This is a genomic window from Flavihumibacter solisilvae, assembly GCF_000814475.1.
In the GTDB taxonomy this organism is placed as follows: domain Bacteria; phylum Bacteroidota; class Bacteroidia; order Chitinophagales; family Chitinophagaceae; genus Flavihumibacter; species Flavihumibacter solisilvae.
In genome coordinates this window covers 57,672-173,014 of record NZ_JSVC01000006.1, presented here as the reverse complement: position 1 = coordinate 173,014, position 115,343 = coordinate 57,672, and the positions used below count along the sequence as shown (strand labels likewise).

General features: G+C 47.5%; 89 protein-coding genes (2 of these 89 cut by a window edge). 64 read left to right on the top strand and 25 right to left on the bottom strand.

Going from position 1 to position 115,343, the window contains the following annotated elements:
- Positions 1–2,085, bottom strand: the 5' portion of a protein-coding gene (locus tag OI18_RS06375; protein WP_039138133.1) for a ligand-binding sensor domain-containing protein. Its footprint begins 912 nt before the window's first position; the window shows 2,085 of its 2,997 coding nt (coding positions 1–2,085); the start codon lies at positions 2,083–2,085; its stop codon lies off the left edge, out of view.
- Positions 2,086–2,097: 12 nt separating this feature from the next.
- Between OI18_RS06375 and OI18_RS06370 the strand changes: the two genes are divergently transcribed.
- The gene (locus OI18_RS06370; protein ID WP_039138131.1) at positions 2,098–3,492 is read left to right on the top strand and encodes a clostripain-related cysteine peptidase; all 1,395 of its coding nucleotides are present in this window, start codon (positions 2,098–2,100) and stop codon (positions 3,490–3,492) included.
- Here OI18_RS06370 and OI18_RS06365 read toward each other — a convergent pair.
- The 4 genes from OI18_RS06365 to OI18_RS06355 all read right to left on the bottom strand — a co-directional run bounded on the left by OI18_RS06365 (position 3,464) and on the right by OI18_RS06355 (position 5,514).
- Complete coding sequence (locus OI18_RS06365) at positions 3,464–3,688, bottom strand: hypothetical protein (protein WP_039138129.1); 225 nt, start codon at positions 3,686–3,688, stop codon at positions 3,464–3,466. The two genes, OI18_RS06370 and OI18_RS06365, sit on opposite strands and share 29 nt — an antisense overlap.
- Positions 3,689–3,717: 29 nt before the next feature.
- On the bottom strand, positions 3,718–4,362 hold the full coding sequence (locus OI18_RS06360; protein WP_205409993.1) for a response regulator transcription factor: 645 nt from the start codon (positions 4,360–4,362) through the stop codon (positions 3,718–3,720).
- Between the two features lie 63 nt (positions 4,363–4,425).
- On the bottom strand, positions 4,426–4,860 hold the full coding sequence (locus tag OI18_RS24505; protein ID WP_152616751.1) for a hypothetical protein: 435 nt from the start codon (positions 4,858–4,860) through the stop codon (positions 4,426–4,428).
- Positions 4,861–5,145: 285 nt separating this feature from the next.
- Positions 5,146–5,514 carry a hypothetical protein gene (locus OI18_RS06355; RefSeq protein WP_039138127.1) on the bottom strand — a complete coding sequence of 123 codons (369 nt, stop codon included), beginning with the start codon at positions 5,512–5,514 and terminating at the stop codon, positions 5,146–5,148.
- A gap of 408 nt (positions 5,515–5,922) precedes the next feature.
- Here OI18_RS06355 and OI18_RS06350 point away from each other — a divergent pair, with 408 nt between their 5' ends.
- The 13 genes from OI18_RS06350 (at position 5,923) to OI18_RS06290 (ending at position 16,704) form a co-directional block, all read left to right on the top strand.
- The gene (locus tag OI18_RS06350) at positions 5,923–7,095 is read left to right on the top strand and encodes a hypothetical protein (protein ID WP_039138124.1); all 1,173 of its coding nucleotides are present in this window, start codon (positions 5,923–5,925) and stop codon (positions 7,093–7,095) included.
- 2 nt (positions 7,096–7,097) lie between these two features.
- Complete coding sequence (locus tag OI18_RS06345) at positions 7,098–7,910, top strand: peptidoglycan recognition protein family protein (RefSeq protein ID WP_039138122.1); 813 nt, start codon at positions 7,098–7,100, stop codon at positions 7,908–7,910.
- The gene (locus tag OI18_RS06340) at positions 7,900–8,808 is read left to right on the top strand and encodes a trypsin-like serine protease (protein WP_152616750.1); all 909 of its coding nucleotides are present in this window, start codon (positions 7,900–7,902) and stop codon (positions 8,806–8,808) included. The genes OI18_RS06345 and OI18_RS06340 overlap by 11 nt, the downstream gene beginning before the upstream one ends.
- Positions 8,809–8,818: 10 nt before the next feature.
- A complete protein-coding gene (locus OI18_RS06335; protein ID WP_039138118.1) occupies positions 8,819–10,561 on the top strand; it encodes a hypothetical protein in 1,743 nt (580 codons plus the stop codon).
- Between the two features lie 288 nt (positions 10,562–10,849).
- Positions 10,850–11,281, top strand: a complete 432-nt coding sequence (locus OI18_RS06330; RefSeq protein WP_039138116.1) for an RrF2 family transcriptional regulator — start codon at positions 10,850–10,852, stop codon at positions 11,279–11,281.
- 38 nt (positions 11,282–11,319) lie between these two features.
- On the top strand, positions 11,320–13,467 hold the full coding sequence (locus tag OI18_RS06325) for a cbb3-type cytochrome c oxidase subunit I (RefSeq protein ID WP_039138114.1): 2,148 nt from the start codon (positions 11,320–11,322) through the stop codon (positions 13,465–13,467).
- 18 nt (positions 13,468–13,485) lie between these two features.
- Complete coding sequence (locus OI18_RS25265; RefSeq protein WP_039138112.1) at positions 13,486–14,490, top strand: cytochrome c; 1,005 nt, start codon at positions 13,486–13,488, stop codon at positions 14,488–14,490.
- Positions 14,490–14,750 carry a hypothetical protein gene (locus OI18_RS06315; RefSeq protein ID WP_039138111.1) on the top strand — a complete coding sequence of 87 codons (261 nt, stop codon included), beginning with the start codon at positions 14,490–14,492 and terminating at the stop codon, positions 14,748–14,750. Before OI18_RS25265 ends, OI18_RS06315 begins: the two co-directional genes overlap by 1 nt.
- Positions 14,743–15,159, top strand: coding sequence for a cytochrome C (locus tag OI18_RS06310; protein ID WP_240312729.1), 417 nt, complete (start codon positions 14,743–14,745; stop codon positions 15,157–15,159). The genes OI18_RS06315 and OI18_RS06310 overlap by 8 nt, the downstream gene beginning before the upstream one ends.
- 7 nt (positions 15,160–15,166) lie before the next feature.
- A complete protein-coding gene (locus OI18_RS06305; RefSeq protein ID WP_039138110.1) occupies positions 15,167–15,562 on the top strand; it encodes a group III truncated hemoglobin in 396 nt (131 codons plus the stop codon).
- The gene (locus OI18_RS06300) at positions 15,559–15,897 is read left to right on the top strand and encodes a cupin domain-containing protein (RefSeq protein ID WP_039138108.1); all 339 of its coding nucleotides are present in this window, start codon (positions 15,559–15,561) and stop codon (positions 15,895–15,897) included. Before OI18_RS06305 ends, OI18_RS06300 begins: the two co-directional genes overlap by 4 nt.
- A gap of 10 nt (positions 15,898–15,907) precedes the next feature.
- A complete protein-coding gene (locus tag OI18_RS06295; protein ID WP_039138107.1) occupies positions 15,908–16,378 on the top strand; it encodes a hemerythrin domain-containing protein in 471 nt (156 codons plus the stop codon).
- On the top strand, positions 16,375–16,704 hold the full coding sequence (locus OI18_RS06290; protein ID WP_052272933.1) for a 2Fe-2S iron-sulfur cluster-binding family protein: 330 nt from the start codon (positions 16,375–16,377) through the stop codon (positions 16,702–16,704). The genes OI18_RS06295 and OI18_RS06290 overlap by 4 nt, the downstream gene beginning before the upstream one ends.
- Positions 16,705–16,708: 4 nt before the next feature.
- Here OI18_RS06290 and OI18_RS06285 read toward each other — a convergent pair whose 3' ends face one another.
- Positions 16,709–19,393: a hypothetical protein gene (locus OI18_RS06285; protein ID WP_039138106.1), complete on the bottom strand. Its 2,685-nt coding sequence runs from the start codon at positions 19,391–19,393 to the stop codon at positions 16,709–16,711.
- Positions 19,394–19,395: 2 nt separating this feature from the next.
- Positions 19,396–23,076 (bottom strand): hypothetical protein, encoded by a 3,681-nt coding sequence (locus OI18_RS06280; RefSeq protein WP_039138104.1) that lies wholly within the window; start codon positions 23,074–23,076, stop codon positions 19,396–19,398.
- 232 nt (positions 23,077–23,308) lie between these two features.
- Here OI18_RS06280 and OI18_RS06275 point away from each other — a divergent pair, with 232 nt between their 5' ends.
- Positions 23,309–23,917 carry a hypothetical protein gene (locus OI18_RS06275; RefSeq protein ID WP_039138101.1) on the top strand — a complete coding sequence of 203 codons (609 nt, stop codon included), beginning with the start codon at positions 23,309–23,311 and terminating at the stop codon, positions 23,915–23,917.
- Positions 23,918–23,923: 6 nt separating this feature from the next.
- On the opposite strand, the gene OI18_RS06270 is transcribed toward OI18_RS06275, so the two are convergent.
- From OI18_RS06270 to OI18_RS06260, 3 genes are all read right to left on the bottom strand, one after another.
- Positions 23,924–24,706 (bottom strand): Fic family protein, encoded by a 783-nt coding sequence (locus OI18_RS06270; protein ID WP_039138100.1) that lies wholly within the window; start codon positions 24,704–24,706, stop codon positions 23,924–23,926.
- Between the two features lie 114 nt (positions 24,707–24,820).
- Entirely contained in the window at positions 24,821–26,464 is a 1,644-nt protein-coding gene (locus OI18_RS06265; protein WP_039138098.1) for a serine hydrolase, read from the bottom strand.
- A 12-nt stretch (positions 26,465–26,476) separates the two neighbouring features.
- Positions 26,477–26,821, bottom strand: coding sequence for a DUF6249 domain-containing protein (locus OI18_RS06260; RefSeq protein ID WP_052272932.1), 345 nt, complete (start codon positions 26,819–26,821; stop codon positions 26,477–26,479).
- A 110-nt stretch (positions 26,822–26,931) separates the two neighbouring features.
- Between OI18_RS06260 and OI18_RS06255 the strand changes: the two genes are divergently transcribed.
- The 6 genes from OI18_RS06255 (at position 26,932) to OI18_RS06230 (ending at position 33,331) form a co-directional block, all read left to right on the top strand.
- Positions 26,932–27,519 (top strand): RNA polymerase sigma factor, encoded by a 588-nt coding sequence (locus OI18_RS06255; protein WP_039138096.1) that lies wholly within the window; start codon positions 26,932–26,934, stop codon positions 27,517–27,519.
- On the top strand, positions 27,516–27,854 hold the full coding sequence (locus OI18_RS06250; protein ID WP_039138093.1) for a hypothetical protein: 339 nt from the start codon (positions 27,516–27,518) through the stop codon (positions 27,852–27,854). Before OI18_RS06255 ends, OI18_RS06250 begins: the two co-directional genes overlap by 4 nt.
- A gap of 292 nt (positions 27,855–28,146) precedes the next feature.
- Positions 28,147–28,539, top strand: coding sequence for a GlcG/HbpS family heme-binding protein (locus tag OI18_RS06245; protein ID WP_039138185.1), 393 nt, complete (start codon positions 28,147–28,149; stop codon positions 28,537–28,539).
- A 34-nt stretch (positions 28,540–28,573) separates the two neighbouring features.
- Entirely contained in the window at positions 28,574–29,386 is an 813-nt protein-coding gene (locus OI18_RS06240; protein WP_039138091.1) for an SDR family oxidoreductase, read from the top strand.
- 71 nt (positions 29,387–29,457) lie between these two features.
- Complete coding sequence (locus OI18_RS06235; RefSeq protein WP_039138090.1) at positions 29,458–31,887, top strand: sensor histidine kinase; 2,430 nt, start codon at positions 29,458–29,460, stop codon at positions 31,885–31,887.
- 4 nt (positions 31,888–31,891) lie between these two features.
- Positions 31,892–33,331 carry a sigma-54-dependent transcriptional regulator gene (locus tag OI18_RS06230; RefSeq protein ID WP_039138089.1) on the top strand — a complete coding sequence of 480 codons (1,440 nt, stop codon included), beginning with the start codon at positions 31,892–31,894 and terminating at the stop codon, positions 33,329–33,331.
- On the opposite strand, the gene OI18_RS23680 is transcribed toward OI18_RS06230, so the two are convergent.
- Both OI18_RS23680 and pdxR read right to left on the bottom strand, forming a co-directional pair.
- Positions 33,316–34,167, bottom strand: coding sequence for an AraC family transcriptional regulator (locus OI18_RS23680; RefSeq protein WP_052272931.1), 852 nt, complete (start codon positions 34,165–34,167; stop codon positions 33,316–33,318). The two genes, OI18_RS06230 and OI18_RS23680, sit on opposite strands and share 16 nt — an antisense overlap.
- 127 nt (positions 34,168–34,294) lie before the next feature.
- A complete protein-coding gene (gene pdxR, locus OI18_RS06220; protein WP_052272930.1) occupies positions 34,295–35,833 on the bottom strand; it encodes a MocR-like pyridoxine biosynthesis transcription factor PdxR in 1,539 nt (512 codons plus the stop codon).
- A gap of 84 nt (positions 35,834–35,917) precedes the next feature.
- Here pdxR and OI18_RS06215 point away from each other — a divergent pair, with 84 nt between their 5' ends.
- Both OI18_RS06215 and OI18_RS06210 read left to right on the top strand, forming a co-directional pair.
- Complete coding sequence (locus OI18_RS06215) at positions 35,918–36,835, top strand: NADP-dependent oxidoreductase (RefSeq protein WP_039138085.1); 918 nt, start codon at positions 35,918–35,920, stop codon at positions 36,833–36,835.
- A 35-nt stretch (positions 36,836–36,870) separates the two neighbouring features.
- Entirely contained in the window at positions 36,871–37,311 is a 441-nt protein-coding gene (locus OI18_RS06210; RefSeq protein ID WP_152616749.1) for an OsmC family protein, read from the top strand.
- 43 nt (positions 37,312–37,354) lie between these two features.
- Here OI18_RS06210 and OI18_RS06205 read toward each other — a convergent pair whose 3' ends face one another.
- Together OI18_RS06205 and OI18_RS06200 are read right to left on the bottom strand one after the other, a co-directional pair.
- The gene (locus OI18_RS06205) at positions 37,355–37,705 is read right to left on the bottom strand and encodes a hypothetical protein (RefSeq protein WP_039138084.1); all 351 of its coding nucleotides are present in this window, start codon (positions 37,703–37,705) and stop codon (positions 37,355–37,357) included.
- 6 nt (positions 37,706–37,711) lie between these two features.
- Positions 37,712–38,461: a hypothetical protein gene (locus tag OI18_RS06200; RefSeq protein ID WP_039138082.1), complete on the bottom strand. Its 750-nt coding sequence runs from the start codon at positions 38,459–38,461 to the stop codon at positions 37,712–37,714.
- A 245-nt stretch (positions 38,462–38,706) separates the two neighbouring features.
- On the opposite strand from OI18_RS06200, the gene OI18_RS06195 reads away from it, so the two are divergent.
- From OI18_RS06195 to OI18_RS06180, 4 genes are all read left to right on the top strand, one after another.
- A complete protein-coding gene (locus tag OI18_RS06195) occupies positions 38,707–38,970 on the top strand; it encodes a type II toxin-antitoxin system HicA family toxin (protein WP_039138178.1) in 264 nt (87 codons plus the stop codon).
- Between the two features lies 1 nt (position 38,971).
- The gene (locus OI18_RS06190) at positions 38,972–39,349 is read left to right on the top strand and encodes a type II toxin-antitoxin system HicB family antitoxin (RefSeq protein WP_205409992.1); all 378 of its coding nucleotides are present in this window, start codon (positions 38,972–38,974) and stop codon (positions 39,347–39,349) included.
- 107 nt (positions 39,350–39,456) lie between these two features.
- A complete protein-coding gene (locus tag OI18_RS06185; RefSeq protein ID WP_240312728.1) occupies positions 39,457–41,847 on the top strand; it encodes a TonB-dependent receptor in 2,391 nt (796 codons plus the stop codon).
- 5 nt (positions 41,848–41,852) lie between these two features.
- On the top strand, positions 41,853–42,719 hold the full coding sequence (locus OI18_RS06180; RefSeq protein ID WP_039138078.1) for a DUF4249 domain-containing protein: 867 nt from the start codon (positions 41,853–41,855) through the stop codon (positions 42,717–42,719).
- 102 nt (positions 42,720–42,821) lie between these two features.
- On the opposite strand, the gene OI18_RS06175 is transcribed toward OI18_RS06180, so the two are convergent.
- From OI18_RS06175 to OI18_RS06165, 3 genes are all read right to left on the bottom strand, one after another.
- Positions 42,822–43,706 (bottom strand): SDR family oxidoreductase, encoded by an 885-nt coding sequence (locus OI18_RS06175; RefSeq protein WP_039138077.1) that lies wholly within the window; start codon positions 43,704–43,706, stop codon positions 42,822–42,824.
- A 49-nt stretch (positions 43,707–43,755) separates the two neighbouring features.
- Positions 43,756–44,799, bottom strand: a complete 1,044-nt coding sequence (locus OI18_RS06170) for an aldo/keto reductase (protein WP_039138075.1) — start codon at positions 44,797–44,799, stop codon at positions 43,756–43,758.
- An 89-nt stretch (positions 44,800–44,888) separates the two neighbouring features.
- Positions 44,889–45,467, bottom strand: a complete 579-nt coding sequence (locus OI18_RS06165; protein ID WP_039138073.1) for a TetR/AcrR family transcriptional regulator — start codon at positions 45,465–45,467, stop codon at positions 44,889–44,891.
- Positions 45,468–45,938: 471 nt separating this feature from the next.
- Here OI18_RS06165 and OI18_RS06160 point away from each other — a divergent pair, with 471 nt between their 5' ends.
- Positions 45,939–48,554 carry an RICIN domain-containing protein gene (locus OI18_RS06160; protein WP_039138072.1) on the top strand — a complete coding sequence of 872 codons (2,616 nt, stop codon included), beginning with the start codon at positions 45,939–45,941 and terminating at the stop codon, positions 48,552–48,554.
- On the opposite strand, the gene OI18_RS06155 is transcribed toward OI18_RS06160, so the two are convergent.
- Together OI18_RS06155 and OI18_RS06150 are read right to left on the bottom strand one after the other, a co-directional pair.
- The gene (locus tag OI18_RS06155) at positions 48,534–49,340 is read right to left on the bottom strand and encodes a hypothetical protein (protein ID WP_039138070.1); all 807 of its coding nucleotides are present in this window, start codon (positions 49,338–49,340) and stop codon (positions 48,534–48,536) included. The genes OI18_RS06160 and OI18_RS06155 overlap by 21 nt on opposite strands.
- A 19-nt stretch (positions 49,341–49,359) precedes the next feature.
- Complete coding sequence (locus OI18_RS06150) at positions 49,360–50,343, bottom strand: tellurite resistance TerB family protein (RefSeq protein ID WP_039138067.1); 984 nt, start codon at positions 50,341–50,343, stop codon at positions 49,360–49,362.
- A 491-nt stretch (positions 50,344–50,834) separates the two neighbouring features.
- Between OI18_RS06150 and OI18_RS06140 the strand changes: the two genes are divergently transcribed.
- From OI18_RS06140 to OI18_RS06095, 10 genes are all read left to right on the top strand, one after another.
- Positions 50,835–51,812: an alpha/beta hydrolase gene (locus OI18_RS06140; protein WP_052272927.1), complete on the top strand. Its 978-nt coding sequence runs from the start codon at positions 50,835–50,837 to the stop codon at positions 51,810–51,812.
- A 33-nt stretch (positions 51,813–51,845) separates the two neighbouring features.
- Entirely contained in the window at positions 51,846–53,021 is a 1,176-nt protein-coding gene (locus tag OI18_RS06135) for a lipoprotein N-acyltransferase Lnb domain-containing protein (RefSeq protein WP_039138064.1), read from the top strand.
- A gap of 75 nt (positions 53,022–53,096) precedes the next feature.
- The gene (locus tag OI18_RS06130) at positions 53,097–57,968 is read left to right on the top strand and encodes a hypothetical protein (RefSeq protein WP_039138062.1); all 4,872 of its coding nucleotides are present in this window, start codon (positions 53,097–53,099) and stop codon (positions 57,966–57,968) included.
- 16 nt (positions 57,969–57,984) lie between these two features.
- The gene (locus OI18_RS06125) at positions 57,985–61,488 is read left to right on the top strand and encodes a hypothetical protein (protein ID WP_039138060.1); all 3,504 of its coding nucleotides are present in this window, start codon (positions 57,985–57,987) and stop codon (positions 61,486–61,488) included.
- 136 nt (positions 61,489–61,624) lie between these two features.
- The gene (locus OI18_RS06120) at positions 61,625–64,072 is read left to right on the top strand and encodes an ABC transporter permease (RefSeq protein ID WP_039138059.1); all 2,448 of its coding nucleotides are present in this window, start codon (positions 61,625–61,627) and stop codon (positions 64,070–64,072) included.
- 117 nt (positions 64,073–64,189) lie between these two features.
- Positions 64,190–64,801 carry an RNA polymerase sigma factor gene (locus OI18_RS06115; protein WP_039138058.1) on the top strand — a complete coding sequence of 204 codons (612 nt, stop codon included), beginning with the start codon at positions 64,190–64,192 and terminating at the stop codon, positions 64,799–64,801.
- 108 nt (positions 64,802–64,909) lie between these two features.
- Positions 64,910–66,091: a FecR family protein gene (locus OI18_RS06110; protein WP_039138056.1), complete on the top strand. Its 1,182-nt coding sequence runs from the start codon at positions 64,910–64,912 to the stop codon at positions 66,089–66,091.
- 160 nt (positions 66,092–66,251) lie between these two features.
- Entirely contained in the window at positions 66,252–69,563 is a 3,312-nt protein-coding gene (locus OI18_RS06105) for a TonB-dependent receptor (protein WP_052272926.1), read from the top strand.
- A 29-nt stretch (positions 69,564–69,592) separates the two neighbouring features.
- Positions 69,593–71,218, top strand: coding sequence for a RagB/SusD family nutrient uptake outer membrane protein (locus OI18_RS06100; protein ID WP_039138055.1), 1,626 nt, complete (start codon positions 69,593–69,595; stop codon positions 71,216–71,218).
- Positions 71,209–72,657 carry an aryl-sulfate sulfotransferase gene (locus OI18_RS06095; RefSeq protein WP_052272925.1) on the top strand — a complete coding sequence of 483 codons (1,449 nt, stop codon included), beginning with the start codon at positions 71,209–71,211 and terminating at the stop codon, positions 72,655–72,657. The genes OI18_RS06100 and OI18_RS06095 overlap by 10 nt, the downstream gene beginning before the upstream one ends.
- 10 nt (positions 72,658–72,667) lie before the next feature.
- Here OI18_RS06095 and OI18_RS06090 read toward each other — a convergent pair whose 3' ends face one another.
- On the bottom strand, positions 72,668–73,480 hold the full coding sequence (locus OI18_RS06090; RefSeq protein WP_205409991.1) for a DJ-1/PfpI/YhbO family deglycase/protease: 813 nt from the start codon (positions 73,478–73,480) through the stop codon (positions 72,668–72,670).
- 27 nt (positions 73,481–73,507) lie between these two features.
- Complete coding sequence (locus OI18_RS06085) at positions 73,508–74,227, bottom strand: antibiotic biosynthesis monooxygenase (RefSeq protein ID WP_039138053.1); 720 nt, start codon at positions 74,225–74,227, stop codon at positions 73,508–73,510.
- Positions 74,228–74,423: 196 nt separating this feature from the next.
- Between OI18_RS06085 and OI18_RS23675 the strand changes: the two genes are divergently transcribed.
- The 7 genes from OI18_RS23675 (at position 74,424) to OI18_RS06050 (ending at position 82,667) form a co-directional block, all read left to right on the top strand.
- The gene (locus OI18_RS23675) at positions 74,424–76,850 is read left to right on the top strand and encodes a tetratricopeptide repeat-containing sensor histidine kinase (RefSeq protein WP_052272924.1); all 2,427 of its coding nucleotides are present in this window, start codon (positions 74,424–74,426) and stop codon (positions 76,848–76,850) included.
- Positions 76,847–78,727 (top strand): sigma 54-interacting transcriptional regulator, encoded by a 1,881-nt coding sequence (locus OI18_RS06075; protein WP_039138052.1) that lies wholly within the window; start codon positions 76,847–76,849, stop codon positions 78,725–78,727. The genes OI18_RS23675 and OI18_RS06075 overlap by 4 nt, the downstream gene beginning before the upstream one ends.
- Positions 78,728–78,953: 226 nt before the next feature.
- Positions 78,954–79,796, top strand: a complete 843-nt coding sequence (locus OI18_RS06070; protein WP_039138051.1) for an alpha/beta hydrolase — start codon at positions 78,954–78,956, stop codon at positions 79,794–79,796.
- 10 nt (positions 79,797–79,806) lie between these two features.
- Positions 79,807–80,511, top strand: a complete 705-nt coding sequence (locus tag OI18_RS06065) for a type 1 glutamine amidotransferase domain-containing protein (protein ID WP_039138050.1) — start codon at positions 79,807–79,809, stop codon at positions 80,509–80,511.
- 57 nt (positions 80,512–80,568) lie between these two features.
- Positions 80,569–80,874 (top strand): putative quinol monooxygenase, encoded by a 306-nt coding sequence (locus OI18_RS06060; RefSeq protein WP_039138049.1) that lies wholly within the window; start codon positions 80,569–80,571, stop codon positions 80,872–80,874.
- Positions 80,875–80,885: 11 nt separating this feature from the next.
- A complete protein-coding gene (locus OI18_RS06055; protein WP_039138048.1) occupies positions 80,886–81,905 on the top strand; it encodes a bestrophin family protein in 1,020 nt (339 codons plus the stop codon).
- A 111-nt stretch (positions 81,906–82,016) separates the two neighbouring features.
- Positions 82,017–82,667, top strand: coding sequence for a DUF2490 domain-containing protein (locus OI18_RS06050; protein WP_160290198.1), 651 nt, complete (start codon positions 82,017–82,019; stop codon positions 82,665–82,667).
- Here OI18_RS06050 and OI18_RS06045 read toward each other — a convergent pair whose 3' ends face one another.
- Together OI18_RS06045 and OI18_RS06040 are read right to left on the bottom strand one after the other, a co-directional pair.
- A complete protein-coding gene (locus OI18_RS06045; RefSeq protein ID WP_039138045.1) occupies positions 82,668–83,597 on the bottom strand; it encodes a polysaccharide deacetylase family protein in 930 nt (309 codons plus the stop codon). It lies immediately after the preceding gene.
- Positions 83,598–83,641: 44 nt separating this feature from the next.
- Entirely contained in the window at positions 83,642–84,301 is a 660-nt protein-coding gene (locus tag OI18_RS06040) for an RNA polymerase sigma factor (RefSeq protein WP_039138044.1), read from the bottom strand.
- 122 nt (positions 84,302–84,423) lie between these two features.
- Between OI18_RS06040 and OI18_RS06035 the strand changes: the two genes are divergently transcribed.
- The 11 genes from OI18_RS06035 (at position 84,424) to OI18_RS05985 (ending at position 100,929) form a co-directional block, all read left to right on the top strand.
- Positions 84,424–84,831 carry a hypothetical protein gene (locus tag OI18_RS06035; RefSeq protein WP_039138165.1) on the top strand — a complete coding sequence of 136 codons (408 nt, stop codon included), beginning with the start codon at positions 84,424–84,426 and terminating at the stop codon, positions 84,829–84,831.
- Positions 84,832–84,985: 154 nt separating this feature from the next.
- A complete protein-coding gene (locus tag OI18_RS06030) occupies positions 84,986–87,592 on the top strand; it encodes a hypothetical protein (protein WP_039138042.1) in 2,607 nt (868 codons plus the stop codon).
- Positions 87,593–87,944: 352 nt separating this feature from the next.
- On the top strand, positions 87,945–89,021 hold the full coding sequence (locus OI18_RS06025; RefSeq protein WP_039138041.1) for an AAA family ATPase: 1,077 nt from the start codon (positions 87,945–87,947) through the stop codon (positions 89,019–89,021).
- Positions 89,022–89,032: 11 nt separating this feature from the next.
- Positions 89,033–90,208, top strand: a complete 1,176-nt coding sequence (locus tag OI18_RS06020) for an RtcB family protein (RefSeq protein WP_052272922.1) — start codon at positions 89,033–89,035, stop codon at positions 90,206–90,208.
- A 264-nt stretch (positions 90,209–90,472) separates the two neighbouring features.
- Complete coding sequence (locus tag OI18_RS06015; RefSeq protein ID WP_039138039.1) at positions 90,473–91,051, top strand: helix-turn-helix domain-containing protein; 579 nt, start codon at positions 90,473–90,475, stop codon at positions 91,049–91,051.
- 188 nt (positions 91,052–91,239) lie between these two features.
- Positions 91,240–94,398, top strand: coding sequence for a SusC/RagA family TonB-linked outer membrane protein (locus OI18_RS06010; protein WP_052272921.1), 3,159 nt, complete (start codon positions 91,240–91,242; stop codon positions 94,396–94,398).
- An 18-nt stretch (positions 94,399–94,416) separates the two neighbouring features.
- A complete protein-coding gene (locus OI18_RS06005; RefSeq protein ID WP_082037868.1) occupies positions 94,417–95,925 on the top strand; it encodes a SusD/RagB family nutrient-binding outer membrane lipoprotein in 1,509 nt (502 codons plus the stop codon).
- A 23-nt stretch (positions 95,926–95,948) separates the two neighbouring features.
- Positions 95,949–97,196: a phosphonoacetate hydrolase gene (gene phnA, locus OI18_RS06000; protein ID WP_052272920.1), complete on the top strand. Its 1,248-nt coding sequence runs from the start codon at positions 95,949–95,951 to the stop codon at positions 97,194–97,196.
- 9 nt (positions 97,197–97,205) lie between these two features.
- Positions 97,206–98,657 (top strand): phosphonoacetaldehyde dehydrogenase, encoded by a 1,452-nt coding sequence (phnY, locus tag OI18_RS05995; RefSeq protein ID WP_039138036.1) that lies wholly within the window; start codon positions 97,206–97,208, stop codon positions 98,655–98,657.
- A gap of 29 nt (positions 98,658–98,686) precedes the next feature.
- The gene (locus OI18_RS05990; RefSeq protein ID WP_039138158.1) at positions 98,687–99,769 is read left to right on the top strand and encodes a sulfatase-like hydrolase/transferase; all 1,083 of its coding nucleotides are present in this window, start codon (positions 98,687–98,689) and stop codon (positions 99,767–99,769) included.
- Positions 99,769–100,929, top strand: coding sequence for a TIGR03364 family FAD-dependent oxidoreductase (locus OI18_RS05985; protein WP_039138035.1), 1,161 nt, complete (start codon positions 99,769–99,771; stop codon positions 100,927–100,929). The genes OI18_RS05990 and OI18_RS05985 overlap by 1 nt, the downstream gene beginning before the upstream one ends.
- A 3-nt stretch (positions 100,930–100,932) precedes the next feature.
- On the opposite strand, the gene OI18_RS05980 is transcribed toward OI18_RS05985, so the two are convergent.
- On the bottom strand, positions 100,933–102,051 hold the full coding sequence (locus OI18_RS05980; RefSeq protein ID WP_039138033.1) for a 2-aminoethylphosphonate--pyruvate transaminase: 1,119 nt from the start codon (positions 102,049–102,051) through the stop codon (positions 100,933–100,935).
- A gap of 10 nt (positions 102,052–102,061) precedes the next feature.
- Positions 102,062–103,363 (bottom strand): DUF5690 family protein, encoded by a 1,302-nt coding sequence (locus tag OI18_RS05975; RefSeq protein WP_039138032.1) that lies wholly within the window; start codon positions 103,361–103,363, stop codon positions 102,062–102,064.
- A 415-nt stretch (positions 103,364–103,778) separates the two neighbouring features.
- Here OI18_RS05975 and OI18_RS05970 point away from each other — a divergent pair, with 415 nt between their 5' ends.
- The 8 genes from OI18_RS05970 to OI18_RS05935 form a co-directional block, all read left to right on the top strand.
- Positions 103,779–106,868 (top strand): SusC/RagA family TonB-linked outer membrane protein, encoded by a 3,090-nt coding sequence (locus tag OI18_RS05970; protein WP_039138031.1) that lies wholly within the window; start codon positions 103,779–103,781, stop codon positions 106,866–106,868.
- 24 nt (positions 106,869–106,892) lie between these two features.
- Positions 106,893–108,491, top strand: coding sequence for a SusD/RagB family nutrient-binding outer membrane lipoprotein (locus OI18_RS05965; protein ID WP_152616746.1), 1,599 nt, complete (start codon positions 106,893–106,895; stop codon positions 108,489–108,491).
- A gap of 12 nt (positions 108,492–108,503) precedes the next feature.
- Positions 108,504–111,788, top strand: coding sequence for a VCBS repeat-containing protein (locus OI18_RS05960; RefSeq protein ID WP_082037867.1), 3,285 nt, complete (start codon positions 108,504–108,506; stop codon positions 111,786–111,788).
- A gap of 21 nt (positions 111,789–111,809) precedes the next feature.
- On the top strand, positions 111,810–113,135 hold the full coding sequence (locus OI18_RS05955) for a vanadium-dependent haloperoxidase (RefSeq protein WP_039138029.1): 1,326 nt from the start codon (positions 111,810–111,812) through the stop codon (positions 113,133–113,135).
- Positions 113,136–113,166: 31 nt separating this feature from the next.
- On the top strand, positions 113,167–113,556 hold the full coding sequence (locus OI18_RS05950; protein ID WP_039138028.1) for a DUF1398 domain-containing protein: 390 nt from the start codon (positions 113,167–113,169) through the stop codon (positions 113,554–113,556).
- Positions 113,556–113,996 (top strand): SRPBCC family protein, encoded by a 441-nt coding sequence (locus tag OI18_RS05945; RefSeq protein WP_039138027.1) that lies wholly within the window; start codon positions 113,556–113,558, stop codon positions 113,994–113,996. The genes OI18_RS05950 and OI18_RS05945 overlap by 1 nt, the downstream gene beginning before the upstream one ends.
- Before the next feature lie 69 nt (positions 113,997–114,065).
- Positions 114,066–115,190 carry a TlpA family protein disulfide reductase gene (locus tag OI18_RS05940; protein ID WP_082037866.1) on the top strand — a complete coding sequence of 375 codons (1,125 nt, stop codon included), beginning with the start codon at positions 114,066–114,068 and terminating at the stop codon, positions 115,188–115,190.
- Positions 115,191–115,199: 9 nt separating this feature from the next.
- Positions 115,200–115,343, top strand: the 5' portion of a protein-coding gene (locus OI18_RS05935; protein WP_205409989.1) for an LOG family protein. 132 nt of this gene lie beyond the right edge of the window; only the first 144 of its 276 coding nucleotides appear in the window; it begins with the start codon at positions 115,200–115,202; the stop codon falls past the right edge of the window.

Genomic DNA, 115,343 nt, shown 5'->3' with positions numbered 1-115,343 from the left:
CTGCAAGACGTCATTGGGAATCGATATGGTTTCCAGGCTAATGTTAGCTGTATCAAGTACGCCATTTTTACGTTTTGCTAAGATTTTATCTAGAAATAGGGGTGGGGCAATGGTATCTAGTTTTATCAACGCCGGGTTAATTATAGTTAGTCCCCCTGCTCCACCGGCAATTATCATATCCTTATAAAGGCAACCGCTATTTTCTTCAAAAGTATTTGAATGCAGGCCATCATTTCTGAAGATATTTAGAGTCTTGCCAGCCTTTGTCGCCGGAAGAATCGAAAGCCCATTGTTTGTTGTTACAAAAACGATGCTGTCCTTATATGGTAGTAATTTGTAAACTCCATTGTTACTCAGTCCTTCTTTGGTGGTTATTTCACGGACAAAATTCAGATTTGTGTCGAGTACAACTATGCCTGAACTATATGAAGCGATATAATATTGATCATTTACCTGGCAGGCATCAAAAAATATAGAATAGTAAGTTCGGTTTGCGGGGTTGTATGGTAAAACTTCGCGGCATTTCGATAGTTGAGGATTTAAAATTGATATTGAGTGGTCTCCCAATACCCAAATATCGTTTGACTTACTTTTATACAGGGCGTTAATACTTTTCTCATTTATATGTACTGGTGTTTCCGTATTAATCATCCTGGCTGTTTTTCTTTTATGGTTCCACACAAGAAGGCCATTGAAATTTTCAGTTCCAAAAAGTAAAAGCGAATCACCTACACTTACTCTGCTGTTTAGGATGAGCCGGGGAAGCGGTTTAAATTCAGGATATACATGTTCCCAGGGCATGATTTTGTTCTTTTCTATGACAAAAGTTCCGTTGCTATTAGAAGCGATGATACGGTTATTGTTTATGCTGAATGAGTAGTAGTAGGTAAGTCCATGTGAAATTGGGCTTACGTCTGCTGAGCCAGGATTATATCTGAATAAACCTTTTGGGGAACAAATAAGTAGGGAAGTGTCGTTGATTTGTTCTGTGTAATAGGCGTGTTCTATTTTGTTCAGCGAGGTTGACGATTTGGTAATTCTAAAGAAAGGGGAAGGCCTGTTTTCCGCATAAGCCAGGCCTTTTTGGCAACCTAACCAAAGGATGTCGTCATTGTCGGTGTAAAAAGAATATACCGCCGGTAACCACATGTTGTCGTCTGCACTTCCGTTTTCCCTTAGTATTTTATATGTTTTTGTGACTCCGTTTAGCCGCAAGACTGTTTGCGCATCGCTTATCCAGATGTCTCCGCTCTTGTCTTTCCAACATGCATATACTGGATTGTGGTTAGCCAATCCATAGTCAGACAGGTATGACTTGTAAATTGAAATTTCATTATCTGAGGTAATGTTGAGTTGCAGAAGGCCATCGTTAGAGGCGAAAAGTACCTGGTTTTCGGAAAGTAGAATGCAATCATAAGTCCTTAGCACTTTGGGTAGGGTAGAGTCTTTATATTCCTGCAATATTCTGGCTTGATGAATGTCAAGGAGTTGGATGCCTCGATTTTGAGTGAAAAGACACATTTTGCCGCCAGGAAGGTTTATTACGCGGTCAATGTTCGAGGTTGCATAGGTCTTGGTAGCCTCTATAAAAGGCTCCAGTTTTAATTTTGAATAATTTAGGATAAGAAGACCGGTACTACTGCCAATTAATAGCTGACCGTTAGAAAGCGCCATGGAATTGAGAAGGGTACTGGCCAGGGCTGTGTCTTGATGTTGGCTAATGGAAAGATGGACTGTTCCGGTTGTGTAGTCTATGCCATCCAACCCTCCATATGAAGTCAGTACCCAAAGGGTATTACGTGCTGTGTCAATTAATAGATCTCGTATATCCGATCCTGATAATTTGTGTTGGATTTTCTTATCTTTATTATAGACTACCGTCTTTTTCCCGTCAAACCTATTTAGACCATCTTGCGTACCGACCCATGTAAATCCAAAAGGGTCCTGTAAAATTCTACGTGCATAAGTGCTGCTTAATCCTTCGTTCTCTCCAATGTGAGTAAACTGATAGAAAAGTGGCTGTTGTGCTCCCACAGTCGTGGAAAGCAGGATGAAAAGAAGTGCCAGATGGAAGCTGCTTTTCAAAAATATTTTTTTATGAATGTAATAAACTTTGACTGGTTAATGGTATTCTTTGTCCATGAGATAACTATGTACAGAAAAATACTAAACAAGATATTAGATTCAATAGAAAGAGTGGGAAATGGCCAGCGCAATTGCATTCGGCTGGTATTTGATAAATTGGAGGAAAGTAATGGAAAGCAAAAGGCTAAGCGTGTTATTATTGTCTATGAACTCGAAAAGGGAAGTGATGATTTAAAGGAGTTCTATGAATTCAGGGAAATAAAAACATTCTCTGATTGGAGGACTGCAATCCTATATGTTTTTGATAATGTGGACGCTAAACGTAAGGCGTTTTTCACTTGGTCACATGGTGCTGCATTTGGTATAAATGTTTCGGATTTAGTTCAAAACAAGATAGAAGGATTTACACAGCAGGAATTTACTGAGGATCAAATAGTCGAAGTAAGAAATGATCAATGGTATCTGCCACAATCCAGATTGCCCGAAATAAGCGGCTTTTTGAAGCTGAGTGAGGATTTTAATCTTGGGCCTGATGAATATTTAGTGCTTCCAAGAGATAAAGAAATTAATTGTGAAAAACTTGTATTAATCTGGATGTCAGATTTGGCGGACGTGCTTTCGAAAGTTACAAAAAAGTGTGGCAAGATTGACTTGATGATCATGACGAATTGTAATATGATGTTGTTTGAGAATGGGTATATGTTACGTAACAATGTCGATATATTAATCGGTTCCGAGTCGAAGATGTGGGCTCTGGGTTATGACTATGAAAAGTTGATTATCGAATTAAATAAACCGTCACAGCCGGATAATGAAGTTTTAGCAAAAATGATCGTTAAGGATTATGTTGATAAGCATCGTCGTTTAGGACACAATAAATACCTGGCAAGGACAAGTATGTTTGCTTGCAGGCTTTCTGAAACAGAGAAGATCGCTGAAATTCTGGATAGCGTCACAAAGAGCCTATTAAGGCAGAATAGTCTGATGAAAGATATGGTGGAACTTGTTCGTAAAGTGTATTTGAACTCGGTTTCAGGAGTAGGAACTTATTTCCTGGTTGATTTAGGGCTTTGGATTGAGACAATTTTTGCCAATTTGAAAAGTATAGGACTTGATCAGAATGATTTAAAGCAATTTAGAGATATTTACGAAAAGATCCCATTAGAACAACACGTCGGCGCCGGATATTTTGCAGATGACCAGAATGGCCATAAAAAATATGGCCATTCTGGATTTTCACTGTTTCTGCCCACTGATGGATTGTTTATGGAAACAAGGAAGTATGCCTGGTGTGCCTATAGCGCCCAAGTTCAAACAGTTTTCAAGAATGAATTTATGTGGGATGAGTTCATTCTTAAATTAACAGCAAACGAAGGTTTTACGGATCAACTTCAGGTGGTATCTTAAAACCCCCAATGTTTATTTTGGTTGCCCCTCCTTTTTCCGGCGTTTTTGGTTCGATAACCGCGTAATGCACGTCATTGCCGTGTTGATCTCTTTCATATACAACTTTAAAATTGAAACGAGGATCGATGGATAATTCCGTGTCTACAATGAAAGACCTATGACGTTCGTCGTCTAGAATTACTTCATGTTCTGCCATAGTGATTGATTTTTAATTGTTACAAAATATTATACTATTATCAATTCTTTCTTGATTGCTTCGACGATCATTCCTACTCTGCTTTGCACCTTCAATTTTTCGAATAATGCCTCTCTGTAGCCATCAACTGTCCTTTCAGCAAGGTTCATCTTCACTGCGATTTGCCTGTATGTTAGGTCTGTGCTGGACAATTTCAGGAACTCCAGTTCACGTCCGGATAATTGTATTTCATTAAGGTTAGATAACTTGCTTAGCCGACGGTGATTCATATTGTATACGTCCCCATTGTAGATCCCGGTTTCATATACTTCTAATAGCGCTTTCTCTAAATCCTCCGGGTTAATATCTTTAATGAGGTATGCGCAACAACCAGCCCGGATCATTTTTATAATAGTTTGGTCGTCATCCTTCATCGACAATGCAATCGGCTTCACCAAAGGGTATTTATCCTGGATTTCCATTGTGGTTTCCGCGCCTCCTTTGATAGGCATGTTTACATCAATTAACAGGAGGTCGGGTGGGGTACTGATTAATCCGAGTTGACGGATTATTTCTTCGCCATTTAGTGCTTCCAACACTACTGAGAATGCATCGAAACTATTTATCAACAGGCTTAACGATCTTAGGAAGAGCTGCTGATCGTCTGCTATGCCAACCCGTATTTTCATGTTCATGGGTGCAATTGATTACATTTTAGAAAGAAAACTGGAAAAAAACAACGGGAAAAATCCCGGTATTCAATAAATCTTTTGATAATTACAGCGGTTTCCGATTACTGTTACTTCTCCACCAGGGATGTAACAGGCTGGGTTAGCGGCAGTTACAGTATAAGAATAGGTTCCGTCTTTTAAGTTGAAATAGCCTCCCCATTGGTTTACGCAGTTAGTTGGAGCCAAATAATAGTAGCCTACAATGTTGGATTGTTGTCCATTCTCCAATTTTACCGTCAAAGTTCCACACGAAGGGTTATCTGTCCAGAATAACAAGGAGCCTTTATATTCGCAACAATTTGAGCAACTCGCATTTGCTTGAGAGTTAAAGTTCTCCGCTGATCGATCCATGCATCCCTCAATTCTTGGAGGTTCGGCATCGTCCTTATCGCAATGACTAAAAGGGAAGATGAATAAAGCCAGTATTGTGGCAAGCCTGGCAAGTATGATATTCTGTCTCATTGTAAAAGATTTTTGGGTTAACTTTTTGAGAGCAGTATTAATACTTGTCGCAAATTATGTTTGCAAACGCGCCTTCAAAACGGGAAATTTCCCAGTATTTCTAATGCGATAAGACGATATATTCTTTTAGACTTGTTTCTTTCTTAATGGTTTATAGAAGCAGGTATGCTTCAGTCTGTTGGATTAGCTAATTGGAATCCCAACAAGCATTTTAAAGTCCGTCACAATTTTCTTATATTTGTCAGTTTGACAATTTCCCACGCAAGTAAAAAGGCTTTTCTGGCTTCATCTTGTGAAACAGTTACTCCTGAATGAATTACAGCATTTCGTTTCCATTCTTTTTTCAGTCGCATTGTCCATGACTTTATCGTCACTTGTTTTGAATTGAATGAAAAACTTCGCAAAACTGCCTTTGCCAATTGGCCAATTTCCTATGAGTCCCCAATTTACATCCGAGAATTCTTCGGTTGCTATTTTGGGTTTTAACAGATCCGTTGGACTGAACTCAACGGCTTCATGTTCGTCGGTAAACGGGGATACGGGTGTAGCAAGTACTGCTTCGCTTCCAAAAATATTTACGTTAAATTCTTTATCTAATAGTTCTCTTTCAAATGGAACTAGTTTTTCCGTAAAAATTACACCATGTAATTTCATATTTCCTTTTTAATGAATTGATGAATATACTCTTTGAATCGGATTTAATGATTTTGCGAAGTATTGTGCTGGTGTTTCGTGGCAATGAAGACCTGGATCAGTTGGGCAACTGTCGCCTTCCTTGTATATGGTCAGGTCTTCGGTCATGGTGTATGTCTATGTTACTTTAAGTTTCATTCTTTATCAAGGATATAATTCCCGCAAACGAAGGGGGTTTTTCCCGTTGTATTTTTCAGTTTTAGCTGTTAATATAGTAGTTGGATTTTAGTTCCTATCTGTAGTATTCTCTCTGCTCCCTTTGAATTTGTCTTCCCGGGACGTACTCTTCTTTCCCGTCATGTTACCTTCTGAAGATTTGCGATGAGCCCAATTCGCAAAACCCTCGTTATGATACTCTAAACCTGCTATATGTTCAATTCTGTAACATTGGAAGTGGCAATCGGTGTCGTTGCCGTTTTCATCCTCGTGAGTATTATTTGCGCTGCAGTTCGTGAAGGCATTGAGTCCTGGCTGAAGACCCGGGCGGCATACCTGGAACAAGGGATTCGGGAGATCCTGAATGATCGCGAAGGCATAGGGCTGGCAAAACATATCTATGAACACCCATTGATCTTTGGCCTGTTTCCCGGTGGATATGCGCCCGGCACAGATATAAAACGACCCAGCATATTTGCGAAAGGAAATGATTTACCGTCTTATATTCCTTCCCGGAATTTTGCTGTAGCCCTGATGGACATTGCCGCTCGCGGACCGGCAACTGATGCGGTCAGCAGCGACCCAAATTCGCCGGTTATTTCCCTGGAAACTTTGCGGTCGAACGTGATGAACCTGGATAATCAGTTTGTTCAAAGGGCACTGCTGTCCGCTATTGATTCAGCGCAGGGTAGCCTGGACCAGGCCCAGGCAAACATCGAGAAATGGTATGATAGTACAATGGACCGCGTTTCGGGCTGGTATAAACGATCCACTCAATACATTATATTTTTTATCGGACTTTTTGTGGCTGTTGTATTAAATGTAAACACTATAACCATAGCCGATTATTTATATCGAAATGATGCAGAAAGGGCTGCGCTGGCATCATGGGCAGAATCAAAAAGCAAACAGTCACCAGACGCTGTTTTAAGCGGTTATTCTGCGGCCAAAGATGATCTCCAGGCATTGAATTTACCGATAGGTTTGGAGCTCGTAAGTGTTAGGAACGACAAAGGTGAATATGATCCCTTCAAATTCGTTGCCCTGGCATTTGGTTGGTTGTTAACTGCATTTGCTGCTACCCTCGGAGCACCTTTCTGGTTCGATGTGCTTAATAAATTAATGGTTGTACGTTCTACTGTGAAGCCTCACGAAAAGAGCCCTGAAGAGGGATCAGAAGACAGGCAGCAAAAAAAGAATAATGGTGTACTGCAAGTGTTGCCAGGTGGCAGGCAGGAACAGCAACCACGGGCCCTGCATGTCCATAACGAACCAACCCCAATGAACATCCGGGATGCCGAAAGTGACGTTGATGGCTGTGACGTAGCCATTGTAGATATAACATCTGATGATCAATTACCACCCGCCGAAGGAGGCGTTGCTTAAATATGCCACATTCATTAATCTGGTTGCCGCGGGTACTGAAGAATGCGGGTCTGAAAATAGCTGTCGTTGAAGGCTGGGAAAGCCGGGGTCCAAGAGATATGGGAGAAATTCTAGGTGTTATGTGCCACCATACTGCCGGGCCTCGTAAAGGAAACATGCCAAGTCTCAATACTTTGATAAATGGGCGGACGAATTTATCTGGTCCCCTTTCGCAACTTGGTCTGGGCAGGGATGGAACCTATTACATTATCTCAGCTGGCAGATGCAATCATGCCGGCCCGGGAATTTGGAGAGGCCTCGTAAATGGCAATTCGAATTTCATTGGGATTGAGGCAGAAAATACTGGCAAACCAGATGATCTGCCCTGGCCGGAGATCCAGTTGGACGCCTATAGACGGGGAGTGGCTGCCATACTTAAACATGTTGGGCGGAGTGTAGAGTTTTGTGCGAGTCACAGGGAGTATGCGCGTCCACCAGGCCGTAAGTCAGATGTAAGCTTTGACATGAATGAATTTCGAAGTTCTGTTGCAGCTATTATGAATGGAACTGCTCCTGCACCAGTTTTAATTCCTGCAACTGAGCCTGTTGTTAATGGCGTTGATGGGCGCCCTACTCTCAGGAGAGGTGCAAATGGTGGTTTTGTAAGGGCGATCCAGCAGAAGTTTGGGATAGCTATTTCTGGTGTATTTAATGCTGAGACGGAGGCTCTTGTTCGGGAATTTCAACGGGCAAATAGGTTGGTGCCTGATGGAATTGTTGGCCCTAAAACCTGGAAGGTGCTTGATGCTAAATTCGGAAGAATCAATGAACAGTAAGACAAAACAGAAACTGGATGCGATTCAGCGTCACATTAACCGCGAGTTTAATCGATGGAATGAAAAATATCCAAACATAATTGGCGCATACCCCGGAAAAAAGATCAGGGAAGGTGCTTTCACCGGCAGGTATGCCATTGTATTCATGGTCTCTGACAAACAGTTGGATCCATCCGTAAAGATCCCAAGGCAAATCAAGGTCAGAATCCCGGGGGAGGGCAGTAAACTGATTCCCACTGATGTTGTAAAGAAGGATCGCTTTAAACTGCTGGGTGCAAATTTGTCTGACAATATTGAAAGAATAGGTTCTGACATTTCCGGAACTAACGGGGTGTTTTTGATAAAAGGTAGCAATGTGTTTGCATGCTCCAATGCCCATGTGCTTAATCCAAAGATGCTTCAAAACGGCCTTACCCATTTTGTCAGGCCGAAAGAGGAGCAATTACAGCCTGATGTAAGACTAAGTAATTCACGAGGCGAACGATTTAATGCCTTCCTGCAGGAAGCTTTTTTTGGCAAAATCGATATAGCGGTTGCACGGATGGATGAACCTGGTAATGTAGATAATAGAATCCCGGGGTTTGGAAAGCCGACTGGGATAAAAATTATTAGCCAGGCAAATCGCGGCCTTAAGGTGACTATGATCGGCGGTATATCCGGTAAGCAAAGTGGGATGATCCTGAATGTGGGCGTGAGCCAGCCTGTAGAGGATACCGGGTTTACATTACAGAACTTAATTGAAGCTGACTTTTTTTCTGATCATGGTGATTCCGGTTCACCGGTATTTGCGGATCCCCTGAAAATAATCGGAATAGTAGTAGGAGGGCGGAACGGATTGACCTATATCATTCCTATCGATAAAATACTTTCAGCATTCAAGTTGGATTTATTAAAATAAATTTTGAACCATGCTTAAACTCATTTTTACCCTGGTGTTGGTGGTGAATTATGGGATTTTGTCTGGGCAGGACATCGAATTTGAGATCAGTACCGCGAGCGATGGTGGCGGGATAAACTTCCATAAAAATCTATCTACCGAAACATTTAAATCCCCGGTTCCTTCATTGCATATTAAATGCAAAAGTGCTGGGTCCCAGAAGACATTTACACTGGTTGCTAATGGAAAATCTTGCAGTGATTTCAAGTGTGATAACGGAAAGGAATTAAAATGTTCGGATCTCAGTGATTTGCGTGACATTAAACTGGAGATTCGTGAATCCGGTCGTAAGCTGACCGAGTTCACTCTTTTAAGTTCAAGAGAGTTTGATGTTAAGGTTTCGGCCAGCACTCCTGTTGTTGAGTTTACGGACAATGTCTCGGTAAATGAATATGCAGTTGAAATCAATGATTTCATCATAAAAAAGAAGAGTCCGAAAAATACAGGCGAGTCATATTCCATCAACATTAACGGAAAGCCGACCGGCAAAAAATTTACTGATGATGGCACGGAATTTAAATACACGTCCACGGAAGATTTACGAGGCGCAAATATTGCTATCGTTGATTCGAAGACGGAGCATACCTACCTGGATTTCATGTTTAAGAAGAAAGAAGGAACAGGAGAGGAAGGCGGCGGTAATGGAGGTGATGGCGGTGATGGCGGCGCCGTTAGCGGGAAATTTCCTGCAACCAGTGCAATCCAGGAGATCCAGAAAGACTACCCTTCTTTGGTTGCAACCCAGTTTGGCTTGCAGGTTCCCAATGGCAACAGGAAAACATCCTACTCGGGGAGAAAATATGTACATATATTCCTGGATCAGTTTGGCAACAATATCTTCAGCACAATTCCCCAGGGAATTTCAAACAGGCAATATGTCGTGCACATTTATTATTTCCAGCCAAAGAATGACCCCAATACAATAAGTTATTCCCTGAATCAAACTGCAGGGGAGTTCCAGGATGCTTTAGTGTTTAACAATGCAGGACAGGCGGGTATGTCCTTATTTGCTAAGGAAGATATCCACTACGAATGGGCAACCAAGGAATTCCTTTTGCGGACATCGACAACAAATATCCAGTTTGATGTCATAAGGACATTCATTAAATCTCAGTCTGCGCAAAAATACGAGTATGAAACGCAGACATTGAAGAGTTATACAATTGCGATGTCGAAAGTATATCATGGTTCGTTTGATATCGGGTTGATCAATACAACTTTAAAGAATCCTACTTATGAGTTTGTGGCGTCTCCGACGAATTCTTCAGAAAAGGTTGTGAAGGAGGTTGAGGGAAGTAACCGGGGGGTAGTCACTGTAATGGCGACATTTTATACCTCACCGGTAGTATTGATTGAATCGTTGTTCAAAGGAAAGGAAATTCCCAATTACAAATTGACAGGGCGAAATTTCCTGGAAGACCATAAGATTTATGAAAGGATCTTTCCGGCAATCGGGGTTGGGTTCACAGATAAAACGCTGGAGAATTTGTTTTTTGGGTTCAATTGGGAGTTTGCAAGGGGCGGTGCAATTTTTGTAGGTGCACACTATGGAAAAGTTAATGTATTCAATGCTCCTGCTGGTTTTGAGTTTGAAAAGTCGCCAATAACCGAAGACCAGTTTAATCTATACAAGAACAATGAATGGAAAGTTGATTTTGCATTTGGTATAAATGTGGACATGCTTATCATCAGGAACCTGTTCAGGACACCTTAATCAAAAACGCACTGCGAAATAGCATAAATAGACCTATTCTATGACGTCATGAAAATCCTGTATGGGCAGTCCAATTTACTGGTCCTCATCCAGTAAATAAATACAACTATATCCCACCACTATTATTTCCTCTTCCGCCATCGAACTCCGGGTCACTCTGCGGTAAGGCTTGAGTATCAAGCAGTTTTCATTTCTAAACTCCATGACGTAAAATTGACAAATCTGATAGAAGATATAATTGTCTTTTATTCAATAGATTCCTACTTTTGCATCGTAAACATAAACCGAATGTTTTCGAAAACCTGTGAATATGCAATTCGTGCCATGATTTATATCGCACAAAAATCACGGGATGATAAAAAGGTTGGCATTAAGGAAATAGCAAAAGGAGTTGATTGTCCGGAACACTATATAGCTAAAATTTTACAGGATCTCACCAGGAAAGGCCTGTTGCAATCCTTAAAGGGTCCCACCGGGGGATTTTACCTGGACCAGGAATCACTTGACTGCTCACTGGCGCATATTGTAGAAGTGATCGATGGTGACAAGATCTTCAATGGTTGTGGCCTCGGTTTAAACCAATGCTCGGAAAAACGTCCATGCCCCATACACCATGAATTCAAAATAGTTAGGAAGGATATTAAGACCATGTTGGAGAACGCAAAAGTGGGCGAGTTTACGGAAGAACTGGAAAGGAAAATGACCTTCCTCAAGCGGTGATTGTTTGCCTGATTTGAACTTGTCTTAAAACGTAAATAATGAATCCAGGTAAGATCTTAAAACGGTTTGCCCTGCTTCTTTTATCTGTGTTGCCTGGCGCCTTGTCCGCCGTAGCACAACAGGGCACCCCTTCTGACTTTTCTTTTGATTCTCCCAGGGGAATGGCCTGGGGACTTTTCGTGATCCTGGTGATGCTGCTTGTTGCCGCACTGTTCCTGAAGCAGAAAGTAAATGATATCAGGTCGATCCGTAAAAGAAAATCGCTCAAAGAGGAAAACGAGATGCTGAATGCGCATACGCGCAAGCTTGACAGTCAGCAGGTCAGCAGGCTGATGAGCTTCAAAAGACGAAGTAACGGCGTCACCGTTTCACTTTTAATACTGGCAACAGTTTTCTCGCTGGCTCCCATAACATCATGGGCGCAGGATACTGGTAGTCCCTCTGCCGGTTCGCTCTTAGGTGAAAAAGGGATCATCATTACCATCATACTCTTACTGATCCCGATACTATTTGCGATCATCTTCCTGACGCTAAAAGTGATCAACCTCCGGAACCTTGCTAATAAGAAACAGAACCTCGAAGACGCCGACAAACTCGCAGCTTATTTGCGTTCATTACCGGAGGAAGAATTGATCAAATTAAGAGGACAAAGTGCAGCTTCGGAATACCGGCTCAGCCATCATGAACTTTCCGGCAACCTGCCTGCCGACGATGAAAAAGGCTTATTGCAGATCAATGAAAAGGCAGAGCTTCCCATTGTTGCTGCCAAGAAGAAAGCGCTCCCGCGTCCGTATATCGATGCTGATCTTTCCCGCCTCATCCTCTGGCACCTGGGCTGTGCTACCTTCTGGCTTTTGTTCGGTACCACCATCGGTGAATACCTGGGGATGAAATTTGTAGCGCCGGATGCAGATCATGTAAGCTGGCTGAGCTTTGGTCGTTTGCGCCCGGTGCACACCAATTCCGTATTCTGGGGATGGGCATCACTGGGCATGCTGGCATTAGGTTACTATGTAGTACCACGCGTCAGTAATACGAAGTTAGCCAACATGAAATACGGCTGGTACTCACTCTGGCTGATCAACGCGGCTATAATCCTGGGAACGATCTGCCTGATGGCAGGCATCAATAATGGCGGCGGCGAGTACCGTGAATATGTGTGGCCCGTGATGCTTTTATTCGCCATTGGTATAACTCTGCCACTGATCAATTTCCTGCAAACCATTGCACGCCGTACCACCAAGGAGATCTATATCTCTAACTGGTATATTGTCGCCTCCATCATCTTTGTCATCGTGATCACCATCGTGGCCTATGTGCCCTATTGGCAAAACGGGCTTGGTGAAACCATCATCCAGGGTTATTACATGCACCAGGGTGTGGGGATGTGGTTCATGCTCTTTACACTTGGAATTGTGTATTACTTCCTGCCCCAGCAACTTAACAAACCCATTTATTCCTATAGCCTTGGGATCCTGGCATTCTGGACACAGATCCTTTTCTATACTCTGATCGGCACGCACCATTTTGTGTTCAGTTCCATTCCCTGGTGGCTGCAAACATTGGCAATTGTTGGCAGCGCAGGCATGGCCATCCCCGTGCTTGCCGGTACCACCAATTTTATCATGACGTTCAGGGGTGCCTGGTATAAGGTCGGCGACAGTTACACCCTTCCATTTTTCCTGGTAGGGATCATCTTTTATTTCACAGGTTCTATGCAGGGCACTGCAGAAGCTTTCCGCAGCACCAACCTGATCTGGCATTTCACTGATTTTACGGTAGCGCATTCGCACCTGACCATGTATGGCATTATCTCTTTCTTCCTTTGGGCAGGCATCTATGCGGTAACTCCCCGCCTCACAGGTAAGGAAGCGCCCCAGATCACGATTGGTGCGCATTTCTGGTTGGCACTGATCGGGCTGATGTTTTATACCGTACCGCTCATGTACGGCAGCACCCTGAAAGGATTGGCATGGATGGAAGGAAAACCATTTATCGACAGCGTGGTATTGATGGCGCCTTATTGGTTGTGGCGCGCTATCGGTGGCACCCTGATGTGGCTGTCGCACCTGTTCTTCGCCTACAACGTTTACAGGATGATGGCAACCCGGCCCGTGGTGGATATCCGGGAAACTGCGATCCGGCAACTCGAAGGTGCAACCGCTTCTTCACAACCCATTGCGTAATTATAAAGCGTGAACAAAATGGAATTGTTTGATAATCATAAAAAACTGTTCGGCGCCGCGGCAGGGTTATTCGTGGGACTCACCATACTGGTGGCCATAATCCCCGCTATCCGAAACCAGGAGAAGAATAAGCCACTGCCGGCTGCTGAACCCCTGAGTCCTCAGGCTAAAAAGGGTAAAGCTATTTTCGTTGCCAATGGCTGTGTGGCCTGCCATACGCAGCAGGTAAGGAATGTGGATATGGATAAGATGTGGGGCTCACGTCCAAGCCTGGCGGCAGACTATGCAGCTGTAACCCGCACGGATCCCTGGCGCAATACTGCCACTTTGATGGGAACGGAACGTACAGGACCAGATCTTACGGACATCGGCAACCGGCAACCCAGCCGGGACTGGAACCTGGTGCACCTGTATAACCCGCGCATCGTGGTCAAGGAGTCTATTATGCCCGCTTATCCCTGGCTTTTCGATTTCAAAAAAGAGCCTTCGAAATCTGATATTGTCGTGAATGTACCGGCCACATATACGAAGGGAAAGGAGGGGAAGGTTGTGGCATCCGATGCTGCGCTTTACCTCGTCGCTTACCTGCAATCACTGAAACAGGTCAAACTACCGGGTGGTACAGAAACACCTGTTTTCCTCTATAAGAAAGAAGAGAAGAAAGCAACAACAGGAGCGGCTAGTGCCGAGCCCGACGGTAAGTCCTTATTCGCCAGCAGTTGCCAAAGCTGCCACCAGGCTAACGGGGAAGGCCTGCCCGGCGCATTCCCACCGTTAAAAGGCAGCTCTATTGTTACCGGCGACAACCTTGAGTTGTATGTAGATATCATCATGAATGGTTATGATGCCAGGCCGGAATATGCTGCAATGGCTGCGGTAGGTACTAATATGGAATGGACGGAACACGAGGTTGCAGCCATCATCAATTACGAGCGAACCAACTGGGGGAATAATGGTAAAAAAGTTACCCCCGAAGAAATTAAAAAGATCCTGGATTTCATAAAACTTAAAGCTGCCAAATAATGAGAAAGATCTTATTAAGCATCGCGTTACTGTTGGGCACGGCATCCATTTTTGCCTGCCCGGTCTGCGAGCGCAACCAGCGCGGGATCCTGAAAGGAATTACACATGGCGCAGGCCCGGAGAGTCAATGGGATTATGTGATCGTATGGGCAACGGTAGCCATCGTATTATGTTCGCTTTTTTTCTCCGTGAAATGGCTGATTCGCCCGGGAGAAAAATCCGGTAGTCATATTAAACGCTTCATCCTGAATAATGAATAAGATGACTGACAAAAGCACCATATTTATTTTCATCGACGATGAGATAAAACCCATCGCTGAAGTGCAGGCGCCGGTGAGCTTCGAGCTCGACACGCGCAAACTTACAGATGGGCCACATGTCCTGAAGATCGTCAGCAAAGACCCGGCTGGTAAGGAAGGAATCCGGAAAATTCCGTTCGAAGTACGCAACGGGCCTGCCATCGTCATTGAAGGAATGAAGGAGCATGCCGTCGTAGATGGCGTGTTACCCTTAATGATCAATGCCTATGGTAAAGGTGACCAGAAGTCCTTCCTGATCTCGGGCAGTGAAACACCGCAGAGCATTCCCTGGTGGGTATGGCTGATCATCATTGGATTTGCAGGGTGGGCACTTTATTATATGGTCCGGTATATTTCAATTGCACAATAGTATAGTTATGAATGACAGGAAAGACATTACAACTTTGGCGGATATCCAATTGCTGGTAAATACCTTTTATGGGAAGATCAGGGCAGACTCCTTACTGGGCGACATCTTCAACGGCATTATCAAAGATCGTTGGCCGGAGCACCTGGAACAAATGCACCGGTTCTGGCAGACCGTACTTCTGGAAGACTATACATATTATGGAAGTCCATTCCCGCCACACGCCCGGTTGCCATTGGAACAGGAACATTTTGATAAGTGGCTGAAGCTATGGCATGAGACGATAGATGAACATTTTATTGGCGAAAAGGCAGATGAAGCAAAGTGGCGCGCGAATAAAATGGCTGTCATGTTTCTTTCCAAGATCGACTACTATCGTAATAGTTCCGCAAAGCCTTTGGTATGAAGACAGCAAACATTTTACATGAGCTCAACTACCATGATGAAAAGCCACAGGTGACGCTGCTCATGGAAACAGCAAATACCAAGGAATTACGGATCGCGCTGCAGGAGGGGGTGGAAATGAAAAATCATAAGGCGCCTTTCCCAATAGTAGTGGAAGTATTCCAGGGCGAAGTGTTGTTTGGCGTCGGGGAGGAAGTATATCCCATGCAGTCCGGTATGATGGTCAGTCTCGAAGGGGGCGTGTACCATAACCTCAAAGCTATTAAAGACAGCATCGTGCGATTGAGCATTTCCAAATTCGACCAGGTGGAACGGGTAACAAAAGTGGCAGAATAAAATAATCGATATGAAACGGAATGAAAATATCGTCCCGCTCTCAAGGGATCACCACGACGGGCTATTGTTTTGCTGGAAAATAAGGCAGGGTATAAAGTATGGCGTTTCCATTGAACGGATCCAGGCTTATGTCAAATACTTTTGGGATAATCACCTGGAGCAACATTTTGAAGAAGAAGAAACGCTTTTGTTTGCGGGGCTGCAGGATAAGCTGGTCAACCAGGCCGTAGCAGAACACGGTAAACTCAAGCGATTAATAGACGTCGTTGTCTCACCTGCTGCCCATCCTGCACAACTCATTACCTTAGCCAACACGTTAGATGATCACATAAGATTTGAAGAACGCGTGTTATTCCCCCACCTGGAGAAGGTGTTAAGCGGCGACAGGCTTGCTGATCTGGGAAAGCAATTGCAGCAGATCCATCATACGAACGAAAAGGAAAACTATACAGATGAGTTTTGGGTGAAAGCGCAGCTATGAATAACAAAGAGCAGATCCTCCTCAGGATAATATCAGAATCAGGTGAACATTTAATCAGTACCTACAGGCATGAATACCGCTCCCTTATGGCGCTTATCCGGGATAAACTGTACCCGGAAAGTTTTGGCGAATGCGGCGGGCAGGGAAGATGTGCCACTTGCATCGTGAAATTGGACGCTACAAATGAGATCCCTGGCCGTGACAGGAATGAGCCTGCAACGCTGGCTAAAATAGGAGTTGTTGACCCTGCTATCCGCCTTAGTTGCCAGTTGCAGGTTGATAAAGCACTGAACAATTCTACTGTTTATTTAGTCTATGATTCCTGAATTTTTACAAGTCAAATATATCCACGAGTTCAGCACGATCCAGGTGTTCCTGCTCCAGTTTTCCAAATGCGACAAGGTGCTTAGCAGATTCTTCCGTAATGGGAAGGCCGTCAATCAATAGTACCCGGCGTACCCGCATATATGCCGGCGTTCCTTTCCCTTCAATTATGCTTTTAAGCATCTGGTTTTCCCAGGCTGTCATAATGATGATCTTTTCGGGGAGTTCCGATTTGTGACTGTCAACATGCCCCGCCTGTATAGCCTGCGGGTTTTCATGCCAGTAAAATTCGTCCATTCCTTTTTTGGTTGACGGGTGTAGTCGATTATTGGGTTTATCATATAATGCGATCAGCGGATGTTTGGGGTTCTTCTGGAAAAATTCAATGAGTTGTCGCCTGAAGCCACTCCTTGTAGTATTGATTAAAATGGGAAGTATGATTTTCTGTTCCGGCTGCGCAACTGGTTGTTCAACAGCGTTAGCTTTCTTCTTTTTCGAACCTCCTTTGCTTCCACCTTTGGCAGCATTCCCGCTTTCCCTGCGACTTACGGTGGTCCTGTCATCCGGTCCTTCTTCCCCGCTTTTCCCGTGCTTGTTCTTTTTCTTTGGAGGAAGTGCACGTTCGGCCTGGTTCGGCTTTGGCGAAATGCCTTTGTCGTTTTTGCCACTCTCAATGTCAAATTCAATTTTTGTCTTCAGGTCTGAATGCCCGGTTGCAGTTGCTGTATCTTCTATTAGCGTTGCGGCCGCTTCATGTGGTTCCGATGACAGCTTGTTATCTATACCGGGTTCAGCTACCCGCTTAGGTTGCGCAAGAAGGGAGGCATCATTTGTCTTGATACGGATTTCTAATGCTGGTCTTGATCTTTCTATGGCTTTTCCCGCAGCAGTATCATGTGCAATCCCTGAGACCATGTTCTTTAGCAAATTCTCAACAAAATCATCAAGTGAGGCCGATTTCCCGGCAAGGTGAATGAGCTCTTCCTGGAATGCAGCCACAAAATTGTTTAACACGGTATCATAAACCAGCTTATTGAACCTGTTGATCTCCACTTTGAACACTTCCTTGAACTTGTGTGTAACGGTGTTTGCTACCCGCTGGCTGATCATACCCATCCCGAATTCTTTCAGCATTTCCATGCCGCCCATTCTTTTGTCCTGCACCCCGGAAAGGATGTGGATTTCCTGTTGGATGAGGGGTAACATTGCTTTAATGACATAGTTTGCGCGTGGCAGGAACTTGCCAATAGCTCCCGTAACATAGGAGATAAGTACATCAAGGGCCAGTGTCAGCAGGAATAGTATTCGTCCGCCCCATTTTAATTTATCCCGCTCATAGGCTGAAATGCGGCTTCTTACCTGGTTTAGTTTCTCAAGCACTTCCTTATTGGCTGCCACCGCCAGTTCCAGTTTATCTTCCCTTATGTATTGAAGGATCCTGAAATAGGTATCATCCATCTGGAGAAAAAACTGCTTATCCGCTTTGGGGAATTCATTGTCGAGCAAGGCTGCTTCAAATGCCCTGAATACAAGGGAATCCCGCTTTTTACCGAGGTCCTGGAATTCGTCTCCAAGGTAGCTTACCATCAGGTACCTGGATGTGGCTACACACCTGATCACTTCCGCAAGGTCTTTCCTTGAATTCGTTTCGAAAAATATTTTCAGGCTGTTGTCTATTTTATGTAAGTGATACAGCCCATTCATTTCCCTCCTTAGTTTGCCACTGATGACTTTAAAGAAATCCTCACCGAAGTCGATATGAAATTCGAAGTAGAGGTTAATGGCAGAGTAATTACTGAATACGAATTCGATCGGCATCTCGACCTTGAGATCAGTAACAGCGTTCACCGTTTTTCTTATTTCCGCGTAATTGCGGCGAAGCAGATCTTTTTTCCATGAGTTCTGCGGTAAGTCAACATACTTATTGAGATATTCACTGGCAATCTGGCGGGCTTCATTCATGTTCAGTTTATGCCGGGAAAGTTCCCGGATCGCCAGTGCCAGGTCTTCAAGTCGTAATACCGGGTCAGGCTGGTTTTGACGAACAATCTCCTTCAGGTTTTCGGTGATGCCGTATTTTACCATTATAACCTGTTCCTCATAAGTCTCACCCTCCGCAACGATATCCTTTATTGCCGGCAGGCCAGGGTGAGGAACGTCTTTTGCGGCAACGGGAATTTTCTGCGGAACAAATTGTCCGGGCGACGCTGGCTGGAACTTCCGGCTATAATCAAAACATTGTTTGATATTGTCTTCCTTAAAAACATCGAATTCCTTCACCGATTTTTGCCGGGCGGGAGTCCATGGCTGGTCAACCAGTTTGGTAGTATAGGATCCCGGCTTTGAAGGATCAGTTTCCCATTTTTCATAGGCAAAAAGCAATGCGCCATCTTTGTCCCGCCTGGCCTTTTTCTCCTGGTCCAGCAGGAAACTGTAGATCTTCAGGAATGCCTCCGCATACCTGGATTTCGAAAGGGGTTGGTTAAGGTTAGTGTTTTTAAAGTTTTTAAATACTTCTTCAGCTTTGCCTATCAACCCGCTGATAGAACTTTTACTTTTATTGAACAAATGGGCAATGTCACGGTATACAGCTTCTATGAGCGTGGCGTTAAGCTGATCCTTTCCCGGGTCATTGGGTGGCTGTATATTCAGTCCCCGGTTGGTTCCGCGCTCGTTGGTTGTGAATTCCATGATCAGTTTTCGTTTATCCCAATCTGCGGATTGTCTTTTCCATCGATCGAAATGTATTTTTCAATTTCTGGATCCGTGCGTTCATTGTGGATGAGCCTTGAGGCATAACGGAGATTTTCAAGTCCCAGTTTCCTGACTTCCTCCTGCACTTTGTAAACATCGAGTTCGCGATGGCGCAGTTTGAAATCTTCCAGCAGGGGATGAGTGGCGGGCAGGGCTTCGATGTACAGTGAACCCGATGGTATGATCACTTCGTCGCCATTGCGTAAAGGGTCTGCCAGCAGCTGGCCTAGCATGTCGTGCAAAGCTGGTTTCCACTTTTCAAATTTTTCCGGGTCCGTATCGTGGAGGTTCTTAATGTACTTCGAAAAATCGTCCAGGTTGATATTTGTCCATTGGTCCGGATCCATGGCACCAAAGGCAGCATCGATGAAAGGAGCGGCCATGAAGTCGGTAAGGGCATTGTGCTGCTTCATCGGGAAGATGATGTAGTTGCCCTTGAAACCGAGTGGCTGATCGATCTCCGCAACTTCCACCAGCGACTTATAGGTGAATGGTTTCTTCAGCTTGCCCGATACAGTAGCTTTATGTTTGGTGGTGCCGTCGGGTCTGAACATGGCGAATACATCCATCGAATTGGCCACTTCTACTTTGTAGGTTTTTTCTCCGTCCAGCACAAGGTCGGGAACCTGCACTTTCTGTAGCCGCAGGAAGCGTTGGTCGGGTGGCTCCAGGCTCCAGATCGCCTGCATATAATAGAGGATGTTATTGCGGAAGTGGACAAGCAACCTTGAAACACGGGTCTCATTGTCGAGGTGATCCTTCAGCGCTTTATTGTACTCAGCAGTGAGTGTATGCAGGTTGGTGATCTCCTGTTTTAATGATACGGATATTTTCTCCGCTTTTTCCACGGCATAACGGTGTTCGTCATTCGCTGCCAGTTCGCGGGCACGGGCAGTTTCCGGGTCAGCATCATTATAGCCGAAAGAGGCAACCACATTGGTAAAGAAGCCTTCGCCGTTCGCATCGGATGATGCATCCAGCCGCGCACTGATCTTGTTGAGGAGCGCACGGTATTTATTGTCTGCTTCGCTGCTCGCTGCGGCAAATTCTGATTTGAGGGATTGTACAAGATTTCTTTGCTCACGAAGGTTGCGCCTGAGTTCACGCAGGGCAAAGTCATCACCCACACTTTTATTGGCTAGGTAAATGAGGGTGGCGCGGAAACTGTCATCGAGCAGGAAGCGGTTCAGGATCCAGTCGTTGGCAATTACCCAGGCTTCTGTTATTTCATGAGGTTGGGGGACAGGTTGGGCAACCAGCACAACCGGCATTACGCGGTACAGTTGCTCTGAAATCCGGTATCGCCGCTGCAGTTCGTAAAAGAGATAGGTAACAGCCATGGAATCATTCGGGTTGAAGATCTTGCCGGATTCGGTTGATTCGATGTCTGTGGATGCGTCGGTAGTGATTTCTATGGTGCGTTCATCCTTGTATTCCTGGGTTGATTTCAGGATAGATTCGCGGAAGTCTTTCCGGGTTTGTGCTGACTCTTCCTGCGCATCTATGCCAAAGGAAGTTTTCGCATCCATTTTGGCTATGCCGATATTGTAGGTGCCATCGCCGGAATGATTGAAGCTGGTTTTGTTTTGCGCCTTCGCAACTATATCCGCTTCTACCCGGTACAGGGATGTTTGTTCACCTGTCATGGTACTGTTGTTCTTTCTTGCTTCTTTATCGCTGCGTTTGGAATGGCGCTTGATCTTTAGATGGTATTCGCTCTCTTCCTTGGGGGCAAGGGGCTTGGTGCTGCAGAGTTTTCCCACCTGGTAGTTTAATGGAAGCCACTGTTGGCGATAAGTATTGAGTACTCCGAAGTTGACGCTGTAGTCGTTATTATCTGATGCAAATACCGTGTACTCATAGGCTGAGTTCAGGCGCTGGTGAAGATCCCGCAGTGTTTTGTGCATGGAATAATAGTTGTCGTGCCTGACAGAGTCAATGATGCGCTCGCCCTGTTCAACGAGTTTCTCAAAATACTTTGCTTTCGTAAAAGCATCATAGGTAACATGGAAGCCCTGTCCCTGGGGATCCAAATTGGGGATCAGGCTATCGTCAAGGCTTTTTGCAATCTGCATCAGTTTGTCCTGGGATGATTTTTCCAGGTCATTCCATTCTTCACGGGTGATATCGAAATGGGCGGTTACATTGGCGGGCACTTGTGTAAGGAAAGTTGTAAATGATGCTGTAAGGATCGCATTGAAATTCGCCACAGCGAATTTATCACCGGCATTGGGATTGACCCCTGTCTGCTGCTGGATTTTTTGGTTTACATAGTAACTGCTGTTGATCAGTTCTTCATCAAACAGTTGTTGCCATACATGATCGAATGCAATTTGCAGGGAGTTGAAATCATAATAAGCCGCAACATCGGCCGGGCCTTTTTTCAGGCTGAAGTTCTCGAGGCTGGATGCGATGGTTTCAATCGAAGGGCGCGATGGGATCTTGCCGGGCTGTTGTACGTTGTCGGGTGATGGCATGTCGGTAAGCAACTTAGCGAGCTGGATCTTCAGGTCGAGATCAGAGAAGGGGGCGAGGAGAGAAACTTCAGGCCCGTTGGAACCGTTAGGGATCGTTGAATTGTTGGGACCAGTTGTTCCGTTGTTCGGATTTGGAGGCGGAGGAGGAGACTTTAAAATTTTCAATGCATCCTGCTCTTCGGTTGTGGTTTCCCGGTTGAATTTTTCGATGGGATTCTGGGCAAGTAAAGTGCCGATATTTTCCGAGTTGGATGCCCGGTAGAGGATGGGACGGATCAGTGATTCGGGGATCGTGGCAAAGCCATTGCTTGCACTTGCAAAATAGGATTGCAGTTGTTCCATGTCTTCCTCGCCCAGGTAAAGGTTGACAGGTACTCCCCTGGTCGATGATTGCAGTTGGGTGTTTACTGTATCGATTCCCCGGGTAAAAATGTCAGTTACTTTATCCTTAACCAGTTCGCCTGGTTGTAAGAAAGTGCCTTTCAGGTGGTCGCGTTGAATAGAGGTGTCCGTAGCAAGAGATTTCCTGACCCGTTCCGCGAAAAGTTTTTTATCAGCAGCTGCCTGTTCCACTTTGGTCTTATGATAACCGGCAATCCCATTTTCGTATTCCTGTTCTGCGTCTTTCTTTTCTGTGTAGCGGTCCACTTTGCTTTTTGAGACTTCGAGTCCTGACTGGGAAGGGTAGATGCCGGCATCGTTCAAGGTCTTCTTTGGGATCCTGATAAAATAGGATTCAATTCTGCCGGAATTTTGCCTGAGGGCTTTGCTTACAAACAGCATACTGGGCTCCTGCAGACTGTCGGCATCTTCGGGTGCCTGTACCATTAAGAGCAGGTCAGGTCGTTGTTCATCGGGTGATTGCCTCCTGAATTCAGGTTCAGAATAATTGAGTACGAATGATCCGTCATTTGAGGTGAGAACAGAGCCGAGCCTGTCGCCCAGGTTGGGCCTGTTGGCGTTTACAGGTGGTGCAAGGGTGGCGCCCGGTTGATGGGCGCCGGGTATTTCTTCTTCCGGTCTTCCACCAGGATCGAAATCATAGATGACTACCACTACGTTTGCTATGCCGGTGCTGGTTTCTTTTTCTACTACTTTACCGGTAATTGTATTGGTGGGTACGTATGGACTTGATGCGGCCATATTATTCAGATTTTAGTTGTTATGGATGATGATTACGGCAGGCAGCCGGTGCAGACGATCATGAATGTATAACCGAAGAAAGTGATGGGGAAGGGTGATTTCCCCGGTAGGCTCAGTGATTTTCCCGGGGAGAATCCCCGCGTAGGTATAAAACTTCGGGTAGTGTTGCACCCTTCAGCATAATTAGCTTTCTTTAGAATTAATTGAATATTCTTCCTAAGTACCTGTTTTCATGAGAACCCTGAATTTGTTAATCATAATGGTTGTTGCACTGGGATGTGACAAGCCACCCCTCGCTTGTCCAGTTGATAAGGGATTTATTAGCGATGTAGCAAAAGAACAAGACGGGCGCCAGACTCATTTGAATAAGGTAATTCCGCAGTGGATTAACAGATTCCATTTTGATGATCTGTCTAACGGTGTCCCCGGATTCCAGGTTAGGATTTGGGTGGGAGAGCCAGTTACGACCTGCGGCCGTAAAGTGTATTCAATTAAATACGATGGCAAAGATCTGTATGGGAATGTTCACGAATTTTCGGATTTGGAATCCTGTGAGGATGGTATGGGTCTCAAAAAAAGGAAGTTAAGCGGCTCATTGAATAAGCTTTTATTAAAGTTTGTGGAACATGACATTATCGGGATGCCGGATATGAGAAAGGTAAATGGTTACGACATATATTCTACCCATGGTGGCTTTGCGGTAGTGGAGGTTTCAACCTGCGGTCTTTATCGCTATTATGAGTATGCTGATTTATTTGAAAACGTAAAAAATGGCATCGTGGAAGCGCAGAAAATGCAATTCATATTAGACGAGTTAAAGGTTCATGAGGCCCGGTATTGACCCTTCTCATTTTTCAAAAGTTAATGCTTGTGGAAGCATAAGCAGGAAGGGTATAGCCTTATCGTAATCCAATTTTTCATAGTACAGACCTAGCCTGGCCAGGTTTTTATAATAATCCGTTACGTTTTTGTAGTAGTACTTTTCTGATTGTATATACCATGCTTTTTCGCCCAGTTTCTCGGCGAGGAACCATTTTTCCAATAAACGGGCAATCCGCCCATTACCATCACTGAATGGATGGATATTCACAAAAGCCAGGTGAACAAACGAAGCAAAATAAAATACTTCTTCAATTGTAAGGTTTTGCTTTAAAAGTGCATCTATTTCATTCCACAATAAAGTATAATATTCGGTTACTATGTTCAATGGTGCAGCCTCGTATTGAATCCTGCCTGTTTTATGCTCCATGACCAGCATTTCCGTTTTTCTGACGGTCCCTCTCTGGTTTTCGGGTAACAAGTGTGCAGTGATCAGGGTATGTGCCTTCGTAAAACTATTCTGATTTAGCCTGTTCACTTTGGCAAACAGGTAAGCATTGTAAAGGTCATTTGGTTTTTCGGTAAGTTCCGGGAGATACTCGATATTAAGTAGTTTATGCTGCACGTAACTGTCGAGTTCCATTTGCTCACCTTCAATTTTTGACGATGACATAACGGAAACAGACGTATAAAAAGTAAAGCTGTGTGACTCCAGTGCCTTTTGTTCGATAGCCGAAAATTCTTTCCGGATATCGATGTCGGACATGGATTTCCAGGTTTGGAAATATTCAGGCTTGATTAATCTTTCCATTCCTTAAAACTAAGGTAGAAACTGGTTTCAATTGTGCTTATCCAATTATAATATTCCTGATACGATCATTACCCCTGTCAGCCACATACACATTGCGTTCGTTATCTGCGGCAACTAGTCTATTCTTTTCGCAACCATTTCGCCGCCCTGGATCTTCGTCAGGCTTACGACATTGCCGTTCTTGTCTAAATTGAAGATGATCATTGCATCGATCTCCCTGGCGAAGAATTTGTTGCGGTCGTATGGCAGGATCTCTTTTTTATCCTGTCCCACCTGGCCGTATAATTTGCCACCTTCTTTAACTATTGAGAAAAGAGGCCCGGGCGAAAACTGGTAATTGCCAACGTATTTGCTGAGTGTTTTGTCATCAACATTTACGACCGCCAGGCGTTTGATTTCTTCCTTTGTTCGGGTGAGGGTAACAGGTAGTCCTAAGCTGCTTACATGAGTCGAAACGATCTGGCCATTTGCATGTCTTGCAAACTCTAAAGTGGTAAGCGTGTTCTCGAGGAAGAATTTGTCCTTGCCAATAGGGATAAGCTCAGACTTTGTTCCTCCCCTGTTGCAATAAAGCAACCGTCCATCTTCAAGCGATACTTTTTTCTCTTCATTACCCGACTTGTAGATTCCCTGGTAGCCCTCCAGTTCTTTAGGTGTAACGTCAACCCGCGTGTATTGATAAGGTTTATCCATTGCAATAGCGGCCATTTTTGATGCAGGGATCTCAAGGTTGTCTGTGCAATCGCAATTGGAAAAAATCGCTACAAAGATTTTCTCGACAGGCAGGTAGACCGCATATGTCACGAACCCATTGATCCTGCCAGCATGTTTGATCGCCGGGCTGCCTTGTACATTCCCCGTTTCCCAGCCAAAACCATAACCTGTTTGCCTGCCATCGCCCAGCTGATGCGAAGTTTGCGCCTTCTGCAAACTCGCCTCGCTCAACAGCTTCCGGCTCGCAAGCGCTTCATACCATACCAACAGGTCGTCAACATTTGTCAGTAATGAGCCCGCAGCGTAGGGGATCGTCATACTCAGGTAACCCGTGTTGCTGAACACAGCATTTCGTTTGCTGTACCCCGAAACCCGGCCGGAAATTATAGTTGACGAGTTATCAATTGACGAGTTCTTCATGTTCAGCGGCTGCAGGAAATTTTCGCTGATATAGTCTGCATATTTTTTCCCGGAAACTTTTTCGATGATCAATCCCAGCAGGATATAACCCGAATTGGAATACCTAAAATTGGTGCCAGGCGGAAAGTCAAGTGGTTCATTCTTAAAGAGATTAACCAGTTCCGCAGGACTATGATCTGTGCGTTGTGCCTGTGCAGTGAAACTGCCGAGCCCGGTGAGGTTCTTTATTCCCGAAGTGTGTGTCAGCAGGTGTTCAATGGTGATCGCAAATCCCTGCATGGGAAAGTCCGGGATAAATTGCGTTACTGTATCCGCGAGTGACAGTTTCCCTTGCTCGGCAAGCTTCAAGATGGCGAGGGCGGTGAATTGTTTGGTTATCGACCCAACGCGGAAAACATAACCGGGATCCATGTCTGCGTTCACCTCAAGGTTTGCTTTGCCGAAGGCTTTCCGGTAGATGATCTTTCCGTCTTTTGCGACGATAGCCGTGCCACCAGGACTTTCAACAGAAAGCTGCTTACGCAGTAAAGAATCAAACTGCGGGTTATTTTGGCAAAGACCATGTGTTGCTATCAACATGGTCAGCAGGATGCAGGGCAGTAGCCGCTTTGTTACATACGTCATATAAATTGTTTATTAACCCTTTTTATCCCGGATCGATTTTAGCACGAAGTAGGACGCTACCAGGCTGAGGCCCATGAACAGGAAAACAGAAATCGGCAGGATGAGTTTCTCGTAAGCGCTTACCCGAAGTGAGATCAGCCACAGTGCCACCACAATGCCCAGCGCGATCCCGATACAGACAATACCCAGGGTAAGAATGAGGGGCAGGTAATGGCCGGAGCCCTTGAAATAATCCGGGGGAAGACCTTTTTCGATGATAGCCATGCGTTCCCGGTTTCTGGTGGTGAGATAATAATAGGCGATCCCGAATACCACGAGGGAGATGGCGATGAGAAATGCTGCGGAGGTGACTAGCATGGTCCTGTTGTTTAAATTTCTTCGTTCTTTTGATACCTAAGACTGCAAACCGGCTGCACTGGTCACATTTTGTGACCACTTTTCCCAAATGCCAGTCTAAGGTTCGAATCATGCCGTTAGAACGAGATAATAGCGAAGTAGACAGGTACCTGGACCGCGCCATAAAAGGCGACCATACCGGGCTGGAATACCTGGTGAATACTTACCGTGATCTCGCTTATACCATCGCCATACGGATCGTTCTGAATAGGGAAGATGCGGAAGAAGTGGTGCAGGACACATTCCTGAAAGCATTTGCCTCGCTGCATAATTTCAGGAAAGCTGCCAGGTTTTCGACATGGCTCTATCGCATCGTGTACAACACTGCCCTTACGAAGCGTTCCGGTAAGCCAATGGCAACCGTTGACCTGCCCGAACAATGGGATTCTGAGCGGCACGCAGGCATTGATGGCAGCCAATGGGATGAACTCCGGCACACAGAGCGCAGGAAATATCTTGACCTGGCACTATCGCGTTTATCGCAACAGGATCGACTCGTCATGACGATGCACTACATAGGTGAATTAAGTATCGCTGAGATCTGTGAGATCATGGATATGAAAAAGTCTGCCATTAAGATGCGCTTATTGCGCGGCCGTCAACAACTCGCAATCGAACTGGAATCATTATTAAAAAACGAAGTACTCAACTTGTTATGAATAAACGAAACTTCGACGAGAAAGAGCTCATCGACCTGCTGAAGGAGACTGGCCTCGATACACCCGACCCCGGGTTTTCGCAACGCCTGTCGCAGATGGTTGTTCATTCATGCCGGCGCAATACCGTAGTGGAAACGCGGACAGAGAAATGGCTGGGAAAGATAATTCTTGGCGTGCTGGTCATCTTTAACCTGGCGTTTTTCTATTACCTGAGTCCCTTCTCAGTTGATGCCGTACTTTTTACTGCCACTGCGGCATTTGTTGCAGGCTTGTGGATCCTGATTGTGCTGGTAAAAAAGCTACTGGCAGGATCAGGCAGCAAGTTTGAACCATAAGATCTTTAGCCTGGTACCTTCCCGACGTCTCATAAAAACATTCTCCATCACTCCGGTTTACCGCACAGATCGGTATTGCTACACCACAACCTGCTCATGCAGTTTGGCTGCAATCCTACATCAGGGCAGGAAAATATTTATCATGGGTGTGATCCAGCTGAAGCGCAAAGGAATTGAATGAATCAGGCAAATGATTTGGCGTTGGCAGGAAAAGGCACGGCGCACAAATTCAGGAAATTTACATCAGCAGGTTTCACACTATTCTATTATTCCACTCTTCAAATTAAAACATATGGACATCTCGTATCAATTGGCGCAACTGGCCGTTCAGCAGGCAACCCAAAAGGCCGAAGAAATGAAAGTGCCGGTCAATATAGTCGTGCTCGATACTTCCGGTTATATGAAGTTGTTTGTCCGCATGGACGAGGCCTTCCTCGGTTCCATCGACATCGCCATCCAGAAGGCAAAAACAGCGATGCTCTTCAGGATGAACTCCGAAGCGGTCGGTGAATTCCTGAGACCTGATGCGGCAGCATATGGCCTGGAAAACACCAACGGTGGACTCGTTGGTTTCCCCGGCGGAAAGCCAATCCTGTACAATGAGGCGATTGTCGGCTATATCGGCGTGTCGGGAGGTGCGGTGCCGCAGGATGCGTTGATCGCAGCGGCTGGCAGCCATGTCTGAATACATCCATTCTCTACAATTAAAATAAACCAACATGGAAAACAAGAAAAGAATCCTCATCACCGGGGCAGGATCAGGCCTCGGTGAAGGAGCAGCTATTGGCCTGGCTAAACTGGGACATTATGTAATTGCAGGCGTGCAGATCTCACCGCAGGTGACTGCCTTGCGAAACAAAGTGGCTGAGCTTGGACTCGAGAAAAATCTCCGCGTGGAAAAGCTGGATATTCTCGATCCGTACGATGTGAAGTACGCGCTCACCTGGGACTTCGATATCCTGTTCAGCAATGCAGGCATCGGTGAGGCTGGTCCGACATTTGAAATTCCTGTCGACCTCGTACGGCGCAACTTTGAAACAAATGTATTTGCACCACTTAATCTCGCCCAACAGTTTGTTGCCAGGCTGATCAGGGAAAAACGGAAGGGGAAGGTGGTCTTTACTTCATCCATGGGTGGCCTGTTTACTCCTGATGGATACGGCATTTACGTTTCCACCAAACATGCGCTCGAAGCCATTGCCGAGGCGCTTGCTTCAGAACTGAAGAAATATAATATCCAGGTGCAGACCATTAACCCGGGTGCATACCTGACCGGGTATAACGAAACCATGGCGGACAACCCGTTCCGCTGGCTGGATGACAGCAAGAATTTCACAAAGCGGGCTGATATGCGGGCAACTTTCGATTCCTTGCTGGGAACCCCGCAGGGCAGACTGGATCCGCAGGAGATGATCGATGCCATGATCCGGATCGTACCGGCCGATAACGGGAAGTTCAGGAATGTGGTACCGCAATTTGTGGAAGATATGCTGAAGGATCACCAGCAGCAGGCCTGGTCTGTGGCAATCTGACAGCGCAAAAAACCTGGTTGTGTTTTGTGGCATTTCGTGTAAATTAGAACGAATGCAGCAACGCTCTGTTTATGGTCAGAACCAGGATTACCATATGCTTATTTTTTATCTTCCTGTTTCCGCATGCACGAGCCCAGACAAAATTATCGGCTACTCTCCAACAGTATAATGAATCCCAAAAGCGCCTGCTGGTAAAAAATATCAGCAGGTTCCTTTTTGTCGTGAGCCAGGGTCAATGGGACCTGGACAGTACCGTGCTTTTCGTTTGCAAAAATTATGGCATTGATCAGCAGTTGCCCTACGATGAAACGATCAATTCCGGACGAGGTAGTATGGAGATCAAATTACTTGCGGGCAACCAGGTAAGTGAAACAATCCAGTATGCCGGCAAAGTGAAAGGAGAAGAGCAATTGCGTGTGCTGCTTGAGCTGGCAGTCTATTACCTGCACAGGCCAGGAAACAAACCGGAACACCTCGACAGCGCAGCAAGGTTTATAGATGCGGCAAAAAAAATAGCTGTGAACGCGAATCCCGCTAAGTGGATTCCTGAATGCGACGCGCTGTTGGTGGAGTATTATCAGCAAACAGGAGAACCACAGAAAGGACAGGAATATATGGACCGGGTACTGAGGGCGGTAAAAGCTGATCCGGCGCGACTTGCCATTGCATATCACCAGCAGGCACTGCGGCTTCCTTTCAATGATACCAGCCGGCTGGTATGGCTGAACAAAGCTTATGCGAATTTCCAGCAGCTGGGTTTGAATGAACATGCCATTGAAGTGTTGTCGGATGTGGTCACCACTTATTTCACCTTCGATTGGAAAACGGCCGAGCAAAAATTAAACGAAGTGCTGCAGCTCGAAAAAGAGTCCGGGTACAGGCACTATATGGATACCTATTTTGTTATCTCATATCTCAGGAGTAATTCGGCGGATTATTTTGGTTCCCTTGCGTACGCTGACAGTAGTTTGAATGAGATCAAGGCAACCGGCGATTCCACGATTTACAGCCTCGTGTGTATGCGGATGGGTGCCATGTATGACGGCCTCGGCGAATGGGAACAGGCACTAACCTGGTTGGGGAAGGGCATGGAAAGGCGAAAACGGGAACCCCGGTTATTCTGGAAAGACAACCTGGAATACATGTTTTTCCCCATGCTTAAATTGAACAGGACGGCAGAATACCGGGATAGCCTGGAATCTATTTATAAGGAATTTCCCCCTGCTACAAAGATCGATAGTATTTATTACCTGCTTTACCAGGGCAGGGTCCTGGAAGAGTTGGGTGATGTTGACGAAGCGGGAAAAAGATTTAACAGGGTTGAGCACCTGGTTGCTGAAGTGCCTGCATTATATCGTTATGGCAACCTGGTTACAGGTTTAGAGGCAGTTGCCTGGTACCATTACAATAAAAAGAATTTCAAACACGCCAGGGAGTTATTGAAAAAGGGAATTGATTTATTCGGTGACCGAAAAGTCATTTCCGAATTGGCTGGCCAATATGAGCTCATGTATAAGCTTGATTCCGTTGAAGGTAACTACCAGAAGGCATTTCAGAATCACCTCAGGTATGTGTATTTCAGGGATACCATAATGAATATTTCGCAACGGTTCAGGAGCCATGAATTGAATGTGAGATATGCTTCGGAAAAGAAAGACCAGGATATCAGGATCCTAACGCAACAAGGTGTTATCGACCAGTCATCGCTAAGGCAGGCAAGGCAGACCCGGAACCTGATACTGGGTGGGTCAGTCCTGCTGCTGGTCATTATCGGTCTCCTGTATAACCAGTACAGGACAAAACAGAAAAACGCAGATCTTATCGCGCAAAAGAATGCCACGCTGGTCCAACTGCTCGATGAAAAAGAATGGCTGCTGCGTGAAGTGCACCATCGGGTAAAGAACAACCTGCAGACGATCGTGAGCCTTCTGGAATTGCAGGCTGAATACCTCGACAAGGATGCGCTGGAAGCTGTGCAGGCCAGCCAGAACCGGATCTATGCCACTTCACTGCTTCACCAGAAACTCTACCAGTTTGATAAGGTATCATCTGTAAATATGCGTTCCTACCTGCCCGAACTTACACAGCATCTGCAGGAAGCTTTCGCCATCAAAGACAGGATCAGGTTTGTGCTGGACATCGCCCCCATAGAGCTGGATGTTTCACAGGCAGTACCGGTCGGCCTGATAGTGAACGAGACCGTTACGAATTCCATCAGGTACGCCTTCAATGGGATGGCTGACAATGCAACGATCAGCATCCAATTTACCAAAGGCACTGACGGCATGTTGCAGTTGACGATTGCCGACAACGGAAGAGGACTTCCGCACGGATCAGAAATGAAAGTGTCCGGGCTGGGATTGAAACTGGTAAAGGGACTTGCGGAGGACATCGATGGCCATGCGCAGATTGAATCCATTGAAGGAACGCGGATCATTATCCGCTTCAAGCCCAGGGATCCGCTGACATTGACTATGGACGAAGCCCGGCTACAAAAATAATTGCATGAAGAAAGTACTGATAGTAGAAGACGAATTCATTGAAGCCAAGAACCTGGAACGGATGCTCCTGAAGGCAGGCTACGATGTGAGTGGCATTGCCCGTTCAGTAGGTTCTGCCGAGGACCTCATCGCACAGCAGCTGCCGGAATTCGTGCTGATCGACATTTTCCTGAAAGGGGATCGGACAGGAATAGACCTTGCACGCATCCTGCAGAGAAAAGGAATTCCCTTCCTGTTCTTATCAGCGAATTCAAATAAGTCAACACTGGATGCTGCCAAATCCACCAGGCCAAGTGGCTTCCTGGTAAAGCCTTTTAAGGAAAGGGATGTGCTGGCAATGCTGGAGATAGCGATTTACCAGAATGAAAATGGGATGGACTCATTGTTGCAGGGCGCAGGACAGGTTTCGCTTCCCAAACAAGGCAATACCGCGACCAGGCATGTGCTGGATGAGATCATCGGGAAGAGTGAAGAACTGGCGCTAACGCTCCGGCACCTGCGGATAGTAGCTCCATCCGAAACTTCCGTATTGGTACTTGGTGAAAGTGGAACCGGGAAAGAAATGATCGCGCAGGCGGTACATGAATTGTCGCCGCGAAAAGGCCGGCCATTCATAAAGGTGAATTGCGCAACACTGCCCGCAACCCTGATCGAATCCATTTTGTTCGGGCATGAAAAAGGATCATTCACCGGTGCACAGAACCGGAATATCGGAAAGTTTGAACAGGCTGATAACGGTACGCTGTTCCTTGATGAGATTGGGGAATTACCCACAGATGTTCAGGCGAAATTGCTGCGGGCATTGCAGGAAAAGGAAATCGAACGGCTCGGTGGGAAAGCACCGGTTAAAGTGAATGTCCGCATAATTGCAGCAACCAACCGCAACCTCGAAAGGGAGCTTGCAGAAGGGCGGTTCCGGATGGATCTCTACTACAGGCTCAATGTATTTCCTATTCACCTGTCTCCGTTGCGACAAAGAAGATCAGATATCCTGCTGCTGGCAGAACATTTCATTGCAAAGTTTTGTGATGCGGAAAAGAAGGCAAGGTTTGAGATCCCGCCACAGGTTGTGGAGAGGATGTTGTCATATAACTGGCCCGGCAATATCCGCGAACTGGAAAATATGATGAAGCGGCTGGTGCTGTTGTACCCACACCAGCAGGAGGATCTTGTGAATGCACTTTTCCAGGCACAGCCTTACGGCGAGGGTTACACGCCGGGCAGTCATGGCATTGCGATTCCGTCCGCCGGCATCGATGCGGAAGAAGGCATCAGGACATGGCAGGAATATGAACGGCACTATATCCTGTATGTCCTGAAAAGGTGTGGTGGCAGGATCAGTGGGGATAACGGCGCAGCGAAATTCCTTGACCTGCCGGCCACGACGCTGGAATCCAGGATGAAGCGGCTGGGGATCAGGAAGGAAGACTATGCTACCAGCTGAGTTGCCCGCATGTCAGTTGGACTGATCCCGAACTGCGATTTGAAGCAACGTGAAAAGTGGGCGATGCTTTCAAAGCCAAGGGTGTAGCAGATGTCGGTGATGGACAGGGTTGTCTGCTTAACCAGTTCCTGTGCTTTCTCCAAACGTTTTATGCGGATCCACCTTGAAGGTGTCATATTGTAAATGGTAATAAAGTCCCTCCGGAAACTGGACAGGCTTCGCCCCGCCATCCTGGCCAGTTGTCGCATCGAAAGATTGCTGGTAATATTCTCTTCAACAACCTGGGTAATATCAGGACAGAAACGATCCCGCACATCCATCAGCAGGCGCAATAATGTTTCATCGCTTCCTGAAAGACAAAACAGCAGTTCGAGGATCTTGATGTTTGCGAGTCCTTCATCAAGTTGACTTTCATGCCGGAGGTATGCCTGCAACGATTCGAAATAATTCAGTAGCCTGGGACCAGGCTCTTTCACCATAATGTGTTCGCGCGGTCCTTCCTTCGGAGCTGTGTGATGAGCCAGTTTTGAATAGGAAATAATGCTGTCTTTGGTAACCTGTACAGCTACGCAGGCTGCGGGTTGCTGGTGCGACTGGTATTCCAGCAGCTGGTTTTTCCTGAAGTAGGCAACCTGTTTTTCCTGCAGGGTATAAATGCTGTTACCGTGCCGGAAGCGGCAGCTGCCTTCAGTTTGGAACATCAGCAGGTCCGCTTCCACATAGAAGCTTCCGGTACAGCCTTCATTACGTTTGAAGTAATGAAATGCGGCAGTCTTGCTTTGCTGCCAGGTATTGGCAAATGCCAATTGGATGTCGCAGTTTGTTTGTGCTTTCATGTCAAATGAAAACCAAAGCATATGCCGGAATAGAGCTGGTTGATTTTCAGCGCAGATGGGAAACTGCGGTTAGCGGATTCCCGATATGTCAGGAAGGGCAGGAGAGTTGATTCCTGTTATTTCGGGATCATCCCGGGTTATTCGCCTTCGTTCCTGATGACGTAAGCGCCTGTTTCCAGATCTCAATGGCGCTGGCCATTTCTCTCTCATCTAACGAACAGTAACCTAACCTTATGAAGTCATTTGGTAAAGAAATGCCTGGTTGAAAAAAATAATTACTGCCATCACTGAGCTTTAGTCCCAGCTTTTCCGCATTCAGCGCAACTGCCCTGGCACTAATTTTCTTTTTGTAGCTTGCCCAGATGGCCAATCCGCCGTTCGGCTTGTCAAACGTTAAATAATCTCCCAGCTGCCCGCGAAGCAATCGACAGGTATTGTCCAGCCGCTCCTGGTAAATCTTGTGCGACTTTTTGAGGTGCCGGGAAATTTCACCAGTGTGTAACAATTCGGCGGTCGCTTCTTCCAGCAACTGTTCACCTTGCCGGTCTATTAACCTTCGAACGGCAGCGGCTTCGTTTATTACTGATTCAGGCGCTACCATAAACCCGATCCGGATGCCAGGTGCGATGCTTTTGCAAAAGGAACCCACGTAAATTATATGTCCACCGGTATCCAGGCTTGCCAGGGGCAAAAGGGGATCGCTTGTAAAATGGTAATCAAAATCATAATCATCTTCAAGCAATGCAAATCCGTATTTGCGGGCCAGGTTCATCAATCTCATGCGCCGTTCTGCACTCAGGGTAACAGTGGTAGGCCGGTGGTGATGCGGGATAATATAGACCATCTTTGGAGGCTTTCTTTTACACAACTGCTCAATCCTGTCTACATCCATACCCTCATTATCTACCGGGATAAATACCAGTTTAGCTCCAGCCAGCTTAAAGGTATTATTCGCATCCAGGTAGCCAGGTTCCGGTACAAACACAGTGTCGCCGGGACGGATGACCAGCTGCGCAGTTAAGTAGATGGCCATCTGCGTACCCTTTGTCACCAATATTTCATTTTCAGTGACCTGCATCCCTCTTGTCCGGTTTAAGAAGTTAGCGAGCTCCACCCTCAGGCGATAAGAACCCTGCTCCGGACCATACATGAGTAACCGGTTGGTTAATCGGCTTTTCGCAAACCTCCTGTATTCCCGCACCAGTTGTTCCATAGGTGCAATCCTGGGATCAGGAAAACCGTCATCGATTTTTAGGGGCACTGGTGTTCCCGGCACATAGATATCGATATTTGGATTTACCCTGCTTGCTCCATTGGGAGGTCGTTTTATCAGCAATGGATATGCGGCTTTCTGGCTTCGTATCGATTTTTTGCCGTTTTGGTTAATGGTGAGGGCCGAAGTATCGGGGAGATTGCTGGAAACATACACGCCACTTCTTTCCCTTTTCTCCACCCAGCCCTGCGCATCCAATTCCTCGTAGGTCGCCACCACAGTTTTACGATTGAGGCGAAGGCTTTGTGCCAGTTCACGTGAAGAGGGAAGTGCCTCCCCTGGCTTCAGGATACCACGACAAATCAACTGGATAATTTCCGATTCCAATTGCATGTATAAAGGACTATGATCGCCGTCTTTTTTAAATGAAATCTCAAGAAAATGCTGAATCATCTGGACCCCTGTATATTTTGAAATTGGACCACTAAGGTAACCAAACTAAAAACTAGTTTTATCCGAAACAAATGGAGGTGTGATATGAAAGCGATTGTAGTAAAAGACCAGGCTGCAGGAACAGCCGGGATGAAACTGGCAGACCGGCCAGAACCAGTGGCCGGAATTAACGACGTTATAGTTCAGATCCATGCATCGGGATTTGTTCCAACAGAACTGGCATGGCCCTCAACCTGGACAGATCGTCTCGATCGTGACCGGACACCATCGATCCCTGGCCATGAGTTGGCCGGGGTGGTAACATCGCTCGGCTATGGCACAACTGGGCTCGCTATTGGACAGCGGGTGTTTGGCCTTGCGGACTGGTATCGTGATGGCACCCTGGCAGAATATGTGGCGATCGAAGCACGCAACCTCGCACCGCTACCGGGCGACGTGGACTTCACAGTAGGCGCGAGCCTGCCCATCTCGGGCCTCACCGCATGGCAGGGACTGTTCCTGCACGGCCGTCTAAAGGCAGGGCAGACTGTACTCGCGCACGGTGCAGCAGGCGCGGTCGGATCCATGGTGACGCAACTCGCACGCGAAGCGGGTGCATATGTCATAGGTACGGGCCGTGCGGCAGATCATCAGAAGGCGCTCGACTTCGGCGCAAATGAATTCTTCGACCTGGATAACGACAATTTGGAAGACGTCGGTGGTGTTGACCTGGTGTTCGATGTCATCGGCGGTGACATCGGGAAGAAGTCCTCGCGCCTGCTTCGGGCCGGCGGAACAATTGTGTCCATCGTCGGGCCTGTTGAGTCGTTGCCCGTCAATGGCCTTGCGATCGACTTCGTTGTTGATGCCGATCGTGCCCAACTGATTGAGATCGTCCAGCGGATTCGGGACGGACGGTTGAGGACGAATATCGGCAAGGTCTCGACCCTAGATGAAGCAATCGCAGTCTTCAACTCTACTGAGCGTCGCACCGGCAAAACGGTTATTCGTGTCCGTGAGTGAGGGCTCCCGGCGCTGAATGCATAAATCAAAATATCATGATTAGAAAAAAGCAAACCATACGTCTCTTCGCAAAAGATATTACCGGCGACCTGGTAAGAGACAGGCAAGAGGTTACGATAAACTGGAGGGCCGGCCAGCTGGTGCTGGACGAGCCCTCATTCAACGGGGGGAAAGATCTCGGCCCGGATCCGTTTACAGCTGTACTGTCGGGACTGGTTGGGTGTACCCTGACCACCTTACGTATGTATATCAATAGAAAGGGCTGGGACATTACGGACCTACATTGTTCGGTAAACATGTTGCAGGAGACGGAACCATTCAGGACCTCGATCTTCAGAACAGTTTCGTTTAGTCAGCCGGTAACGGATGAACAAAAAGAAAGGCTGCTATGGGTAGCAAAAAATTGCCCGGTTGCCAAGTTGCTGGAAGGGGAGATCGTGATTGATACGCAGCTATCCGACAACTCACCCAAATAGGGTCAGTAAAGTTTTTGTCATTTAACCTTGGATGTTTAGCTTCTCACGGGGCTTTCCCGATGTCAAACCCGGCAATCCTGTCACCTCTCATTCGAAAATAATGATAAACAATCTCATCTGACAACAAGGTTTCGTTGAGGTCGTGAACCACCTGGTGGACTTTTATTTTCACGAGATCTTTTTCCTGTTCGATTTCCAGGGGTGTAACATTTGAACGTATCATAGTGAATTGCCTGGTCCAATATTCCTTCACTCCTTTGTGTCGAAACACATAACCGCCTTCCATTCCATTCGCCCATTTTACATCATCGGTCATCCTGGCGATAACCAGGTCAATTTTCCGCGTGTTGAAATTGTAGTACAGTTCCTGGAAAAAGGTTTTTAGATTTTCCATATGAATTTATTTTGGCAGGCTGTAGGTAACCTTTCCCTGCTCGTCAAGGAAATTCAGTTTTGCCGTACCATTGGAATCGACAAGCATCTGGAGGCGCGGTTTTCCCATGCGGTCTGAAAGCGTTACCATGGCGGTTTTACTATCGTCTTTACCTACGAAAACACGTTGGGCTACTGCTTTGACGCCGGCCTTGGGTTCCATCAGGTTCTTCAGCAATGCTTCTTTTTCTGCGCCGTCAGGGAGTTTCTGCGTCTTTTTGTACTCAGCACGCCAATCCCAAAAAGCTGGCGAGGTTTGCCAGTCATCAACATGCAGGCCAGTATATTGATCACCGTTTTCATCCGAATAAGTAAGATATAGAACCTGGTTTTGATTGTACTGGTCGAAAGAAAGATGACCTGTTGCCGTGTATTTCCCGCTGCTGTCTTTTCCACCCATGAATACCAGTCCACCATTTTCCGTGCCTTCATCATTGAAAAAGATCAGCCCGGGCCTGTTACCACCTGGAATCGGCGGTGTCAAAGGTTTTCCATATGCCATCACTTCAGGAGATCGTTCTTTGTTAGAGATTGCCATCCGCAGTTGCCCGTTTTTTTCGATGATGTTGATTCGTTCTGCAGAAATTTCTTTAAACTGGCTTGCATTTCCGTTCGAAAATGCAAGGAACGCCACTACCGCGAAAAGTAAAGTCAGGGTGCCTGCATACCATTTCAGTCGTACCAGGTCTTTCTGCATTTTCAATAACTGCTGCTCCATTGGGAATTAGATTGGTTTTGGAGCACAAGATAAAGTGCTTTAGAGAAGATACCGTGAAAACACGGTTGCAAACACGCTGAACCCGGATATATCTTGAAAGTAAAGCAATAGGGGGCGTAAATCTGAGTAACTAATATGTAGTTGCTGATTTGGGGATTGTATTATATTTGTCACTGAAGTTTAGTTGCAAAATTATTGAAGCCCACGAGTATGCTTGTGCTACAAAGAAAACCAAAGCAAGTACTATGGGCAGGAAGGAAAAGCTGGTAGAAAGGTTTTTAGATATTCCCACTGATTTTACCTGGGACGAACTGGTTAAAATTTTGAATTATTTCGGGTATTTCGAATTGAAAAAGGGCAAGACTGGTGGTTCGAGGCGAAAATTTTGCAATGCAAACCTGCATATAATCAGCCTGCATAAACCACACCCTTCAAATATTGTAAAAGAATATGCTTTACGACAGGTGAAAGATCACCTGCAAGCAAAAGGAGAAATTAAAAATGAATGACATGCTGCAATACAAGGGATATTACGCGTCCATTCACTTTAGTGGAAATGACAAAGTCTTTTACGGGAAGATAATTGGAATCAATGACCTGGTTGGCTTTGAAGGTTCCTCAGTTCGGGAATTGGAAAGGGCGTTTAAAGAAGCTGTTAATGATTACCTCGAAACCTGTAAACAGGCAGGACGGGATCCTGATAAGACATATAAGGGCAGCTTTAATGTAAGGGTGCCGTCCTCACTTCATAAAGAAGCTGCACTACTCGCCGCAGTGTATAACATTACCCTGAATGACCTGGTGAAGAAAGCTCTGATCCTTGCAATTAAGTACAAGGATGAAGTTAGCCGAATGCAGGATGATACAGCTGAACTGGAACTAACTTAATGCCCTCTCGGTCAAAGCAATCCCCTGTTAAGTATTTGTGAAATAGGAGAATCGGATAGGGGTTGAACAGAATGAAGTTGTCTATTCGCAAACCTTTATTCTGTTTTATGAGCCTTATTCACTGTCGCCTTCGATTAATGATGGGTCTGCTACTGTTCAGTTTCCTGGCTGCCATCGCCAGCACTGCCAGCGCGCAAACCACAAATTCGGTTACACTCAGCGGTTATATCCGCGACAAAGCCAATGGTGAAGCATTGATCAATGCCACCCTCCGCCTGAATCCCGGATCCTTTACCGTTCAGACAAACGCCTATGGTTTCTACTCGGTTACCCTGCCGCAGGGGAACTACACACTACAGGTTACCTATACGGGCTACGACGAATATTCCCGGGAGCTAGTCATTAACCAGTCAACCAGTCTTGATATTCCCCTCCAGGTGGCACCAGCGGCCATGGAGGAAGTGATCGTGCAGGGCGAGAAAAAACTCAAACGTACCAATACGGTCGCCCTGGGCATCCAGCAGCTCACCATGAACCAGGTGAGGAAGATCCCGGCATTCATGGGTGAACCCGACCTGGTGAAAGCATTGCTGACGCTGCCTGGAATTACCACGGTGGGCGAGGGCGCCTCCGGCTTCAATGTGCGCGGGGGAAATGTGGATGAGAACCTCATCATCATGGACGAAGCCCCGGTTTTCAATGCTTCCCACATGCTTGGCTTTTTCTCTGTCTTCAACCCCGATGCAGTGAAAAATGTTACCCTGTACAAAGGGGCTTTCCCGTCTGAATACGGTGGACGGGCATCTTCGGTACTGGACATCCGCATGAAGGATGGCAACAACCAGCACCTGGCAGTTAATGGTGGTATCGGCAATATCTTCAGCCGGCTTTCCGTCGAAGGTCCGCTGCAAAAGGATAAGTCTTCCTTTATCGTCGCCGCCCGTCGCTCCTACATCGACGTTCTGGCGAAGCCCTTCCTGAAGGCGGAAGACCGCGACAATACCCTCTATTTTTATGACCTCACGGCAAAGGCCAACTATACCATCAACGAAAACAATACCCTCTTCCTGAGCGGGTATTTTGGCCGCGATGTGTTTGGCGTGGGTGACGAGGCCCGATTCAAATGGGGCAATGCGACCGGTACACTGCGCTGGAATCACCTCTTCTCGCCTAAACTTTTCCTCAACACCAGCGTCTACTATTCGAAATACGATTACAGCCTGGCCTTTAAGTCAGACGATGCAAACGCAGGCGAAAGCTACGACTGGACTTCAAACATCCAAACCCTGGGCGTGAAGCCTACCCTCACCTGGTATGTGAATAACAAACACCAGCTGAAAGGCGGGGTGAACTACCTGCACTACAATTTTTTTCCCGGCCAGGGCATAGCGGAAAGCGATGGCGTGAAGAATGATATTACCCTTTCCCGCCGCTATGGCTCCGAGGCTGCCGTGTTTATTGAAGATAACTGGAAGATCAACCCGAAATGGAACCTGCAGGCCGGCCTGCGGCTTAACCGTTATGCCTACCTGGGAAACACCACTGTGTATTATTACCGCGATACCACGGCCAATGTTCGCAAGCCACTTGACCACACGGAAGAAGTTGAAAGCGGCAAGGCTGTGAGCACCTGGAGTTTCCTGGAGCCGCGGCTTTCTGTGCGCTATGAATTGAAAAAGAACACCTACCTGAAAGCAGGGGTAAGCCGCAGTACGCAATACCTGCACTTACTGAGCAATACGGCATCGCCCACTCCGGTGGATCTTTATTTCCCCAGCACCAACAATATCAATCCTTCTATAACCGACCAGGTTTCAGCAGGAATTGTAACGGTTCCGCAATCCATTCCGCTGGAATTCTCCGCCGAAGTTTTTTATAAGAAGATGGACGATGTGCTCGATTATATTGATAATGCCAGTCTTGACCTGAACCCGCTGGTAGAAGGGGACCTGATGATGGGGAAGGGGAAATCGTATGGCCTGGAACTGGAAGTAAAAAAAGAATCCGGTCGACTGACGGGCTGGGTGAACTATACCCTGTCGAGGTCATTGCGGAAAACGGAGGGCATCAGTAAGAACGACTGGTACCTCAGCCGTTTCGATCGCACCCACGTGGTAAATGTGAGCACCAGCTATACGCTTAACAAGCGGTGGGACCTTGCAGCCAGTTTCAATTTCGGCTCTGGTGTTCCCACGACTTATCCCGACCAGCGCTTCGATTTCCAGGATTTGCCGGTGCCTTATAACGGAACAGGCAAACGGAATGAATATCGCCTGCCGGCCTATCATCGTCTCGATGTATCCGCAACCCTGAAGGGTAAGAACACTAAGAAACTGAAATCGGAATGGGTATTCGGGATATACAACTTGTATGGGCGCCAGAACGCCTATACGATCTATTTCCGCGCCAACGAGGACAATCCGCAACAGAAAGAAGCGGTGCGCCTTTCCATCCTGGGTTCAATCATTCCCTCCATTACCTGGAACTTTAAATTTTGACCGACATGAAGAATTCATTCATCGCAATAGTGTCTTTGTTTTTTCTTGTTGCCCTCAGCTCCTGTGAGAAGGTGGTTGATCTCGACGCGCCGAAAGGAGAACCACTGCCCTACGTGGATGCCTGGATCAATGATCGTCCGGGTACGCAAACCATCCGCCTGTTGAAGTCCGTCCCTTACCTCGACAACCAGGCGCCAACGCCTGTGCCCGATGCACAGGTAAGTGTAACCGATCTCAACACCGGGCAGACCTTCGATTTTAATTATTCCAACGGGTCGTATATACATCAGCCTTCGGATGACCAGCCGGTCGGCACGGTTGGACATAGTTATCGTCTCCGGATCGAGTGGCAGGGCGATGTATTTGAAGCCACCGATCACCTGAACCGGGTTACTACTGTCGACTCCATTGCCATGGAATTCCGCGAAAAAGATGGCGAGGAAAAAGAAGGCTATTATGCCGAGCTGTTTGCCCGTGACATTGTCGGCGCAACCGATTACAGCTGGATCCGCACCTACCGCAATGGTGTCATCAATACCCATGTGTCGGAGATGCTGGCCATCGACGGCTCATTCGAGGAGGACATTGCAGATGGCTTCCTGTTTATTCCACCGCTTCGTGAAGGGATCACTTCTTCAGAGAAGCCCTACCAGCAGGGTGATGAAGTGAAAGTGCTGATCCGTTCACTCAGCAAGGAAACCCATGGCTTCATGGAGCTCGCTCTGGAACAGATCAACATTGGTGGGTTATTCGCCAAGGTGCTTGTAAATGTGCCGGGTAACCTGCAGAACCAAAATGCATCTTCCGCCAAAAAGATCTATGGTTGGTTTGCAACTGTAGCTGAGGCGGAGATGAGCAGGAAGGTGGAGTAGTCGGCCAGTGATGATTTGCAGGCATTTTATATAGCGGATGAGTTGCTATGATAAAATTCAAGGGGGGAAATACCCCCTTGAATGTATTTTTAGTGACGAGGTTTATGTAGTGTGGAACGTGGAATAAAACAGGCCTGGCAAAAACTCCTCTAATCCTGTCGGCTTCCTACCCAGCAATTGTTCCAGCATATTATCAGTTTCTGCAAATTCTCCTTCCTGTGCAGCAATGCCCCAGTTAGCCAGGAATTCCGCTACGAAAGGGGGAAGATTATGTTTCGAAACCTGGTGGTTTATGTATTCTTCCTTGCTGATATTCCTATAGGAAATGGACCTTCCTGAGATATTAGAGATGATTGCACTGATGTCTGTGAATGACCAGGATTCGCTGTTGGACAATGTATACTTTTTATTTTCATGCCCGTCCTGTAATAGTAAAGTAGCAATGCCTTCTCCCAGGTCGCTTCGCGTTACGAAGGCGAACCTTCCATTTCCGGCGGTGAAAATAATGTTGTTGTCTTCAAATGTTTCACCGGTAAAAAGGGGAATCGAGTCTGCGTAAATGCTATTTTCTACAATTGTGTAGTTCATCCCGGATTCAATGAGTAATTTCTCTACCTCGTCACTGACGTCAGTAATAAATGGTATAATGTACTTACGGTCTTTCCGATTCTGGATGCCGGTAAAAATAATATGCTTTACTCCTGCCTCCTTTGCGGCAAGGATTGCATTACTTTCCCTCTTTAACCTGAGATCTGATAATGCCGGTGCTGAAACAAGTACAAGTTTTTCGATGCCCTTAAAGGCCGCTACCAGGCTGTCAAAATCGTCATAGTCCCCGGTGCGTACATCTATTCCTTTTTCAATCAACTCTGCCGCCTTTGACCGGTCCCTTACTAAACCCGCAATTTGGAGTGATGACGATTTTTTAATTAATGCATTAATGGTTGCAGCTCCCAGCCCACCATTGGCTCCTGTAACTAAGATCATGAGATTACAATTTGTGTGGTGATAAATTAATTTCTGTTTGAAACGCGTTTCATAGTGCAGGAAAGAGGGAGGACCCGGCTCCGAAAATAGCTTCCCGGTTTTCAGCAATTATTTCATGTGGTGATCCCAAAGTTATTGCACTGACTTCGTTGAGGCGTTGCATCTGGTCCACGCTTAGTTTAACATCCAGGGATTTGAGGTTATCCGCTAACTGTAATTCGGTACGGGGGCCAAGTATGGTTACCGTGGACAGCCCGGACTGATCATGTTTCTGTCGCACCCATGCAAGTGCGATCTCCAATACCTTTACTCCCTGCTCTTTGGCAATTGCTTCCAACGTGTCCACAATGTTGGTTTCCCGCAAGCTGCTTTCTGCTTTCACAAGGGTGCCGCCCCAGGCTTGTTGCCTGGAAATATTTTCCTGTGCAGCGGCACGGTATTTACCTGTGAGTGTTCCGCCGGCCAACGGTGACCAAAAGGCAACCCCCAATCCAAATCCTTCCGCCATCGGCAGCAACTCCCTGTCTGCGGACCGGTCAATCAGGTTATATTCGATCTGGATACCAATTAAAGGCGACCATCCTTTAAGATCCGACATCGTTGCAGCACTGGCGATCTGCCAGGCAGGGAAATTGGAAAATCCCGAATAAAGGATCTTGCCTTCCCTTGTCAGATCTTCCAATGTTTTCATTACCTCTTCAATTGGCGTCTGTCCGTCAGAGATATGTGCCCAGTAAATGTCGAGGTAGTCTGTGTTCAGGCGTTTCAGGCTGCCTTCGATTGAATTCCTGATATTTTTCCTGCTGTTTCCTGTGGTCAATGGCGTACTTCCCCCGGTTGTAAATTTCGACGACAATACAAGCTCCTGCCTTTTTCCTTTTATAAACTTTCCAATCAGTTCCTCTGATTCGCCTTTCTGGTATCCATCCGCTGTATCTATGAAATTTCCGCCGGCTTCAATATAGCCGTTGAATATTTTCAGTGCAGTGGACTCATCGGCACCATGGCCCCACCGGGTCCCAAAATTCCCCGTGCCCAACGCCAGTTCAGAAACCCTTAATCCCGATCTGGTCCCAAAAATTTTGTAGTTCATAATGCTAGGTTTATTTATTAGTTGTTGTTAAGCGTTCTTTGATACCCATCTGCTATATTGTACTGTTTAGTACAAAAATGTTTAAAAAATTATCCCAGTACCTGCAGGTTAATTTTCAGTATTTCACGGAGTTCTTTTCTTGAATACATTCGTCTCGACAGGCTCAATCCATTCCATAGGTTCAGGAGATGCCTGCTGATTAGGGCAGCATCAATATTTTTAACCGTGCCGAGTGCCTGGGCACGTTTGATTCCCACACTAAAGGCATCCTGAAGATCATGTAGTAATTTTGAAGTAAGCTCCATCGTAGCCTCATCCCTGCCTGCCATTTCTGCCAGGCTGTTTGCGATAAAACAACCTTTGAGCTTTTCATCATCATCTGCGTCAGCGAGGTCAAAAAAGAATTTTTTCAGGTCTGCAATAGGGTCATTGCTTTGGGAAAGATTTTTCTTTAATCCTGAAACTAAATTCGATGCATGTTTAATCAGAGCCTTTTCAAATAGTTCTTTTTTCCCGCCTTTAAAAGACAAATAGAAACTGCCTTTGCCGATTCCCATTGCCTGGAGAAGATCCTCTGTTGATGCGGCTTCATAGCCCAATCGCCAGAACACTTCGCCTGCTTTGGCAATGATCTCATTTTCATCAAATATTTTCGGTCTGCCAGGCATTTCAAATGAATTACAACACAAAGATAGGAGTATTGTACCAAATAGTACAAAATAGGATACGGCTTTTGCCTAATATTAACATCTTCCGGGTGTGTTCGGATCAGCAGCTCTGGTGGGCATAGAAGTCACCGAAAAATGAAAGAACTTGAAGCAGGAGCAACGGTTCAATCCGGAATTTGTTCTTGGCAGCTAAAAATGACGGACTAATAAATAGCAACAGGAGGAGCTGTGTGCAACGGGATAGCTTAAATAGATATAGTTAGGGATAAAAATACTAAAGCTACCCAAATATTGACAACAGGGTTTTTGTGAGGTCACAGAAATGAGTAGCCTCTTCAACCGATTCAACCGTCCATACAAATTAATTTCGCAAGGAGCAAAGTCCCCACGGGAAAAACACCCCCAATTCCTGTGAATTACACCCTTGCATAGCCGCATTTCGTAGGATAGTTTGGGCAAAACTTCCTGGCCATGCAAAAATCACTGCTGCTCCTGCTTTCGGTTTCTCTTTTCCACCTGGCAATTGCCCAGCCTGGAAACACTGGTAGTAACACACTCGATGCGAACCCGTCCGGCGAACGCAGCATTTCTCTTGAGCCGGTGCTGAAACTATTTCCCGACCATGTGAAAGGCGATCGCGATTTCAAGGGCAATGGTCCTAACGTAACTGCTACCGTGCGCATCCGAATCAGCAATGACCAGAAACATATTCTCGGTGAATTCAATTGCAGTTTTGCGGAAACCGTAGGCGACTGGACAACAGCTGTGGGCAACTGGACCTTCTCCCTCTACGAAGCGCCTCCCGGGAAGAAGATCATGAAGATCAACTCGGCTACTTTTTCACAGGCTGCGTATGTGGACAATGACCATTCCATCGATAATATAGGCGTGTCAGGCGGCGACCTTGTTCGCAGCTTCGAAATGAATGGCGATACCGGTGGCGACGACGTGGGCAACAATACCGACGACGACACGTACATGAGCGTTCATTTTAATCCCGTCAAATTTGTGTTGACAGATATGCCCGTAGTTCCGGCAGAATTTCCCCATCACGGCTACCAGGTGGGAAATAAGCAATCAGGAATGGTGCTCGATGTGCAGGGTAGCATTGCCACGGAAAAGAATCCCGTCTGGCAGTACCAGTCCAACCTGTCTGCTGCACAACGATTCACACTTGAACCCGCTCAGGGTGGCTACCTGCTCCGGTCAAACATTTCTGACCTGTACTTTACCGTGAGAAAACCGGAGCCCGGCGTTTCCTTAAGCGCCAATGCCGGAGCTGGCCAGCCATATATTTTCTTCCAGGATAAACGTTACCGGGCGCCCCGGCCCATAGACGGCACTACCGCAATAACGGTATCACTCAGGAACCAGGTGTGGAAGCTGCTTCCTGCCGGTGAAGATGCCACCTGGTTCCTCGAACCTGTGGCCTTTCCCGGTTGGGTGCTGACCTCACCTGGTTCAACATCCGGCCCACTAACGCTTACCAGCAAGGGAAACCTGGATGTACAGAAATGGGTGATCAGGCGACCAAAGATCAGTTCTGAAGAAGCAGGATATGGACTTGCCCCGCTGTGGATTGATGCACCGGGCGTTAGTTCTTCCTTTGCGGTTTTCCTGGCGGGCAAGTTGAAAGGCGGCGATATTTCGGGTGCGAGGGTCAGTGGCGATAATCTCGATGTGAATATCCTTGCCCCTGCCCATCGTTCCGTGGGCGAAATGATAGCCTATGATAAACCGATCCGGTCATACGAGATCCTGGAAGGGATAGTGGGAGAGGATGAATGCCAGGTGGCCGTTGTTGATTTTCCTACCTGTCATTATACACATGATATGACGTTCAGGGTGAAGCCGAATAAACGGTATGAATCACTGCTGGCTACATCGGCTGCCAAACCCGACCACCAGAAGAATATTGAAGTGGAATGGGAAACGGGGCTGGGACAGGAAGAATATGAATACAATCCCGCGAAGCCATTCAATACAAAGGGTAACAGCTTCGGGTTCTTCTCCGAAGGTCATACCCGCAAGGACATTATCTGGAACTGGCCCTCACCCGGTGACAGTGTATTTATTGAAGGCATGTGGATCTGGGAGCGGGGTCACGGTGATCCGCACACGGAGATCCACCCGCCGCATTTCGTCGCAACCAAGCGACACCTGCCTGTATCCTTTAGTTTTTATGGAAATGAGATCAAGGTGAATAATAAGCCATTGGACCAGTTCTATGGACAAAGGGTTGACGTTTTTGCCTCGGCTGACGGCAGCACCCAATGGAATACAAAAGGCCTTATGCCATTCGCGCAGGTGGTGGAGATGGACCGGAAAGATTATGTATTCCATGTGAGCGCCATGTTTGCCAAACCTCATGCCAACGCGGCATTGAAATGGCGGATCATCAGGCAGCCGGGCAATTCCTATTCGCGCGATCCGCAGATCGAATTGCTTCCTGATGGTAAAACTGCGAGGGTGACCTATCCCTGGAAATCTATCGGCTTGCCCAATACGGAGAAGATTGCACAGTCGATTATTTTCTACTGGGACCATGCTGAAACAAAAGGGATTGTTGCCGCACAGAAGCCACTGCATTTTGAAGTGCGCCTGAACAGCATTGAGATCATCGACAATGAAGATGTGGGCTCAAGCGGCGACTGTGTCTTTTATGCCAACATCGGCAACAACTGGGTCATGCTGAATGAATTCACTACTGACAACGCCAATGTGCTGAACTATGGACTTGGGGATGCAGAGGACAATACGAACATCACCAGCAGTCTGCCAGCAATGGGCGTATATGTGATGAAGGGAGATCATTTCCGCATCCATGCCCGTGGCTGGGAGAATGATCACATGAATACGCAAATGGGCAGGATCCTGAACGAGTACAGCCGATCGGCCCGGGAAATCAAGAACTTCCTCGAGGAGATCTTTAGTACCGGTGGAATTACCCGGGGCCTCATCGAAGATGAAGACATGTCCGAAGCAAAAGTCATCGTTGATCAGAACAGCACCTATAAATTCAAAGCACCCCTGGTTTCAAAAGACGGCGAATACAAGTTGTATTATTCACTTAGCAAAACAAATTAGGATAGCGATGATCACTATAAGTAGCACTACCTGAGAAAGACATCCTCCAGTGCTGACGTTAGTTTTACGTTTTGCTCCGTAGGATTTCGCCTGGCTGGGTTTTGAGGGGTTTTTTTGAGGCCGCTTGAGATTGAATTTGTCATTCAAAAACCTCTTCATCGTTTCAAACGCATGTGCCCTGCTGTCAAAAAACTGTTGTTGGAAAGTGCTATTGAATAAAACCCTGAATCGGTCATCGTCAGAATAGGATATTGCCTTTTTAAATGATGCTATAAACTTTAAATCAATACTTACCTCTTTTGAAAAAGTTTCAAACAATTTATAGTCCTGAAAGTTTTCAGGCGATACGATGGTTATTTCCTTTAGTGAACAATACAGGCTATATAGGAAGAATGCTATTATTTCTTCAGCCGGCGTACAATCTACAATCGTGGTAGCCAGGTGTTTTTCACTTATATATTCTGAACATTCTATTTCGAGACTTTCTGCATACCTGATAAGTGAGATATCAGCTCCCCTGTCTTTTTCAACGGCGCGGGTAATCATGTCAGACAATGCCGCCCTTGGTATATCAGGGGGGAAATTGATGCCTAAGTCTGTGGCATAATCAATTTGCCTTTCTGACGGAAGATCGTGGCTTGACTCCAAAATTTCTATGGGATCGACGAGACCTACCTCGAAGGCGCTGTCCCTGGCGTCTTCATCTGTAAATGCACGGATAGTTTTTTTGTTGGAGTTACCTGTCGCAGGGTTAGTACCGCGGATAACGTAATTCTTTAAAATCATTGCCTGGCGTATACTTCGGTTATGCTACTTTCCTGATTTCGTACTCGACCTGGAAGATCTTTTTAATGGTATGCAGGCCTGCGAGTTCTATGGCATCTGCTCTCCTGTCAGCCAGGATGATCTCATTTATGCAGGCCAGGAAACGCTTTTTCTGATCCTCACTTCTCTGCTCATGGATCAGGTGAATATTATTTTTGAACTCCTGCGCATGGCAGCTTAATTTTTTGAGATCTGTTATCAATTGTTTTTTATCGAACTTTTTGATCGTTAACTCCGATAAATAGTCCGCCAACACTTCCAGTTCCTCCTTTTTTAAATCACCGTCAGACTTCGCTATATAAATAGCTGCAAGAATTTCGCTCTTGTGGGTGCCAAGTAGTTCCTGCAAGGGACTGTAATGTTTTTTATGGTAGCGGTCCCGGAAATAACCTGCTTTATCTGCGAGTATTTCACCCGTTTCCAGCTCTACAACTTCCTGGATCCTGGAAAGAAGGAAAGTGCGTGTGTCCCGCCGCTCATAACAGTAGCTCTCCAGGTAGAAATCGCCATAGCCGGCTGGTTTTATATCACAAACATTAATCCGGCGCCGGCTTACATTAAAAGACGCATCCAGGTAGGTAATAAAAAAGCAGTTGTATAATGGCAGTCCATCTAGCGACGGAAGTTTCTCTTCCACCGGGGCATCCTCATTAGGAACTGATACAGTATTGCCGGCAGGTACTGATGGACTTGAGTCATTAAAATACTTGCGTAGCTCCGCAAACTTTTCTTTGTGATTCTTTTTTGGCGGAAATAATGTCTTAATAAAATTGCCTGCAGCTTCGCTCTTTAATAGAAAATAGCCTAAGGTTGCTGGTATTATCGATAATATTATTACCATCATTGCAAATTCTGAAAACGAAATAGAGTTGTCGTCGGCGTATATGGAAATAAAGGCGAGGAAAGCAACGACTCCCCATAAACATAACGCTAAACCAATAGCGATTGCAAGGAATTTTTTCATTAGGGTTAGGGCTATTTAAAGCGGGAAGATAAATGACTGGAGTTTACGGAACAAATTGAATCAACAACACCCTCACTTTTTTCAAAATATCTTGATATAGCAGCATTTTATTTATCCTGCAAAAATTAAAGTGTTGCAAATTAATCAGCTGGGAACCCGGCATGACCTTGGTTTTAACGATAACATCACCAAAAACCAAATCAAAATGACTTACTCATCAATTGCGATTCACGGGGATCTGCCTCGCAGGAACCCAGGCCCGGCGGATCTTAGCTGGCTGGGTCTTATCTACGAGATATTCCCCGGCATTGTTGACAGATCAGCAGGAAGTAAATGGCTTTGCCTACGGCAATTCTGGCAGCTGGTATCACTTTTAAAGCTGGACATACCCGGTCTATGCACAGGCATTGATCAGTACGTTAACGCGTTTTCTCCTAATAGTTCCCCGATTATGCTGATTCTGGTTTAGTGCTTACTCAGAACTTTATCAAATGAGACGTATTCTCAAATATTCCGTTATTGGTTTCCTCGTGTTGCTGCTGGTATTGTTGGTAGTCATTGGAACCTCGCTGTTTCGAACCAAAGCCCCGGTCACTGTGGGAACAATTGAATACGGCATCCGGTACAAAAACAACCTGGAGCTGGACCTGTATTTTCCAACGAGAAAAGTGTTTGAAGCTTCTCCTGTGCTTTTTTATATCCATGGCGGGGCATGGGTCGGAGGCACTAAAGCGGCTATCAACTTTAACCGGATCCATGGTGCGATAAATACATTGCGGGAAAGAGGGTATACCATCATTGCGCCCAATTATTCTGTCGCAGGGAATAATAAAACGGTATTCCCGGAGTGTATCCTGGATGTGTATGAAGCAATTGAATGGACAAAGAAAAATGCAGCTGTACGTGGACTGGACACCACTAATCTCGGGCTGTTGGGTGAGTCTGCCGGCGCGCATATTGCCATGATGATCGCATTCCCGGATACGATCCTGCAACCTGCGAAATACCGGAAGACGGAATTCAATTACGTTATTGATGTGTATGGTCCGAATGACCTGACAGATCTCTATCATGGACGCGCTGCAGAAAGAATAGACGCGTCAATTGGAAAGGTTTTGGGAATTATAGGTAGTGATTTCAGTATTAAGAAATATGTGATTGGGTTTGATCCGCTGAAAGACAGCGTAAGGGTAGGTGAATTGCTGAGCAGGTTCTCGCCAATTAATTTCGTGGGACAAAAGAAAATTCCTGTCCTGATCCTGCATGGCAACAAGGACCAGATTGTGCCGGTGCAACAATCAGTGATCCTCAAACGAAAATTGGATGCACTGGCTATTTCCAATGAAATGCACCTGCTGGATAATGTAGACCATAACTTTAAAAATGCGAGCCGCCTGCAACAGGACTCCATCCAGTTGTGGATTTCAGAATTTGTATTGAGACGTTACCGGAAAAAGCTGCTGGTGTGAATTTAATCCTTTGAAATTGCCTATTTTACCGCCATGGCGGGAATATTCAGGATAGCGCTGTTTCTGGTTTTGGGATTTTGTTCAGCAGCTGCATTCGGTAGAACGGGCGGGCAATACAGGATCAGCATTTTAACCTGTGGCGTTGGTGATGATCTTTACGCTGTGTTCGGGCACACCGCAATCAGGGTTACTGACAGCGTAAATAAGAAGGATGTCGTCTATAATTTCGGCACCTTCGATTTTGAGTCGCGGAATTTTGTGACTGAATTTCTATCTGGCAAGCTATTGTATTTTCTCTCCCTTGAAGATTTCAACAGTTTTATTGCTACTTATCAGGAAGAAAACCGGGATGTCATTGAACAGGAACTGATGTTGACTCCCGAGGAGGAAGATGTAATTGTCCGGAAACTTGAGTTAGCGAATACCGACAGGAGCAGGTATTACAGGTACGAGTTTTTCAAAAACAACTGTACAACTAAAGTACTGGATTTGATCTGGGACTATCTTGGAAGTTCCGGTAAGCAGGATTCGCTTTCCAATGAACTTACCACCAGGAAACTATTACACGCACATTTGATCTCAAACGATAGAAAGTGGCTGGACCTCGGCATCAATCTCATCCTTGGGAGTGAAATTGATAAACCGCTCTCCCGCAGAAGCTCGCTGTTTTTGCCAGCACTACTACAGTCAGAACTGGGAAAACAATCTTCAGTAGTGAAAGAGACTGTTTTATTTAAACGGGATGCACAATCAACATTTCCATTAACCCCGGGATCATTATTTTCAGGGTTGCTTTTTGTTTCATTGGTATTGACTTTCATTCCCTTTGAAAAGTGGCAGAAAGTGCAAAGAGTGATTTCTGTTTCCCTGATGCTTACGGCTGGAATTATTGGTGTAGTGATAGTTTGGTTTTGGTTAGGTATCGGCAGGGATATTTACAAATGGAACTATAACCTGGTATGGGCTTTCCCTTCTAATTTTTTGTTAGCGTACGCAGTCCTGAGAAACAGGGGAGAATTCAAATGGTTATTTAAAGCGCACTTAGTAGCCGGATTGCTGTTCCTGATTGCAACACCATGGTTGCCCCAGGCCATAAGCTTGCCAGTTATACTCTTAATGATCCTGCTTTTAGTAACTTATTATCAAGCCCATGGCAAAGCGATTCCATCCAGGCCTGGCACTCCCCCGCATCTCGATTCTTTTTCTTAAATTCAGTATAATCCTTCGCTACCCTCTCTTTAAGGTTCTACAGGTTTATTTATCGCATTTCTAAATCGTTGCACTATGGACAAACGCAAACTTGTCAACAGTCTTGCATCGTTAACGGCAAACCTGTCGCCATACGATCACCGCGATACAAATGCACTTAAGACACTCCGCTCCGCTCTCGCTTCCTGGCTGGTTAAAGAGGATCCCGACACCACATTTACTGAACAGGCCGAAGTGCAAAGCGTAGTCGAACCAACGGTTCCGGCAGCACTGGAAAAAGAACTTGCAGGACTCATAGATTCAAACCTGCTGGCGGAACATGCCCCGGGAACGGGTACACGCGTCGTCCGACGCAGCCTGCTTTCCGCACAGGTACTGGGCGACAACCACAAACCGGAATGGTTGCAGGGTCGCGCACCGGCCTATACCCTGGGACCCTTTATCGATGACACGGGAATGCCCAGTTGGTTCGATTTCTTCGCACCAAAACTGCTGCAGTTCGCTGCATTCAAAAGCGATGTGCTGCCTTTCCTGAAATTCGAGTATACCGACTTCCTTCCAGCCGGCGCCATCCATAATATTAACCTGGGACCTGGCTCTGTTTGGATCAGGGCTTCCTATCTTACGAGCCTGGCACCGGCCAACGCTTACGTAGGACTGAAAATATCTTCGGGCCAGTTTTCATTCGACAGTAACATAACCATCACGGATAATAATCTCGTGCTGGAGGATACTGCCAGCTGCGAATTGAGCCTTGAACTCGCCCCGGCCGCACCAATTGCCAACGCGCCTATAGAAGCGGGTAAGGACGCCGCAGCGGCAAAAGCAAACCTGCCGGCAAGCCTGGTCATCCGCTTTTCTTTCAACAACGGCTCCTTTACACAGGTGGGCAATTCAAGTCTTGATCTTTATGATAACAATTACCAGTTTACCTGGCTGCCGGTAGCACCGCTTTACCTCATCAAATTGCAACGCATTGCTTTTCCCTTACAAAGTGCATCGACACAATTGAATATTAACCAGGTCAGGTCAACGCTTTTCCGCACGAAGGGCAGGGCGGCAGTTGACCTGTCGGCCTGGTCGCTGCCGCTAACTTTTGAAGACCACAACAAACTTGGTGAAGCAGCAGGCAACGGCGCTTTCCTGCTGCATGCAGCCGGTGACCTCGCAGCTGATTTCATGAAGCCCGGGGGCGACAGCATCCAGCTCGGCGAAACCTTCTGGATCGCTGAGCCCGCGAAAATTGCTTTGTACGCTTTCGAAGCAAAAGCAGCCAATGTCTTCCAGCGTTACAACCTCTGGTGGGAAGATGGTGCCCCCAAACGTTCGGGGGTGGTGGTGCAGTTGCAAAAGTCTGCCAGCCTCATATATACCTGTTCGGCATTGGATGAAACGGAATCAATCCTTACAACGGTGAACCTTGCGGGAAGTTTTGACAAGCCTGTCACATCCGACGGCAAACGACTGAAAGCGAATTATACCGATGCGCGCTATTACCTGCTCCAGTACAAACAGGATACTTACATTGCCTGTTATGCGAACCAGCAGCTGAAGAAACTGCTGCAGCAACAGCTGTTCGATGAACTGGCCCCGCTTTCTTTTGCGCTCTCCAATGCATTTGCGAAGGTTACGCCCTGTGATGCTTTTACGCTGACCGGCCATGTTACCGATGGCGATTCGGTTGACAAAGGAGCATGTCGTTTCCAGTCCGGCCTGTATAGCCTGCTTCCTATTTTCCCGGATCCATACGTGTCAAACCTTGAGATCATTCCCGGCCGGCAGGAACATTTATACGCCCATGATTACTTGCAGACAAGCCTGCTGGCTTCGGTCAACTGGACCGACATCGCTGACCCGCAATTGCAGTTCCAGCTGCTGCCACAGGGAAATAAATTATTCAACAAAACAGACTCCAACCGGCAGGGGATCTATGAACGGCTAAAAAACAAGAGTTCTCAACACAGCATCTCCTACGTGATGCAGGTGCCGGATGAAAATGGCAAGGTGACGGAACAGGAGATCAGTGCGGGCAAACTTATTGATGAAGACGCGAGTCGGGAAGAGTGGATGAAAAGGACATTTTCCCATTCATCTGGTGGGGCTCAGTTCCCTTCTTTTTTCCTGCTGGATGTATCAGGGAATATTGATCAGTTCGGGGTTGGTGTAGGACCCGAAAGTAAACTGGAATTTGAAGGCATTGAACTTGTCGCGGGCGCCAACAACCTGCATGTCTTCACCCTGCCGCCGGTGCAATGGGAAGCAATATCGACTGTCCAGAACCCTGATGTTCTACCCAGTCCATTCCCCTCCCCAGCCTCTTCGCTCGATACCGGTGACCCTGCCCTGTTGTCGCAGGTGCCCTCATTCAAACTGTTGCCCGTGACCGCGCAGGCAGCCATCGCGAACATCCTTGCTGATTTCAACGACGTGAATGCTGCGAATGTGCCTGCCATGGCCGCGTGGGTGAACCTTCCCTTTGGAATGAAATCAGTGCTTCAGCTGCAGCAGCACAAAGCTGCGATCCATAATAACCAGCCGCATTTCAAACAGCCTGCATTGGCTGGTGCCACACAAGTGAGCCTGGTGGCACTGACCACGGCAGCGGCGAATAACGAATCTCTTGGGTTCGATGGCGTGACCATCCAGACGAGGAACCTTGTGGACGAAAGCAGGAATGCACTTGGACTGAGTGTATTGGGCTTCGTGGTCGATACCGTATTCAATAACGAATTTGGTCCATCGAGCCCCGATAAGCGCGTACCGCTTTGCAGGATCGACATCTCCGGTTATGGTGCATCCGCTTTCAGCAACTGGCTGAACTCCGATGCGCAGATCGCTGCGACCAGCCAGGCAAGGTTTGACGTAATGATTGGTCGCACAGCCCATGAAGTGGTGCAGATCAAAAGCATCCTCTATTGCTGTGGCGCCAGCGTGGTAAGGACCATCACTATCCAGCGGAAAGCAAACAGCACAGTCACCCGTCACGACAGCGGCTGGGTGGCGGAAGGACCCGGATTATTTGATTTCTCCTATAAGCTTAAGGGCGTTGCAGTAGCGAATCCATATCTTTTCCATCTTGGGCCTGTTAAAGCTTTCTACCAGATCACGAATATCAGGGACACGTTGCGGGTGGTGCAGGTGCCTCCACTTGAAGCAGGCGACGAAACTGCAAGCCTGCAGGAAGTGATCTTCGATGCCAACATCCAGGTTGAAAATGTTGCCCGCGGCAAAGTGAATGGTTATGTACCCAGCAAAGGACAAAAAGGATTTGTGCAGCTTGCGCCAAGGGGAAAGCCATTATCAGCAAGCCAGCTGTCGTACCTGCTCACGAAGGAGGGTTCCATTGGCGGGCCAGTCGATTGTGTGATCAATATCGCAGGCTCACAACAAGAGCTGCGGGTGACAAGGGTTGACACGAATAAGATGTATGGATCAACCGTATTTGCGAATGCGGCCCGCGGTACGTTTGTGTTGCCGAACGATGGGGCCTGGACAACCGTAGCGCAAAAAGACAACCAGATTTCCGGCCTTGGCAGCAACAGTGGCGTGCCGCTGATGAGCATGAATGCTTCCAATATTTACGAATTGCGGGAACCATCAGACGATCCGAAAAATTCGATCGGGCTGGTACATGGCAGCAGTTCGCACCGTACACTTTTCCTGCGGCCGGTGATCCAGGTGGGAACGGATTTTATTTCCACGCAACAGCCATTGTTTGCAGACTTCTATGCATTGGCGGGCACACAGAATATTTTTCCCGACCTCAATAAAACCTTTCCCGTCGGGGCAGGAAACGGCAGCCTGAAAATTCACGGTCCAGGTCAGCTGCAGTTGACTTCTCCCGGCGAAGTGAATGTGAGTACCACGCCGCGTATGCTGCGCACTGATGCCAACCTGACCAGTTATGTGGAGTATTTCGATAAAGGCAAAACTTCGGAGATCAGCATTGTTATCGATCCCAATAGTGCAAAGAAATGGGAGACGGGAATGAAAGCCTACAAGCTCGTGTATGATGTGCAGGGGCAGAAGCGCGTAAAGTTGTTTCACATGAACTTCTATGCTTCCGGTACCGATGCCCCAAAGATCGACAAAACGGTATCTGAGTATGGTGGATTCTTAGGCTCCATCCAGGACATGCTCCAGTTCTTTGGCAAAACGGACCTGGGTGAAGCGGAGACTGAATTTTCCAACTACAACTTCCTCAATAGTGCTGAACGGAAATGGAAGACAGGACTTAGTGTGTCCATTACTTTCTATACCTATAAGATGTTCCCCTTCCATTACGGCAAAGTGCAGGTAGGCCCGATGAAAGGAGTGGAGTTTCCGAAGAAGTGGGATGAATTCCAGAAAAGTGATGGCAGTAAACTACCGGCCTGGGAAGAGCTGGCAGGTGGACCGCTTCCTGAACTGGCATGGTTCAAAGGGAAGATAGGCTTCATGATCTTTGAAAAAACGGAACACGGGGCAAGTAAGGGCGGCTTCAATCTCAAGATCGCAGCAGATATGGGCGTAATGGCCACCTCATTCCTCGAAGTTGCTGCATGTTATGCGATCGGTGTGGTGGAATGCAGTATCGACTTCGTTGATGACAAAGCGAAAGCCATTTCCTTTAAGGTAGCCATGGGCTTCCAGGGAAAGATCAAGATCTCCGAACTGGTTGAAGCAGAAGGGTCACGCACCATCGGCACGGAATACGATTCGGATAAGAAGGTCTTCTACGCCGTCATCTCGCAGGAGTTGCGTTTTACCGTGGCAACCCTCGGTGGCGCCGCAACAGTGGAAGGAAAAGCACCGCTGCGGATCGCCGACATGCTCGATGACCCATTGAAAACGACCAAGGAAACCCTGGCCCAGTTCGACCTTACCGTTACAGTAGAACTAACGGCCGCGTATGTACTCAATTTTGAACAATCCTACACCTGGCAGGAACTGATCAGGATTATGTAAACTTAAAAATCTGGTTATGCTTTCAGGCACCAAGGCAAGTATCCTTTGCTTCCCACAGAAGTTCACCGGGAATTCTATTTCCCTTCATATACTCTTCGTTCCAAGGGAGGATCCGCTGATTCCCTTTACCACTGAGTTGATCCCCGGAACGCCGGTTGCGGCTTTTGCAAAGGCCAAACTGAAATTCGCGGCAAAGCTGATCCCTTCACTCGAACTGTTGCCTTCACCATCGACGGTTGTGGATTCGGTTGACCTGCTGACTGATTTTCCCGATGACCCCGAGCCGGTTTTCCAGGCACTGAAGGACAATTTCAATATCACCATCGCCGCCAATGAGCTGAAGCCCTTACCGAAGAACAGCACGTTTATCAGGAAGTACCTGCCTAAGAGTTATCGCAACGCATTTGATTTTACGCATCCGCGTTCACCACGGTTCGGGGTGGTTGATGATGAATACCTCTGTGCCATGAAGAAGGAGAGTCCCCCCGGCACGAAGGATTTCAATAACGATGACCTCAGCTGGGGGAAAGTGTATGCCATGCTGCTGCGGCAACCGGAATTGTGCAAGCGCCTCGGCATGCTGTACAAAACCACGGTTCCCCTGCCGCAGGCAGACTATTTTAAAAACGGTGGTTGGATCTATCTCGATCTCGCTACCGGCAGCGATTATTTTGGGAACGCCGCTGCTGATAAAGTGCTGATCAAAAAGTATGCGGCGCGACTGCCAAAACTTTCGGTGGAGCGCACCCTGTTTGCACCAATCCAGTTTTTTGTGACTGATGATGTGCAGGCAGGAAATTTTGATGTGCTGTTTAAGGAGGCTGCGGATTTCGATGACGGGTTCACCAACATTGTGCATTGCATGCAGCCGCAGAAGTCGAACCCCGTACTGGAGGCAGACCAGGACGGCTTGCCGCCCGTATCAGATTTCGGCATCAGGATCGGTTGGGAAGACGAGCAGCTGCTCGAATGGCTTAACCGCTTACTGCGAAGGCCCGATCATTCCGGTGCTTCTGCTGAACCGATCGTTGATGCGCCGGTCGGCGTGCTGAATTACCGTATTGATGTGAAGGATGCGGATGATCCCGCTGCCAAATGGCATTCATTGAACAAAGTGGCAGGTGAATTGAGCATTGCTGGTGTGGACCTCGGCCAGTTCAGTGGCGAATTCGGAGTGGAGGTTGCACCCACGCAACTGGATGGATACAAGGAAGGGATTTTCTGGTTGCCCGCCTATTTTTCGCAGTGGGACGGCACTTCTGTTGTTTTGAAAGAAGATCGGGCAATGAAGTTATACGGCATGGGCTCGGCAACACCACGCCCCGTGAATCCTGTTGGGCTCGACCAGGTGGAATTACTTTACGGAAAGACCTACAGGTTTCGGGTGAGGATGGCTGATATGACCGGTGGCGGCCCGACAGAAAAAGACAACCCGCTGCATTCGATCCCATCGCAGCATGCTGCATGCAGGTTCAGGCGATACCTTCCACCAGCTGGGGTGAAAGTGCACCCGTTACAGAATACTTACAAGATCTACCGGCCGCTGCTGGGTTATCCTGCTTTGCTGTTTACCGGGTTGGATAATGCGCTTGACCTGCTTGAAGCGGATCTTCCGGTCGCGAAGAAGGACAAACGCGAGCCCGGGTATCCGGATCCTGATGTGGTGACATTGCGGATCGAAGTTGCGGTGAAAGGGTTGGGCGCACAGACCTTCTACCCGCTTTATACGACGACGCGGGATTTTCCTTCAGTGCTCACGGAGCCAATCAACCTCGGGCTTTCATTTGTAGATGCGCGGGTGATCAAGTTTAATGATCCGGCCACCTTGGGTGATCTGCCTGCTACCCCGGCGACCGGTAACCTCATTCTGCCGACAGCCCGTGATATCCGGATAACGGTGACGCCTGTGTGCAAGGAAGATCCGCTTGCGGAATATTTCGGCAGCGAGGAAGCGCGGTATGGAAGACCAACTGAACTCTTTACACGTGCCGATAGCAATGACGAGTCGGGTCTCTTTACAATGGATGCGGGCAACCCCGGAAAGCATTTGAAGGGTATTATGCTGCAACCGGATGAAAAAATGATGTCGAGGCTTGCAGCTGCGATTGACCTCGAAACAAATGGATTAACCTTGTTTGGAAAACCCGGGCAGCGGGTAGTGTTTGGTTGTTGCAGGGAAGTGAATCACCTGTTATCGCCCGAAAACGGCAGTATCAGTTTCTCATCGCAGGCAGACCTGGTCAAACAATGGATCGTTGTCGTGAGCCTGGAACTGAATCGCGACTGGTCGTGGAATGCCCTTCACGACAAAAGCTTCACAATAAAGCGGAATGGTGTGGAGACCGGCACTATCGATTTGTTGAGAACAGCCAGCAGTGTTGCCTTACAGGAAGCTGATAGGGGTAAGACTACATTGGTCTTCATAGATGCGGTAGACCCCAAACCGAAGAATGATGATTTCCCAAGGCCGCTGAGGCTGAAGTATGAGATAGAACCAAACCTGCTGCATAACCCGGTAATTGCACCGCCAGAAAAGCCCGAACTGGAGATCCATTTGCCTGTTGCAGTAATACCGGCACAGTTGCCTAAGGTACTGTCTGCAGGTATTGCCTTATCCCATTATACGCGTGACCATGACGGTTACGCCTGGAGCCGGACAAGACAGAAAATGCTCTGGCTTGAATTCGAGGAACCGGTGCGCGACCCGGTTGACAATTACTTTGTGTATGTAAAAGCTTATGCGCCCGATCCCCTGCTGGTGAATTCGGGTGTGGATGTGGGTGAGATAGGGGAGACGAGCGCCTATATAGACCCCGAGTTGATCAGGGTGATCACTCCCGGTCATTCCGATGATCGCGCGGGACTGAATGCCATGCAGCAGATGATCCCCTGTGCGCACCCCGACAGGGAGAATCCAAGGCATTTCCTGTTACCACTACCGACGGGCATGACAGGAGACGCGCCCGAGTTATTTGGGTTCTTCACTTATGAAATTTGCGTGGGACATAAAGACACCTGGTCAACTGCACAGGGGAGGTTCGGCAGGACAATAAGATTAAGTGGTGTGCAGCATCCTGCCCCTTCGCTTGTTTGTTCCGTGTCGCGGAATGACCAGGGTGTTTCAGTAACCGCCCCGTATGCGCGGGCTGTGCTGGAAGGAAAAGAACTGACCACAGGATTTGCGACCGAAGCCTGGGCATTACTGTACGCGCAGGTGAAAACAGTAGATAATAAGGATCATCGCAATATTTTATTAAGTCGGAAGCGGATGGGAATCGGTCACAATGACTTCATGTACCTGCAGCATGTGGGTATTGCGGACTGGATCAATAATGAGATCATTGATAGTCTCGGTCAATACGGGATCGATAAGAACGCCCCGCTCAGTTGTATGGTGATCGAACTGCTGCCCAATACGGAACCTGACTCCGATCCACTCGGTGGTGATCTCGGATATACGCGGATCTACCGCACCTCGCAGTTGGAGCCGGTGCCGGAAGTGTGTTGTGTCAACTGTTGACACACTGTAGCGGATTGAGTCACCCTGTTGTAACAAAAGCGGACAGTTTAGGCCGGTTTGCCCATATAATGAGTTGAAAATCAGTAATCTAATAAGTGGCATGTTTTTGCATGCTGAGTAGGCAAGAGACTCTCCTATGTTTATTAATTACTTCAAAACTGCTGTCCGTAACTTATGGAAGCATAAGACTTTTTCCTTCATCAATATAATCGGTTTAACCATCGGCCTAACCAGCTTCCTGCTGATTGCATTGTTCGTTTTTGATGAGCATACATTTGACCGGTTCCATAAGAATAGTGATAGCATATACCGCGTAGTAGAAAGCAAAACATCTGCGGAGGGAAAAACTACAAAGCGGTCCGGCACCGGCTTCCAGGTTTCCGCAAGGGCAACGGCCGATATGCCAGAAATAAAGGATGTTGCACGGATCTCTGTTTACGGACGTACCAATGTGGCATCGGCTGAGAATAAGGAGAATGTTTTCTATGAAGATTTTACAGCAGGCAGTAACGGTTTTATGAGTGTCTTTAGTTTCCCTTTGTTATACGGCGACAGGAACAAAGCCTTAACCGAACCCAATTCGGTGATCATTACCGAGGAATCAGCGAAAAAGTATTTTGGCACTTCAAACGCAGTGGGAAAGGTCCTGTTGTTCTGGGATAATGTTCCCTATAAGGTAACGGCAGTATTAAAAGACTTTCCTCCAAACTCAAGCATTTCCATTAATGTGCTCGTGTCAGAAGCTTCCCTGCAGACAAATGATGAAGCGAGGAAGTTTCTTGAGACTGACTGGTCATCCGGTGCTTTTGCTACCTTCTTCCAGTTGAAGGATAAAACTGATATCACGGCATTAAATAACAAGCTGGATAACCTTATTACTGCAAATCATAAAGCTGATGCAGGTACTAAAAGCCACGTTGAATTGCAGGCATTGAAAGACATCCATTTTTATTCTGGTGATATTGAAGGTGATTCCGGCAAAAAGGGGAATCTCTCTTATATCTATGTGTTTCTTGTGGTAGCCTGTTTTATCATTTTTATTGCCTGCATCAACTACATGAACCTTTCAACGGCGAGGTTTACGAACAGGGGAAAGGAAATCGCCATCCGCAAAGTTTCAGGTGCATCAAGGGTAGAGCTTTTAAAACATTTTCTTGCAGAGGCATTGCTGGTAACCATTCTTTCCGTTGTTCTTTCGCTTGTGCTGGTAAATGCTTTATTGCCGGCCTTTAATTCATTTACGGAAAAGGAACTCAGCATTAGCGCAAATACCGATTACCGGATCTGGACGGGGATTTTCCTGGTCACAGCGATTGTTACATTCCTGGCGGGACTTTATCCTGCTTTATTCCAGTCGGGACTTAATCCCTTGTCGTTGTTAAAAGGAAAGATCCAGGTGGGACGGGGGAATATTTCATTGCGCCGGTCGCTGGTTGTATTCCAGTTTATGATTTCCATTGTTTTGATTGCCGCGACAATTATTATTTACGAGCAGATGCGGTATGTAAATAATAAGGACATGGGTTTTGATAAAGATAAACTGGTGGTCATCGATATCAATAGTGGCGATGTACGGCTGGGTGCTGAAACAATAAAGAATGAATTTGCAAAACTTGCACAGGTAAGGTCTGTTGCTGTGACATCGCGGGTGCCAGGCGAATGGAAGACTATTCCTTCTGTAAAGGTTAATAATAACAACAGTAATCCAAATGAGGGGAAGGATATGTATTTCTTTGGCGTGGATGAGCAGTTTCTTTCAACCTATAATATCAGGTTATTGAATGGCAGGAACTTTCACGCATCGGGCAATGCAGATTCAGCTGCCGTATTAATTAATGAAAGTGCTGCAAGGGAACTTGGTATAACCGAAGCCCTGGGGCAGGCGATAACAATCCCATCCGTCAGGTTTGGCGGTGACAATCGTTCCATGCTGGATAAGCCATTCACTGCAACTGTTGCAGGCATAGTGAAAGATTTTAATTTCCAGTCACTGCATGAGCCGCTTGCGCCGATGGTGCTGGGCTTCCGGAAAAATCCTGTTCACGTGATCGACTATTTCACCGTGAAGCTTGCGGGCGGCGATATTGAAGCCACGATCAAAAAAATGGATGAGATCCTGCACAGTGTAGACCAGCGTCACCTTTTCGAATATCATTTCCTCGATAAGCAGTGGGACCTGCTGTACCGTGAAGATAAAATCAGGCAGATCATATTTCTTGTGGTGGCACTCCTCGCCATTTTCATTGCGGCATTAGGATTATTGGGACTGACCATTTATGCTGCGGAGCAACGGGTAAAAGAGATCGGCGTCCGCAAAGTATTGGGCGCAAGTGTTACCGGCATCGTGGTTATGCTTTCGAAAGATTTTTTAAAGCTGGTACTTGTCGCAGCCGTTATAGCGATTCCACTTGCCTGGTTCTTCATGCATAAATGGCTCGAAGATTTTGCTTACCGGGTAGACATTAAATGGTGGGTTTTTGTTTTGTCTGCGCTGGCGGCAGTTTTCATTGCCATGTCAACAATCTGTTTGCAGGTAGTAAAAGCGGCCATCGCCAACCCGGTGAAAAGCCTGAGGACAGAATGACAGCTTCAGCAGGGTAATATCAACGCAATCGATTGTGTACCGCCTTTTTTTTTGGCCTTGAAGAGTTTACTTTAGTTGGACGGATTGATAGCCATCTAAAGAAACGATAAGGAACCAATGAGGAATGCTGCTGCTTGTGAAAAAGAACTGCTCAGGCAGGTTGCTTCAGGTGATGAAGCGGCCTTCAGCGACCTTTTTTATTTGTGGAAGGATAAACTCTATTTCTTTATCCTGCGGATAACCAGTTCGCCGGAATCCGCGCAGGACGTAACACAGGAAGTCTTTCTTAAATTATGGACACACCGGGAAAAGCTGAACGATGTTGAAAATTTCGGCGCATACCTTTACTCCATGACACGCAACTATGCCATCAGCGGACTGCGGCGTATGGCCATGGAAGCGACAATTTTATCAGAGTTGGGCAGGAGTGCAATTGATTCGGGCAAGCAGGCGGATGAGGTACTGCTGCAAAAGCAGGTGCTCGAAAAAGTAAAGGCGGTAGTGGACCAATTGCCCAGGCAGCAAAGACTGGTGTATACCCTTAGCCGTGAGCAGGGCTTGCGGCAGGAAGAAATAGCCCGGCAGCTTAATATTACAGTTTCCACAGTACAGAATCACATGACACTTGCGCTGAAGAGCATCCGCAAGCAGCTTTCCCATCATGCTCCCGGCGCGCTTTACCTGGCCATCCTGGCGAATGCAGCCGTTGCGGCTGAATGTTTTTTTTAAAAAATACGGGTTTTGACTGGGGGGTGCTTCCTTCCCGTTCGTCTATTGATTGGCGTTTGCCCAAAACATGGCACTGGTAGCGCTAATTATCCTATTAATTAATACGGAATGCCTGAACAAAATATACAGGAACTGTTGAACCGCTTTTTCCAGGGAACGATTACTCCTGCAGAAAAGGACGAACTGATGCATTGGATAGAGCAGTCCAAAGATGAGCGGGAATTCGCCGGGCTGGTTGAAGAATCCTGGCAGCAATTTGAACCCGGACAAACTTTGCCGGCCGATAAAGCAGGGCTGATGCTCCAGGCAATTTTACATGCGAAAGACTCGCAACCTGCAAAGCTCGTGACCCTGCCTGGCCGGAAATGGTGGCGCATTGCCGCAGCTGCCGTGATCCTGGTGATTGCAGGATCAACCACCTGGCTATTGCTGTCTCCTTCCCCGAAAGAACTGGCCAGCACCCCAACTATCGGGCCGGTGAAACAGGATGTTTCAGCCCCTGGGTCAGTCAATGCCGTGCTTACACTTGCCAATGGGCAGCAGGTCATTCTCGATAGCATGGCAATTGGCCAACTTGCTTCGCAGGGCAATGCCCAGGTGGTGAAGATGGCTGATGACCAGCTTGCTTATAATAATGTTGCCGGCATGGGGACTGTGCAATACAATACACTCACGGTGCCAAGGGGAAGTAAGATCGTCAACCTCCGGCTGGCAGATGGCACTGCAGTCGTAATGAATGCAGGATCCTCCATTACATTTCCCACAGCATTTGTAAGTAAGGAAAGAAAAGTGGAGATCACCGGGGAAGCATATTTCGAAGTGGCGAAGGATGTGGCTAAAAAGTTTATAGTAACCACTAATGGGGTAACCACCGAAGTATTGGGAACCCACTTCAATATAAACGCTTATAGTGACCAGGGAACAATAGATGTAACACTGTTGGAAGGCAAAGTGAAAGTGGCCGGTGGTGCAGCATCAGCAATGCTTTCTCCCGGGCAGCAGGCGCAGTTGAATAAGGAAGGGAAGATCGGGATAAATGAGAATCCGGATACGGATGAAATAATGGCCTGGAAGAATGGGCTCTTCAATTTCAATAGCCTTTCCATTCAAAGCATTATGCTGCAGATCTCGAGATGGTATGATGTTGAAGTTACCTATGAAGGAAAGATAAGTGAGGAACATTTTTCGGGTATTGTAAGCCGTAATGACAATGTATCGGAAGTGTTGAAGCTAATTGAGCTGGCCGGTGTAAAATTCAGGATTGAAGGAAAAAAAATCATCGTTATGTAATAAAGGAAAACCAAAGGAAAATTCAGGTGGCCTGAACAGAAAGCCGCCCTGTGTGCGAGACAGGACGGCAAGAAGTTTGGGTTATCCCTCCCGATCATAATCGGGATAAAAACAAATCTGTAAGGACTGCTTATTGTTTAACCCAAATCAAACCAAAATTATGAATTTAAATGTTCTGCCCACCAGGCAGGCGCTGCTGATTATGAAACTGACTGCCATATTCTTACTCGCCTTCTGCCTGCAGGTGAGCGCCGATGGCTTTGGCCAGCTGGTGACCCTTTCTGAAAAGGACGCGTCACTTAAAAAGATCTTCAAAGAGATCCACAGGCAAACCGGGTATAAGTTCTTTTATAAGGACGCCATGTTAAAACAGGCGGGCAAAATCGATATCAAGGTCAGCAACCTCCCTGTTGAAGATGTATTAAAGATCTGCTTTAAAAACCTGCCAGTCGGGTTTACCGTATCAAAAAACACGATTGTCGTAACCCCGGCGGATGTCAAAAAAGAGGAGCGGCCCGGGTTGGAAACACCGCCACCCATAGCCGTAAAAGGCACTTTAACGGATGAATCGGGCAAGCCCCTGGAAGGAGCTTCCGTAAGGCTGAAGGGATCCGACGTGGGCACCAGTACGGATGCCAGCGGGAATTTTTCGCTTGAATTGCCGGAAACAGGCGGTACGCTCATTATTTCCTATATCGGTTACGAAACAACAGAAGTAAAGGTTTCAAAATCCGGTGCACTGAAACTGAGTTTAAAATTGGCTGAGTCAGTCGAAAAGGAAGTGGTGGCCATTGGATACGGATCGCAAAAGAGAAAAGAAGTTTCAGGCGCTGTGGCTTCTGTAAAAGTAAAAGAGTTGAGTGCCGACGTTTCCAACAATCTCAGTTCCGCCCTGCAAGGTCGTGTAGCGGGTGTATCGGTGGAATCCAACGGAGGAGCTCCCGGCTCAGGGTTGTCAGTAACGATCAGGGGATCCAGTACACTTGGCAACAACAACCCGCTGGTTGTTATTGACGGGATTCCTTTTGGTAGCCTGGATGGATTGAATCCTTCCGATATCCAGAGTATCGACATCCTGAAAGACGCGTCCGCTGCGAATATTTACGGTTCAAGAGCTGCGGGTGGGGTAATTATGGTTACCACGAAAATGGGCCGGAGAAATACGACTCCAAGGATCCGGTTTAACGCGGTGTATGGAAACAACAGTATCCCTAAGAGAATGTCGGTGCTGAGCGGGGAACAGCTCACAAAAATGTTTAATGATAACGGGGGCGCCATGCCGGCTTACAACGGCGTAAATACCAACTGGCAGGATGAGATCTACCAGAACGCACCCAGTTACAAAGCCAATTTTGAATTGACAGGCGGCTCTGAAACATTTTTGTACAGTCTTTCCGGCAGTTATTTAAAGCAGGAGGGCGCCGTTATCCATTCCGACAATACAACTGCCAACTTCAGGATAAAGTCTGTATATGAGAAGGGACGGGTAAGGATCGGGGAAACCTTTATTTACAATAGAACAGGCGGCAGGATGTATTATGGCGCAAGTGCCGACCAGACGCACAGCACCATCATCACGTCTTTGGTTGCTTCGCCTACTGTTCCGGTGTATGACCCTTCCAATCCCAAAGGCGGTTACGGCATGCGTCCACCCGAATTGAAGAACCTCTCAAACATTGTAGCCGTACTGGATGCCACAAGGAATTATAACAATAATGCCGGCATTATTGTGGATGCATTTGCCGAGATAAGACTGATAGACCAGTTGAAATATAAACTCAATGTCGGTTACTCGAATGATCGCGGTTATGGAAATAATTACCTCGCACCATATGCCGACGGGAGCACGACCATTAACAACCCTATTGGAAATGTATCTTCTTCCATTTACAGCCAGTGGCTGGTGGAAAACATCCTGGCTTACGAGAAGACGATCAAAAAGCACCAGTTCTCTGCGATGATAGGATATTCTGCGCAGCGCGACACTTCGAATTCAGTTGGCGCCACTGGGTATTATCCTGCACTGGGTTTATACGGCCTCTCCGCTGCCACATCCTGGGACAAGCCTTCTGGTTATACACAATCAAGTACCAGGACTTCCCAGTTCGGAAGAATTACCTATGCGTTTGACGATCGCTATTCTATCTATGGGTCATTGCGCCAGGACGCATCTTCCATCTTCGATCCTGCTCACAATAAAGGATTGTTTTATGGATTGTCTGCGGCCTGGAACCTGAGCAACGAAGCGTTCTTCACGAATTCGTCGCTGTCAGGGGTAATTGACTTCCTTAAGATCCGCGGCGGCGTCGGTTCGCTTGGAAATGACCGTATCGCTTTATATGCAACGCAGGCTTTGATGGCAACGAACTATAACTTCCTGACAGCGGCAGGACAGATCATAGGCAGTATTCCCAGCGGCGCACAATCGCCGAAAGACCTCAGCTGGGAAAAATCGAATACAACCAACATTGGTTTTGATGCAAACCTCTTCAATAATAAACTGAACATCGTATTCGACTGGTTTACTAAAAAATCAAACGGCGTACTGCTGAACGTGCCCATCCCATTAAGTACCGGGATCAATGCAGCGCCAGCTGTAAATGCCGGTGATATTGAAAACAAGGGGATCGAGCTGAGCATCAGCTATGGCAACAAGACGAAGGACTGGACCTACAACATCGGGTGGAATATGACAGCCATTAAAAACAACATGGTTGCGGTAACCATCGGAAGCGGTAAACAACAGTTCGGGGACTTGCAGAGAGGGATAGTCGGTTCTCCGCTGGGAAGTTTCTTCCTGATCAAAACTGCAGGAACTTTTAAATCAGCAGACGAAGTGGATGCATACGTTGGGCCAAATGGCCAGAAGATCCAGCCAAATGCAGCTCCCGGTGACCTGAAGTTTATTGATTTTAATAAAGACGGAATGATCGATAACAACGACCAGCAATACGTGGGTTCTCCCATTCCGACTTTCGAAACAGGATTAAGTGGCAATGCATCCTGGAAGAATTTTGATATAAACATTTTATTCCAGGGTGTCTTTGGAAATAAGATCTACAACGAACCACGCCGATGGATGGAAAAGATGAACGAGTACACCAACTTTTCATCAGCGACCCTCAATGCCTGGTCATCCGGGAAAAGCAATTCCAACTTTCCAAGGTTCATTTTGTCGGATCCAAACCTGAATGCAAGGAGTAACAGTGACAGGTGGCTGGAAAGCGGATCATACTATCGCTTGAAACGCCTGGAGCTTGGCTACCAGTTGCCTGCTGCATTTGTTAAGGACAAATTGGGGATGGATCGGATCCGGGTTTATGTTTCCGGCGAGAATTTATTTACGGTTACAGATTACAGTGGTTATAATCCTGATATGGGTAATGGCGGCAACCCGCTTAACAGGGGATTTGACTATGGCGCGTTCCCGATCCAAAGATCAATTTTAGCAGGATTAACTGTTTCCTTTTAACCATCTGGCAAAACATTCAATCTCAACTCATGAACAAGATTTTAAAAATATGGCTTATTGCCTTTGCAGTGCTTGCTGCAATAGTTGCAGGGTGTAAAAAGAGTTTTTTGGAAACCACTAACCCCAATCAGCTGACCGAAGAAAAATTCTGGAAAACGGAAGATGATGTGAAGTCCGCAATCGCCTCGGTGTACAGTCCGCTCCGCGTACCCTTAAGCGGTTACTGGGGCGCGTTCCGCGGTTACCAGGATATCAATGCACTTGGTGATGACGTACTGACTATACCCGGAGGTGAACCCGCCACCTGGCAGGTTGCGTCTTTCATCAATGATGAAAAGAACGGGGATATCCAGAATGTATTCCAGAGCCTGTACCGCTGTATTTACCGGGCAAACCTGGTGATTGAAAATGCCGCAAAAGCAAACCTGGATCTTACCTTAACCAAAGGATATATAGCGGAAGCGAAATTTCTGCGTGGACTGTGTTTTTTTATGCTGGCATCCAACTTCGGGGATGTTCCGCTCAAAATAACGGTAGCACAAACTTCGGAGGATGCCTTTGTTGCCAGTTCACCTGTGGGGGAAGTATACCAGCAGGCAATCAGGGATTTCACAGAGTCTGCAATTGATCTACCGGTTACGCGTACGGGAGATGACCGGGGCCGCGTGACCAAAGGTGCTGCCCTTGCGTTCCTCGGTAAAGCTTACCTGTATATAAGAGACTACAGCACTGCAGAAGCTACGTTGGCGCAGCTCCTCACGGCACCTTACAGTTATGATCTGGTAAGTAATTTCGAAGATAATTTTACCGATAAGAATGAGTTCAACACGGAGTCTGTTTTGGAATGGGTATATGGACCATATGGCAGTCAGTACAATCCCTGGGGAGAAGAAGGTGGCGGTGCAGGGATGTACAACTATCGTCCGCAGCTGACTGGCAGTCCGGCCAGTGGCGGGTGGTTCAAGTATATACCTTCCGATTTCCTGTTAAAAGAGTTCAAGAAAGAACTGCGTCCCGCCGGTTCAGATACAAAGTTTGATAAGCGAATGTATGCTACCCTGATGTGGAAGTACTCAGATTTTGGCGAAACCAATGTTACCTGGTACGACAATAAATCATTTGATGATTTATGGAACGCTGCCGCAACCAGTATTGACAGGTTTGAAAGCGCCTACAAAAATTTCCCCGAAGGCAAATTCTTAAATAAAAAGTTTACGAGTGCATGGCGGAATGCAGGCGGAGCGGACAATTACTGGGCTGCTACGCCATCTGAGGCTAACGTGGAGGTGATGCGGTTTGCGGAAGTATTGTTGCTGCATGCAGAAGCAGCTGCTCAGAACAATCATTTAAATGAGGCGCTTGCAAGTGTTAACAGGATAAGGGCCAGGGCAGGTTTATCATTAAAAACACAGGGTGATTTACCTGATATAATGAATGAGATCAGGCACCAGAAATTGCTTGAATTTTATTTTGAGCAAAACAGGTGGAATGACCTGAAGCGATGGTATCCGTCCGCCGGCGAATTGAAAACGTATATGTTGTCGGTCATAAAACAGGGAGCTGCCAACATTGAGGAAAAGCATTTCGTGTTTCCGATCCCTGCAGCTGAATTGCAGACAAACAATAAGATGACGCAACATCCATTATGGAAATAATAAAGTTTTTTCTTTCCCAGGTACTGCAGGCCCGGCTTGCAGTACCTGTTTTATTCATGGGCCTTTTCCTTTCGGGCTGCACTTCAGGTTGCATAAACCAGGTGATTTCTATTAGCGAGGTTGGACCTGCCGGGAATATCCTGGTGCGGAAATTGAAGATTGTTACCCGTGACAGCGTGGACCTCTTTGTGCGCTATTGGGAAAAGCAAAACAAAGACAGGGTCCTTACGACACAAGTTTCAAAGAACAGTAGACAGCATGTACAAACGATGCTTTACCTGAAACCCGGCACTGCATATGAATACCAGGTCGTGGTGGAGAAGCGCGGTTGTCAAAGCATGGGCCAGGTGGAAAGTTTTATCAACCAGGAATTGCCTGCCGGTTTATCAGAAATATTGATGCCTGCGGAGCGGAAGCAATCATTGCCTGTAAAATACCAGCAAGGGTTTACGCTGGTTGCCCGCCGTGAGCTGCCTGGGCAAATGTATATTGCTGATGTAAAAGGAAATATTATCTGGTACCATACAGTAAGAGATGCCGGGTTTAAAGTAGCGCATTTCACCGCGAGGTCCACGCTTTTGTCGATCCTGGCCCCTTTGTCTTACCCTACGAGTTATGGTGATGAGATACTGGAAGTTTCGCTGGCAGGGGATACACTATTTCATTTGAAAAAAGGCGACAAGGGATTGGATAAAACCATTCATCATGAAATCTTCTACAACGCCGCCAACCAGCTGGTCACACTGACACTGGAAAAAAAAGTTGTTGACCTCAGCAGCGTGGGCGGGTCAAAAGCGGATACGGTAACGGGTGACGGGATCCTTGTGTTAGACCGGCACGGCAACAAGGTCTGGAGCTGGTCGGTATTTGATGTAATAGATCCAAAGAGCGATCCCCGCATTTTAAAGGACAAGTCCGACTGGCTGCATGCCAATAGTTTAAGCATTGACCGCGATGGAAATTATTTGATGTCTTTTTACCTGTCGGGCCAGGTATGGAAGATCAATGCCAGTAACGGTGAGCTCATCTGGAAACTGGGTCGCGGCGGCGATTTCAGTTTTTCAAAGCATGGGGAGTTTTCCGGGCCGGGTTCTGCGACTTTTTCTGAGTCCCATGCCGTGCACCGGTCCGCGGATAACAAGCTGCTGCTATTTGAGAACGGGACCAATAAAAAACGCTCGCGGGTACTGGCATATTCTCTTGATGAAGATCGCCACGAAGCCAGCCTGGCAGAAAACATTGAACTGCCATTGCATCTATATAGTGAAAGAATGGGCAGCGCTTATTGGGTGGACAGTTCGAGCCTCCTGGTTTGCAGCTCGCAGGCAAACTCCGTGGCACTGACAGACAGGTCTGGGGAAATCCTGTGGCGTATAAGGACTGGGTTTGTTCCTTACCGGGCGGAATTTATTGACAGCCTGCCTATGTTCCGCAATTAACCGGCCGAACTCACTTAGCCTTGACCAGCCAGCTTTCTACGGCTCTCGAGAAATCTGCTACATCAATGGGGTGCCTGCTGGTTATGAGGTTGCCATCTACAACCACGGGTTCGTCGGTTACTTTTCCGCCGGCATTTTTAAGGTCGACCTGGATATTCCAGAACCCGGTCAGGTTCCTTCCTTTGAGGATATCGGCAGATGCCAGTACAACCGGCGCATGACAGATGGCAGCTATCAGTTTACCTGATTTGTTGAATTCCTGGATGAATTTGATCACGTCTTTGTCGTGGCGAAGGTTATCCGGGTTCCAGGCGCCACCGGGAATAAAGACCGCGTCATAGTCGCTCACTTTTACCTGGTCGGCAGTGCGATCGAATTTTAGCCATCCTACAGGTTGCAGGTACTGTATAGCCATGATATGGGTTTTTGACATCTCGGGATAGCTCAGTCCATATCGCGCCGGGGCAGGATTGAACTTAGGCGCAACGACTTCGACCTGGGCGCCCAGTTGCCTGAAATACCAGACCGGCCCGGTCAGTTCAATTTCTTCAAAACCATCTGCTGCTATTACCGCGATCTTTTTTCCCTGCAATGTTTTTTCCTTGACAGGTGTAAAGAAAAATGCCTTGAGCGCCTCGTTGCCGGGGGCATTCAGCAGTTGCGATACGGGCATATTGACAACAGCTGTAGAAGTAGTCAACTGGTTCACTATTTCCAGTTCATATGATTTTGCCGGTTCATATGCCGCTTTTGTTTGCGCAGATGCATCCATTGTTGCGGGGGTGGCCAGCAGGGTCAGCACGATGCAATAAGTCGGTTTCATTTTTTTAGTTTTTGATATTGATAATTATTACTGGATGGAAAGTGGAGCAAATTCGATCAGCCTGTGAAGGTTTGCCTGGAATGGCTGCTTTTTGATGCTGGTATTCAGGTAATCGATCACAGGCTGGATCGGTTGGAAATTGAGGTGATATTGAAATGCGGCCTCATCCCGGAATTTTTCATACGTAACGAATTGCGTGCTGTCGTCCAGCAGTTGCGAGAGCTGGTAATTGATGACGCCTGGTTCGCTGCGAAACTGCGGCATGGCTGTGTGGTAAACTGTTTTGAAAGTATTCTCCGTGCCGGCCTTCGCATCCACAAACAACATAATGGTCAGCGGTCGGTCTTCCTTTTTCGGTGCAGTTCGCCATTGCTGCCTGGTAAGTGGTTCCAGGTCTTTTATATAGATCGTTTTAGCCTGTTGTTTCAGCGATTGGCGCGACAGGGATTCGATGGCTTTGAATCCCGGGCTTTTACCGGCTTTGATCATTTCTTCCCTGTTGCTCCACCTTTCTATGAGCCATAACACGGTACTGTCTTCCTGCTCATAATATGCTTCCGACAATACGTTCGCTTCCGACTGCAGGGAATGAATGACATAGTTCCTTACTGCGGTGCGGAATGCAGCCAGGGATGCCGGTTGTACGTCATAACGGATCAACCGGGCCGCGAACTGGCCTGGTTCCGAAGTGCTATCCTGGAGTACATTCAGACTGGTAAACGCAAAAAATATGATTGACAGTTTCATACATCCGATGTACCTATTAGCATGCCATTCGTGCAGCGAAAGACAACAGGGCCAGGTAGTATTCTGACAATCAGATAGTTTGCGTTATGAAGACCCGGATGGCGATAAAAATCAGCGAGGACATAGCCTCCGAAAAATTCGGATTATAACTTAATTTCGGCTGCACTTAAAAAGTTCTCTCACCTAAAGTAACGCAATGGCCAGGTTTGTTCTGGGGATGCTTTTGGCATTTGTTGCACCTGTTTTTGGGTACACGCAACCCGCCACACCCGGGGCTGTGCCGGTTTATTCTTACAATCACCCGGCAAAGGACAAGGAGTCATGGCAAAGGCTCAATTTATTGTTGAGTTCTACTTTCCTTAATGTGTCAAATGATGTCCAGGCCGACATTGACAGTTGCCTGTATGTCGCGAGCCGCTCACTTGGATTGAGCAGGATTTCCATACTTGGCGAAGGCCTGGATAAAAAGGAATTACCGGAGCAAACGCGATGGATAGACCAGGAGGATCCGGCAAAGGGAATTCAACAGCTTTCCACGGCAACTGGCAGGAAACGCCTGCAACTGTTGATCCTGCTGGGATCGTATTATGCATTCCAGCCACACAGTTACTACCTGTACCGCGACAGTGCAGAATATTTTCTGACGAAAGCGATAACGGAAAGTAAATCATTGAAGCAGGAAAGGCTTGGCAGGATAGCACTTTGCCTGTTGGGAAAGATCTATATCCAGGTGAATGAAAAAAGGGGTGATTCCCTTTATGAGCAGTTGCTTGTCCAGTGCCGGATGGCACGCGACAAGGGAATGGAAGCAAGGGCATTGGCTTACCGGGGCATATATACGCAGCCGATGCCGGCAACCCTGGAAAGAAAGCTCACTGACATGCAACAGGCGGCCAGCCTGTTTAACAGCATCGGTGAAATAGAAGGCGAGATCAATATCCTGACTGATCTAGCCTATGTCCAGCTTGTAACCGGTCAGCTGCCAGCCGCATATCAATCCATTTTAAAAGCACTCGCGCAGGCTGAAGATATCCGGTACCCTTATACCCACTATGTTACTATTGCACTTGCCGCCATTACTACTTTCCAGGGCAAATTCGGCGAACCATTACGTTACACCCTGCAAGCGATCAAAGTGTCAGAAAACACCCGCGACAGCCTGGCGTGGGGATATTTTTATAGCACTCTGGCAGGCCTGCAGAATGCCGAGGGGAGGAAAGAGGAAAGTCTTGAAACTGCACAGAAATCAGTCAGGAGATTCGTGATTGACCGTAGTCCTGCAGTGTATAATATGCTCCTGGACCTTGTCAACCAGATGGTCCGGCAGGGCAGAGCAGCAGAAGCGCTTGATTTCACGCTCGATGTTTCGAAAAAGGTAATGCCGCCAACAACATTTACAGACCAGTTCTTCTACCATCTTGTGCTTTCAAACTGCTACCTGGGTCTTGACAAGCTTGAACTGGCCGAAATGCATATCCGGAGAATGGATTCCCTGGAAACTTTGGCTGAAACCGTACGGGGGCCATTCAGGAGATCAGCGGTCAACATACAGTATGCAGAACTATTTATTAAACAGGGTCAATATCAAAAAGCAAGGGAGAACCTGGAGAGTCATTTCATTAACCCTTCAATCGGGATGCGCACACTTTGGATCGACCTGGAAGTTTACAAGTCATTGCTTACAATCGATTCCCTGCTGGGTGATAATGAGTCAGGATTGGCCCATTACAAAAAGTACATGTTGCTGCTCGATTCAAGTTTTGAAGTCACGAAACTGAGACAGGCGGATGAGTTGCAGGTGGTCTATGAAACCCACGAAAAAGAAGGCCAGATCGCTGCTTTGAGTAAGCAGGCCAGGCAGCAAAGGCTCGTAAAGAATTTAACCTTTGCCGGAATCGCCGCAGTATTGGTCATTGCAGGCTTGTTGTACCGCCAAAACCGGTTGAAACAAAGGAGTAATAAGATCATTACCAGCAAGAACAAACAACTGCAGGGCCTGCTGGCCGATAAGGAATGGTTATTGAAAGAAGTTCACCATCGTGTTAAGAACAACCTGCAGATCGTAATGAGCCTGTTGAATTCGCAATCGGCATACATCGAAAATGATGCTGCGCTTACTGCTATCCGCGACAGCCAGCGCCGCATGCATGCCATGGCACTGATACACCAGAAACTCTACCAGTCTGATAATATTTCCACAATCGTAATGCCCGGCTATGTGAATGAACTGGTGGATTATGTGCGTGACAGCTTTGATACCGGCAACAGGATAATTTTTGAACAGGAAATTGAAATGCTGGAACTTGATGTATCGCAGGCAATTCCTTTAGGGCTGATCATTAACGAGAGTATTGTGAACACGATCAAGTATGCGTTTCCCGGCGGCAGGCGGGGAAGGGTGCGGATCAGCCTGGGCTATGACGGGGCAGGCTTCCTTCTGCTGAAAATTTCGGATGACGGGGTTGGGCTGCCGGAAGGAACAGATGTGGTGGGACGGAATTCGCTGGGGGTCGACCTGATGCGCGGACTCGCAAAACAACTGGATGGAACCCTGACTATCGAAAGCAATGAAGGCCTGCACATAATCGTCAGGTTTACTTCATTACAAAACCAGCTAGTATGAATAAGAGCGTGCTGATTGTTGAGGATGAGTTTATCGTAGCCAATGATTTAAGACTGGTATTGGAAAAGGCTGGCTACAAGGTAACGGGGATCGCTGCCTCTGTTGAAGAAGCAGAAGCGGAACTGCGGGCAAATAAACCTGGAATTGTGCTGATCGATATCCGGCTGAAGGGAAAAGCTACCGGCATTGACCTGGCAAAAAAGCTTAAATCAGGTGATATTCCATTCGTTTATTTATCTGCCAATTCAAATCAAAAGATCCTCGAAGAGGCAAAGGTGACAGAGCCATATGGGTTTCTTGTGAAGCCGTTCAGGGAAAAGGATTTGTTGCTTACCCTTGATATTGCCCGTTACCGTCACCAGCACAGCCTTGAATCAAAGTTGCGGCAGGAAGAATCCCTCCGCCGGGTGTTGGCTGAAACAGCCATTGAAAGCATTTCCGGTGAACAGAAGTTACTGAAATTAGCCAGGGCGATCCAGGCGAATCTCCCGTTTGACCTGCTGACATTCGGGCTCAGGCCGCTAAGCAATACTTCATTCAATGATATAGGGTATTTGCGTATCGGGTTCGATGAATACCAGTTTATCGGGAAAAAAGAATTGATGACCATTACCGGGATAAAAGAGGCTGCTTTTGCTTCGATGACTGATGAGGGTTTAAGGTCCGTGCTGTTTGATTCTTTCAACCTGCAATCATACCTGGTAGTGCCTGTTACCCTGGACAACGGGCAATCGGTTCATTATGCATTTTATAGTCGCCAGCGCGACATGTACCAGAACGACCAGATAGACCTGCTGGGCCGGTTGAAAAATGGGTTGACGGACCTGGCCGGAAGCATGACAGGCCGCCAGTCATTGTCAGCCGGGCAGGCGAGGGAACATCACCACGCAGCCGCTCACCCGGACTTCAAGGGCATTATCGGTAATCATCATCTCCTGTTGTCTTCCCTTGATCTTGCCGCTCAGGTAGCGCCATTTAATACTTCAGTTTTAATCCTGGGCGAAAGTGGCACGGGGAAAGAGAAAGTCGCCCAGGCTATTCACAGCTTGTCGCCCAGGAAAAATGCTGCATTCGTAAAGCTGAACTGTGCGGCTATTCCCGCCACGCTTGTGGAATCTGAATTATTCGGTCATGAGAAGGGGGCATTCACAGGAGCTACTGAAAAAAGGAAAGGGAAGTTTGAACAGGCGAACGGCGGAACAATTTTCCTCGATGAAATTGGCGAGTTGCCTTTGGACATGCAGGTGAAGTTATTACGGGTACTGCAGGAAAAAGAGATTGAGCCTGTGGGTGGCAGCTCACCCGTTAAGGTGGATGTCCGTATCGTGGCAGCAACAAACCGCAACCTAGAGAAGGAAGTTGGCGAGGGAAGATTCCGGCTTGACCTGTATTACCGGCTCAATGTATTTCCCATCACGCTTCCGGCTTTACGGGAACGGAGAACCGATATCCAGGCGCTGGCAACTTATTTCGCAGAAAAGTATGCTAACCAGTTCAACAAGCCAGTTGCTGCCATAGGTTCATCCATGATGGAAGAACTGGTGTCATATGACTGGCCGGGAAATATCCGGGAACTCGAGAACATCATGGAGCAGGCCGTGGTACTGAACAATGGGAAATCTGACCTGGTTCTCCGCCAAAGGTTCGCTGCGAGGGCGGGCGAACCCACGCCCAAAGTCACTGTCAATACCATGGCAGATGTAAAACAGGTACAGCGGGAAACAGAGCGGGAATATATCATCTCAATTCTCCGGAAAACAAAGGGCCGGATCCGCGGGGTGGATGGTGCTGCGGAATTACTGAACATGAAACCCACGACACTCGAGTCCAAAATGGCGAAGCTCGATATCAGGAGGCAGGACTTTACTAATTCATAGGGGACTGGTTTTAGGCTCCATAGTTTTCGTAGTTGATCATTCTTAACTCCAATAATTTCGGAGTGGCTTTGCCGCTTCTTCTTCTTTACATTCCTTAAATCTAAAGTCCAGCGAATTCACTTACAGGTCATTGTGGAACTGCAGATTCACAGTGATCATTTATTTTGATCAATGGCATGTTATTCGGTTCCAGGGTTTATTACCTGTTCCTTAAATCCAGTTTACCATGTCAGTAAGTGAAATCCATTCCGGTTCAACGTTCCAGGATAATAAAGGTCAGTATATTTTTTACCGTAGCTGGAAGGTGAATCAATCCAGGGGGATAGTGCTGGTGGTACATGGACTGAATTCCCACAGCGGCTATTATCACCGCTTTGCAGGGCAACTCAATGGAAACGGTTTTGACGTGTATGCGATGGACCTCTGCGGCCGCGGCCAATCGGAGGGTGAACGGTTCTATGTCCGCGATTACCGTGATCTCATTTCGGATATCGACAAGTTATTGAACATTGCGCGGTCTGCCTACCCGGCATTGCCTGTTTTCCTGCTGGGACATAGTGCGGGCGGGGTGTTTGCTGCAGTATATGCCGTGCATCACCAGGAGAAGCTGAAGGGACTCATCCTGGAAAGTATTGCCTTACAGGTACCAGTACCCGCTTTTGCGCTGGCCACAATGAAAGTCCTTGCACATTTCATTCCCCATAGCCGGCTGGTAAAACTGGATAATGAATCTTTTTCTCGGGATCCATCCATTGTGGCCATGATGAATGCCGACCCGTTACTGGCGGGTGAGAAACAACCCGTAAAGACAATGCAGCAGTTATTGCTGGCGGTAGAATACCTGGAAAGCGAAATGCCCGGGATCACCCTTCCGCTGCTGGTAATGCATGGTACCGCAGACAAGGTTACCCGTTTGTCGGGAAGCAAATACCTGGTGGAACATGTGTCATCCGTTGACCGTCAACTGAAAACCTATGAGGGTCATTATCACGATTTACTGAATGACAAATGCAATGGGATAGTAACAGGGGATATTGTAAACTGGTTAAACACGCACTCCATCACTTAAAATAGAAATCATGAAAAAGAAGATCCTGATTATCGCTTCAAATGCCAATACCATTGGACCCCACAACAGGAGAACAGGAACATTCCTGTCGGAAGTGGCGCATCCTTATGCCGAATTCGACAGGGCTGGCTACCAGGTCGATTTTGCTACCTTATCAGGTGATACGCCTTACCTGGATGCATTGAACCTCGCGGATGATCCTGATAATCTCAAATTCCTGACAGGTAATGGTTGGGCTGCCATGCAGAAAGCAGTTAAGCTCTCCGACGTTGATGTGAGTAAATACGATGCGGTGTTTGTGCCTGGCGGACTGGCGCCGATGGTAGATATGCCCGAAGCGCCATTGCTGAAAAAAGTGATTAAGGAAACCTGGGAACGCGGCGCGGTTGTCAGTGCCGTTTGTCATGGACCTGTTTCCCTGCTGAATGTAAAGTTGAGCGATGGTTCTTACCTGGTGAACGGGAAAAACATTACTTCCTTCAGTACAGCGGAGGAGGATAATTATGCAAGGAAGGATGTGCCATTTGACCTGCAGACTGCGCTTACTGGCCAGGGGGCCATTTACCATGTAGCAGCACCTTGGTCAGCCAACAGTATTGCGGACGGGCGCCTGGTAACCGGTCAGAACCCGGCATCGGCTAAAGGGGTAGCTGAAAAAGTAATTGCCATCCTGGAACCAGCTAAAGCGAAAGCAGAAGCTGCTGCGGCAAACTGATCCTTCCTGCGATTATGGCCACTTCATTAAGTGGTCATAATCCTTAAAATAATCTTTATGACTACAATACCTGTTTATGTATTCGCAAAATGGCAGGTGAAGCAGGGTAGCCTGGAAAAAGTGTTGTCACTGCTTGAAGAAGCTGCCCGCCGCAGCCGGGAAGAAAAAGGAAACCTGGTTTACAAACTTCACCAAAGTAACAGTGATCCTAATACGATCCTGTTATACGAAGGATATGCAGACGAAGCCGCGGCCAGGGAACACCGGGACTCGGATTATTTCCAGGAGATCGTTATAAGCTCAATAGTACCTTTGCTGGAAACGCGCGAAGTGTTCGTTGCGACATCCATCCTGGACCAGTAAGTCAAGATCTTATGATCGTTAGGAAATATCTTTCTCTTAAAGGAATTTTCGAGTTCACCGGGCATCACCTGTACTGGCTTATTGCCTGGATGTCATTAGTGACCGGAGTCTATTATGTTACGAGCTGGCAGTTTATCATAATCCCATGGATGCCGCTCACGGTGATTGGTACCGCCGTCGCGTTTTATGCTGGCTTCAAAAATAACCAGTCATACGACAGGCTTTGGGAGGCGAGAAAGATCTGGGGAGCCATGGTGAATGACAGCAGGAAGTTTGCCAGCATGGTGAAGAATTTCCGGTCAGATGAACCCGGGGCCGAAGCACTTGACGATCTCAGGAAACAGGTCATCTACCGTAATATCGCCTGGCTATACCAGGTCCGTGAGCAATTGATGGAACCGACACCGTGGGAGCATGTCGGTCTCGGTGGCCCGATTGGGCATTTCAACCGGAAAAGGCGGGAAAGGAATATGGGCTATTTCCGGCCTGAGCTGAATGAACTTAAGGAGCGGAAATATCTTTCAGTATCAGAAGAACGCAAGTTGCAGCATGTCAACAATAAAGCGACGCAGCTTTTAGACATGCAGACAAGAGATGTGCAACAGCTTTGCCAGGTCAACGCGATAAACAGCTTTCATCAGATAGCTTTACAGGAAATCATCAATAGCTTTCATGACGGGCAGGGCAGGGCAGACCGGATTAAGCGGTTTCCTTTCCCCAGGAAATACGCAAGTTTCGGTTTTGCTTTTGTATGCATTTTTATTTTTCTGCTGCCATTCGGGTTAGTAGGTGTTTTCAGGGATCTGAAAGATGGATTTATCTGGCTTGCCATACCGGTGGGTGTGATCGTCGGCTGGATCTATGTGGCGATGGAAATAGTCGGCGACTATTCAGAAAACCCGTTTGAAGGCCTCCATAATGATGTTCCCATGTTATCGCTGATCAGGAATAGCGAAATTGATATACTCCAGATGATCGGTGAAAAAGACCTGCCGCAGCCTATTAAACCGAGGGAGGGGATTTTGTTGTAGTCGGACCCTCGCGCTACACAAGAAGGCCTTCACTGTCGCGTCAGGCAAAAAGTTTGAACCCTTAGGTCAAACCGCCAGTCAGCTTATAATGCACATTTGTCAATGGATATGATGAAACACATCATCATACTGGCTGTTATTTGCCCCGCGCTGATAACAATTGGATTCGCCCAGCGCGAATCAAGACCCACTTTTGCGTGGTACCTTCCCGGTGTCTCCTACAAACATTCTCCATCACTCCGGTTTACGGCCCAGGTCGGTGTTGCCACACCACAAACCACGAATGCAATTTGGCTTCAATCGTACATCAGGGCGGGAAAATATATTACACTGAACCCGGCTTACCTTTATTTGCGCAGTGCTCCTTCCAACGGTACAAGGTTGCATGAGCATACACTGATGAATTCAGTGATCATCAATGTGCCGTTGAAGAATTTCCTGATCGATGACCGGAATATGGTTTGGAATCGTTTCCGCCAACACACGGATAATATTCATTTTTATCGGAACAGGCTGCGTGTTGGATACTCCTTCGCCAAATTGCCTCAGCATCCCAGGCTATACGTGTATGATGAGGTGTTCTATTTGTTCAATACGGGTTCATGGGTAAGGAACCGCGTTGCAGCAGGGTTTGCGTGTGACCTTTTTCAGCGGTTCAATATTGATATTTCTTATGTGCGCCAGGCGGAAAAAGGAACGAGGGGGATGGATATTTTCTTTATCATGGGTTTCTTCCAGCTGAAACGCAAAGGTGTTGAGTGATTATTTCCTGCTAAGTTTATCCCGGATCTCGCGCCAGGTAACGAGCTGGATTTTTTGTTGCTGGAGAATGCTTTTGCAGCGGTCGCTCGTAAAGAAATTATAATCGGCCTGGCGCCATGTAGCGCCCCAGTCCGGGTGATCAACCGTTATTGCCTGCATTTCTTCGTCGTCATAGGCAGTGTGGATGAGCAGTACCGTTAGTCCGGGTTTTAGCCCATTCAATACGCTGCTGTAATATTCAGCCATCCCTTTCCTGAAATTGTCGGGGTTTGCAGTTACCACGGTATCGGCGACAATGTCATTGCTGGCCAGGAATGATTCCAGTTTGTGGAAGGACACGGAGCCGGGGCCATTTTTGAACAGCATCACCGGCACTTTGAGTTCACGGCCGAGGGTGATCATTAATTTGAGATAGTCGGGCCTGCCGAATAAAGTGCCCATATGCGAATCGAGGTGTGTGATGTCGATACCGGCATTTTGCGCCTTGCTGATCTGTCCACGGAGTTCAGTCTCCACTTCGGCCAGGCTTGCCGACATATATACGGAATCGACGCTTTCGAACATGTAGCCCTGTGCGTTCTGCAATCCTTTCTGGCGGCCGCTAACCGGTCCCCATTTGTAATATTTCCACTCGCTGGTGAGGGTAAGATGCAGTCCTAGGTCAGCATTTGGATTTGCGCGCGCATAGCTGGCAATTTCGGCGAACCATGGTGTGGGTACCATGATGCTGGCAGAATTGACCATTCCCCTGTCGAAAGCAGCCGTACTTGCTTTATTCTCGGAATGGGCCACACCAAGGTCATCAGCATGAACGATAAGTAGTTTGGTGCCCTTCGGGTAACCGAGTCTTTCGGGAAGGGAAGCGGGTTGACTAAAAGCGCTGCAGGCAGCGGTCATGGCGAGAACGAAAAGAGCAGATGGCAATCTCATAGCGTTAATATAACGCTTTTTCAGATTGCGTATAACATGGATGCCTATCCTATCTGGCGCATAACAGCCTGGACCATCCTGTCGCAACGGGAAAGATGGAAATGCAGGATCTCTTCTTTCTGGTAATAGCCGGCAAGGGAATCCCTAAGCATGGCTTTGGCGCGGTTCAGGCGCACTTTCACATTCGCTTCGGTGATTTCAAGGCATTCCTGGGTTTCTGCCACATTCATGTCTTCGATTTCCCGCATGACGAATACAGTCCTGTAGATTTCGGGGAGCCTGCTGATGGCGTCTTCCAATATGGCTTTCAGTTCAGACTGGAGAACCCTGGTAACGGGCGTATGTGTATCGCCTGCGTGCCAGTGTTGCAGTTCATATTCCATATTGTCGTCGTTCATCATAATGGTCTTTCCTTTCTTTTTTAGGCGTAGCAGGCATTCATTGATGAGGATCCTGGTGATCCAGGTCGAAAAACCCGACCTGAATGCGAATTTCTCAAGGTTTTCATACGCACGGATATATGCCACCTGCATTGAATCTTCCACTTCTGCGTCGTCATTAAGTATCGACATGCCTACCCGGTACAGCCGCTGGTTATAACGGCGTACGATTACTGCATAGAGATTTTTCTCCCCATGTAAAATCCTGGTGATCACTTCAGTATCTGAAATGTGCGTGGCGCCGGTTGTTTCGCTTTGATTCATTATTAAATGGCTGCTAATCAATTAGAGTATCGATGACCGTTAAGGTTACAAAAAATGTCCAAAAAATTATTTTGTAACCTTTTGTAGCTGGCTTTACTCCAATGTTTAGTAAAACAAACGCTATGAAAAATTTAGTTCAAAGTAGTCACCAGGTTCAGCAGGTTTTAAAATATACGTATGGAATTGTTCCCATTGTGGCAGGCCTGGACAAATTCACCAACCTGCTTACTGACTGGAAAGAATATCTCGGTGGTCCGGTAGCTAACCTGTTGCCGTTCAATGCAGCCTCTTTTATGTCAATAGTAGGTATCATTGAAATTGTCGCAGGCCTGCTGGTACTGGCGCGGCCGAAGATCGGCGCCTGGGTCGTAATGGTATGGCTGATCCTTATTGCTCTCACGCTGCTGCTGAGTGGTCGCAATTTTGATGTGGCAGTCAGGGACCTGGTAATGGCGATCGGTGCATTTGCGCTTGCAAAACTTTCGGTTGTATTTGCGGATGAAAAAGCTCCTGCACATGCCGTAGCATGAAAACTGATTTTGTGCCGTAGTACAAACGTCCCGATACCCCGCGGGGCGTTTGTGTTTTTGTAGTTTTCTTTCCCGTCATAACGTTCAACAATCGTTTGCGTGTTCGGTCCTGTTTCAGATCGAATAAATTGTCCGTTAAAATTATACGACAGGAATGAAAAATTTGTTTCTGGTTCTTATCATGCAGGTTATGGTCCTGGTTGCCTTTGCCCAAAAGAACGGGAATGGCTGGAAACCATTGGGGCCATTCAGTATCCACCGGCAAACGGGGGAAGTTTCGGCTCCGGGACTTGGCGTGTTCCGTACGATTGATGTAGCTCCCAATAGTGATAGCCGCCTCCTGATGGGAGGTATGAGCAGCGGAATCTGGTTATCAAAGGACAAGGGAAAAACATGGATCAACAGCAGCGCTTCGCTTCCTGTAGAGAACGTCAAGAAGCTGCAGTTTTCAACCGCTGATCCGAAAATCGCCTATGCTGCCACTACTACCGGGATAATCCGATCTTCCGATGGCGGGGAACACTGGTCATTCACTTCTCTAAATATTTTATCGAAATTACCTTGTGCTGACCGTCAGAAACTGGACGATGACCGCACCCTGTTATCACTTTCCCCTGCCGAATCCAATACGCTGATTTCCTCAGTCGGCGATACACTTTTCCGTACCGGCGACGGGGGCAAAACCTGGTCGGCTGTACAGCCGGATTTCATGACCCAGTTCATTGAATGGCATCCCGTAAATAAGCGGATCGTATATGCGGGAGGTGCATATAAAAAATCGCCCAATTCATTTGTTATCCTGCGTTCTGACGATGGCGGATTACATTTCGCAAAGGTTACTGCCGGATTACCGGATCCTTCGAAGCTGGTCAGGCTCAGTGATATCACCGCTACGGTTTCCCCGGCTGATCCTGATAAGTTATATGTGCTGATTTTTGGTGACGCCAAATTTGTTCCACAGGGCAGGTTAAATGAGAAACGCCAGATGGTTGGTGCATTCCTTGTCAGCAGCGATGCGGGAAAATCCTTCAGTTCCGTTACCCAGCACAATAATTATCGTTATATCGACGAACACTTTTCCGTCTTTCATATGTACAGCGATGACGCTGACAAGGAGAAATACGACTTCGATTATGCCGATAAATCCTTCTGGCAGGCATCCTTTCAACAGGTTGGATGGGCTACGGCACTTGCTGCCTCAGACCGCGATCCCAATCTTCTTGCGATGGCAGCCTCCGGAGCGGTGTTCAGTAAGGACAAAGGTTCCAGCTGGGAGTTCCTGCGGCTGCGTGGTTCATATGCGATTCACGGGGACATACAGGCCGTAAAGATCCGGGGCAATGATGTCTGGCTTGTGAACGATGGCGGATTAAATTATGTGAACCTGCTTGACCGCCGGCAACAAAGAATGGAAGGTTATAGTGGCCAGGATCTCTGGGGTTTCAGCACTTCCTTCAAATCAGGGGTGATGGCGATCGGGGTTGACCACAGCGGTACAATGATCTATGACGAGAAAATCTACGGGAAGAACTGGTATCACTACGGTGGTGGTGATGCAATGACTGCCAGCCTTAATCCCTTCGATGACCGCTACCTTTATGGTACCCCCTACGACCATTATATCATTAAGCGTCCGTCATTTCTGCGTGATGAAGCGAGTGCAGTTAAATCGAAAATTAATTTCGGTTACATTCCGAACCGTAACATGGAGTTTCACCCGAATGAAGTATATAGCTTTTTCGCGATCGATGAGGATAAATCACACTGGAGATATGATACATGCCGTGTTGTTGCAACCAGGGATAATGGTAAAACAGTGGACACCCTGCTGGAGTTCCCAAAGAAAGCTTATGGAAAACGGGTAAGGGTGAGCATTAGCAATCCGAATACCCTTTATGCGATCTGTAATAAGCCTTCAAAGTGTTATGCATCAGAAGATGGCGGTAAAACCTGGGCAGATATTACACCAAAGGACACAGTCGCTATGAAGTTTGGATTTAACGACATTGCAATAGACGACAGGAATTCACGACACCTTTTCCTGGTTATCGGTGGATTTCAGAATGAAAGAAAAGTATTGGAATCCATTGATGGAGGATTGAGTTGGACCGATTTTCATTCCAATGAACTGCCCAAAAACGAATTGCTCACAGCGGCATTTCAGCGGGGCACGCAAAATGGCATTTACCTGGGTGCTGATCCCGGTGTTTTTTACCGGAGTGATAAAACGGGACGCTGGCAGCAACTGGGTCACGACCTGCCTTATACGCCGGTAAACTTCGTCAGCCTGGATTATGATCAATCCAAAATCAGGATTGGGACTTATCGCGGTATCTGGGAGCATTCAATGGCAGAAGACTTTCTGCCAAGAGCCAGCTTTGCCCTGAACAAAACAAGTTTACCCCAGGGTGAAAGCGACGAACGGAAAGTTTATTTATATGACCATTCTGCGATCAGGGGGAAGGGTGCTAAGTGGTATTGGGAACTTCCGGGCTCAGTGCAGGGAACTTCAACAGATGAAAATCCCATTATTGATTATGAAACAGCAAAGCCAGGTAAGTACTCTGTACGTCTGACCATTACCGATAGCCAGGGCCGGAAGGATAGTTTTGAGATGAAGGACGTAATTGAGGTGAAAAATAATTATCCCTGGAACCTGCGGGAAAAGAAACTTGAAAAAGACGAGGAAAGAGAGCGGGAAAGAGAAAGAGAGCGGGAGAGGGAAGAAGAAAGAGAAGGCGAAGCGGAAAGTGAGTTTTGAAAATAATTTTCCAGATCACTTTGCATTATCAAAAAAAGATTTACATCTTTGCGTTCTCATAACAAATAAACATAAACAACATGCGCTACTGTACAAACCATATTAACTCCGATTGTCGGGCGGCGCTATGTTATAAATAATTCAGAAAGTAAATTTAGTTACGAAAGCCCCGCCCGAAAAGCGGGGCTTTTTGATTTCAAGACACATTATGCAAGGCACAAAAAAGCAAAATGCAAATAGCTATCGCCAACTTCGACCTGTAGGTATACGGGCATAGGATCGTATTCCATGCCTGCATAACCCGGTCGAGTATCGACCGGGTTTTTTTGTGCGCAACAAGAAAAACAAAACAATGGACAATTTATTCAGCCAGAAAGTGATCAATGCAAACAGCCTGTTTGACAGTGATTACCTGGATTCAAAAATGCTTTACCTGCATACTTTTAACCAGTTGCCAAGCATCCACTTTATCAATTTCGTCGACGGAGAAAAAGTGTTCGGGGCGATCACAGCGAAATTAGCAGGCAGCATCACAGCGGTACATAGATCATGTTGGTACAGGCGTCCGAAGAAGAGATTCGAGTTCAGCAAAACGATCATCCTGTTCAATAACCAGCTTTCAATTGAGCTTGACAGCGATTATTGTGAAATACTCCACAATGGGCAACAACAGGAATTACTTGAAGAGATCATCAAAACTATATTGCCATTTAAAGCTAAGCAGCGTCGACAGCCACTGGAGATTAACCTGATTGTTCAGTCAGGCTCCGGGTTTGAACTGAAGGCAATGGAAATCAAAAGGACATCGCTTGACCTGGGCCTGTTTTATGCCGACGACTTTAAGCCGGCGGATGAGGTAATTCAATCGAGGCTTCGCAAGAAGAATGATAAAGGAGTAGTGCTATTACACGGATTGCCCGGGACAGGTAAGACGAGCTACATCCGTTACCTCATTGGACGGATAAAAAAACGTGTGCTATTCCTTTCGCCCACTGTTGCCGGAAACCTGATGAACCCTGAATTTATTGATCTGCTGATCGATAACCCGAATACCGTTTTGATCGTTGAGGATGCGGAAAACATCATCATGGATCGGAGACAAAACAGCGGTTCTTCCGTTTCGAACCTGTTGAATATTTCTGACGGGTTACTGGCAGACTTTCTCAATGTACAGCTCGTGTGCACTTTCAACAATGCACTCGCGCAGGTTGATCATGCATTGCTGCGAAAGGGCCGACTGATTGCCAGGTACGAATTCGGCAAACTGCCGGTGCCCAAAGCGCAGCGGTTGAGCGATCACCTGGGGTTCAGGAAAGTTATAACGGCTCCCATGACTGTAGCGGAGATCGCTAACCCCGAGCCCCCGGCAACTACAATTAAACAAACAAACGCTATCGGGTTCAGGCAGCAGTCTGTTCTGGTGGAGTAAAAAATCTAAAAATGGAAAAATCAAAAACACAGAGAGGGATCCGCTTCAGCGTGTTCGGGCAGGATGAGATCGAAGAAACTGCCATGCACCAGATGCACCAGGCTGCCAAACTGCCGGTGACCATCGCAGGCGCTCTTATGCCCGACGCACACAGCGGTTATGGCCTGCCGATAGGTGGTGTACTGGCTACCGGAAATGCAGTTATACCTTATGGCGTAGGCGTGGATATAGGCTGCAGGATGTGCCTCAGTGTATTCAATATAGAGACCTCCGACCTGCAGAAAAAGACGACATATTTTGCCTCGGTTTTAGAAGAGTCAACGTTGTTTGGAAGCAGCGGACAGTTCGTGCGATCTGCAGATCATGAAGTGATGGAGCAGGAACTGTTTTTCCGGCTGCCGATTCTGCGCAGACTCCATGGTCGCGCCTGGAAACAACTTGGCACTTCCGGCTCCGGCAATCATTTTGCGGAGTTTGGAGAAGTTGCTATCAGGGAGCAGGATGTGGTGCTGGGATTGCCGACAGGCAAATACCTGGGATTGCTGACACATAGCGGGTCGCGTTCACTCGGTTCCCATATCGCCAATCATTACACGAAACTGGCCATCAGCAAACGCAGGTTGCCCGGCGAAGTGAAGAGCCTTGCATGGCTGTCGCTCGATGAGGAAGAAGGTATGGAATACTGGTTGGCAATGAATCTTGCCGGGGATTATGCAGCAGCGTGTCACGAGGTAATCCACGATAAGATCTCCCGTGAGTTAGGTCAGCGGCCTTTGAAACGCGTGCAGAACCACCACAATTTTGCCTGGAAAGAAACCTGGGAAGGGCAGGAGGTGATCGTTCACCGGAAAGGCGCAACGCCTGCCGGTAAGGATGTATTGGGAATCATTCCCGGTTCCATGACGGCCGATGGCTTTATCGTTAAAGGGAAAGGCGAACCAGCTTCGATCAGTTCCGCTTCGCATGGAGCGGGACGTAAAATGAGTCGTACGGCTGCATTGCAATCAATCAGCGAACAAGCCTTTCGCGATGAATTGGAAAAGTTCGGTATAACATTACTAGGTGGTGGACTGGATGAATCTCCTTTTGCGTATAAGGATATAGACAAAGTGATGCAATCGCAGGAGTCGCTCGTTGATGTGGTCGGCCGGTTTACACCTAAGATCGTCAGGATGGACGGCATCTAAATTCTTTGCAACGTTCGTTAAGTTAATCGCGCTAAAAACTTAACGAACGGTGCAAATCCTGAAAATGTCAACCACGGCGCCTGCTTACTAACTACCCACACTTTGCATGGGTAATTTAAGGGGTTGCAAACCTGAACACCTCTGCCTATTTTTTGAAAGCCTAAACAAATACGTCGGCCGGCCCAACTTCGTACTCCGCTTTTCAGAACAATTAATTTACTTTGACCCATTCATTAATTCCCGACAACAAAAACCGGCGGCCACATGCAGGAGGATATGCTCATCCAGATCAGCTATAAGATCAAGGAAATACGGAAGCAGAAGAACATTACGGTACAGGAACTCGCAGACAGGGCAAATGTGAGCAAGGGCCTGATCTCGCAGATCGAGAACAATCGTACCGTCCCCTCCCTGCCTGTATTGATGAACATTGTTCTTTCGCTGAACCTCGACCTCAATGAGTTCTTTAAGGACATAACCCCCAACAGGAAATCCGAGCAGAAGATCATCATCAAGACGCCAAAGGACTACCAGACTTTCGAAAAGGAAGCGAAAGGTTTCCAGTATCACCGGGCCTTCACCCGCAATGTGCAGGGTGGCCCGGTTGACTTCGTCATCCTTGAATTGAAAAAGGGGGCCAAAAGGAATAAAATGATCACCTCTGAATCATTCGAATACAACTACATGATCAGGGGGAAAGTGGAATATACCATTGAGGATGAAAAGATCCTCTTCAATGAAGGGGAATCACTCTTCTTCGACAGCCGGCTTCCCCATAAACTCGCCAATGCCGGCAATACCGATGCCATGATGTTGGTGGTGTACTTCTTTATCGCCCGGTAAGATCCTTTCATGATGCATTAGTGTTTAGCATTACTATTTTTTGCAACCGATTGCACCGTAATCCGCAACCGATTGCGTAAAAAAAGTTTAGTATAAGTGAACATTTGTGAACTGTTCACATGTATATTTATACTAAACAAACCGATAGTATTACTATTCGTCAACCACGCTAAAAAACTCTACTGCTCATGAAACGAATTCACCAACTTTCACGATCCGCCCTGCTTGCGGCATTGTCGCTGGTACTGTCCCTGGCTGCGCTTGCACAGTCAACGGTAAATGGCACCGTTACGGATGCCAGCAACAAACCTCTTTCTGGTGTAACGGTGATGGTAAAGGGAACGAAGAACGGCACCAGCACCGATCTCAACGGCCGCTTTACCATAAATGCAAAGCCCGGCTCAACCCTTGTCTTCAGTTATGTCGGATTTACGATACAGGAAACCACTATTACGGACCAGTCCATGGTCGGCATCCAGCTTCAGCCCGGCAGGGATGCATTTGATGAAGTAGTGGTTACAGCGCTTGGAATCAAAAAAGAAAAGAAACGGATCGGCTACTCGGTGCAGGAAGTGAAAGGAGAGGAACTGGTGAAAGCCCGGGAGCCCAATGTCATTAACTCGCTGACCGGTAAGGTTGCAGGTCTCCGTATTGCGGCTTCCTCGAATCTATTCGGGGACCCCGGGATTTCCCTTCGGGGCAGGGGAACCATTATTGTGGTTGACGGGGTGCGCATCAGCTCCGATTCCTGGAACCTCAGCGCAGACGACATTGAGAGTTTTTCGGTATTGAAAGGTCCAACCGCTGCCGCCTTATACGGATCGGACGGGATCAATGGCGCCATCCAGATCACTACCAAACGCGGATCGAAGAATAAGCGCGGCTACAGCATGGAGTTCAATTCAAGCACACAATTGCAGACGGGCTTCAATGCGGAACCTGGATTGCAGGCTGAATATGGTCCTGGTTCCAACTTCCAGTATGAGTTCGTTGACGGGAAAGGCAGTGGTACCAATGATGCCGATTATGATGTGTGGGGCCCAAGGTTCGAAGGTCAGCTTATTAACCAGTGGAACAGCAAGGTTGATCCCGCTACCGGCGAACTGGTTCCCCTTCCCTGGATCGCCAGTGGAAAGAATAACCTGCACAACTTCCTGCAGAATGGATTATTGTCGTCCAACAATATTGCCATTGCTGCAAATAACGACAGGGGAGATATCCGCTTTTCCATGACCCAGTTATACCAGCGGGGACAGGTACCCAATACCAAGTTGAATTCCACCAATATGAATTTTTCAGGTGGACTGAACATCACGAGGAAACTTCGCCTCGAAGCCAATATCAACTACAATAAACAATACACGCCGAATTACCCCGTGCTGGCCTACCAGCCGAGTAGTCCTGTTTATGCTATGATGATCTGGGGTGCTGCCAACTACGACGTGCGTGAGCTGAAAGATTACTGGCAGCCCGGTAAAGAAGGCACCCAGCAGAAGAACGTGGAATACTACCAGTATTCAAATCCATACTTCATCGCCTATGAACAACTGCGGAGTTACTACAAGGATGACATCTACGGTTATGCGAAACTGAAATACAATATCACGGATGAACTCGACATCCACCTCCGCACCAACGTGAGTACAAACTATCTTAACCGGCAGAATCGTTACCCTATTTCAACTTCACAGTATAACGGTGATGGGAATTATTTCCAGAAAGGTGGTTACAACGAATATTTCGATCATTTCTGGGAGAACAATACGGACGTATTGGCAACTTATACCAAAAACTTTAGCCGCGACTTTTCTTTCAAAGGTTCTGCAGGCGCAAACCTGTTGACGAGGAAAACCAATTACCTGTACAGTCACACCAACAACGGCCTGCTTGTACCGCAGTTATGGAACGTGCAGAACAGTATTGATCCGCCTTCGACCGAAACCTTCAAATCGGCCTACCAGCGTCAAAGCTTGTATGCATACACCGATTTCGACTACAAGAAAATGATCTTCCTGAGCCTGACCGGCCGGGTTGACCAGGCCTCTACATTACCGGAACAAAACAACGATTTCTTCTATCCATCAGTTTCACTGAGTGCCCTGCTGTCGGAAATGGTGAAGTTGCCGTCATTCATTTCCTTTGCCAAACTGAGGGCATCATATGCCAAGGTAGGTGGTGATGGATTGCCACCTTCTCCGGGCTATAGTTCCTATTACTCACTTGCTCCAACTTATGCAACCGGAACCAGGTGGAGTGGTAACCCGTCGCTCTATTACAGCGGTACCCTGTACGACCCGAATATTTCGCCGGAGTTCACCAAAACGCTTGAGTTCGGTGCCGACCTCCGTTTCCTGAACAACAGGTTGGGAATTGACCTGGCTTATTTCCGCAATATTGAAGGACCGGGAATCTTTTACCTGCCACTATCGTCGAGCAGTGGTGCAACTTCCCTGCAGCGGAATGGACTGACCTATAAGCGGACCGGGGTGGAACTGGTACTGACAGCATCGCCTGTACGCAAAAAGAATTTTGGCTGGGACATTGTCGCCAACTGGTCAACCCAGAACCGTTACCTCGAAGATGTGTATGATACCTTATCATCTTACAACCGGGTGAAGATTGGGGAGCGGGTAGACAAACTCTTTCTGCGTGATTTCCAGAAATCACCGGATGGCCAGGTCGTGTATAATGCAGGAAATGGCCGGCCATTGCTAAACAGTTATTCTACTTTCCAGGGTTATACCAACGAGAAATGGATAGCCAGTCTTCAGAACACATTCCGGTATAAGAACTTCAGTCTGGGCTTTCTCTTCGATGGCCGTTATGGTGGAAAGCTGGTGAACTACCTCAGCCAGAAACAGTGGCAGGCCGGAGCGCACCCGCTTTCAGCGAATGAATACCGCCGGGCTGACTGGGATAACCGCAGCACACCAGGTTATAACGGTACTTATGTCGGCAATGGTGTAAACGTAACCAGTGGTTCACTGGTAGTGGATGGTGACGGGAACGTTGTATCCGACAATCGCAAGTTCCAGGAAAACACCGCACACATCAAGTGGGAGTCATTTGCAAAAGGCTACTGGGGAAGTGATATTGCCAACGTTGTAGACAAGAGTTATATCAAGTTACGCGAGCTGATCATTTCTTACAACATGCCTAGCAAGCTATTGGGGAAACAGAAATTCCTGAACGCAGCATCAGTATCGCTTGTTGGCCGGAATCTCTGGTACCAGGCGAGTGATCCGCGCGCACGAAATATGGATCTTGACCAATGGACTGGTGGTGGTACCGACCTGGAAACACCGTCGATCAAAAGCTTCGGCGTGAACCTCAACCTTACATTCTAACAAAGAAAACTGCACAAAATGAACCGCTATACTAATTGGATAATGGCAGCAGTGCTGATCATGTTCATGATTACAGGCTGCAGGAAAATCGAGGACCTGCAACGAAATCCCAACGCGTCAGACCAGGCATCGCCGAAACTGTTGCTTACCGGTATCGAATACGATATGTACGACAACCCCTGGTCCGATTACGCTTATGCGCACCGCATGGCGCAGTACATGGTATTGAACTTCGATTACTATGGCAACCAGGCCTATACCTGGGGCGCGGGTTCCATGTATTACGGCACGCTTCGCAATGTGGAGCGGCTCGATATTGAGGCTGATAAACTCGGTACGAATACAGTAACGCGGAGTTACAAGGCGATCGGGAATTTTGCCCGCGCCTGGTTGTATAGCCGCATGACTGAGCAGATGGGAGATCTGCCGCTGACTGAAGCGATGAAGGCACCGGAGGGGGTTTATTTCCCGAAATATGATGATCAGAAATCGGTATTCCTGCAATGCCTGCAGTGGCTGGAAGATGCCAATACAGAATTGGAAAGTGTCATCAATGAAAATCCGGCTACCACAGTGCAGGGCGACATCTTCTACAATGGTGATGTACGGAAATGGCGTAAGGCAGTTAACTCCTTGTCATTACGCATCCTCATAAGCCTGAGTAAAAAAGAAGGCGATGCGGACCTGGGCCTGAAAGCACGGTTTAATTCGATTGCCAGTAACCCGGATAAATACCCGCTGATCACCGACAACAGCGACAACATGCAGATGGTGTACAACACGACGGATAAAACTAACAACAATCCCATCTGGCCCGACGATTCCAAATTTTATGTGAACAGGAATGTGCTGGGAGCAACCTGGGTAGACCTGATGACGCTCAACCAGGATCCGCGGATCTTTAAAATTGCCAGTCCTGCCCCCGGCATTGCCGAGGACCCGGCAAATGCGTTCGCGCGATTCAGAGGTGCGAATACCGGCGCGATCCAGAGCGAGATCCAGACCCAGACCAACCTCGGCCTATATGCAACCATAAACCGCGATTTCTGGCTGAAGGATGCCAATGGTGTACCTGCCATTCAATTGGGTGCCAGCGAGACTGCGTTCAATTTAGCGGAAGGTATCAACCGTGGTTGGACTGCCGGCGATGCTTCAACGCATTATACGAACGGAATTAACCAGAACATGAAATTCTATGGCGTAGCACAACAGGCAATCACTGATTTCCTTGCCCAGCCGGGGATTGTATATAAAGGCGATAATGCAGACGGGCTTAACCAGTTGCTGACCCAGAAATATGTGGCCTTTTTCCAGAACTCCGGTTGGCAGTCCTATTTCAACTGGCGCCGTACAGGAGTACCGGGATTTGATATCGGGCCTGCCAATGAGAACGGTGCTACAATCCCTGTACGTTTTTCTTACCCGCAATCTGAGTATACCAACAATAATGCAAACGTGAAAGATGCGGTACAGCGCCAGTTTGCAGGATCGGATACGCGGAATGATGAAATGTGGATGATCAGATAAATTTGAATACAATACACTAATTGATGAGTACTATTTCAACAGTGAAATTTGAGGCGAACGGGAAGACGTATTCGCCGGCTGCCAGTCCCATAGTGGTAATCTGCATGGACGGTTCGGCCGACGAATACCTCGATACAACCATGTTGTTCGACAGGATGCCAAACCTGAAGCAGATGGTCAGGAATGGCTTTAGGGGAATGGTGCGCGGGGCACTCCCGAGTTTTACCAATGTGAACAATGCTTCGATCGTGACCGGTGTTTCGCCGGCGGTACATGGCATCAGCGGGAATTTCTTTTACGATACGTTGAACAGGGAGGAAGTGATGATGAATTCGGCATCCTACCTGCGGGCTGAGACCCTGCTTGCTGCAGCGGCCAATGCCGGCAGGAAAGTGGCGGTAGTAACAGCAAAGGAGAAACTCAGGGATATCCTGTCACACAACATGAAGGGGATTGCGATCTCTGCGGAAAAAGCAAACCAGGCACGACAGGATACACATGGGATTGAAAATGTGGAAGCAATTGTTGGTTTTCCCACGCCCGCGATCTACAGCGCTGATGCCAGCCTCTTCGTGTTGCGGGCAGGAGTGGCATTTGTTGAGCAGGGGCTGGCTGATTTGCTATACCTGTCGCTCACCGACTATATGCAGCACACGTATTCACCCGAAAAGGAAGAGTCGCTTGCCTTCTATGAAGCGATGGACCGGGAGATTGGGAGGCTGCTTGAACTGGGGGCCGTGGTAGGCGCAACTGCAGACCATGGCATGAATGCCAAAGTGAAAGCGGATGGCAGTCCGAATGTATTGTTCGTGGAAGACATACTCGAATCGCATTTCGGCACCAATGGATTCCGCGTGATCTGTCCCATTACCGATCCCTATGTGAAACACCATGGTGCGCTTGGCTCATACGTGGTAGTGCATCTCAGCGATCCTTCGCGGACAGATGAAATTAAGAACTGGCTGGCCGTTCAGCCGGGCATAACCGAAGTGTATGACAAGGCAACGGCCGTGCGGGTGCTTGAACAACCGGCGGACCGTATAGGCGACCTGGTTGTGTTGTCGGGTCGTGATGTGGTGGTAGGGCGAAGACCGGAGTATCATGATCTTTCTGCACTCGATGGATCCCTGCGTTCGCATGGTGGTCGTTACGAAGAAATGGTGCCGATGTTGATCTCGCATCCACTGAACGCGCAGTATAAAATGAAAGCCGCAGGCGACCCGAGGAATTTTGACATTTTCGATTTCACGGTGAATGGAACGAATCCTTAAAAAGTTACCATGGAAAAAGTTGCAATAACAGAAATAGGGACCAGTGTAATGAACCTCAACTGTTACGTTGGCGGAAATCCTGTGAGCTCAGATAAGCTGCTGAAAGTTCGCTCGCCTTACGACAACCGGCTCGTGGGAACCGTTCAGCTGTGCGAAGCGGTTCATGCCAGTGAGGCAATTGACATTGCGTTGAAAGGCGGGGTTAAATTAACGCGTTACGAACGTTACAGCATCCTCGAAAAAGCGCGGCAATTGCTGGTGGAACGAAAAGAAGAATTCGCCCGGGTGATCAGTGCCGAAAGCGGGCTGGCAATCCGCGAAGCATACTACGAAACAGGACGTGCGCACGACGTACTGATGTTCGCTGCGATTGAAAGCCTGAAAGACGATGGGCAAGTGTTTTCCTGTGATATTTCGCCGTCAGGAAAGGCGCGTAAGATCTTTACCACGCGCGAACCGCTTTCACTGGCAGTATGTATCACGCCATTCAATCATCCGCTCAACCAGGTGGTGCACAAGATAGCGCCTGCCATCGCAGTGGGTACACCGGTTATCCTGAAGCCGTCTGAAAAGACACCACTGACTGCCATAAAACTCGCAGAATTATTATATGAGGCGGGCCTGCCGCCTTATATGTTAAGCGTGTTGCTGGGTGCTACGAAAGAGATCGCGGAACCATTGGTAAAGGATGTGCGGGTGGATATCGTTTCCTTCACGGGCAGTGTGGCAGTAGGCAAACAGATCGCTGCTATTGCCGGGTATAAAAAAGTGATCCTGGAACTGGGAGGCAATGATCCATTGATCATTATGGAAGATGCGGACCTCGATAAGGCAGCATTCCTTGCTGCAGAAGGGTCATTCCGGAACAGCGGCCAGCGATGCACCGCGGTAAAGCGTATACTCGTGCACGAACGCATACACGATGCCTTTGTTGAAAAGCTGGTGGAGACCGCAAAGAAATATCCCTGCGGTGACCCGGCCGACCCGGATACAAAGGTTGGAACCGTGATAGATGAACCGGCTGCCATTTACCTTGAATCTGTTGTGCAGAAAGCAGTGGAGCAGGGTGCAGAGATATTGCTTGGCGGGCAACGCATGGGCGCACTGCTTCAGCCCACTGTAATTGTAAATGTGCCCCGTCATTCACAAATGGTGGTGCAGGAATCATTCGGTCCACTTGCCCCGGTGATGAAGTTCCGGGACATAGATGATGCAATAATATTGAGTAATTCCACGGCATACGGACTCTCTGCCGGTATTGTCACGAACAATATGGATTACGCGCTTCGCTTTATCAAAGATTTAAAAGTTGGCACCGTGAACATCAACGAAGTGCCGGGGTACCGCATTGAAAGCTCACCATTCGGTGGCATCAAGGATTCAGGGTTGGGCATTAAGGAAGGGGTAATTGAAGCGATGAAGTGTTTTACGTATGTGAAAACATTTTCCCTGCCATGGTAACATTAAGCAATAACCGAAAACAACAATTAATGAAAACAAGGTTGATTTATCTATGTATCCTGATTTTCCTTGCCGGCGACCTGTTTGCACAGGGAAAAACGAAAAATGTTATTTTGATTTCACTGGACGGTTACCGCTGGCGCGAACTTTTCCAGGGAGCGGATTCGACCATCCTGTTCAATAAAAAATATACAAAAGATTCGGCGTGGACCGTGAAGAAATACTGGGCTGAAACCGCGAAGCAGCGCAGGCAGAAGCTGATGCCATTTGTGTGGAGCACAATTGCGACAAAGGGACAGCTATACGGTAACCGTGAGTTGGGTAATAAAGTGAATGTAAAAAACACTTACTGGTTCTCGTATCCCGGTCGCAGTGAGACCTGGACCGGTTATTTCGACCCGGCAATGAATTCGAACGATAAGATCGACAATCCCAATGAGAACGTGATGGAGTTCATCAACAGGCAGAAGGGGTTTGAAGGGAAGACTGCAGCATTTGCTTCCTGGGATGTTGTTGCCTGGATCATGAACCGCAACCGGAATGGAATAACGGTGAACATCTGGGGCGAGGATATGAAAGGTCCCGGTTTAACTGAAAGCCAGCAGGAAGCGAATGCTTTCCAGCATATGGTGCCGGATGTTTTTGGTGAGGGGGAAAGGCTTGATGTAAGTACTTATGCCATGTCAAAGGCTTACATATTCTCAAAGTACCCGCGCTTATTTTATATGGATCTTGGAGACCTTGACGGCTATGCGCATTCGGGGAAGTACAACCAGTACCTGGACGCAGCACATAAAACAGACAAAATGATCCATGACTTGTGGACTGCCCTGCAGCGGGATAAATTTTACCGGAACCAGACCACGTTGATCATTTGCACCGACCATGGAAGGGGAGAAGGAAACCTCTGGACCGATCATGGTACCAGTGCACCGCATTCCGATGAAACATACCTGATGGTGATTGGCCCGGATACAAAACCACTGGGTGAAGTAACAACAGCCGGCCAGATCTACCAGGAGCAGTTTGCCCAGACTATTTCCCGCCTGCTTGGTTTTGCCTTTAGTGCAAAACATCCTGTGGGCGAACCGGTAAAAACAGTATTGCCATAATGAATCGTCAATTTGACCTTATTGTAGTGGGAGCTGGTGTGCTGGGCACTTTACATGCCTGGCATGCTGCTGCCATAGGGAAGAAGGTTTTGCTGCTGGAAAAAGACCATCGTCCTGTGAATGCGAGCGTCCGCAACTTCGGGATGGCGATCGTGTCGGGCATGGCAGGCCGTTGGTTCGAATATGGCCGGTATTCCACTGCGCTGTACAAGGAGATTCAACAGGAATATGATATTTCTGTGCGGAACAACGGAAGCCTGTACATCGCTTCCGACGATGACGAGCAGCAGTTACTGCATGAATTAAAAGAGCACTACGATCAGATCGGTTATGTAGCCCAGCTGCTGAGTCGCCAACAGGTACAGGAAAAGGTTCCTGCGATCCGGTCGTCCTATTGCCGGGAGGGATTGTTCTTTCCGCAGGAAATAAGCCTGGAACCTGATCAGTTCATTCATCGCTTACACCAGTATACCGTGTTGAAGTATGCCCATGTTACTTACCGGCCTGCCACGCCAGCAATTGATTGCGTTGTGGAAGGCGATGGCGTATCAGTAACTGTAGCAGGCGGGGAAAAGTTCCGGGCAGAAAAAGCGGTAATTGCGAGCGGGCACGAATTCAGGATCTTATTTCCATCGTTGTTTGCGCAGGAGGACCTGTCGCTGGTAAAGTTGCAGATGTTGAGATCGTTGCCATTTCCCGACCTGCTAATGGAAGGGAATATAGCAACCGGGCTAAGCATCCGCAGGTATGAATCATTTGCGGAGTGCCCGTCATACAGTTCAATCACTACGCCGGACCACCTCCGGGAACTGGCGAAGTGGGGCATCCATATCCTGTTCAAGAAAGCGACAGATGGAACGGTGATAGTAGGTGATTCACATGAATACGCGCGTATCGGAGAGGAAGAAAACCTGGGATACTGCATCAACCAGCAGATCAATGAACTGATCCGCAGGGAAGCAACACGCATAGCCGACATTGACCTTGGCCAGGTAAAGGAATCCTGGGCGGGGTTTTACGCGGTGCACAATAAAAAGGAAGTCCTGGAACACGATATTGAGGACAGGATCTTTATCCGGGTGGCGATTGGTGGAAAGGGAATGACCTGTGCAGCAGGATATGCGCAGGCAAACATCGAAAAGATCTTTACCTGCGCATGATGATCAGGCTTCAGCCACCGGAGCTTGTTCTTCCTGCATAACTTCGGCAACAGCTTCGATCAGTGCTTTCACGTCCTGCGGGAAGATCTGGCCGATATTGCCAATACGAAAGGCATCGGTTTTTCCCAGCTTGCCCGGGTAGATCACGAATCCACGTTCATTGAGTTTTTTGTAGAAGCGGTCGAAACTGAAATGGGGTGTGTCTGGATACAGGAATGAAGTGATGATATGGCCCTGGATTCCAGGTTCGAGGTATTGCCTGAACCCCAGCCTTGCCATGCCAGAGTCGAGGAGCAATTTGTTCGTCCGGTATCTTTCTTCCCTCGCTCTAATTCCACCTTCGGTTGCGAGTTCCCTTAATGCCTGGCGGAATGCCATAATGCTGAGTGTTGGTGGCGTAAAACGGAACTGGCCACTCGCTTCCAGTGCAGCCCACTGATCGTAGAGATCCAGGCTCAGGCTTCTTGCCTGTCCCTTTGCCTTCTCAAGTTCCATTCTCCTGCATAAGGCAAATGCGAACCCGGGAATACCTTCAATGCACTTGTTTGAAGAGGATACCAGGAAATCTATTTGCATCGCCTGCATATCCATTTCCACGCCGCCGAAGCTGCTCATGGCATCGACAATAAATACTTTCGCTTGGGATTTGCACACCCTTCCGATCTCAGCGACCGGGTTAAAGAGCCCGGTAGTTGTTTCACTGTGAATGCAGGCGACGTGGGTGATTCCAGGATGCTGCTGAAGAAGCTGTTCAGTCATTTCCGGCGTTATTATCTCGTTTTCAGGCACGCGTGCGACAACTGTCCGGATCTTATGGATGTCTGCCATCTTCACAATCCGTTCCCCATACGCACCATTAACAAGGATGAGTAAGCTATCGTTATTCCCGATGATGCTGCTGATCACACTTTCAACCCCGAAAGTGCCAGATCCCTGCATGATCACGCATTCATACCCGGACTCTTTAGATACATGTGCCAGCTGCAGTAATTCATTGCGGATCTCTTTCACTGCATTCATAAAAGTATAGTCACGCGAGCCCATGTCCTTCAGCATTGCTTCCTTAACTGTTTTCGAAGTAGTGAGTGGCCCGGGAGTGAATAATAATTCTTTCCGCTCCATAAGTATGTATTTAGGTTGATTGAATGTTTTCGAGTTTGCCGGAAATGGGTCCCTTCACCCCGGCCTTCCTGTTAAAGAAAAAGGCTGAGAGGATGAGGAAGAAAAGGCATGCCACAGTAAGCACATAGCTGTAACGCATCAGCATTTTTGTCCACCCCAGATCAGGCATACAGATTTCTTTATACAACAGGAGTGCGACGCTGCCGAGGTAGCCGACGGCATCGCAGATATAGATGAAGAATCCGGCGTTGGATTTCATTTTGAACATGGCGATCATTCTTTCAAAAAGTGCTACCTGGATGGGGATGTATGCCAGGAACAATCCCATTCCCAGCAAGAGGATCCACCAGTAGGCAGGAAACACCTGGAGTTGAAAGAGCAGGGTACTGGTGCCGGTAATCAGGACGCCCAGCGCAATGAGCCATTGCGTTGCCCAGAAGCCCTTGATATTGTTCCGGATAAGTGACAGGCAGGCTACGGCGACCAGCACTATAATTCCCGTGATAAGTTCTGTTTTAGAAAAGACGGTATTGTCCCATTTTTCGCCGGTCTCCTGCCAGATTTCCACGGAAAAGTTATCACGCACATCGCGCAACGTAACAAGCAGGCTGTAAATGATCACCAGGCAGGAAAGACCAAAACCAAATTCGTTCAGGGCAGATCTTTTTTCAGTCCGCGTCATTGGCAAGCGCTCCGACCTTAACAACACATCCGTTTCAGTCGGCGCGGGAATAACCGAGAGCATCCAGACGAAAAGCAGGAACAGGGGAAAAAAGCACAGGCCTATGAAGGCGGGCATCCAGAATTCGGAGATAGCCGGTAGCCAGTCGTGGAGATTGAAATAAGTCGTTTTCAGGATGCCGGAGCTTACGATCAGGCTTATGCTGAGTCCCATTGCCAGCATTTCGGTAAAACGCCTGCCTTCGAGGTAGCTGAAAATAATTCCCCAGACCATGCCAAGCGGCAATCCGTTCAGGAAGAGAAAAACAAAGTTGTACGGATAAGGAACCAGTCCGAGGAATACCAATGACAGTTCCGCAAATAAAATAAGGCCGATGATCAGTTTTTGCCGTTGACCCGGCTGCAGTTCCGAGATCACTTTAATGCCGATGAACTTCGACAGCATATATCCCAGCACCTGTGCGATTATCAGGACGCTTTTGAAATGAAGTCCCCAGAGGCTTAACCCGGCATAAGTACCCGCTGTGAAGGGCTTCCGGTATACGTACATACAGAAGTAGGTGCCGAATGCTGCCAGCATGCACCAGGCGGAAAAAAAGACTTTCGATCGGTTGAATATTCCTTCCAGCATGGGTATACCTTAATTACTAATAGTAAACAAAGTTTAGTATATGTAAATTAGGTATACTGTCTAAACTGGCAAAGTCCGGAACCGATTTCATGCAAACGATTGTGCAAGGTATGGCCACTGATTCGGTTATGCCACTCGTTTACACCTGGCTCTTATAATCCGCACCACTCTGCCTGCAATTCTCACCAATCACCCTAGTAGACAACGATTTGCAAATAAATTTCCCGCAGGCAAATTAAATGTGTGGAAAGTTGGTTAAATTAACATACCAATTCTGACCCCTACCCCTTGAATCGGGAAACTGATCTGCCCGGAATCAAGAACGGTCCTCATACCACGCTACTGCAATAGTCTTCTTTCCCACGGCAGACGCGACTGAATCTATCACATATATAAACTGCAAAACGGGCTGCTTATGTTACGCAATCTACTATTCCTGCTATTCCTACTTGCAGGGATCTCTGCAACAGCACAGACGCGGCAACTCTCCGGTGTCGTAGTTGAAGATTCAACCGGCGCAGCGATCATTGCCGCCACAGTTAAAGTAAAAGGAAGGCCGGGAGGTACCGCCACCAATGACAACGGGCGGTTTACTCTTACTGTTCCTACCGGGAGCATCGTGTTACAAGTCACTTCCGCCCAATACACCATGAAAGAGGTGCAGGTTGGGGAATCCGAAAACGATATTTCCATCAGGCTGATGTTAAACACCCAGCAACTGGGTGAGGTGGTGGTAACGGCTCTCGGAATCACTAAGAACCAGCGGAAGCTGGGCTATGCGGTTACTACTGTTGATGGCGACGAGCTTAACAAAGCCCGCGAAGTGAATGTCGGTAACTCGCTCTCCGGCCGGGTAGCCGGGTTGAAAGTGACCGGTACCAACAGTGGTCCGGGCGGAACTTCAAAACTGCTGCTGCGCGGTATGCCCAGCATGAACAGTGGTGGTTCACCGCTGATAGTAATTAATGGTGTGCCGATGGACAATACCCAGCGTGGCGCTTCCGGCGAGTGGGGTGGATCGGATAATGGCGATGGCCTTGGTAACCTGAACCCGGATGATATCGAAACCATGACGGTGCTGAAAGGACAATCGGCCTCCGCACTATATGGCGCGAGGGCTACCAACGGTGTGATCCTCATCACGACTAAAACCGGGAAACGGAACGCATTCGGCGTAGAGTATAACCTGAATTTTATGGCGGACGAGGCGATTGACTTTACTGACTGGCAGTATGAATATGGACAGGGTACCCAGGGCGTTAGACCAGGTACTGCGACTGAAGCCCTGAACTCAAACCGTTTCAGCTGGGGTGAAAGACTGGACGGCGCGCAGGTGATCCAGTTCGATGGTAAAACATATCCTTATTCTGCAGTGAAGGATAATATCAAGGATTTCTACCGGACCGGTACAACTTTGACCAATACGATAGCTGTTCTCGGCGGCGGGGAAAATGGATCTTTCCGCTTCTCGGTTTCTGACCTGGAAAACAAATCCATCCTCAGGAACAGCGGTCTCGATCGCGTGACAGCAAACCTGAACGTGGAACAGAAGATCACCAAGCGTCTTACTGCAAATGTGGTTGTGAACTATATTGATGAAAAATCCACAGCCAGGCCACAATTGAGCGATGGCCCGATGAATCCCAACAATTTCACTTTCCTGGCCACCAATGTAAACAACAGGATCTTTGAACCGGGATATAATCCTACTACAGGTTTCGAAACTGTATTCAGCGACGATATTTATGTTTCCAATCCCTGGTTCGTAGTGAACCAGTACGTGAACAACCTGGCACGTAAGAGATGGATAACTTCCGGCGCGGTGAGATATAATTTTACGGACTGGCTTTATGCCCAGGCCCGCGTGGGTTATGACATCACCAACGACAGGCTGAAAAAGGTTGAGCCTTGGGGTACCGCATATACCCAGGACCAGCATGGTAACCTGCAGGACCAGGCTTCCACCCAATTGTTCGAACTGAACTGGGACGGACTGATCGGTGTGAACCACAACCTCACAGACGATATTTCACTGGATGCGGCAATAGGCGGAAACATCAGGAAGAACCAGTATGAGAAAGTAGCTGTGGCCGGTTCAAATTTCATTGTGCCCTACCAGTACACGCTCAGCAATACCAGGAATCCACGTACTAACCCGAACGACAATTACGACTTCTGGAAAACAGAAGTGCAGTCGGCCTACTATACAATTGATTTTTCTTATAAGAAATTCCTGACCCTTTCCACCACTGGCCGTTATGATGCCTACTCCACGCTTCCGACAGACAACAACACCATCTTTACGCCGTCCGTTTCAGCAGGCTTCATCTTCAGTGACCTCCTGAGCCTCGATAAGATGAATTTCGGGAAGTTGAGAATGTCATTTGCACAAACCAGTGGCGAGTTGAATGAAGCCTACCAGACCGCGTTGTATTACTCTCTTGGTAGTCCGCTCGGTGGAGTTCCGGTCGGATCATTCAGTACTGATCTTCCAAACCTGTTCCTCAAGCCTTTCGTAACGACAGAATATGAGGTTGGATTAGACCTACGGTTCTTCAACAGCCGTTTGAACCTTGATGTTGCTTTGTACACCAAGGAAACCAAGAATGAGATCATGCCGGCTACTTACAGTCCATCTACAGGTGCCAACACCGGTAAGGTTGGAACCGGTTCAACAAGAAATAACGGTGTTGAAGTGCAGGTAATCGGAACACCGTTTAAGTCTAAGGACTTTAGTTGGGTATCCACCTTCAACTTTACATATGTAAATAATAAGATCCTTCATACTGATCCTGCCGGAAACAACCAGAACCTCGGTCAGAACCGGGCAACACTCGGAAATGCAATTACGGCATTCGTGGAAGGATATCCCGGCCCGCAGATCCTCGCTTATGATTATGCGAAAACAGAAAAAGGGGAAATGATCGTGGATGCAGCAGGCTTGCCGCAACGTGGTTTACTGATCCCGATGGGTAGCGTGCTGCCGACCACTTATGGCGGATGGAATAACGAACTCACGTACAAGAATTTCAACTTCTCTTTCCTGATCGATTATAACTATGGCAACAAGATCCTTTCTGCCACGAAGTATTATGGACTGAGAAGAGGACTGGACCAGGCAACGCTCGAAGGTCGTGATGGTGTGATCAAGGGAGTACTTTCCGACGGTACACCAAATACCAAGGCTGCCAGTGCACAGGATTATTACACTGCGTTGGCAAACAACGTAACATCAGTAACTGTGCTTGATGGTGATTATATCAAGTTGCGCCAGGTGACACTTGGTTATTCGCTTCCGTCGAACCTCGTGTCGTCACTGAAGATCTTCAGTGCGATCCAGGTGACCCTGGTGGCACGAAACCTGGCCGTTCTCCTGAAGCATAGCGACAATATTGACCCCGAAGCCAATTTCGCTTCCAATATCCGCTATGCCGGTATCGAGGGAACCAGTTTGCCTTCCACAAGATCCTATGGTATTAACCTAAACTTCAAATTCAACAAATAAGGTCTGAACCAAAAAATAAAATGTATGAAAAAGTACTTTCTATATGCTGGGTTAGGCCTTATGGTACTATCCACGTCATGCACCAAGGATTTCGATGAGATCAATACCGACCCGACGCAATACGTGCCGGAAAATTTCGATGCGAATTATTTCCTGTCTAACAGCCAGCGGAACTATGAAGTGGCTATTACCGGTTATTCCGGTCCTATCCTGTTCCAGAGTGGCTGGGCGCAGATCCTTTCGATGGCAACAGTAACTGGCGACTATTATACCAATTCCGATAAGTATGTAGAATCGAGCAATACGAACTCGTATGTGCAAAGCAGCTGGAACAATGCCTACCGGTCAGCCGCACTTGCAAATGAGATCCTGATCAACAAAGCCAATGACCCGGATTTCGTGAATATAAATGCAGCTGCGACCATCATGAAAGTGTTGAACTACCAGTATATCACGGATGTATACGGAGATGCCCCGTACACTGAATCATTGCAGGCGAGGGACGGAAACACCCTGCCGAAGTACGACAAACAGCAGGATATTTATACCGCTATGCTCAACGACCTGGATGCTGCGTTGAGTAGTATAGATCCGTCAAAGGCAAGTCCGACAGCTGACGTTTCTTCACTCGGTGGCGATGTGGCAAAATGGAAACGCTTCGGATATTCCCTGATGCTCAGGCTCGCGATGCGGCTGGTTAAAGTGGATGCAGCAACTGCACAGCAATGGGCAGAAAAAGCATATGCCGGTGGCACACTTGCCGCAGGGGAAGATGTATACATTAAGTCAGACAACGCTAATGGCTATGGTAACGGGAATGTTGCTGCATGGCTCGTGACCATAGACTTTTACCAGGTGCGCTGGAGTGAAACCCTGATCGATTACCTGAAGACAGAAAATGATCCTCGCCTGAGTGTGGTCGCCGAAGTGCCCCAGCCTGGCCTTGCCAACAATAACAACCAGGCCCTGGCTGGAAACAGTACACCCGCTGCACAGCTTGGACAACCAAACGGGTATGACCTGAATACCGGATCTGCGTTCAATATCGCCAATTCTCCCGGTTATCCCGGTGGAACAGGAACGGGGGCCGATGCAACGCCGATCGGTAAATATTCACGCCCGAGCATTGCAGTTTATTCCAGCAGGGATCAGCCAGCTTTTGCGATCACTTATGCGGAAAGCGAATTGTTGCTCGCTGAAGCAGCTACAAGGGCTTGGAATGTAGGTGCGGATGCCGCCACACATTATGCCAATGGTGTAAGAGGAGGAATATTGGCGCTCAATGCCTTTAAGGCTGGAGCGGTTTCCGATGCAACGGCAGATGCATACGCATCAAGCCACCCGCTCGATGCCGGCAATGCTCTTGAACAGATCAATACCCAGTATTGGGCTACAACGGGCATCCTGTGGAATTTCGGCGAAGCCTGGATCAACTGGAAACGTTCCGGTTATCCCGAACTCACGCCAGTGAATTACCCCGGTAATTTTGGCGGGGGAAATATCCCGAGAAGGCAGCCTTATCCTGTCGGCGAAGCAACGAGTAATCCTGCCGGTTATGCCATGGGTGTTGCCAACCTGCAGGGGGGCGACAAATGGTCCTCCAGGGTATGGTGGGATCAGTAAGCTTGATGGAATATGAAAACAAGAACAACGCTATTATTATCCGTGCTTTCCTGTTTTTCCGCCCTGGGTGCTAATGCGCAGGAAACCCTGTTCCAGTTATTGCCGTCGAAAGGCACCGGGATAGAGTTCCGCAATGAGATCGATGAAACGGAAAAGCTGAATGTTCTTTCTTACGAATACTTCTACAACGGCGGTGGAGTCGCAGTTGGCGATATCAACAACGACGGCCTCGACGATCTCTTCTTCACCGCCAACATGGGACCTAATAAATTATACCTGAACCTGGGGAATCTCAGGTTCAGGGATATTACCAAAGACGCTTCACCAGGACTTGCGGGCAGAAAAGATGGCTGGAAGACCGGCGTTACCATGGCGGACGTGAATGGCGACGGTTTACTGGACATCTATATCTGTTATTCGGGAAATGGCACCGATGAGCAACGGAAAAACGAGTTGTTCGTTAACCAGGGCAACCTGAAGTTCGTGGAAAGCGCAAAGTCTTACGGCCTCGATATTGTGAGCTATAGTACACAGGCCGCCTTCTTCGATTATGATAATGATGGCGACCTGGATATGTTCCAGCTTAACCACAGCACCAAAAAGATTGACAATCTTGAACTCGCTAAATTCAGGAATGAAACAGACGAGCTGGCGGGTAATAAACTGATGGAGAACCGGGACGGCCATTTTGTTGATGTCTCACAAAAAGCCGGCATCCGTCAATACCCACTCACTTTCGGTCTTGGCCTCGCGATCACCGACATCAACAAAGATGGCTGGCAGGACATTTATGTTACTAACGATTACAACGAACCGGATTGTATGTATGTGAATAATCGTGACGGTACTTTTACAGAAGATGCGAAAAACTGTTTCCGCCATATGTCGCAGTTTTCGATGGGAGTTGATATCGCGGATTTCAACAATGACGGATTGCCCGATGTGTACACGCTTGATATGCTGCCAGAAGACAACAGGCGGCAGAAACTGCTGCAGCTGCAGGAGAACTACGAGTCATTTGAACTGATGGTGTCGCAGGATCTTCACAACCAGTATATGCGGAACATGCTGCAGCTGAATAATGGTGATGGCACGTTCAGTGAGATCGCGCAGGCTGCTGGCGTATCTAATACCGACTGGAGCTGGACGCCGCTCTTCGCCGATTTTGATAATGATGGCTACAAAGACCTGTTTGTGACAAACGGGTACATGCGTGATTATACCAATAAGGACTTCCTGAAATATCGTGGTGATTACAAAGTAAAAAAGGCAATTGACCGCGAGCCGGTGCAGTTGATGGACCTTGTCAAGGCAATGCCTGTGACCTTATTGTCGGGTTATATCTACCGCAACAATGGCGACCTTACTTTTACCAATGTGAAAAAGGAGTGGGGCATTAATAAACAGGGTTTGTCCAACGGCGCCGTTTATGCGGACCTTGACAATGACGGCGACCTCGATCTTGTTGTAAATAATCTTAATGACCGTGCATCGGTGTTTAAGAATACAAGCAGGGAAAGGAGCCAGTCACCCTGGATGGCTATCCGGTTAAAATACAAAGACAAAAATCTTCATGGCGTTGGTGCAAAAGTGTATGTGTACACGAAGAGCGGTGAGCAGTACCAGGAAGTGAATCCAAACAGGGGCTACCTGTCATGTGTATCCACTACCGTTCATTTCGGACTGGGAAGAAACAAGGCTGCGGATTCGGTGAAGATCGTGTGGCCCGATAATACGATACATGTGATGAATGATGCGGGTGTAAACCAGGTTCTCACAGTGGAATATAAGGGTGGACAGCCAAAAGAGTCCGTACCCGCTGCGAAGCCGGCGATGTTTAAGCTGGCCAGTGGGGTACTTGACTACAGGCACGAGGATTTTATGGAGAATGATTTCAAGCGGCAGCTGCTGATGTTGTTCATGTATTCGAAGGCAGGGCCAGTGATCGCCAAGGGAGATGTGAACAGGGATGGGTTGGAAGATATGTTCATCAGTGGTGATAAAAGCAAAACCTGCATGCTGTATTTGCAGCAGGCCAACGGGAAGTTTGCACCCGTGAAGGGGCCTTACCTTGGTGACGAGAATATTGCCATTACTTCCGCTGCTTTGTTCTTTGATGCTAATGGTGATGGTTTTGCAGACCTGTATGTGGGCAAAGGTGGGTATACGGTGATAGAGCCGGAATCAGCACCGCTGCAGGACGAACTGTTTCTTAACGACGGCAAAGGCAACCTGGTGCTGACAAAAGAACATTTGCCGGTTGTGACAGGTGGGAGTAAGTCATGTATTGTGGCAGGCGACTACGACAATGATGGCGATCTTGATTTATTCGTGGGAAGCAGGGTCATTCCCGGCAATTATCCGCTTAGCCCGCGCAGTTATTTACTGCAGAATGATGGGAAGGGAAAATTTACGGCGGTCACTTCGCCAATGGATAATGTGGGAATGGTTACGGATGCGAAGTTTGCGGACCTCAACAAGGATGGAAAAATTGACCTGTTGCTTTGTGGCGAGTTCATGCCGGTAATGGTATTTGAGAATACGGGAAATGGATTCGCGGATAAGACAACAGGATATTTTGATACGGTTGACAAGGGGCTATGGTTTGGTCTCTCCCTTGCTGATCTTGACGGTGATGGAAACGATGATATTATCGCGGGGAACCTGGGACAGAATTCGCAGTTACAGTTCTCGGCAAAGGAACCGGCGGAATTGTATTATGGCGATTTTGACAATAACGGGTCGATAGATCCCTTTTTCAATTTTTATATCCAGGGAGTGAGTTACCCGTTTGTGAGTCGTGATGAGTTGAACGAACAGATGTATGCGATGCGCAGGCGCTTTACGACCTACAAGGATTACGCGGATGCCACAATAAATAAGATTTTGTTGCCCGAAGAAATGGCCAATGCAAAGAAACTGGCTGCGACAGAGAACAGGTCGGTCTGTTATTTGCGGAAGGGCGGGAAATTTGTGAAGCAGGTTTTGCCTTTGCCTGCACAGTTTTCAGTGGTGAGCAGGATCATTCCCGCTGACTACGATAAGGATGGCAAAACGGACCTGTTGTTATTGGGCAATCATCTCGACAACCGCCTGAAGATCGGGAGTATAGATGCGAACTACGGCTGCCTGCTGAAGGGTGATGGACAAGGTGGCTTTACATATGTTCGCCAGGATGTGTCGGGATTGAAAATAGTTGGTGATGTGAAGTCCGCCCTGACCGTTGACGCGGCAGGAAAAAAATACCTGGTCGTGGGAATTTCCAACCAGCCATTACAGGTGTACGAGGAGCCGTAAATACAGAAGAACCCTAAGCTCATGAAGAAACTGCTCATTTTATTGTGTTGCGTATTGCCGGGCTTTTTTGCGCGTGCCGCGGAAGAGCCTGCACCTTCCTATTTAGAGTTGCGGCCGGTGATCTTTTCACTGACAATGATCATGATGCATGATGTGGTGAATCCACCAGCTGCGAGCAGGTATTATGCCTATTGTATGGCCGGGGCGTACGAGATCGTTGCACAGAATGATCCTTCGGTGACCGGCCTGGGAAAGTTTGTAACAAGCTATCCTGCTTATACTATCGGGAAGCAGCCGGGAACCTATGATTTCCGGGTGGCGGCGGTGTATTGCGTTTTAGAGACGGGCAAGCTGATGATTCCTTCGGGTTTGCAGTTGCAGGAGGAGCAGGCGAAGTTCCTGAAGACCTTGCGGAAGAATGGGGTAGCGCAGAAGTCGATCGAGGCGGCTGTTAAGGTAGCCGAAGGTATGGCTGCGCATATTGTGAAATGGTCTAAGACGGACAATTATTTCAAGCTGAGTGCCCTGCGCCGGTACCGGCCGTTGAAGGGTGAAGGCAACTGGTATCCCACGCCGCCGGCATATATGGAAGCCGTGGAGCCGAACTGGGCAACGGTGAGACCGATGATCATTGATTCCTGCAGCCAGTTTAAGCCAGCGCCGCCGGTGAACTTCAGTAAGGATTCTACCAGTGAGTTTTACCGGCTGGCGAGGGAAGTGTATGAAGTGTCCGTTAAGCCGGACCAGGAGAAACTGAATATCGCCGGTTTCTGGGATTGCAATCCATTTGCGGTTACTACTTCGGGCCATATGAGCATCGGCTTTAAGAAGATGAGTCCTGGTGGACACTGGATGCTGATCACCGGTATTGCCTGCAAAGACGCAAAACTTTCCGTGGAGAAATCGGTTGTCGCGCATTTAATGGTGGGCTTGACATTGATGGATGCCTTTATCAGTTGCTGGGATGAAAAGTTCCGCAGCAACCGGATTCGCCCCGAGACATATATCAACCGTTATATAGATCCGCGGTGGCAGCCGTTATTGCAAACGCCACCGTTCCCCGAATATACCAGTGGGCACAGTGTAATATCCACTGCAAGCGCCGAGGTGCTGACCTATTTGTTCGGTGATAACTTCCGGTATACGGATGATGCGGAAGTGATGTTTGAGCTGGCGCCGCGAACATTTACTTCTTTCCGCGCAGCAGCAGCCGAAGCTGCCGTTTCGCGGTTGTACGGGGGAATTCATTTCAGGGACGCAATAGAAAATGGGGCAGCCACCGGTCGGGAGCTGGGGCAGTTTATTGTGGAGAAGTTACGTGGGTCCGGCGTTGCGGGTGTTTGGTAAAACAGAGTCGAATGAATTTTAAACTAATGCGATGTTTACAATAGAACAGATCCAGCAGGCCCATAGTAAGGTGAAATCGGGCGCCGATTTCCCTGCATATATCAAGGACCTTGTGCAATTGGGAGTCGTCCATTATGAAACATTTGTGAAAGACGGTCATACCGATTATAATGGCAGCAATGGTTACAGCACGTCTTCTCCCATTAAGTATCCCGATTTAAATGTGGCTGCGCAACCTGACCCTGAAACTTTCAATGCCGATTTAAAAGCGCACCAGCAAGGCAAAACAGATTACATGACATTCTGCAATGATTGCGCAAAGTCCGGCATAGAGAAGTGGGTGGTAGATCTTGCGGCAATGACCTGTACATATTTTGACAGGCAGGGGAGGGAAGTCTTAACTGAGAATATACCGGGCTAATGAGAAGAGTTGAAGTAGTGATGGAAACCAGTTCATCACCTGGACAGGTGATTGCTGCATTTACGGATGCGGAGATGCTGCGCGACTGGTGGCAGGTGGAACGTACGTTAATAGTTAAAGAACCGGGTGGTGTGTATACACTTGCCTGGGCAATCAATGATACAGGCTTCGGGTATATTTCTACGGGTATAATCAAAGAGTACGATCCCGGCGGGGCATTAGTCATTGATAATTTTCTTTACCTGAATCCGGCCCGGCCATTTTTTGGTCCCATGAGCCTCACCGTTACAGCAAAGCAAAATGCATCCGGCGGCTCTGTTGTGTATTTGTGCCAGGACGGCTACCAGCAGGGAGAAGACTGGGACTGGTACTATGAAGCCGTAAAGCAGGCATGGCCCGTGGCAATGCAGACCCTCAAAACATACCTGGAACAAAAATGACCCTGACGGAAATTCAGAATGCGTATATTGGTGATTGTTACATAACCTTAACCTTATTCCTGCCTTCCTATGCATCGAAAATTTCAGTTATTGATACTGCTGTGCCTGGCAGTAAATTCCTCAATTGCACAAGATGTTGAGATCCCCGCTTTAAATATTGGCGATGTTGCTCCTCCTTTACGGGTGCGTGAGTGGCTCAAAGGTACCCCGGTCAAGAAGTTGGAAAAGGGTAAGATCTATGTGATTGAATTGTGGGCGACCTGGTGCAAAGCTTGTATAAGGGGAATGCCTCATGTATCAGCGCTGACACGTGAATACCGCGATAAGGTGACTTTCATCGGGATAAATATTTCCGATAACAAACCAATTGGGGAGCTACGAACATTTGTGAATAATATGGGTGATAAAATGGACTTCCCGGTTGCAGTGGAGGACAGCAATTTTATGGCTACGGAGTGGAACGATGCTACACTTGTCAAAGGCATCCCCAAATGTTTTGTGGTGAATGAAGAAGGCAGGATTGCCTGGTACGGCCTTTCAAGTTTGCTGGATAATATTTTGCCCAAAATAGTAAACAACACCTGGGATGTGCAGGCCGCATTGGCAAAGCGAAATTTTGACCGACGGGTGCAATATCTCGATTCCGAGGCAGGGTACGATTTGTTGGCATATCAAAGCAACAGGCTGAAACCGGGCGATCGGGGCAAGCCGGAGGCCGCCCTTATTGCCATTGAAGAAATAGTGAAAAAAGAACCAGCACTCAAATACACTCCTTCTGTAGCCTATCATACATTCTTATCCTTATTGAAGACGGATCCGCGGAAGGCATACGAATATGGAAAGATTGCGATGGTTACACCAACATATGAGTATTTTGCAGATCCGCCATTTGAACAGGTTGGCGGAGCCATTGAATGGGCCATGGAATGGTATGGTGATACCCTGAAGCTACCGGTAGAAATTTACCGTTTGGGCGCAGAAGCCTACCAGTTGGAAATTGACGGATTTCCTGCGTCTGAGATCCTTCATAAGAAGTATCAGAAAATGGCAACCATGTATTGGCGTGCCGGTGATAAATCAGATGCAATAAAGGCACAGGAAAGGGCAATTGATTTTCTGAAGAAAACAAAAAAAGTGTCGCGGGAAGACTTGGCTGCATTTGAATGCAGGCTTCAGCAATATAAGGGCATGTAACCGCGACGAATGAAACGTATCAGCTGTTTGTTTGTCGCACGATGCACTTGCATTTCCGGTTGGCACGCAGCTTGGGTTGCACAAAAAGCCAATAGCAATTTTAAATATCACGGGTTCTACGACGACCTGCTGTCACTGTTGCAAAAGATGGTA

What these genes read in the sequence shown, in the direction of transcription:
- OI18_RS05945 (WP_039138027.1), top strand. Translation starts at nt 113,556, where the DNA reads ATGAGAAGAGTTGAAGTAGTGATGGAAACCAGTTCATCACCTGGACAG.
- OI18_RS06335 (WP_039138118.1), top strand. Translation starts at nt 8,819, where the DNA reads ATGCTTAAACTCATTTTTACCCTGGTGTTGGTGGTGAATTATGGGATT.
- OI18_RS06345 (WP_039138122.1), top strand. Translation starts at nt 7,098, where the DNA reads ATGCCACATTCATTAATCTGGTTGCCGCGGGTACTGAAGAATGCGGGT.
- OI18_RS06005 (WP_082037868.1), top strand. Translation starts at nt 94,417, where the DNA reads ATGAACCGCTATACTAATTGGATAATGGCAGCAGTGCTGATCATGTTC.
- OI18_RS05980 (WP_039138033.1), bottom strand. Translation starts at nt 102,051, where the DNA reads ATGGAGCGGAAAGAATTATTATTCACTCCCGGGCCACTCACTACTTCG.
- OI18_RS06070 (WP_039138051.1), top strand. Translation starts at nt 78,954, where the DNA reads ATGTCAGTAAGTGAAATCCATTCCGGTTCAACGTTCCAGGATAATAAA.
- OI18_RS06280 (WP_039138104.1), bottom strand. Translation starts at nt 23,076, where the DNA reads ATGGCCGCATCAAGTCCATACGTACCCACCAATACAATTACCGGTAAA.
- OI18_RS24505 (WP_152616751.1), bottom strand. Translation starts at nt 4,860, where the DNA reads ATGAGACAGAATATCATACTTGCCAGGCTTGCCACAATACTGGCTTTA.
- OI18_RS06270 (WP_039138100.1), bottom strand. Translation starts at nt 24,706, where the DNA reads ATGGAAAGATTAATCAAGCCTGAATATTTCCAAACCTGGAAATCCATG.
- OI18_RS06170 (WP_039138075.1), bottom strand. Translation starts at nt 44,799, where the DNA reads ATGAACTACAAAATTTTTGGGACCAGATCGGGATTAAGGGTTTCTGAA.
- OI18_RS06100 (WP_039138055.1), top strand. Translation starts at nt 69,593, where the DNA reads ATGAACAAGATTTTAAAAATATGGCTTATTGCCTTTGCAGTGCTTGCT.
- phnA (WP_052272920.1), top strand. Translation starts at nt 95,949, where the DNA reads ATGAGTACTATTTCAACAGTGAAATTTGAGGCGAACGGGAAGACGTAT.
- OI18_RS06060 (WP_039138049.1), top strand. Translation starts at nt 80,569, where the DNA reads ATGACTACAATACCTGTTTATGTATTCGCAAAATGGCAGGTGAAGCAG.
- pdxR (WP_052272930.1), bottom strand. Translation starts at nt 35,833, where the DNA reads ATGATTCAGCATTTTCTTGAGATTTCATTTAAAAAAGACGGCGATCAT.
- OI18_RS06355 (WP_039138127.1), bottom strand. Translation starts at nt 5,514, where the DNA reads ATGAAATTACATGGTGTAATTTTTACGGAAAAACTAGTTCCATTTGAA.
- OI18_RS06315 (WP_039138111.1), top strand. Translation starts at nt 14,490, where the DNA reads ATGAGAAAGATCTTATTAAGCATCGCGTTACTGTTGGGCACGGCATCC.
- OI18_RS06370 (WP_039138131.1), top strand. Translation starts at nt 2,098, where the DNA reads ATGAATGTAATAAACTTTGACTGGTTAATGGTATTCTTTGTCCATGAG.
- OI18_RS06065 (WP_039138050.1), top strand. Translation starts at nt 79,807, where the DNA reads ATGAAAAAGAAGATCCTGATTATCGCTTCAAATGCCAATACCATTGGA.
- OI18_RS06160 (WP_039138072.1), top strand. Translation starts at nt 45,939, where the DNA reads ATGCAAAAATCACTGCTGCTCCTGCTTTCGGTTTCTCTTTTCCACCTG.
- phnY (WP_039138036.1), top strand. Translation starts at nt 97,206, where the DNA reads ATGGAAAAAGTTGCAATAACAGAAATAGGGACCAGTGTAATGAACCTC.
- OI18_RS06095 (WP_052272925.1), top strand. Translation starts at nt 71,209, where the DNA reads ATGGAAATAATAAAGTTTTTTCTTTCCCAGGTACTGCAGGCCCGGCTT.
- OI18_RS06340 (WP_152616750.1), top strand. Translation starts at nt 7,900, where the DNA reads ATGAACAGTAAGACAAAACAGAAACTGGATGCGATTCAGCGTCACATT.
- OI18_RS05970 (WP_039138031.1), top strand. Translation starts at nt 103,779, where the DNA reads ATGTTACGCAATCTACTATTCCTGCTATTCCTACTTGCAGGGATCTCT.
- OI18_RS05960 (WP_082037867.1), top strand. Translation starts at nt 108,504, where the DNA reads ATGAAAACAAGAACAACGCTATTATTATCCGTGCTTTCCTGTTTTTCC.
- OI18_RS06230 (WP_039138089.1), top strand. Translation starts at nt 31,892, where the DNA reads ATGAAGAAAGTACTGATAGTAGAAGACGAATTCATTGAAGCCAAGAAC.
- OI18_RS06035 (WP_039138165.1), top strand. Translation starts at nt 84,424, where the DNA reads ATGAAAAATTTAGTTCAAAGTAGTCACCAGGTTCAGCAGGTTTTAAAA.
- OI18_RS06030 (WP_039138042.1), top strand. Translation starts at nt 84,986, where the DNA reads ATGAAAAATTTGTTTCTGGTTCTTATCATGCAGGTTATGGTCCTGGTT.
- OI18_RS06050 (WP_160290198.1), top strand. Translation starts at nt 82,017, where the DNA reads ATGAAACACATCATCATACTGGCTGTTATTTGCCCCGCGCTGATAACA.
- OI18_RS06265 (WP_039138098.1), bottom strand. Translation starts at nt 26,464, where the DNA reads ATGACGTATGTAACAAAGCGGCTACTGCCCTGCATCCTGCTGACCATG.
- OI18_RS06040 (WP_039138044.1), bottom strand. Translation starts at nt 84,301, where the DNA reads ATGAATCAAAGCGAAACAACCGGCGCCACGCACATTTCAGATACTGAA.
- OI18_RS06275 (WP_039138101.1), top strand. Translation starts at nt 23,309, where the DNA reads ATGAGAACCCTGAATTTGTTAATCATAATGGTTGTTGCACTGGGATGT.
- OI18_RS06350 (WP_039138124.1), top strand. Translation starts at nt 5,923, where the DNA reads ATGTTCAATTCTGTAACATTGGAAGTGGCAATCGGTGTCGTTGCCGTT.
- OI18_RS23680 (WP_052272931.1), bottom strand. Translation starts at nt 34,167, where the DNA reads ATGAAAGCACAAACAAACTGCGACATCCAATTGGCATTTGCCAATACC.
- OI18_RS06110 (WP_039138056.1), top strand. Translation starts at nt 64,910, where the DNA reads ATGCCTGAACAAAATATACAGGAACTGTTGAACCGCTTTTTCCAGGGA.
- OI18_RS06195 (WP_039138178.1), top strand. Translation starts at nt 38,707, where the DNA reads ATGGGCAGGAAGGAAAAGCTGGTAGAAAGGTTTTTAGATATTCCCACT.
- OI18_RS06305 (WP_039138110.1), top strand. Translation starts at nt 15,167, where the DNA reads ATGAATGACAGGAAAGACATTACAACTTTGGCGGATATCCAATTGCTG.
- OI18_RS06120 (WP_039138059.1), top strand. Translation starts at nt 61,625, where the DNA reads ATGTTTATTAATTACTTCAAAACTGCTGTCCGTAACTTATGGAAGCAT.
- OI18_RS06210 (WP_152616749.1), top strand. Translation starts at nt 36,871, where the DNA reads ATGATTAGAAAAAAGCAAACCATACGTCTCTTCGCAAAAGATATTACC.
- OI18_RS05985 (WP_039138035.1), top strand. Translation starts at nt 99,769, where the DNA reads ATGAATCGTCAATTTGACCTTATTGTAGTGGGAGCTGGTGTGCTGGGC.
- OI18_RS06150 (WP_039138067.1), bottom strand. Translation starts at nt 50,343, where the DNA reads ATGAAAAAATTCCTTGCAATCGCTATTGGTTTAGCGTTATGTTTATGG.
- OI18_RS06300 (WP_039138108.1), top strand. Translation starts at nt 15,559, where the DNA reads ATGAAGACAGCAAACATTTTACATGAGCTCAACTACCATGATGAAAAG.
- OI18_RS05950 (WP_039138028.1), top strand. Translation starts at nt 113,167, where the DNA reads ATGTTTACAATAGAACAGATCCAGCAGGCCCATAGTAAGGTGAAATCG.
- OI18_RS06135 (WP_039138064.1), top strand. Translation starts at nt 51,846, where the DNA reads ATGGCGGGAATATTCAGGATAGCGCTGTTTCTGGTTTTGGGATTTTGT.
- OI18_RS06310 (WP_240312729.1), top strand. Translation starts at nt 14,743, where the DNA reads ATGAATAAGATGACTGACAAAAGCACCATATTTATTTTCATCGACGAT.
- OI18_RS06020 (WP_052272922.1), top strand. Translation starts at nt 89,033, where the DNA reads ATGGAAAAATCAAAAACACAGAGAGGGATCCGCTTCAGCGTGTTCGGG.
- OI18_RS25265 (WP_039138112.1), top strand. Translation starts at nt 13,486, where the DNA reads ATGGAATTGTTTGATAATCATAAAAAACTGTTCGGCGCCGCGGCAGGG.
- OI18_RS06325 (WP_039138114.1), top strand. Translation starts at nt 11,320, where the DNA reads ATGAATCCAGGTAAGATCTTAAAACGGTTTGCCCTGCTTCTTTTATCT.
- OI18_RS06235 (WP_039138090.1), top strand. Translation starts at nt 29,458, where the DNA reads ATGGTCAGAACCAGGATTACCATATGCTTATTTTTTATCTTCCTGTTT.
- OI18_RS06165 (WP_039138073.1), bottom strand. Translation starts at nt 45,467, where the DNA reads ATGCCTGGCAGACCGAAAATATTTGATGAAAATGAGATCATTGCCAAA.
- OI18_RS06025 (WP_039138041.1), top strand. Translation starts at nt 87,945, where the DNA reads ATGGACAATTTATTCAGCCAGAAAGTGATCAATGCAAACAGCCTGTTT.
- OI18_RS06125 (WP_039138060.1), top strand. Translation starts at nt 57,985, where the DNA reads ATGCTTTCAGGCACCAAGGCAAGTATCCTTTGCTTCCCACAGAAGTTC.
- OI18_RS23675 (WP_052272924.1), top strand. Translation starts at nt 74,424, where the DNA reads ATGGCCAGGTTTGTTCTGGGGATGCTTTTGGCATTTGTTGCACCTGTT.
- OI18_RS06015 (WP_039138039.1), top strand. Translation starts at nt 90,473, where the DNA reads ATGCAGGAGGATATGCTCATCCAGATCAGCTATAAGATCAAGGAAATA.
- OI18_RS05955 (WP_039138029.1), top strand. Translation starts at nt 111,810, where the DNA reads ATGAAGAAACTGCTCATTTTATTGTGTTGCGTATTGCCGGGCTTTTTT.
- OI18_RS06085 (WP_039138053.1), bottom strand. Translation starts at nt 74,227, where the DNA reads ATGAAACTGTCAATCATATTTTTTGCGTTTACCAGTCTGAATGTACTC.
- OI18_RS06130 (WP_039138062.1), top strand. Translation starts at nt 53,097, where the DNA reads ATGGACAAACGCAAACTTGTCAACAGTCTTGCATCGTTAACGGCAAAC.
- OI18_RS06155 (WP_039138070.1), bottom strand. Translation starts at nt 49,340, where the DNA reads ATGATTTTAAAGAATTACGTTATCCGCGGTACTAACCCTGCGACAGGT.
- OI18_RS06285 (WP_039138106.1), bottom strand. Translation starts at nt 19,393, where the DNA reads ATGGAATTCACAACCAACGAGCGCGGAACCAACCGGGGACTGAATATA.
- OI18_RS05990 (WP_039138158.1), top strand. Translation starts at nt 98,687, where the DNA reads ATGAAAACAAGGTTGATTTATCTATGTATCCTGATTTTCCTTGCCGGC.
- OI18_RS05965 (WP_152616746.1), top strand. Translation starts at nt 106,893, where the DNA reads ATGAAAAAGTACTTTCTATATGCTGGGTTAGGCCTTATGGTACTATCC.
- OI18_RS06260 (WP_052272932.1), bottom strand. Translation starts at nt 26,821, where the DNA reads ATGCTAGTCACCTCCGCAGCATTTCTCATCGCCATCTCCCTCGTGGTA.
- OI18_RS06245 (WP_039138185.1), top strand. Translation starts at nt 28,147, where the DNA reads ATGGACATCTCGTATCAATTGGCGCAACTGGCCGTTCAGCAGGCAACC.
- OI18_RS06360 (WP_205409993.1), bottom strand. Translation starts at nt 4,362, where the DNA reads ATGAACATGAAAATACGGGTTGGCATAGCAGACGATCAGCAGCTCTTC.
- OI18_RS05975 (WP_039138032.1), bottom strand. Translation starts at nt 103,363, where the DNA reads ATGCTGGAAGGAATATTCAACCGATCGAAAGTCTTTTTTTCCGCCTGG.
- OI18_RS06010 (WP_052272921.1), top strand. Translation starts at nt 91,240, where the DNA reads ATGAAACGAATTCACCAACTTTCACGATCCGCCCTGCTTGCGGCATTG.
- OI18_RS06215 (WP_039138085.1), top strand. Translation starts at nt 35,918, where the DNA reads ATGAAAGCGATTGTAGTAAAAGACCAGGCTGCAGGAACAGCCGGGATG.
- OI18_RS06055 (WP_039138048.1), top strand. Translation starts at nt 80,886, where the DNA reads ATGATCGTTAGGAAATATCTTTCTCTTAAAGGAATTTTCGAGTTCACC.
- OI18_RS06105 (WP_052272926.1), top strand. Translation starts at nt 66,252, where the DNA reads ATGAATTTAAATGTTCTGCCCACCAGGCAGGCGCTGCTGATTATGAAA.
- OI18_RS06200 (WP_039138082.1), bottom strand. Translation starts at nt 38,461, where the DNA reads ATGGAGCAGCAGTTATTGAAAATGCAGAAAGACCTGGTACGACTGAAA.
- OI18_RS06115 (WP_039138058.1), top strand. Translation starts at nt 64,190, where the DNA reads ATGAGGAATGCTGCTGCTTGTGAAAAAGAACTGCTCAGGCAGGTTGCT.
- OI18_RS06045 (WP_039138045.1), bottom strand. Translation starts at nt 83,597, where the DNA reads ATGAGATTGCCATCTGCTCTTTTCGTTCTCGCCATGACCGCTGCCTGC.
- OI18_RS06295 (WP_039138107.1), top strand. Translation starts at nt 15,908, where the DNA reads ATGAAACGGAATGAAAATATCGTCCCGCTCTCAAGGGATCACCACGAC.
- OI18_RS05940 (WP_082037866.1), top strand. Translation starts at nt 114,066, where the DNA reads ATGCATCGAAAATTTCAGTTATTGATACTGCTGTGCCTGGCAGTAAAT.
- OI18_RS06290 (WP_052272933.1), top strand. Translation starts at nt 16,375, where the DNA reads ATGAATAACAAAGAGCAGATCCTCCTCAGGATAATATCAGAATCAGGT.
- OI18_RS06205 (WP_039138084.1), bottom strand. Translation starts at nt 37,705, where the DNA reads ATGGAAAATCTAAAAACCTTTTTCCAGGAACTGTACTACAATTTCAAC.
- OI18_RS06190 (WP_205409992.1), top strand. Translation starts at nt 38,972, where the DNA reads ATGCTGCAATACAAGGGATATTACGCGTCCATTCACTTTAGTGGAAAT.
- OI18_RS06075 (WP_039138052.1), top strand. Translation starts at nt 76,847, where the DNA reads ATGAATAAGAGCGTGCTGATTGTTGAGGATGAGTTTATCGTAGCCAAT.
- OI18_RS06185 (WP_240312728.1), top strand. Translation starts at nt 39,457, where the DNA reads ATGAGCCTTATTCACTGTCGCCTTCGATTAATGATGGGTCTGCTACTG.
- OI18_RS06330 (WP_039138116.1), top strand. Translation starts at nt 10,850, where the DNA reads ATGTTTTCGAAAACCTGTGAATATGCAATTCGTGCCATGATTTATATC.
- OI18_RS06140 (WP_052272927.1), top strand. Translation starts at nt 50,835, where the DNA reads ATGAGACGTATTCTCAAATATTCCGTTATTGGTTTCCTCGTGTTGCTG.
- OI18_RS06255 (WP_039138096.1), top strand. Translation starts at nt 26,932, where the DNA reads ATGCCGTTAGAACGAGATAATAGCGAAGTAGACAGGTACCTGGACCGC.
- OI18_RS06250 (WP_039138093.1), top strand. Translation starts at nt 27,516, where the DNA reads ATGAATAAACGAAACTTCGACGAGAAAGAGCTCATCGACCTGCTGAAG.
- OI18_RS06365 (WP_039138129.1), bottom strand. Translation starts at nt 3,688, where the DNA reads ATGGCAGAACATGAAGTAATTCTAGACGACGAACGTCATAGGTCTTTC.
- OI18_RS06175 (WP_039138077.1), bottom strand. Translation starts at nt 43,706, where the DNA reads ATGATCTTAGTTACAGGAGCCAATGGTGGGCTGGGAGCTGCAACCATT.
- OI18_RS06240 (WP_039138091.1), top strand. Translation starts at nt 28,574, where the DNA reads ATGGAAAACAAGAAAAGAATCCTCATCACCGGGGCAGGATCAGGCCTC.
- OI18_RS06090 (WP_205409991.1), bottom strand. Translation starts at nt 73,480, where the DNA reads ATGAAACCGACTTATTGCATCGTGCTGACCCTGCTGGCCACCCCCGCA.
- OI18_RS06180 (WP_039138078.1), top strand. Translation starts at nt 41,853, where the DNA reads ATGAAGAATTCATTCATCGCAATAGTGTCTTTGTTTTTTCTTGTTGCC.